We start from the raw sequence: 115,343 nt of genomic DNA on the forward strand, positions 1-115,343 counted from the left end.
CCGTGGCCAGCGCCTGCGTCGCGTCGGACAGCTCCGTACCGGAGGTGAGCCCGTCGATACGCGGCACCGCCCCCATGAAGTGCAGCTTGCCCGGCGTCTGCCCCCGCCCCGGCACCCCGGTGGGCACGTTCACGGCGACCTTCCGGTCCAGCTCGGAGTCCATCGTGTCGCCGAGCCGCAGCTCCAGCCGGTTCATGAGGTGGTCCTTCAGCGACGACCGCACCTCCATGGACCGCGACGCCGTGAGGATCACATGGATGCCGTACCCGAGGCCACGCGCCGCCATGTCCAGCACGACGGGATCGAGCGCCTCGTACTCCGTACGGAAGCTCCCCCACCCGTCGATGACGAGGAACACGTCCCCCCACGGCTGGTCGGCGACGGAGATGTCCCCGCGCGCACGCCGCGTACGGAAGTCCGCGATGGACGGGATCCCGGCGGAGCGGAAGTACTCCTCGCGCCGCGTCAGCACGCCGTACACCTCGGCGACCGTACGCCGCACCCGCTCGGGATCGAGCCGGGAGGCGACCCCGCCGACGTGCGGCAGGCCTTCCACGGCCGACATGCCGCCCCCGCCGAAGTCGAGGCCGTAGAACTGCACCTCGTGCGGCGTGTGGGTGAGCGCGAACGAGGAGATGATCGCGCGCAGCAGCGTCGACTTCCCGGACTGCGGCCCGCCGACGATCTGCATGTGCCCGGCCGCCCCGGAGAAGTCCAGCCACAGCGGATCCCGCCGCTGCTCGAAGGGTTTGTCGACGATCCCGACGGGTACGACGAGCCGCCCGGCCCCCTCGTACCCCGGCTGGGTCAGCCCCCGGCCCTGCACGGCCGTGAGCCCCGGCAGCAGCGAGTCCAGCGACGGCGGACTGTCCAGCGGCGGCAGCCACACTTGGTGCGCGGCCGGCCCCTGCGCTTCGAGCCGCCGCACGATCACGTCGAGCACGGTGTCGGCGAGCGCGTCGTCCACCTCGGGCTCGGCCGCCGCCCGCCGCTGCGCCACCTGCACATAGCTGACCGGCACCTCGGCGGCGGTGAACAGCACGGGCCGCCGGTCCACGAGCAGCGGCCCGCCGCCGGCGTCCGCCCGCTGCGGCCCGGACCGGTACACCCCGGAGACGTACGCCGCCTTGAAGCGCAGCATTTCGTCCGTACCGAACTTCAGGAACCCGGAGCCGGGCACGTTCGGCAGCTCGTACGCGTCGGGCACCCCGAGCGCGGCCCGCGACTCGGCGGCGGAGAACGTCCGCAGCCCGATCCGGTACGACAGATACGTGTCCAGCCCGCGCAGCCGCCCTTCCTCCAGGCGCTGCGAGGCCAGCAGCAGATGCACGCCGAGCGAGCGGCCGATGCGCCCGATCTGCACGAACATCTCGATGAAGTCCGGCTTCGCGGAGAGCAGTTCGCTGAACTCGTCGATCACCAGCACGAGCGTCGGGATCGGCTGGAGCGCGGCGCCGGCCGCCCGCGCCTTCTCGTAGTCGTGGATGTTGGCGTAGTTGCCCGCGTCGCGCAGCATCTCCTGCCGGCGGTTCAGCTCACCGCTGATGGAGTCCCGCATCCGGTCGACGAGCGTGAGGTCGTCCGCGAGGTTGGTGATGACGGCCGCGACGTGCGGCATCTGCGCCATCCCGGCGAACGTCGCACCGCCCTTGAAGTCGGCGAGGACGAAGTTCAGGGTCTCCGAGGAGTGCGTGACGGCGAGCCCGAGGACGAGTGTCCGCAGCAGCTCCGACTTCCCGGACCCGGTGGCGCCGACGCAAAGACCGTGCGGGCCCATGCCCTCCTGCGCGGCCTCCTTGAGGTCCAGCATGACCGGCCGCCCGTCCTCACCGACCCCGATCGGCACCCGCAGCCGCTCGGCGAGCGAGCGCGCACGCCAGGTCCGCTTGGTGTCGACGGACGCCGCGTCACCCAGGTTCAGCAGGTCGGTGAACTCCAGGTTCGCGAGCAGCGGCTCGTCGTCGTCCCCGCCGGACGCCATCCGCAGCGGCGCGAGCTGCCGGGCGAGCGCCTCGGCCGACTCGTACGACAGCGCGTCGGGCGTCCCCTCGTACACCAGCCCGCCGGGCCCGGACTCCAGCCGCAGCGAGCCTGGCCGTACGACGATGTCGAGCTCACCGCCGGTCCCGGTCAGCTCCCCGGCGACGACCTCGACGACCGTCACGCCCTGGAGCCCCTCGGGGCCCGCGAGCACGGAGTTCGGCGGCAGGGAGACGCCGTCGAGGACGACGACCAGGTGCGGGAGGTCGGGCAGCGGAGCCGCGTTCGGGTGGAAGCGCGGGCGGCCCGTCAGGCGGGTGGCGAGCAGGTCCTCCAGCTCGGTCACGTCCGTGCCGATGAGCCGGCGGCTGCCCGCGCCGTCGACCGCGCCGGGCGCCTGCGTGTGGGGGAGCCACTTGGCCCACTCCCAGTGCGCCAGCTCCTCGCGGCCCGTCGCGACGACGAGGACCAGGTCCTCGGGGGAGTGCAGCGCGGCCAGCGAACCGGCCATCGCGCGCGCGGAGGACCGTACGCACCGCGGGTCGCCGCTGACGGTGACGTGGTAGAAGGCGCGCAGGGACACCGCCATCGGCAGGTCCTCCAGCGTGCTGTGCACGGCCAGGAACCGCTGGAGGGCGCCCGCGGTCAGCGGCTCCAGCTGCTCGACGGGCGCGGTCTCCGGCGCGACCAGCGCCGTCGACAGCCCCTGCGCGCCGAGCCCGACCCGCACCTGCGCGAAGTCCTCGTCACCGGAGCGCCGCTCCCACACCCGGCTGCCCTCGGCGACCAGCGCCCACAGCTGCTCGGGGGAGGGGTTCAGGAAGTACTGGGCGTCGCGCTGCGCCTTCGCCGTGCCCTGCGCCGCGCGCCGGGTCTGCGACAGGTAGCTCAGGTAGTCGCGGCGCATGTCCGCGAGCTGCCCCTGGGAGCCGCGTCTGAAGCGCACCACCATCGCGACCGACATGGCGATCGTCGACGCGATCATGACCATGCCCATGATCCGCATGAACGGCTGCCCGCTCGTGAAGAAGAAGACCACCGAGCCGCCCATGCCGAGCGTCGGCAGCAACTGCATCAGCACGCTCTCCTGAGCCCCGCGCGGCAGCTCCGGCGGCGGCTGAAGGACGACCTCCTGCGTGGGCACCTCGGACGGCAGCACCCGGGGCGGGCGCCGTACGACGATGTGGCTCACTGCTCCCCCAAGATTCACTGGCCGGCCTGCCTCGGGCCGCCGCGTGATCCTACTGACCTCGCCCGTGACGGGAGGGCGGTAGGGTGCCGGATGTTCGCGTGAGCACACACGCGCGGCGCCGGATGAACCGGGTGTTCCCGGCAATCCGGGCGGCATTCGGCGCGGTGGACCGCGCGGTCGCACATGTGCGACCGCATTCGGCGCCACCGCGCGAAACAGGGCGCGGAACTTTCACACCACAGGCGCGCAACCATCACCGAGGGGGACCAGCAGGTGAGCATCACGGCACCCGGCGCGACAGGAGCCGGCACGGGAACGGGACTCGGCTACTGCCGCGTCACGATCGTCGCCCCCGACAGCCGCATCGACGTGGCCCTCCCCGACGACGTCCCCGTCGCCGACCTCTACCCCGAGGTCCTCAGACTCTCCCAGCAGAGCCCCGCCGAGGGCGCCCCCGTCGGCTACCACCTCGTACGCCGCGACGGCACCGTCCTCGACAGCTCCCGCTCCTTCGCCGCCCAGCGCCTCCTCGACGGCGAACTCCTCACCCTGCGCCCCTTCTCCGACTCGCTGCCCCCGGCCGTGTTCGACGACGTCTCCGAGGCCGTCGCCTCCGCCGTCACCAGCGAACGCACCCTGTGGGACGGCGACCTCACCCGCGCCGCCGGACTCACCGGCGCCGGCGTCCTGTCCGCGCTGCTCGCCTTCGTCGCCTGGACCGGCGACCCCCGCCACGACATGCACGGCCTGCCCGGCATCCTCGCCGGTGTCGCGGGGCTCCTCCTGCTCGTCCTCGGCTGCGTCCGCGCCCGCGTCTACGACGACCGCGCCTCCGCGATCGCGCTGGGCCTCGGCGCCCTGCCCAACGTCGGCGTCGCGGGCTCCGGCCTCCTCCCGCTCACCGGCGGCGAGGGCATCGGGAAACTCCAGTTCCTGCTGGCCTGCGCGGCCGTCCTGCTCGCCGCCGTCGTCCTCACCCTCTGCTCGCCCAGCGGCGACGGCCCCTTCGTCGCCTTCGTCCTCGCCTCCGCCATCGGCCTCCTCGCCGTGTTCGCGGCCCTCCTCGCCAAGGACTGGACGCCCGCCGAGATCGGCGCCCTGTGCGCCCCGGTCGCCGTCGTGGGCCTCGCCTTCCTGCCCGGCCTCTCGATGCGCTTCGCCCGCCTGCCGATCGGCTTCGACGCCCCGAGCAGCGCCGCCCGCAGCCGCTACGACACCGAGGCACCGACGCCGGAACCGGTCGACGCCGAACGCGTCGCCGCCCGCGCCCGGCGCGGCCACGAACTCCTCGTCGGCCTCGTCGGCGGCTGCGCGGTCGTCGCCGTCGGCGCCGCCGCCGTCCTCGGCTTCTCCTCCGACATCTGGGCCCAGCTCCTCGCCCTCGCGACCGGCGTCGCCCTCCTGACGCGCGCCCACCTCTTCCGCTACACCGCCCAGGTCGCCCCGGTCGTCGCCGCCGGCCTCGCCTCCCTCGTCCTGCTCGGCCTCGGCCTCGCCCTCAACCCGCCGGAGTCCGTCCAGCGCGCCGCGGCGAACGGCGACCTCTCCGGCTTCGAGCTGCGCACGATCTGGCTCGTCGCGGCGGTCGGCGTGGCCGTCGCCCTCGTCACCGCGATCGGCCTGCTCGTCTCGCGCGGCGGCCTCACCCCGTTCTGGGGCCGCTTCCTGGAGATCGCCGAGGGCTTCGTCCTGCTGACCCTGGTGCCGCTGGCACTCGCGGTGTTCGACGTGTACGGGACGGTCCGCTCGCTGACGAGCTGAGCCCTTGCGCACAAAGAGGGCATAAAAAAAAGGGGGCCGGTACGTAAGTCGTACCGGCCCCTCTTCTTGCAAACAGTGGGGACGTCAGCCCTCCTGCGCCGCCAGCCCGCCGTTCCGCTCGGTCGGCTCCAGGTCGAACTCCCCGTCCCGGGCCCCCAGCACGAACGCCGTCCACTCGGCCTCCGTGTACCGCAGCACCGTGTCGTGGTCCAGGGACGACCGCATCGCGACGGCCCCGTCCGGCAGGTACGCGATCTCCACGCGCTCCTCGTGCTCCTCGGTCCCCGGCGCGCTGTGCCACTCGACGCCGGAGATGTCGAGGGCGTACAACTCGTCCCGCTCCCGGTCCTTGCGGGCCTTGCGTTCCTCTTCGGTCTCGGCCATGGCGGCTCGCGTCCTTTCCTCAGCAGTGCCAACGGGCGTCACGGACACCCTACTTGCGGTCAATCCCCCAGATGGAAGGTTCCCGCAGGTCAGGGGTGCGGCGGAAATCCGGCCGAGGGGAGGTCCGTACCCTGGTAGCCTTACCTTTGGCCGTTGTGCGTGGACACCCTCACGAGTGTCCCCGGCGGACCACCCGCCCAGGCGAGTAACCGAAGCTCCCCCGAGATTCAGACCAGGGGCACTCGCGGGCTCACAGTATTGAGGAGTACAGCGTGCCGCTCGACGCCGCAGTGAAGAAGCAGATCATCTCCGAGTTCGGTGCCAAGGAGGGCGACACTGGCTCCCCCGAGGTCCAGGTCGCGATGCTCTCCCGTCGGATCTCCGACCTGACGGAGCACCTCAAGACCCACAAGCACGACCACCACTCCCGCCGGGGTCTGCTGATCCTGGTCGGTCAGCGCCGCCGCCTTCTCCAGTACCTGGCGAAGAAGGACATCGCGCGCTTCCGTACCCTGGTCGACCGCCTCGGCATCCGCCGTGGCGCGGCCGGTGGCGCGAAGTAGCACAGCGTGCAGGGAGCGGTTCCCGTGAAGATCGGGAGCCGCTCCTTTTGCTGTACGTAGAGACGGAAACGTGCGGAGTGTCACCACCCCTTTGTAGTGTGGTAGCACAACGCAGCACACAGTAGGGGAAGCGCACCCAGTCGCCGCCGGTCCTCGGTAGTGGCCCCCGGGCAATCGGCCCGGAGGCTTCGATCGAAGACCGGCCCGCACCGCACGGCGCGCTTCTCCGCACCGTCCCCCTGTCACACGGGCAGGACGGGACAAAAGACGCATACAGACGAGTAATGGAGAAAACGCTAGTGGAGAACGAGACCCACTACGCCGAGGCCGTCATCGACAATGGCACCTTCGGCACCCGCACCATCCGCTTCGAGACCGGCCGCCTCGCCAAGCAGGCCGCCGGTTCCGCGGTGGCCTACCTGGACGACGACACCATGGTGCTGTCGGCCACCACCGCCTCCAAGAACCCCAAGGACCAGCTCGACTTCTTCCCCCTCACGGTGGACGTCGAGGAGCGGATGTACGCCGCCGGCAAGATCCCCGGCAGCTTCTTCCGCCGCGAGGGCCGCCCCTCCGAGGACGCGATCCTCACCTGCCGCCTGATCGACCGCCCGCTGCGCCCGTCCTTCAAGAAGGGCCTGCGCAACGAGATCCAGGTCGTCGCGACGATCATGGCCCTCAACCCCGACCACCTGTACGACGTCGTGGCGATCAACGCCGCCTCCGCGTCCACCCAGCTGGCCGGCCTGCCCTTCTCCGGCCCGATCGGCGGCGTCCGCGTCGCGCTGATCCGCGGCCAGTGGGTGGCGTTCCCGACGCACACCGAGCTCGAGGACGCCGTCTTCGACATGGTCGTCGCGGGCCGCACCCTGGAGGACGGCGACGTCGCGATCATGATGGTCGAGGCCGAGGCCACCGAGAAGACCATCCAGCTGGTCGCGGGCGGCGCCGAGGCGCCGACCGAGGAGGTCGTCGCCGCCGGTCTGGACGCCGCGAAGCCCTTCATCAAGGTCCTCTGCAAGGCCCAGGCCGACCTCGCCGCCAAGGCCGCCAAGCCCACCGGCGAGTTCCCGGTCTTCCTCGACTACCAGGACGACGTCTTCGAGGCGCTCACCGCCGCCGTCAAGGACGAGCTGTCCCAGGCGCTCACCATCCCGGGCAAGCAGGACCGCGAGGCCGAGCTGGACCGCGTCAAGGGTCTCGCCGCCGAGAAGCTGCTCCCGCAGTTCGAGGGCCGCGAGAAGGAGATCAGCGCGGCCTACCGCTCGCTGACCAAGGCCCTGGTCCGTGAGCGCGTCATCAAGGACAAGGTCCGCATCGACGGCCGCGGCATCACGGACATCCGTACGCTCGCCGCCGAGGTCGAGGCCATCCCGCGCGTGCACGGCTCGGCGCTGTTCGAGCGTGGCGAGACCCAGATCCTGGGCGTCACCACCCTCAACATGCTCCGCATGGAGCAGCAGCTCGACACCCTCTCCCCGGTGACGCGCAAGCGCTACATGCACAACTACAACTTCCCGCCGTACTCCGTCGGCGAGACCGGCCGCGTCGGCTCCCCGAAGCGCCGCGAGATCGGCCACGGCGCCCTCGCCGAGCGCGCCATCGTGCCGGTCCTGCCGACGCGCGAGGAGTTCCCCTACGCGATCCGTCAGGTGTCCGAGGCCCTCGGCTCCAACGGCTCGACGTCCATGGGCTCGGTCTGCGCCTCCACCATGTCGCTGCTGAACGCCGGTGTGCCGCTGAAGGCCCCCGTCGCCGGTATCGCCATGGGCCTGATCTCCCAGGAGATCAAGGGCGAGACGCACTACGTCGCCCTCACCGACATCCTCGGTGCGGAGGACGCCTTCGGCGACATGGACTTCAAGGTCGCCGGCACCAAGGAGTTCGTGACGGCCCTCCAGCTCGACACGAAGCTCGACGGCATCCCCGCCTCCGTCCTGGCCGCCGCCCTCAAGCAGGCCCGTGACGCCCGCCTCCACATCCTCGACGTGATGATGGAAGCGATCGACACGCCGGACGAGATGTCCCCCAACGCCCCGCGGATCATCACCGTCAAGATCCCCGTGGACAAGATCGGCGAGGTCATCGGCCCGAAGGGCAAGATGATCAACCAGATCCAGGAGGACACCGGCGCCGAGATCACGATCGAGGACGACGGCACCATCTACATCGGTGCCCAGGTCGGCTCGCAGGCCGAGGCCGCCCGCACCACGATCAACGCGATCGCCAACCCGACCATGCCGGAGGTCGGCGAGCGCTACCTGGGTACGGTCGTCAAGACCACCACCTTCGGTGCGTTCGTCTCCCTGCTCCCCGGCAAGGACGGCCTGCTGCACATCTCGCAGATCCGCAAGCTGGCCGGCGGCAAGCGCGTGGAGAACGTCGAGGACGTCCTCGCGGTCGGCGCCAAGGTCCAGGTCGAGATCGCCGAGATCGACTCCCGAGGCAAGCTCTCCCTGATCCCCGTGGTCGAGGGCGAAGACGGTTCTGACGACACGAAGGACGACACCGACAAGTGACGTCGAGCAGTTCAGCGACGACGGCCCGCGCCTCCTCGAAGGCGCGGGCCGTCGCCCGTACCCAAACCCTGATCACCGGGCAGAACGGCATCGGCACGGTCCGCAAGACCACCCTCCCGGGCGGCCTGCGCATCGTCACCGAGACCCTTCCCTCCGTCCGCTCCGCGACCTTCGGCATCTGGGCGCACGTCGGCTCCCGCGACGAGACCCCGGCCCTGAACGGCGCCACGCACTACCTGGAGCACCTCCTCTTCAAGGGCACCGCCCGGCGCAGCGCGCTCGACATCTCCGCCGCGCTGGACGCGGTCGGCGGCGAGATGAACGCGTTCACCGCCAAGGAGTACACGTGCTACTACGCACGCGTCCTCGACACCGACCTCCCCCTGGCCATCGACGTCGTCTGCGACATGCTGACCGGCTCCCTGATCCGCGAGGAGGACGTCGACGTCGAACGCGGCGCCATCCTCGAAGAGATCGCGATGACCGAGGACGACCCCGGCGACTGCGTCCACGACCTCTTCGCGCACACGATGTTCGGCGACACCCCCCTCGGCCGCCCCGTCCTCGGCACGGTCGACACGGTCAACGCCCTCACCGCCGACCGCGTCCGCCGCTTCTACAAGAAGCACTACGACCCCACCCACCTGGTCGTCGCCGCCGCCGGCAACATTGACCACGACCAGGTCGTACGGCAGGTCAGCGCCGCCTTCGAGCAGGCGGGCGCCCTCAAGAACGCGGACGCCGTCCCGATCGACCCGCGCGACGGGAAGCGCACGATCCGCACCGCCGGGCGCGTCGAGCTGGTCGGCCGCAAGACCGAGCAGGCGCACGTCGTCCTCGGCATGCCGGGCCTGGCCCGCACCGACGACCGCCGCTGGGCGCTCGGCGTCCTCAACACGGCCCTCGGCGGCGGCATGTCCTCGCGCCTCTTCCAGGAGGTCCGCGAGAAGCGCGGCCTGGCGTACAGCGTCTACTCGTACACCTCCGGGTTCGCCGACTGCGGCCTGTTCGGCGTGTACGCGGGCTGCCGGCCCTCGCAGGTCCACGACGTCCTGAAGATCTGCCGCGACGAGCTGGACCAGGTTGCCCGCGACGGCCTCACGGACGACGAGATCGTCCGCGCCATCGGCCAGCTCCGCGGCTCCACCGTCCTCGGCCTGGAGGACACCGGCGCGCTGATGAACCGCATCGGCAAGAGCGAGCTGTGCTGGGGCGACCAGATGTCCGTCGACGACATGCTGAACCGCATCGCGTCGGTCACCCCGGACGACGTCCGCGCGGTGGCCCGCGAGATCCTGGGACAGCGCCCGTCGCTGTCGGTCATCGGCCCGCTCAAGGACAAACAGGCGGCCCGCCTGCACGACGCCGTCGCCTAACCCCTCCCCGCTCGAAGGAAGCACGAACATGAGCAAGCTGCGCGTGGCGGTCATCGGCTCCGGTGGCCGCATCGGCTCCGAAGCCGTCAAGGCCGTCGAGGCCGCCGAGGACATGGAGCTGGTGGCCACCCTCGGCCGCGGCGACCGCCTGGAGACGCTGGCCGAGACCGGCGCCCAGGTAGCCGTCGAACTCACCACCCCCGCCTCGGTGATGGGCAACCTCGACTTCTGCGTACGGCACGGCATCCACGCCGTCGTCGGTACGACGGGCTGGACCGACGACCGCCTCGCACAGCTCGGGACCTGGCTCGCCCAGTCCCCGCAGACGGGTGTCCTGATCGCCCCGAACTTCTCCATCGGCGCAGTCCTCACCATGAAGTTCGCCCAGCTCGCGGCGCCGTACTTCGAGTCGGTCGAGGTCGTCGAGCTGCATCACCCCAACAAGGTCGACGCCCCCTCCGGCACCGCCACCCGCACGGCCCAGCTCATCGCCGAGGCCCGCGCCAAGGCGGGTACGGCCCCGGCGCCCGACGCGACGGTGACGGCCCTGGACGGCGCGCGCGGCGCCGACGTCGACGGCGTACCCGTCCACTCGGTCCGGCTGCGCGGCCTGCTCGCGCACCAGGAGGTCCTCCTCGGCGGCGAGGGGGAGACCCTGACGATCCGCCACGACTCCCTCCACCACAGCAGCTTCATGCCGGGCATCCTCCTGGGCGCCCGCCGCGTGGTGTCGACCCCCGGCCTCACCTTCGGCCTGGAGCACTTCCTGGACCTCGGCTGACATGCGCGCCAAACTCTCGTACGCCGTCACGGCCGCCGTCCTGCTCTTCTACTTCGCGCTGGCCGGCAGCCGTGGCGTCATGCTCATCCAGACCGGCACCCTCCTGACGGTCACGTTCGGCGTAGCCGTCCTGATCCTCCCGGTCATCGGCGTCTGGTTCCTGTGGAAGAACACCCAGTTCGTCCGCAAGGCCAACGCGCTGGCCGCGAAGCTGGAGGCGGAGGGCGGCCTCCCGGTCGACGAACTCAAGCGCACCCCGTCCGGCCGAATCGACCGCGACTCCGCCGACGAGGTCTTCGAGAAGCGCAAGGCGGAGACGGAGGCGGCGCCGGACGACTGGCGGAGCTGGTTCCGCCTGGCGGTGGCGTACCACGACGCGCGGGACACCCCGAGGGCGCGTAAGGCGATGCAGAGGGCGATAGCGCTGCACGACGGGGCGTGAGGTCAGCGGTTCTCCGCGGCCCACGCCTCCACCGTGTCGGCGGCCCGCTCGAACGCCTCCGTGCGGGCCAGGAAGTCCGCGTTGTGGCTGGTCAGCAGCACAGCCACACCCTCGGCCCCCTGCCGCGACAACACCAGCGCCTGCCCCTGGACGGTCCGCGGCACCCCCAGCCACCGCACCGGCTGCTGCACCGTCCGCACCCCGCTGACGTCACTCCACGCGATGGTCCGCGTGACGAGGAACCCGACGTGCCGAAGCCCCCGCGCGCTCACCCACACCCCCATCCGCAGCAACCTCAGCGCACAGGCGATGACGGCGGCGGCGGTGACGAACACCGCGAGGGCCTCGGACACGGACCCGGTGAGCGCGATCAGCACCGCCGCGAACAGCACGAACGACGCGACGAGCAGCCACACCGCCGCCACCCCGACCCGCCAGGGCCCGGGACGGTAGGGCCGCCGCCACCGCTCCCGGTCGACGAAGGGCAGCGCCTCCTCGACGGTGTCGAAGGTGCGCTCGGCCGTCAGGAAGGGCAGGGGCACGACTGGTCCTCACTCGCTGTGCACAGGGGGCTGTGCCGGTGAGGCTATCCGCAGCGCTCTTCGCCGACCACCATCAGGGCCGCGCGCGTCCTTCCGCACGCACGCGGGCACAGATGTACGGATCAGCCCAGCGAAGTGTCCGTATTGCGGCATTTAGCGAAGTTCATCTAGCCTGATCAAACGGACCCGGCACTGCTTGAACCCCCGAGCAGGCAGTGCCGGGCTCCTCCTTTGTCATGACTTTTCCCCGGACCGAGGGCAGACCACGCGATGTACACCGAGTAGCGTGTAACCCATGGCTCCGACCTCCACTCCGCAGACCCCCTTCGGGAGGGTCCTCACCGCCATGGTCACGCCGTTCACGGCTGACGGCGAGATCGACCTCGACGGCGCTCAGCGACTCGCCGCCCACCTGGTGGACGCCGGCAACGACGGCCTGGTCGTCAACGGCACCACCGGCGAGTCCCCGACGACGTCGGACGCGGAGAAAGCGGACCTGGTACGAGTCGTCCTGGAGGCCGTAGGAGACCGGGCCCACGTCATCGCGGGCGTCGGCACCAACGACACCCGCCACAGCACGGAACTGGCCCAGACCGCCGAGAAGACCGGCGCCCACGCCCTCCTCGTGGTCACCCCGTACTACAACAAGCCCCCGCAGGAGGGCCTGTACCGCCACTTCACCACCGTGGCGGATGCGACCGGCCTGCCGGTCATGCTCTACGACATCCCCGGCCGCAGCGGCGTCCCCATCAGCACGGACACCCTCGTCCGCCTCGCCGAGCACCCCCGGATCGTCGCCAACAAGGACGCCAAGGGCGACCTCTCCGCCGCGAGCTGGGCCATCGCGCGCTCCGGTCTCGCCTGGTACTCCGGCGACGACATGCTCAACCTGCCCCTACTCTCGGTAGGAGCGGTCGGCTTCGTCTCCGTCGTCGGCCACCTCGTCACCCCCGAACTCCGCGCGCTGGTCGACGCGTACACCTCGGGCGACGTACAGAAGGCGGCCGAGATCCACCACCGCCTCCTGCCCGTCTTCACCGGTGTCTTCCGCACCCAGGGCGTCATGACCACCAAGGCCGCGCTCGCCCTCCAGGGCCTGCCCGCCGGGCCGCTGCGCCCGCCGATGGTCGAGTGCTCCGCGGAAGAGATCGCCCAGCTCAAGCTCGATCTCGCCGCGGGCGGGGTACAGCTCTGACAACGGACTTCACAACTGAATCCCACAACCGAACAGGAAACGGAACGGGCCACGAGAGCCCGCCGTCATCACCGACAACTGCGTAAGCACGAAACGTCACACGCGCCACGTGCCCCTGGCACGTGGCGTGTCGTGGTGAGGAGAGTCTTTTGAGTCATCCGCATCCCGAACTGGGCTCACCCCCGCCGCTCGCGAAGGGCGGCCTGCGCGTCACCCCGCTCGGCGGCCTCGGCGAGATCGGCCGGAACATGACCGTCTTCGAGTACGGCGGCCGACTGCTGATCGTCGACTGCGGAGTGCTCTTCCCCGAGGAGGAGCAGCCCGGGATCGACCTGATCCTGCCGGATTTCTCGTCCATCAGGGACCGCCTCGACGACATCGAGGGCATCGTCCTGACGCATGGCCACGAGGACCACATCGGCGGCGTCCCCTTCCTCCTGCGGGAGAAGCCGGACATCCCCCTGATCGGCTCCAAGCTGACCCTCGCGCTCATCGAGGCCAAGCTCCAGGAGCACCGGATCCGCCCGTACACCCTTGAGGTGGTCGAGGGGAACCGCGAGCGCATCGGCCCCTTCGACTGCGAGTTCATCGCCGTCAACCACTCCATCCCGGACGCGCTGGCCGTGGCCATCCGCACGCCGGCGGGCATGGTCGTCCACACCGGCGACTTCAAGATGGACCAGCTCCCGCTGGACGGCCGCCTCACCGACCTGCACGCGTTCGCCCGGCTCAGCGAGGAGGGCATCGACCTGCTCCTCGCCGACTCGACGAACGCCGAGGTCCCGGGGTTCGTCCCGCCGGAGAAGGACATCTCCAACGTCCTGCGGCAGGTCTTCGCGAACGCGAGCAAGCGGATCATCGTGGCGAGCTTCGCCAGCCACGTCCACCGCATCCAGCAGATCCTGGACGCGGCCCACGAGTACGGCCGCCGGGTCGCCTTCGTCGGCCGCTCGATGGTCCGCAACATGGGCATCGCCCGCGACCTCGGCTACCTCAAGGTCCCGCCGGGCCTGGTCGTCGACGTCAAGACCCTCGACGACCTGCCGGACCACCAGGTGGTCCTGGTCTGCACGGGGTCCCAGGGCGAACCCATGGCCGCCCTCTCCCGGATGGCCAACCGCGATCACCAGATCCGCATCGTCGACGGCGACACGGTCATCCTGGCCTCGTCCCTCATCCCCGGCAACGAGAACGCGGTCTACCGCGTGATCAACGGCCTGACCCGCTGGGGCGCCAACGTCGTCCACAAGGGCAACGCCAAGGTCCACGTCTCGGGCCACGCCTCGGCCGGCGAGCTGCTGTACTTCTACAACATCTGCCGCCCGAAGAACCTGATGCCGGTCCACGGCGAATGGCGCCACCTGCGCGCCAACGCGGAACTGGGCGCCATGACCGGCGTCCCCCACGACCGCATCGTCATCGCCGAGGACGGCGTGGCCGTCGACCTCATCGAGGGCAAGGCCAAGATCTCCGGCAAGGTCCAGGCGGGATACGTGTACGTCGACGGCCTCTCCGTCGGCGGAGTGGGCGAACCGGCGCTGAAGGACCGCAAGATCCTCGGCGACGAGGGCATCATCTCGGTCTTCGTGGTCGTCGACTCCTCCACCGGCAAGATCACCGCGGGCCCGCACATCCAGGCCCGTGGCTCCGGTATCGACGACTCGGCGTTCGACGGGGTGCTCCCGAAGGTCAACGAGGTCCTGGAGCGGTCGGCCCAGGACGGTGTCGTCGAACCCCACCAGCTCCAGCAGCTCATCCGCCGCACGCTGGGCAAGTGGGTCTCCGACAACTACCGGCGCAGGCCGATGATCCTGCCGGTCGTGGTCGAGGTCTGAGGACCGGACTGGGAGGGGGGAGCCTCGATTTGCATCGAGGCTCCCCCCTCCAGTAGGTTTACGGCTCCGCCCAACCGGGAACCCGGGTGCTCCAAGCGCCCGACGACGGTCCCCGAAGCGGGTGGGAAATCCGGCTCAGAACTTCTGATAAAGTCGGAACCGCCGGAAAGGAAACCGCGAAACAAAAGCGGAAACCTGGAAAGCACCGAGGAAATCGGATCGGAAAAAGATCTGATAGAGTCGGAAACGCAAGACCGAAGGGAAAAGCCCGGAGGAAAGCCCGAGAGGGTGAGTACGAAGGAAGCGTCCGTTCCTTGAGAACTCAACAGCGTGCCAAAAATCAACGCCAGATTAGTTGATACCCCGTCCCCGGCCGATGGCCGAGGATGAGGTTCCTTTGAAACAAACACAGCGAGGACGCTGTGAACGGTCGGATCATTCCTCCGATCGTTCCGCTCTTCTGTGTTGTGCACCGGATTACCGGTAAACATTCACGGAGAGTTTGATCCTGGCTCAGGACGAACGCTGGCGGCGTGCTTAACACATGCAAGTCGAACGATGAAGCCCTTCGGGGTGGATTAGTGGCGAACGGGTGAGTAACACGTGGGCAATCTGCCCTTCACTCTGGGACAAGCCCTGGAAACGGGGTCTAATACCGGATATCACTCCTGCCTGCATGGGCGGGGGTCGAAAGCTCCGGCGGTGAAGGATGAGCCCGCGGCCTATCAGCTTGTTGGTGAGGTAATGGCTCACCAAGGCGACGACGGGTAGCCGGCCTGAGAGGGCGACCGGCCACACTGGGACTGAGACACGGCCCAGACTCCTACGGGAGGCAGCAGTGGGGAATATTGCACAATGGGCGGAAGCCTGATGCAGCGACGCCGCGTGAGGGATGACGGCCTTCGGGTTGTAAACCTCTTTCAGCAGGGAAGAAGCGAAAGTGACGGTACCTGCAGAAGAAGCGCCGGCTAACTACGTGCCAGCAGCCGCGGTAATACGTAGGGCGCAAGCGTTGTCCGGAATTATTGGGCGTAAAGAGCTCGTAGGCGGCTTGTCGCGTCGGATGTGAAAGCCCGGGGCTTAACCCCGGGTCTGCATTCGATACGGGCAGGCTAGAGTTCGGTAGGGGAGATCGGAATTCCTGGTGTAGCGGTGAAATGCGCAGATATCAGGAGGAACACCGGTGGCGAAGGCGGATCTCTGGGCCGATACTGACGCTGAGGAGCGAAAGCGTGGGGAGCGAACAGGATTAGATACCCTGGTAGTCCACGCCGTAAACGGTGGGAACTAGGTGTTGGCGACATTCCACGTCGTCGGTGCCGCAGCTAACGCATTAAGTTCCCCGCCTGGGGAGTACGGCCGCAAGGCTAAAACTCAAAGGAATTGACGGGGGCCCGCACAAGCAGCGGAGCATGTGGCTTAATTCGACGCAACGCGAAGAACCTTACCAAGGCTTGACATACACCGGAAACGGCCAGAGATGGTCGCCCCCTTGTGGTCGGTGTACAGGTGGTGCATGGCTGTCGTCAGCTCGTGTCGTGAGATGTTGGGTTAAGTCCCGCAACGAGCGCAACCCTTGTCCTGTGTTGCCAGCGTGCCCTTCGGGGTGACGGGGACTCACAGGAGACCGCCGGGGTCAACTCGGAGGAAGGTGGGGACGACGTCAAGTCATCATGCCCCTTATGTCTTGGGCTGCACACGTGCTACAATGGCAGGTACAAAGAGCTGCGAAACCGTGAGGTGGAGCGAATCTCAAAAAGCCTGTCTCAGTTCGGATTGGGGTCTGCAACTCGACCCCATGAAGTCGGAGTTGCTAGTAATCGCAGATCAGCATTGCTGCGGTGAATACGTTCCCGGGCCTTGTACACACCGCCCGTCACGTCACGAAAGTCGGTAACACCCGAAGCCGGTGGCCCAACCCCTTGTGGGAGGGAGCTGTCGAAGGTGGGACTGGCGATTGGGACGAAGTCGTAACAAGGTAGCCGTACCGGAAGGTGCGGCTGGATCACCTCCTTTCTAAGGAGCACAGTACCGATTGCAGGCAGATGTTCTGCACGGTCAGCTCATGGGTGGAACGTTGATTATTCGGCCAGGTTCTGGGTCGGAGGCATTGCAGGTACTGTCCGCAAGGGCGTGGAAAGCATGATCTCCGGACGAGGGTCTGGTCGGGCACGCTGTTGGGTGTCTGAGGGAATGAACCCCCTCATGATGCCGACCCCAGTGAACTTCGGCCAAGGCCGGGGGTGATGGGTGGTTGGTCGTTGTTTGAGAACTGCACAGTGGACGCGAGCATCTGTGGCCAAGTTTTTAAGGGCGCACGGTGGATGCCTTGGCACCAGGAACCGATGAAGGACGTGGGAGGCCACGATAGTCCCCGGGGAGCCGTCAACCAGGCTTTGATCCGGGGGTTTCCGAATGGGGAAACCCGGCAGTCGTCATGGGCTGTCACCCATACCTGAACACATAGGGTATGTGGAGGGAACGAGGGGAAGTGAAACATCTCAGTACCCTCAGGAAGAGAAAACAACCGTGATTCCGGGAGTAGTGGCGAGCGAAACCGGATGAGGCCAAACCTACGACGTGTGAGACCCGGCAGGGGTTGCGTCGTGGGGGTTGTGGGATCTCTCTTTCACAGTCTGCCGGCTGTGAGGCGAGTCAGAAACCGTTGATGTAGGCGAAGGACATGCGAAAGGTCCGGCGTAGAGGGTAAGACCCCCGTAGTCGAAACGTCAACGGCTCGTTTGAGAGACACCCAAGTAGCACGGGGCCCGAGAAATCCCGTGTGAATCTGGCGGGACCACCCGCTAAGCCTAAATATTCCCTGGTGACCGATAGCGGATAGTACCGTGAGGGAATGGTGAAAAGTACCGCGGGAGCGGAGTGAAATAGTACCTGAAACCGTGTGCCTACAAGCCGTGGGAGCGTCGCGCATCGAGTTTACTCGGTGCGTCGTGACTGCGTGCCTTTTGAAGAATGAGCCTGCGAGTTTGCGGTGTGTTGCGAGGTTAACCCGGGTGGGGTAGCCGTAGCGAAAGCGAGTCCGAACAGGGCGATTCAGTAGCACGCTCAAGACCCGAAGCGGAGTGATCTAGCCATGGGCAGGTTGAAGCGGAGGTAAGACTTCGTGGAGGACCGAACCCACCAGGGTTGAAAACCTGGGGGATGACCTGTGGTTAGGGGTGAAAGGCCAATCAAACTCCGTGATAGCTGGTTCTCCCCGAAATGCATTTAGGTGCAGCGTCGTGTGTTTCTTGCCGGAGGTAGAGCACTGGATAGGCGATGGGCCCTACCGGGTTACTGACCTTAGCCAAACTCCGAATGCCGGTAAGTGAGAGCGCGGCAGTGAGACTGTGGGGGATAAGCTCCATGGTCGAGAGGGAAACAGCCCAGAGCATCGACTAAGGCCCCTAAGCGTACGCTAAGTGGGAAAGGATGTGGAGTCGCAGAGACAACCAGGAGGTTGGCTTAGAAGCAGCCACCCTTGAAAGAGTGCGTAATAGCTCACTGGTCTAGTGATTCCGCGCCGACAATGTAGCGGGGCTCAAGCGTACCGCCGAAGTCGTGTCATTGCAGCATATAGGGCCAACGCCTGCTGTGATGGGTAGGGGAGCGTCGTGTGCCGGGTGAAGCTGCGCCGGAAGGCAGTGGTGGACGGTTCACGAGTGAGAATGCAGGCATGAGTAGCGATTCACACGTGGGAAACGTGTGCGCCGATTGACTAAGGGTTCCTGGGTCAAGCTGATCTGCCCAGGGTAAGTCGGGACCTAAGGCGAGGCCGACAGGCGTAGTCGATGGATAACCGGTTGATATTCCGGTACCCGCTGTGAAGCGTCAAACATTGAATCCAGTGATGCTAAGGCCGTGAAGCCGTTCCGGACCCTTCGGGGAAAGGAAAGTGGTGGAGCCGCTGAACCGATCTGGTAGTAGGTGAGTGATGGGGTGACGCAGGAAGGTAGTCCAGCCCGGGCGATGGTAGTCCCGGGGTAAGGGTGTAGGCCGAGTGGTAGGCAAATCCGCCGCTCATCAAGGCTGAGACCTGATGCCGAGCCGATTGTGGTGAAGTGGATGATCCTATGCTGTCGAGAAAAGCCTCTAGCGAGTTTCATGGCGGCCCGTACCCTAAACCGACTCAGGTGGTCAGGTAGAGAATACCGAGGCGTTCGGGTGAACTATGGTTAAGGAACTCGGCAAAATGCCCCCGTAACTTCGGGAGAAGGGGGGCCATCACTGGTGAGAGGACTTGCTCCTTGAGCTGGGGGTGGCCGCAGAGACCAGCGAGAAGCGACTGTTTACTAAAAACACAGGTCCGTGCGAAGCCGTAAGGCGATGTATACGGACTGACGCCTGCCCGGTGCTGGAACGTTAAGGGGACCGGTTAGTCACATTTCGGTGTGGCGAAGCTGAGAACTTAAGCGCCAGTAAACGGCGGTGGTAACTATAACCATCCTAAGGTAGCGAAATTCCTTGTCGGGTAAGTTCCGACCTGCACGAATGGCGTAACGACTTCTCGACTGTCTCAACCATAGGCCCGGTGAAATTGCACTACGAGTAAAGATGCTCGTTTCGCGCAGCAGGACGGAAAGACCCCGGGACCTTTACTACAGTTTGATATTGGTGTTCGGTTCGGCTTGTGTAGGATAGCTGGGAGACTTTGAAGCGGCCACGCCAGTGGTTGTGGAGTCGTCGTTGAAATACCAGTCTGGTCGTGCTGGATGTCTAACCTGGGTCCGTGATCCGGATCAGGGACAGTGTCTGATGGGTAGTTTAACTGGGGCGGTTGCCTCCTAAAGAGTAACGGAGGCGCCCAAAGGTTCCCTCAGCCTGGTTGGTAATCAGGTGTTGAGTGTAAGTGCACAAGGGAGCTTGACTGTGAGACCGACGGGTCGAGCAGGGACGAAAGTCGGGACTAGTGATCCGGCGGTGGCTTGTGGAAGCGCCGTCGCTCAACGGATAAAAGGTACCCCGGGGATAACAGGCTGATCTTCCCCAAGAGTCCATATCGACGGGATGGTTTGGCACCTCGATGTCGGCTCGTCGCATCCTGGGGCTGGAGTCGGTCCCAAGGGTTGGGCTGTTCGCCCATTAAAGCGGTACGCGAGCTGGGTTTAGAACGTCGTGAGACAGTTCGGTCCCTATCCGCTGCGCGCGCAGGAACATTGAGAAGGGCTGTCCCTAGTACGAGAGGACCGGGACGGACGAACCTCTGGTGTGCCAGTTGTTCTGCCAAGGGCATGGCTGGTTGGCTACGTTCGGGAGGGATAACCGCTGAAAGCATCTAAGCGGGAAGCCTGCTTCGAGATGAGTGTTCCCACCTCCTTGAGAGGGTAAGGCTCCCAGTAGACGACTGGGTTGATAGGCCAGATCTGGAAGCACCGTAAGGTGTGGAGGTGACTGGTACTAATAGGCCGAGGGCTTGTCCTCAGTTGCTCGCGTCCACTGTGTTGGTTCTGAAACCACGAACAACCCCGTATGGCCATATACGGTGCGGTTGATGTGTTTCATAGTGTTTCGGTGGTTATAGCGTGAGGGAAACGCCCGGTTACATTCCGAACCCGGAAGCTAAGCCTTACAGCGCCGATGGTACTGCAGGGGGGACCCTGTGGGAGAGTAGGACGCCGCCGAACTCCTTTTAGAGGTGGGCCCTGAACTTCGGTTCAGGGCCCACCTCTTTTTTGTTGTCCGTCACTTCCAGTTCACGTTCCCCGCCGACCATCCCACCATGGGTACTGGAGCAATGCTCAGGGCTGCGGGTGTGGGACTCGGCGACGAGGTCGTCGTGCCGGCCTTCGGGAACACCGAGGTCGCCGAAGAGGTGGCCCGGGTGGGTGCGATGCCGGTGTTCGCGGACGTGGACCCAGTGAGCTACTGCCTCGACGCGCTGGCCGTCGAGTCGGTCGTAACTCCCCGGACGGCGGCCGTGGTTGTCGTACACCGCTTCGGACGGCCCGCGGACATGGGGCGGTTGAGGGATGTCGGTGCGCGGCGGGGGTTGCTGGTGCTGGAGGAGGGGGACGGTGAAGGGGCGTTGGACGAGGTTGCCCAGCGGCGGGAGCGGGCGGCTTATCTGGACGCGCGGTTGCGGGGGGTGTGGACGCCCGACGGTGGGGACGGGCACACGTATCAGCAGTACGTCGTGCGGGTGCCGGGGAACGGGCGGCCGGATCGGGACGCCTTTGCACGCGCCTTGCGCGGCAAGGGAGTTGCGTGCCGGGTGCCGGTGAAGACGCCTGTGCATCGGTTGCCGGAGTTCCGGCGGTGCGTGTCGTTGCCGGAGACCGAGCGGGCGGCCGACGAGACGCTGGCGTTGCCGGTCGACGCGGCGCTGACGAAGCGGGACATGCAGCGCATAGTGTCCGCGTGCAATGCGCTCGGCGGGTTGTTGCAGCCGGCGTACTGAACGGGTTTGGGAATAGCCGCTCGTTCGGGGTACGATCTTCTTGTTGCCGGGAGGGAAATAGCCTAAAAGGTAACAAGGCCCCTATAGCTCAGTCGGTAGAGCGTCTCCATGGTAAGGAGAAGGTCAACGGTTCGATTCCGTTTGGGGGCTCAGAGATAAACCCCCTGCCTCATGAGGCAGGGGGCTTTTTCATGCCCTCGTCCGGTCCCTCACGCCACCCGCATCGCGAGAATGGCCATGTCGTCCGACGGGGCGTCGGAGGCGAACCGCTCCACCGCGCGCATGATGCGGGCGGCGACCGCGCCCGCCGTAAGACCGGTGCACGTGGTGAGGACGTCGGCGAGGCCGTCGTCGCCCAGCATGCGGGTGCCCTCGCGGCGTTCCGTGACGCCGTCGGTGACGCACAGGAGGACATCGCCCGGGTCGAGGGTGACCGTCTGCTCGTACAGGTCGAGGTCCTCGATGACGCCCAGGAGGGGCTGGGGTTCCGCTGCGGGCTCGACCGTGCCGTCCTGGCGCAGGCGCAGCGGGAGGGGGTGGCCGGCGCAGACGACCTTCAGCTCGGCGCTGCCGTCCTGCTGGGGCCGCAGCTCGCCGTACAGGAGCGTCAGGAAGCGGCTGCGGGAACCCTCGTCGAGGATCGCGGAGTTGAGGCGCTCCAGGACCGCCGGGCCGCTCAGGCCCTCCCGGGCGAGCAGGCGCAGGGCGTGGCGGGCGAGGCCCGTGACGGCGGCGGCGTTGGGGCCGGTGCCGCAGACGTCGCCGATGGCGAAGCCGTACGCGCCGTCGCTGATCGGGAAGACGTCGTAGAAGTCGCCGCCGACCTCGTTGCCCTCGCCGGCCGCGCGGTAGATGACGTCGACCTCGACGCCGTCGATCTCGGGCAGGCCCGGGGGCAGGAGGCTGCGCTGGAGGGCCTGGCTGATGGCCGTGCGCTCGGAGTAGAGGCGGGCGTTGTCCAGGGCGAGGGCGGCCCGGCGGGAGAGGTCCTCGGCGAGTTCCAGGATCTCCTGGCGGAAGTGTTCGTCGGTCGGTTTGCCGAGGGTCAGCATGCCGATGACGCGGTTGCGGGCGACCAGGGGCAGGACGACGGTCTCGCCGCCGACCGCGGAGGCCGTGGCGAGGGTGGGGCCGATGCCCGAGGCCACCGGGTGCGCCGGGCCGCCCGCGAGGCTGCGCATCGAGCTGCGCAGGGCCGCCTGGTGCGCGGCCTGGCCCGGCGCTGTCCACACGCGTGCGCCGGGGGTGGGGACCGGGTCGGGCGGGGCGGTCTTCGACAGCAGGGACTTGATGCCGTCGATGAGTTCCTCGTCCTCGTGCAGGACGTACGACAGATACGGGTCCGAGGCCTGGTCGGCGATCGTGTACACGGCGCACCAGGTCGCCAGGGTCGGCACCGTCATCTGTGCCATCAGGGCGAGCGTCTGGTCCCGGTCCAGGGTGCCGGCGAGGAGATCGGACGCCTCGACGAGGAAGCTGAGCGAGCCTCTGCGCAGCCGCTCCAGCTCGCCCAGGCGCGCGGACTCGACGGCGAGAGCGATCCGGTCGGCGGCGAACTGGAGGCGCAGCGCCTCCTCGTTGGAGTAGCGGCCCGGCGACTCGGAGGCCACCCCGAGGGAGCCGGTGAGGCGTCCCTCGACCTTCAGCGGCACCGTGACGACCGCGCGCATGCCGGTGCCGTTCAGCAGCGGTACGGCGCCGGGGACGGCCGTCAGGTCCTCGTGGACGGCCGGCATGCGCGCGGAGCCGTAGCGGCCGGGACCCGCCTCCACGGGCACGCGCGCGAAGCGCTGGCGGGTGGAGGGCAGGCCCGTCGAGGCGCGGACCTCCAGTTCCGTCTCGTCGTCCGTGGCGAGGAGCAGGAAGGCGGAGTCCGCGTCGAGCATGTCGCGGGCGCGCTCCACCGTGCGCTGGAGGAGGCCGTCGAGGTCGTCCGGCGCGGGGGAGCCGATGAACACCTCGAACGGGTCGGCGTTCGGGGAGTCGGGGGAGCCGGCGCTGTCGGAGGCGGGGACGCGGGTCGGGGACTGGAGGACCGCGCGTTCGTGGTCGCGTACCAGCAGGCAGACCGTGGAGGGTTCGCCGCCGGTGTCGCGTACGCGCAGGTGGGAGGCGTAGACGGGGGTGACGCGGCCGTCGGAGCCGCGGATGCCGTAGCTGCCCTCCCAGCGGGAGAGCTGGAGCGCCTCGGCGATGCCGGTGGCGGTGCCCGGGGTGTGCGGCCAGGCGGCGAGGTCGGTGAGGGGCTTGCCGATGACCTGGTCGGGCGGGTAGCCGAAGACGTCCTCGGCGTCCTCGTTCCAGGCGGAGATCGAGCCCGTACGGTCGATCTGGACGACAGCGACGCGCACCCGGCCGTCGGCGAGCGGCAGGAGGCTCACCGGCAGGGACGGGCCGGCCGTGCGGGTGCCGACCGCGCGCTCGGGCAGGACGAGCTGGAACCAGACGGTCTTGTGGGCGGGCGTGTACTCGACGCCCCAGCGCCCCGCGATGGCCGCGCACAGCTGGAGGCCGCGCCCGCCCTCGCGGTCGGGGTTGCTCATGGCGGACAGCGCGCCCTGGAGGGGGATCTCGCGCTCCGGGTAGCGGTCGGCGACCTCGATGCGTACGCCGTCGTCGCTGCGCAGGCACAGGACGTCGGCGTGGGTGCCCGCGTGGATGACGGCGTTGGTGACGAGTTCGCTGGTGAGGACGACGGCGTCGTCCACGATGTCGGCGAAGCCCCACCCCTGGAGGGTGTCGCGGACGAACGCGCGGGCGGTCGCGACCGACCGTCCCACAGGCTCGAAACTGGCAGCCGCGCGCGCGGTGATCACAGGACTCCTCGGCCGGTCGTCGGCGGACAGTGCTTCCCGGTCGTCCGGGTGGCGTGGGTGGGGCGGGCGTGCGCCGGTCGGCCGGGGGTCCGGGGGCTGTCCCCCGGGAATCAGTCCGGTGGTCATTACGTCGGCCGCCCCTCCGATGCCCGCTCGTGCTCGTGCCACCGCCCAGGCCGGGTCGGGCCGGCGCGGCTGGACAGCCGTGTGCAAGGTTACTGACCTTCCGAGGTGTCGCGGATGCCGGTCGCCCGTGTTTTCCGTACCCGGAGTGTGCGGACGATGTGCACAGCCGCCGGAGTGTTATGGCCGTGTTCAGTGAGGGTGAAACACTGGGCAAGCTTCTTGTGAAGGTCCGGGCAGACCGGGTGTCTTCTGTGTACGTCGGGCAGCAGCCTTCACTGTGGCCTGATTACATCGGGCAGCGACATGCGGCAGTAGTGATTCGGCGAGCGGTACGAGCGGTAGGGGTCGACCCGTGCGGGAGGGACAAGTGGAGTCTGGCGCAGCGACGCGTGGCACGAAGACGCGCGCGAAGGGCGGGCCGTCCCTGAACAGGACGCGCGCCTCACGTGAGGGAGGGACGACCGTGGTCGACACGGCCGCCCTGAACCGTCTTCTGGCCGCCTTGGTGTCCATGCGGGACGGGAACTTCCGCAAGCGGCTCACCGTGTCCGGCGACGGAGTGATGTCCGAGATCGCGGCCGTCTACAACGAGGTGGCCGACCGGAACCTGCATCTGACGGGTGAACTGGCGCGCGTACGGCGCATGGTGGGGCGCGAGGGCAAGCTCACCGAGCGGCTGGAGACCGGTGTCTGCGAGGGGTCGTGGGCGGCTGCCATCGACGCCTCGAACTCGCTGGTGGACGATCTGGCGCGGCCGGTGTCCGAGGTCAGCCGGGTGCTGTCGGCGGTCGCTGAGGGCGATCTGTCGCCGCGCATGGAGCTGCGCGCGCACACGCCCGAGGGGTCGGGGCATCCGCTGCGGGGGGAGTTCCTGAAGGTCGGGCGGGTCGTCAACAACCTGGTCGACCAGCTGTCGACGTTCACCGACGAGGTCACGCGCGTGGCCAGCGAGGTGGGCACCGAGGGGAAGCTCGGCGGGCAGGCGCAGGTTCGCGGTATGTCCGGTTCGTGGAAGGATCTGACCGAATCGGTCAACACGATGGCGGACCGTTTGACCGCTCAGGTGCGGGACATCGCCCTGGTGACGACGGCGGTCGCCAACGGTGATCTGTCGCGGAAGGTCACCGTCCATGTGGCCGGCGAGATGCTGGAGCTGAAGGAGACCGTCAACGCGATGGTCGACCGGCTGTCGGCGTTCTCCTCCGAGGTGACCCGGGTGGCCCGTGAGGTGGGCACCGAGGGCATCCTGGGCGGCCAGGCGCAGGTGCGCGGTGTGGACGGGGTGTGGAAAGAGCTCACCGACTCCGTGAACACGATGGCCGGGAACCTGACGGACCAGATGCGCGGGATCGCCGAGGTGACGACGGCGGTCGCCAACGGTGACCTCTCGCGCAAGGTGACCGTGCCCGCGCGCGGGGAGATCGCCCAGCTCGCGGACACGATCAACCAGATGACCGACACCCTGCGGACCTTCGCGGACGAGGTCACGCGCGTCGCCAACGAGACGGGTTCCGAGGGGCGCCTGGGCGGGCAGGCGAACGTACCCGGTGTGTCGGGGACCTGGAAGGACCTCACCGACTCGGTCAACACGGTGTTCCGCAACCTCACCACGCAGGTGCGGGACATCGCGCAGGTGACGACGGCGGTGGCCAGCGGCGATCTGTCGCAGAAGGTGACCGTCGACGTCGCGGGCGAGATGCTGGAGCTGAAGAACACCGTCAACGGGATGGTGGACCAGCTCTCCGCGTTCGGTGCCGAGGTCACGCGCGTGGCGCGCGAGGTCGGCGTCGAGGGTGAACTGGGCGGCCAGGCGCAGGTGATGGGGGCGGCCGGGACCTGGAAGGACCTCACGGACTCCGTCAACACGGCGTTCCGCAACCTCACCGGACAGGTGCGCAACATCGCGCAGGTGACGACGGCCGTGGCGGACGGCGATCTGTCGCAGAAGGTGACCGTCGACGTGGCCGGCGAGATGCTCCAGCTGAAGAACACCGTGAACCGGATGGTCGACCAGCTGTCGCTCTTCGCGGACCAGGTCACCAAGGTGGCGCGGGACGTGGGCACGGAGGGGCGGCTCGGCGGGCAGGCGCGCGTGGACGGGGTGTCGGGGACGTGGAAGGAACTGACCGATTCCGTCAACTTCATGGCGGGGAATCTGACCTCCCAGGTGCGTCAGATCGCTCAGGTGACGACAGCGGTGGCGCGCGGTGACCTGTCGCAGAAGATCGACGTGGACGCGCGCGGGGAGATCCTGGAGCTGAAGAACACCATCAACACGATGGTGGACCAGCTGTCGTCGTTCGCCGAGCAGGTGACCCGGGTGGCCCGCGAGGTGGGCACCGACGGGCGCCTGGGCGGGCAGGCGCAGGTGCCCGGGGTGGCCGGGGTGTGGCGGGACCTCACGGACTCCGTGAACGGCATGGCGGGCAACCTGACCGGGCAGGTCCGCAACATCGCGCAGGTCGCCACGGCGGTCGCGCGCGGTGACCTCTCCCAGAAGATCACCGTGGACGCGCGCGGGGAGATCCTGGAGCTCAAGAACACGCTGAACACGATGGTCGATCAGCTGTCGTCGTTCGCGGAGCAGGTGACCCGCGTCGCGCGCGAGGTGGGCACCGAGGGCATCCTCGGCGGGCAGGCGGAGGTGCAGGGCGTCTCCGGGACCTGGAAGGACCTCACGCAGTCCGTCAACTTCATGGCGAACAACCTGACCACCCAGCTCCGCAACATCGCCGAGGTCACCACCGCCGTCGCCAAGGGCGACCTGTCGAAGAAGATCACCGTCGACGCGAAGGGCGAGATCCTCGAACTGGTCACGACCGTCAACACGATGGTCGACCAGCTCTCCTCGTTCGCGGAGCAGGTCACGCGCGTCGCGCGCGAGGTGGGCACCGAAGGCATCCTGGGCGGGCAGGCGCACGTACCCGGGGTCACCGGCATCTGGAAGGACCTCAGCGGCAACGTCAACCTGATGGCCAAGAACCTCACCATGCAGGTGCGGAACATCTCGCAGGTCGCGGCGGCCGTCGCCAACGGCGACCTGACGCGGCAGGTGACGATCGAGGCGCGCGGCGAGGTCCAGCAGCTCGCGGACACGTTCAACACGATGGTGAAGACGCTCAGTTCGTTCGCCGAGCAGGTCACCAAGGTGGCCCGCGAGGTGGGTACGGACGGCATCCTGGGCGGCCAGGCGCACGTGCCCGGCGTGTCGGGGACCTGGAAGGACCTCACCGAGTCGGTGAACCAGATGGCGTCCAACCTGACCGGGCAGGTCCGCAACATCGCGATGGTGACGACGGCCATCGCGAAGGGCGACCTGACCAAGAAGATCGACATCGACGCGCGCGGCGAGATCCTCGAACTGAAGACGACGATCAACACGATGGTCGACCAGCTGTCCTCGTTCGCCGAGGAGGTCACGCGCGTCGCGCGCGAGGTGGGCACCGAGGGGCAGCTCGGCGGACAGGCGCGCGTGCGGGACGTCGACGGGACGTGGCGCGACCTCACCGAGTCCGTCAACGAGATGGCTGGGAACCTCACCCGGCAGGTGCGCGCGATGTCCCGGGTGGCGACCGCGGTGACCAGGGGCGACCTCAGCCTCAAGATCGACGTGGACGCCTCCGGGGAGATCCAGGAGCTCCAGGACTACATCAACAAGATGATCGCCAACCTGCGCGACACCACGATCGCCAACAAGGAGCAGGACTGGCTGAAGGGCAACCTCGCGCGCGTGTCGGCGCTGTTGCAGGGCCGCCGCGACCAGGAGGACGTGGCCTCGCTGATCATGAGCGAGCTGCCGCCGCTGGTCGCCGCCCAGCACGGCGCGTTCTTCCTCGGGCTGCCGGCCCCCGACACCGGTCCCGACCAGTACGAGCTGCGCATGCTCGGGTCGTACGGCTACTCGATGGGGTCCATGCCGACGTCGTTCCGGCCCGGTGAGGCGCTCGTCGGGACGGCCGCCCTGGAGAAGCGCACGATCCTCGTGTCCAACGCGCCCAGCGGCTACCTGAAGATCTCCTCCGGCCTCGGGGAGGCGCCGCCCGCGCAGGTGATCGTCCTGCCGGTGCTGTTCGAGGGCAAGGTCCTCGGGGTGATCGAGCTGGCGTCCTTCGGGGAGTTCACGCAGATCCAGAAGGACTTCCTCAACCAGATCGCCGAGATGATCGCGACGAGCGTCAACACGATCTCCGTCAACACCAAGACCGAGCGGCTGCTGAAGCAGTCGCAGGAGCTGACCGAACAGCTCCAGGAGCGCTCCGGCGAGCTGGAGCAGCGGCAGAAGGCGCTCCAGGCGTCCAACGCCGAACTGGGCGAGAAGGCCGAGCTGCTGGCCCGGCAGAACCGGGACATCGAGGTCAAGAACACCGAGATCGAGGAGGCGCGGCAGGTCCTGGAGGAGCGCGCCGAGCAACTCGCCGTGTCCATGCGGTACAAGAGCGAGTTCCTCGCGAACATGTCGCACGAGCTGCGCACGCCGCTCAACTCGCTGCTCATCCTCGCCAAGCTGCTCGCCGACAACGCCGAGGGCAACCTCTCCCCGAAGCAGGTCGAGTTCGCCGAGACCATCCACGGCGCCGGGTCCGACCTGCTCCAGCTGATCAACGACATCCTGGACCTGTCGAAGGTCGAGGCGGGCAAGATGGACGTCTCCCCGACGCGCATCGCCCTCGTACAGCTCGTGGACTACGTGGAGGCCACCTTCCGGCCGCTGACCGCCGAGAAGGGCCTCGACCTGTCCGTACGGGTCTCCCCGGAGCTGCCCGCCACCCTCCACACCGACGAGCAGCGCCTCCTTCAGGTGCTGCGCAACCTGCTGTCCAACGCGGTCAAGTTCACCGACTCCGGCTCGGTGGAGCTGGTGATCCGGCCCGCGAGCGCGGACGTCCCCGTCGTGATCCGGCAGCAGTTGCTGGAGACCGGTTCGCTCACCGACGCGGACGCCCCGCTGATCGCGTTCTCCGTCACCGACACCGGCATCGGGATCGCGGCCGGCAAGATGCGGGTGATCTTCGAGGCGTTCAAACAGGCCGACGGCACGACGAGCCGCAAGTACGGCGGTACGGGGCTGGGGCTGTCGATCTCGCGGGAGATCGCGCAGCTGCTCGGCGGTGAGATCTACGCCCAGAGCGAGCCGGGCCGGGGGTCCACGTTCACGCTGTACCTGCCGGTGCGGCCCAGCGAGCTGCCGCCGCAGGGCTACCAGCAGATCGTCCCGGCGCTGGAGGCGGGCGACCTGGTGGCCTCCGAGAACGGGCACGCCGCGCTGACCGCGTCCGGCGAACCGGAGATCGAGACGCCGGCCGAGGTGAAGTCGTACCACGAGACGCAGAACGGCGCCGCGGCGCTCTTCCGGCGCCGTCGGCGGGCCGCGGGGGGTGAGGAGAACGGGGCATCGGCGTCCCGCGCGCGCGTGAACATCCTCTTCGGCGGCGACAAGGTGCTCATCGTCGACGACGACATCCGCAACGTCTTCGCGCTCACCAGCGTCCTGGAGCAGCACGGGCTGACCGTCCTGTACGCCGAGAACGGGCGCGAGGGCATCGAGGTCCTGGAGCAGCACGACGACGTCGCCGTCGTCCTGATGGACATCATGATGCCGGAGATGGACGGGTACGCGACGACCTCCGCGATCCGCAGGATGCCGCAGTTCGCCGGGCTGCCGATCATCGCGCTCACCGCGAAGGCGATGAAGGGCGACCGGGAGAAGGCCATCGAGTCCGGTGCGTCCGACTATGTGACCAAGCCGGTGGACCCGGACCATCTGCTGTCGGTGATGGAGCAGTGGATGCGGGAGGGGTGACGGAAAGGGTGTGGAGGTGCCGTGACGCGCTGACTCAGGGTGGCCGGCGCTGGGCAGCGGGACGGTGTTCGGGGAACCTTCTGGTCCCCCGCCACGTTCCTGCTACGTGCACTGTGACATCGCGGTGACAGGGTGTGGCGACGGTCGGGGTGCGGCTACCATGACCGGCACAAGGAAGGGCGGCGCACAGGATGTCGTCCCCAGGGGCGGCGCCCGGTGCACTGCCGGGGCGAGGAGGGCGGGCCATGGTGCAGAAGGCCAAGATCCTCCTGGTCGATGACCGGCCGGAGAATCTGCTGGCGCTGGAGGCGATCCTCTCGGCGCTGGATCAGACACTGGTGCGGGCATCGTCCGGGGAAGAGGCGCTCAAAGCACTGCTGACGGACGACTTCGCGGTCATTCTGCTGGACGTCCAGATGCCGGGAATGGATGGATTCGAGACGGCCGCGCACATCAAGCGTCGGGAGCGGACCAGGGACATTCCGATCATCTTCCTCACCGCGATCAATCACGGGCCGCACCACACGTTCCGGGGGTACGCGGCGGGGGCGGTGGACTACATCTCCAAGCCGTTCGACCCGTGGGTGCTGCGGGCGAAGGTGTCCGTGTTCGTCGAGCTGTACATGAAGAACTGTCAGCTCCGGGAGCAGGCGGCCCTGTTGCGGCTCCAGCTCGACGGGAACGGGCGGCCGGGTGTCGACGGGGGCAAAGAAGCCCCGGGGCTGCTCGCGGAGTTGTCCGCGCGGCTCGCGGCGGTCGAGGAGCAGGCTGAGGCGTTGTCGAAACAGCTCGACGACGACTCCGCGGACGCGGCTGCGGTGGCTACCGCGGCGCATCTCGAGCGGAAGCTGACGGGGTTGCGGCGGGCGCTGGACGCGCTGGAGCCGGGGACCGGCGGCGGTGCGCCCACGGTGCCTTCTCAGGGCTGAGGGGCTGGGGTTCGGGGTGGGTGCGGGTTGCGGCTGCGCCCACCCGTGCCGCCCCTGGCGGTAACTGCCTTGCGGGAAAGCGGTTCCGTCGTGGCGTCAGTTCGGGGTTTTGTCGTGGGCGACACGAACGGGTGAAGCCGTAGGCACACGTGTCCTGTGTTGCTCGCGCCGGTACTCTCACCACCATGGCCTCACGTCCCTCCGCAGCCAAGAAGCAGCCCGCGAAGAAGGCCGCGGCTCCCGCGAAGGCTCCGGCGAAGAAGGCCGTAGCGAAGAAAGCCCCGGCGAAGAAGGCGCCCGCCCGCAAGGCCGCGGCGAAGAAGGCCGCGCCCCCGAAGCCGGCGCCCAGTCCCACCGGCGGTGTCTACCGCCTCGTACGCGCCCTGTGGCTGGGGCTGGCGCATGCCGTGGGCGCGGTGTTCCGGGGGATAGGGAACGGCGCGAAGAACCTCGACCCGGCGCACCGCAAGGACGGCGTCGCGCTGCTGCTGTTCGGGTTCGCGCTGATCGTCGCGGCGGGGACCTGGGCCGACCTCAGGGGCCCGGTCGGGGACCTCGTCGAGATCCTGGTGACCGGAGCCTTCGGCCGGCTCGACCTCCTCGTACCGATCCTGCTCGCGGTGATCGCCGTACGGTTCGTGCGGCATCCGGAGAAGCCCGAGGCCAACGGTCGTATCGTCATCGGGCTTTCCGCGCTGCTGATCGGCGTGCTCGGGCAGGTGCACATCGCGTGCGGGTCGCCCGCGCGCAGTGACGGCATGCAGGCCATAAGGGACGCCGGCGGGCTCGTCGGGTGGGCGGCGGCGACTCCGCTGACCTTCGCGATGACGGACGTCCTCGCCGTACCCCTCCTCGTGCTGCTGACGGTCTTCGGGCTGCTCGTCGTCACGGCGACCCCGGTCAACGCGATCCCGCAGCGGCTGCGGCTGCTCGGCGTCAAGCTGGGTGTGCTGCACGACCCGGAAGAAGACGACGAGTACGCCGACGACGACGAGCGGTACGACGACCAGTGGCGCGAGGCGCTGCCCGGGCGTCCGCGCCGGCGGACGGCCGGGGGCGAGGCGTACGACCCCGAGGACGCGGAGGAAGCGGCCCTCTCGCGGCGTCGCACGCGGCCGAGGCGTCCCGGGGTGCCCCAGCCCTCGGGAGACCGGCAGATGGACGCCGTGGACATCGCGGCGGCAGCGGCGGCGGACCTCGACGGCGCCGTCCTGCACGGCATGCCGCCCTCGCCGCTGGTCGCCGACCTCACGCAGGGCGTCAGCGTCGGGGACCGCGAGCCGACCCGGCCCACGCCTGTGCCTGCGGCGCGGCCGAAGCAGGAGAAGCTCAGGCCGGGGATAGTGCCGGACCTGACCAAGGCGCCGCCGGAGGAGATGCGCGACCTGCCCCCGCGCGCGGAACAGCTCCAGCTCGCCGGGGACATCACGTACGCGCTGCCCTCCCTGGACCTCCTGGAGCGCGGCGGCCCCGGCAAGGCCCGCAGCGAGGCCAACGACGCCGTCGTCGCGTCCCTGACGAACGTCTTCACCGAGTTCAAGGTCGACGCCGCCGTCACCGGCTTCACGCGCGGGCCGACGGTCACCCGCTACGAGGTCGAGCTGGGCCCGGCCGTCAAGGTCGAGCGGATCACCGCGCTGACCAAGAACATCGCGTACGCCGTCGCCAGTCCCGACGTACGGATCATCAGCCCGATCCCCGGGAAGTCGGCCGTCGGGATCGAGATCCCCAACACCGACCGGGAGATGGTCAACGTCGGGGACGTGCTGCGGCTCGCGGACGCCGCCGAGGACGACCATCCGATGCTCGTGGCGCTCGGCAAGGACGTCGAGGGCGGGTACGTCATGGCGAACATGGCGAAGATGCCGCACATCCTCGTCGCCGGGGCCACCGGGTCCGGCAAGTCCTCGTGCATCAACTGTCTGATCACGTCGATCATGTGCCGGGCGACCCCCGAGGACGTCCGGATGGTGCTCGTCGACCCCAAGCGCGTCGAGCTGACCGCGTACGAGGGCATCCCGCACCTGATCACGCCGATCATCACCAACCCGAAGCGCGCCGCCGAGGCCCTTCAGTGGGTCGTACGGGAGATGGACCTGCGCTACGACGACCTCGCGGCGTTCGGGTACCGGCACATCGACGACTTCAACCAGGCCATCCGCGACGGCAAGCTCAAGACGCCCGAGGGCAGTGAGCGGGAGCTGAAGCCGTACCCGTACCTGCTGGTGATCGTCGACGAGCTGGCCGACCTGATGATGGTCGCCCCCCGGGACGTCGAGGACTCGATCGTGCGCATCACGCAGCTCGCGCGCGCGGCGGGTATCCACCTGGTGCTCGCGACGCAGCGGCCGTCCGTCGACGTCGTCACCGGTCTGATCAAAGCCAACGTGCCCTCCCGGCTCGCGTTCGCCACCTCCTCGCTCGCCGACTCGCGGGTCATCCTCGACCAGCCCGGCGCGGAGAAGCTGATCGGCAAGGGCGACGGGCTGTTCCTGCCGATGGGCGCGAACAAGCCGGTCCGTATGCAGGGGGCGTTCGTCACCGAGGCCGAGGTCGCGGCCGTCGTGCAGCACTGCAAGGACCAGATGGCGCCGGTCTTCCGGGACGACGTCACCACCGGGACCAAGCAGAAGAAGGAGATCGACGAGGAGATCGGCGACGACCTCGACCTGCTGTGCCAGGCCGCCGAGCTGGTCGTGTCCACGCAGTTCGGGTCCACCTCGATGCTCCAGCGCAAGCTGCGGGTGGGGTTCGCGAAGGCGGGGCGGCTGATGGACCTCATGGAGTCGCGGGGGATCGTGGGGCCCAGCGAGGGGTCCAAGGCGCGGGACGTGATGGTGAAGCCGGAGGAGCTGGACGGGGTGCTGGACGTCATCAGGGGCGGGGGCTGACGGAGGGGCCGGCGCGGGGGTCCGTGGACGGCGATCTTCGTGACTCACCCGTTAGAGATCGTCGGGCAACCGTTTCCCTTTGTCGTACGTCAAGTTGAGCGAAGGACAGATAAGGGCCCCATGCTGGGCCCTCGCTGTCCCGCTGTCGGCGTGTCCGGTCGTATCGATGCCATACCGATGGCGTACAAAGTCCGACCGCCCGGTTGCCCCACCCTTTTGTACCCCCCCTAGACTGAATCTCCAGCACAGGCGGCTACACGCTCGAAAGGCGCCCCCGTGTCCATCGGCAACTCCCCTGAAGACGAGCGTCCGTTCGCAGACGTTTCCTCCGAGGAAGCCCCCTCCATCGGCCATGTGCTCCGGCAGGCGCGGATCGCCGCCGGTATGACCGTCGACGACGTCAGTACCGCCACCCGGATCCGCATCGCCATCGTCCACGCGATCGAGGCGGACGACTTCACGCCCTGCGGCGGTGACGTCTACGCGCGCGGGCACATCCGTACGGTGGCCCGCGCCGTCCACATCGATCCCGCGCCGCTGATCGCCCGTTTCGACGCCTCGCACGGAGGGCGTCCCGCGCCGACGCCGGCCGCTCCGCTCTTCGAGGCGGAACGTATCCGCCCGGAGCGCAGGGGGCCGAACTGGACGGCGGCGATGGTCGCCGCGATCGTCGCCGTGATCGGTTTTGTCGGTTTCACCGCCTTCAAGGGGGGCGGCGAAGGCGACGGAAAGGATCAGATCGCCGGCGGCGTGACGCCCACGCCGTCCGCCTCCAAGGCGCAGGTCACGCCCAAGAACGAGAAGCCGAGGACCGACCTCCCGCCGACCCCGACCGACGACGCCATCGCCGCCGCCCCGCTGGACAAGGTGACCGTCCGCGTCAGCGCCGCGCACGGGCGCAGCTGGATCTCCGCCAAGGACCACAACGGACGGCTGCTCTTCGACGACCTGCTCAAGAAGGGCCAGTCGAAGACCTTCCAGGACGCCAGCAAGATCAACCTCGTCCTCGGTGACGCCGGGGCGATCGACCTCTGGGTGAACGGCAAGAAACTCGACAACGACTTCAAGCCGGGCGCGGTCGAGCGGCTGACCTACACGAAGGGCGATCCGCAGGCCGGGTAAGAGGCCGTGATCTTGGTCAACCCCGTCGGCGTCCGTTGTCGGTGGGACAAAGTAGTCTTGAGCCCATGCCTGAACGCCGTACCGTCGCACTCGTCACCCTTGGCTGCGCCCGTAACGAGGTGGACTCGGAGGAGCTCGCAGGCCGTTTGGAGGCGGACGGCTGGCAGCTCGTGGAGTCCGCCGAGGAAGCGGACGTCGCCGTGGTCAACACCTGCGGATTCGTCGAAGCCGCCAAGAAGGACTCCGTGGACGCCCTCCTGGAGGCCAACGACCTGAAGGGGCACGGCAGAACGCAGGCCGTCGTGGCGGTGGGCTGCATGGCCGAGCGGTACGGCAAGGAGCTCGCCGAGGCGCTGCCCGAGGCCGACGGCGTGCTCGGCTTCGACGACTACGCGGACATCTCCGACCGCCTCCAGACCATCCTCAACGGCGGCATCCACGCCTCGCACACCCCGCGCGACCGGCGCAAGCTGCTGCCGATCAGCCCTTCGCAGCGGCAGGAGTCGGCCGCCGGGGTCGCCCTGCCGGGGCACGCCCCGGTGGACCTCCCCGAGGGCCTCGCGCCCGCCTCAGGACCGCGCGCGCCGCTGCGCCGCCGGCTCGACGGCTCCCCGGTGGCCTCCGTCAAGCTCGCGTCCGGCTGCGACCGGCGCTGCTCCTTCTGCGCCATCCCGTCCTTCCGCGGCTCCTTCATCTCGCGCCGCCCCTCCGACGTCCTCAACGAGACGCGGTGGCTGGCCGAGCAGGGCGTCAAGGAGGTCATGCTGGTCTCCGAGAACAACACGTCGTACGGCAAGGACCTCGGCGACATCCGGCTCCTGGAGTCGCTGCTGCCGGAGCTGGCCGAGGTCGAGGGCCTGGAGCGGGTGCGGGTCAGCTACCTCCAGCCCGCCGAGATGCGGCCCGGCCTCATCGACGTCCTCACCTCGACGCCCAAGGTCGTGCCGTACTTCGACCTCTCCTTCCAGCACTCCGCGCCGGACGTGCTGCGCGCGATGCGGCGCTTCGGCGACACCGACCGGTTCCTCGAACTGCTCGACACCATCCGGAGCAAGGCGCCCCAGGCGGGCGTGCGCTCCAACTTCATCGTCGGCTTCCCCGGCGAGTCCGAGCACGACCTCGCCGAGCTGGAGCGGTTCCTGACCGGCGCGCGGCTCGATGCCATCGGCGTCTTCGGGTACTCCGACGAGGACGGCACCGAGGCAGCGACGTACGACAACAAGCTCCCCGAGGATCTCGTCGCCGAGCGCCTCGCGCGCGTGTCCCGGCTCGCCGAGGAACTCGTCTCCCAGCGCGCGGAGGAGCGCGTCGGCGAGAGCGTCCAGGTCCTTGTGGAGTCCGTCGACGAGGTGGAGGGTGTCTACGGCCGTGCGGCGCACCAGGCGCCCGAGACCGACGGCCAGGTGCTCCTCACGAGCGGCGAGGGCCTGGAGGTCGGCCGTATGGTCGAGGCGAAGGTGGTCGGCACGGAAGGCGTCGACCTCGTGGCCGAACCGTTGGAGCGCTCGAACGGGTGGAGTGAGGAGACAGGCAGATGACGGGTGTTCCGGCGTCGGCCGCGGGCGGCTCCGCACGGGGCGCGGGCAGGGTCTCGCGGGGCTCCGGGGGAGCGGGTGCGGCTGCCGGGGGGCCGGGATTCTCGCCGGTGTCTCCGACGGCTGGTGAGGCCGGGGGGGCGCGGGTTTCTTCGGGGACCGGTGCGGCCGGGGTTTCCGGGATCGGTGCGGCCGGGATTTCCGGCGAGGTGCCGGTGTCCTCGGTCGGGGTCGCCGGAGGGGCACAGATGTCTTCGGCAGGGGGTGCCGGCGGGACGCCGGTGTCTTCGGCGGCGGGTGGCAGTGGGACGCCGGTGTCTTCCGGTGGTGCCGGGGCCGGTGGTGCCGGTGCGGCCGGGGGAGCGGGATCGGGGAGTGACGGCGGTGTCGTGGGCGGTGGGTCGGCGGAGGGTGCGCGGCCTCCGCGTGGGGCGAAGGTTGTCGCTGCCGCCGTCAACCAGGCGAGTGTCTGGAACATCGCCAATCTGCTGACGATGCTGCGGCTGATCCTCGTACCCGGGTTCGTCGCGCTGATGCTGGCCGACGGTGGGTACGACCCGGCGTGGCGCTCGTTCGCCTGGGCCGCCTTCGCCGTTGCCATGATCACCGACCTGTTCGACGGGCACCTCGCGCGCACGTACGACCTCGTGACCGACTTCGGGAAGATCGCGGACCCCATCGCGGACAAGGCGATCATGGGGGCGGCGCTGATCTGTCTGTCCGCCCTCGGTGATCTGCCGTGGTGGGTGACGATCGTGATCCTGGGCCGGGAACTCGGTGTGACGCTCCTTCGTTTCTGGGTCATCCGGTACGGAGTGATCCCCGCGAGCCGCGGGGGGAAGCTGAAGACCCTCACCCAGGGCGTGGCCGTCGGCATGTACGTCCTGGCGCTGACGGGGTGGCTGGCCACCCTGAGGTTCTGGGTGATGGCTGTGGCGGTCGTCCTGACCGTCGTGACGGGGCTGGACTACGTAAGACAGGCCATTGTGCTGCGGCGTGAGGGAATCGCCGCCCGCAAGGCCGCGTTGGAGGAGACGGAAGCGTGAGTTCCACGGCCACCGACGTGGTGCGACTACTGACGGTGAGGGGCGAGGTGCTGGCCGTCGCCGAGTCGCTGACCGGTGGCCTGGTGGCGGCGGAGATCACCTCGGTCCCCGGGGCGTCCAAGGCGTTCCGGGGCTCGGTCACGGCGTACGCGACCGAGCTGAAGCGCGAGGTGCTGGGTGTCGACGCGGAGCTGTTGGCCGCGCGCGGAGCGGTGGATGCGCAGGTCGCGGCCCAGATGGCGACCGGCGTCCGCAAGGCGCTCGGCGCCGACTGGGGCATCGCGACGACCGGCGTCGCCGGCCCCGACCCGCAGGACGGCCGGCCCGTGGGCACCGTCTTCGTCGCGGTGGACGGGCCGTTCGGCCCTGGTGCAGGTTCCGCCTCTGGCGGAAAAGTGAAGGCCCTGCGGTTGAACGGCGGCCGTGAGGAAATTCGTAGAGAGAGTGTACGGAGCGTACTCGCACTGCTCCTTCAGGAGCTTGCGGGCGAACAGACCGGGAATGAGCGGGCACAGGATACGGAACAGAACGGGGGGTTTTGATGTTTGCAGCCCTGAGTGAACACGACATCGCTCCCCGCACGGCCGCAGCGCTAGGCGGTACGGTGGGGCGAGAAGGATGCGGCTACGCGGTCCGAGGAGGGAGCCACCGATGATTCTGCTCCGTCGCCTGCTGGGTGACGTGCTGCGTCGGCAGCGCCAGCGCCAGGGCCGTACTCTGCGCGAAGTCTCCTCGTCCGCCCGAGTATCGCTCGGCTATCTCTCCGAGGTGGAGCGGGGGCAGAAGGAGGCATCCTCCGAGCTGCTGTCCGCCATCTGCGACGCGCTGGACGTACGGATGTCCGAACTCATGCGGGAAGTGAGCGACGAACTCGCCCTCGCCGAGCTGGCCCAGTCCGCTGCGGCCACCCCCAGCCAGCCCGTGCCGGCCCCGGTGCGTCCGATGCTGGGTTCCGTCTCGGTGGCCGGTGTGCCTCCGGAGCGGGTGACCATCAAGGCGCCCGCCGAGGCGGTGGACGTGGTCGCCGCCTGACGGCTGTTCGTGTGCGTGAGCCCCGGCCGGGGTTGTCCCGGCCGGGGCTCACGTGTGTCTGCCGGGGCCCGTGTGCGGTTCCGTTTGCCGGGTACCCGGGGTGCGGGCATCGTGAAGGAGCCTTGATCCCAGCACCGGAGGTCTACGGATGTACGTCGTGAAGAGCCCGCTGTCCGACGCCGATCTGCGGATCGTCGGGGGTGCTCTGCAAGGGGCCCTCGTCGACCTGATCGACCTCTCGCTGGTCGCCAAGCAGGTCCACTGGAACGTCGTGGGGCCGCGCTTCCGCTCCGTCCACCTCCAGCTCGACGAGGTCGTCGACGTCGCCCGGCTGCACTCCGACACGGTCGCCGAGCGGGCCTCCGCGCTCGGGGTCTCGCCCGACGGGCGGGCGGCCACGGTCGCCGGCGGCAGTGGGATCGGGGGTGTGGCCGAGGGGTGGGTGAAGGACACCGACGCGGTGCGGGCGCTGGTCGATGCGCTGGGGGCCGTCATCACTCGTATGAGGGAACGTGTGGAGGTTACGGGTGACGCGGATGCCGTGAGCCAGGACATTTTCATCGGGATCACCGCGGATCTTGAGAAGCACCATTGGATGTTCCAGGCGGAGAACGTGTAGGGGGCCGTGTGGTGGGGTGGATAGGCCGGGTGGTGCTCGGGGCGGTGTGGTGGTGGGGGGCGGTGCGGCTTGCGGTCGTGCCGGGGGCGGGGGTGGTGGAGGGGGCGGTCGTGGCTGGGGGGTGGGGGTTGAGTCTGCTGCCGGTGCACTGTGTGCCGAGGGCGGGGGCGGTGGGGGTGGTTGCTGTGGGGCGGTGGCGGGAGGCTTGGCGGGGTGGGGGGTCTGGGGAGGGGGGTCGGGGTGGGCAGGGGCGCGGTGGTTGAGGGAGTTGCGGTGGCCCGGGGGTGCGATGGCCTGGGGGTGCGGTGGCCTGGGGTTCGGTGGCCGAGGGTTCGGTGGGAGTGGGAGGGAGGGTGTTGGGCAGGGGTGATGAAGTGTGATGATCGGATGTAGCGACTTACGTTGTGGGCCGGGTTACGTCGTCGGTCCGGCGATCCGCGTCACCACGGCATCGCGACGCCCCCGTTGGGCCGCAGGATCTGCCCCGTCATGAACGCCGACGCGTCCGAGGCCAGGTACAGGACCGCGTGCGCGACCTCCTCCGCCTCACCCACCCGCTTCAGCGGCGCCAGGCGGGCCATGGACGCCTCCGTACGGGCCTGGGCCGCCGCGTCCGGGCGGTCGGTCATCGGCGTGCGGATCCAGCCCGGGGCGACCGCGTTGACGCGGATGCCGTGCGGGCCGACCTCGGTCGCGAGCGTCCGCGTCAGCTGGACCACGGCCGCCTTGGCGACGCCGTAGCAGAGCAGGCCGGCGCCCCCGGTGTCGACCGCGCCGGACGCCATCGTGACGATGCTGCCGCCCGAGCCCTGTCCGATCATCCGGTCGGCGGCCTCCTGGCAGGCGTACAGCACGCCCTTGAAGTTGACGGCCCACACCCGGTCGAGATCCTCGTCGCGGGTCTCCAGGACCGTGCTGCTGTGCATGATCCCGGCGACGGCGGCGAGGATGTCCAGGCGGTCGCAGGAGGCGATGGCGTCGTGGAGTTGGGTGCGGTCGGTGACGTCTAGGCGGTGGGTGTGTACGCCCGCCTGCACGCCCGTGTGTGCGGCTTTGGCGAGCGTTGCCGTCTCCTCCAGCCCCCGCGCGTCCCGGTCCGCCGCGTGCACCGTCGCCCCCGCCTCCGCGAGGAGGATCGCGCAGGCGCGGCCGATGCCGCTTGCGGCTCCGGTCACGAACGCGGTGCGCCCGCTGAGGTCGTACGCCTTCACGGCCATTCATCGACCGTACGAAATAATCTGATGGCTCGTCAATTGTGCGGTCCCTTTTGACAGTTCGGGCACCAGTACGTGGGGCGGCCGTCCTGGTCGGCGAGGCGGACGGGTGTGCCGCAGTGCAGGCAGGGGCGGCCCGCGCGGCCGTACACGAACAGGTCCTGGCCGTGGCGGCCCGTCGTCGTGCGGACCGGGCGGGTGCGGTTGGCCTCCAGGAGGCGGTGCGCGAGGGGCGGGAGCTTGGCCGCGCGGTCGGGCGGGAGCGCGCCGACGGGGAGCCAGGGGGTGGCGCCGGTCAGGAAACACAGCTCGCTCTTGTAGATGTTGCCGATCCCGGCGAGGTTGCGCTGGTCCAGCAGGGCCTCGCCGAGGGGGCGGGCGGGGTCCTTGAGGAGGTTCGCCAGGGCGCGGCCGGCGTCCCAGTCCGGGCCCAGCAGGTCGGGGCCCAGGTGGCCGACGAGGCTGTCCTCCCGCGCGGTGCGGATCAGGTTCAGCACGGTCAGGCGGTAGCCGACGGCCGTACGGTCCGCCGTCCCCAGGACCGCCCTGATCTGGTGCCCGGGGCCGCCCGTCCAGCGCCGGCCCTCCGCGTACACGTACCAGGCGCCCTCCATGCGCAGGTGCGAGTGGAGGGTGAGACCGCCCTCGATCCTCGCGAGGAGGTGCTTGCCGCGCGGGGTGACGTCCAGGACGGTCCGGCCGGTGAGGTCGACCGTCGCGTATTTCGGGACTCTGAGGTCGGAGAGGGTGAGGGGGGTGCCGGTGAGGGCGGTGTGGAGACGGCTTGCGGTCTGCCAGACGGTGTCGCCTTCGGGCATGGGGGGGCCTTTGGGGGGAGGGGTGGGGGATGCGCCCGCGCGTGGGGTGGTGGAGGCAGGGGGGTGGCGATACGGCGCGTCCGCGCGCGGGGGTGTCGTCATGCTCGTAGGCGCAGGCCGCGTGGGGTCGCGATGAAACCCGCCTCTTCCAGGAGGACGCCGAAAGGGGACGTCAGGGCCGGGGCGCCGTTGACGCGTTCCACGGTGACCGTTCCGAGCGAGTCCGCGCGGGCGGCCTCGGCCAGGGCCTGCGCCGCCTCGCGGAGGCGCGGGTCGTCCCTGGGGGCGTCGTCCGGGGTGCTCGGCCACGCCAGGAGCGTCTTCCCGCCGCGCTCCATGTACAGCGCCAGCTCTCCGCCGACCAGCACCACCAGCGAGCCCGCCTTCCGCCCCGGCTTGTGCCCCGCGCCGGTGGGCGGCTCGGGCCAGCCCAGCGCGGCACCGTACGCGTTCGCCGGGTCGGCCGCTGCCAGGACGACCGCTCGGGACGGCGGTGTACGCCGGTGAGGGCGCCCGTGCGCGTACGGCGGGGCCGGGGCGGGGCGCCGGGGGCTCCGGGGGGTGCCGGTGTCGGGGGAGGCGAAGTCGAGGGTGTCGGCGGGGGCGGGGGTGCTCCAGTCGAGGTCGGGGAAGCCGGGGGCGGCGTCGTGGTCGGGCGCGTACGGGGTGGTGTGGTCCGGCGTCGCGTGATCCGGGTCCGCGGGGTGGCCGTAGGGCGTGTCGTCCGGGGTCGGCCTGATGCCGCGCGTGGCGCTCGCCGGGAAGCCGTAGTCGGCCGGAGTCGCCGGGGCCGGGAGGGACTCGTCGCGGTCGCGGGTGTTGGCCACCGCGCGCAGGCGGTCGACGGCGCCGTCCATGGCGAACTGGGCGGCGCCGAGGCCCTCCACGACATACCCCCGGCGGGCCTGGCCGCTGTCCTCGAAGACCGACAGCACGCGGTACGTCGCGGAGAAACCGCCCTCGACGCCCTCGGCGGCGACCGCGCCCCGGGTGACCACGCCGTGCCGGTCGAGGAGGGTGCGGGCCAGCGCGTGCGCGCGGACGGTCGGGTCGCCCTCGGCGGCAGGGAGGAGGGACCAGCGGCCGGCCACGGTCGGGGGCCCGCCGCGCGAGGCGGGGCGGGCGGCGGTGAGGGAGCCGTAGCGTCCGCGCGGGACCGCTCGCCGCGCGCGGTGGGCCGTCGAACCCGCCGTACGGCCCGAGCCGAGCAGCGCGCGCATCGGGGCGAGCGTGTCGTTGGTGAGGCGGCCGGACCAGGCGAGGTCCCAGAGGGCGTCGGCGAGCTGCGGGTCGGTGGCGTCCGGGTGGGTGGTGGCGCGGACCTGGTCGGCGATCTGGCGGAAGAACAGGCCGTAGCCGCCGGAGAGGGCGGTCAGGACCGAATCGTGCAGCGCGGTCGGCTCCAGGAGGTGCGGCGGGGGCAGGAGCAGCGGGGCCGCGTCCGCCAGGTAGAGGGAGAGCCAGCCGTCCTTGCCGGGGAGCGCGCCCGCGCCCGCCCAGACGATCTCCCCGGCGGCGGTGAGTTCGTCGAGCATCGCCGGGGAGTAGTCGCGCACGCGTGAGGGCAGGACCAGCTTCTCCAGCGCCGAGGCGGGTACGGAGGCTCCCTGGAGCTGCTCGACCGCGCGGACCAGGCCGTCGGTGCCCCGCAGGGCGTGGCCGGTGCCGACGTGCTGCCACTGGGGCAGGAACTGGGCGAGCGCGGCCGGCGGGACCGGCTCCAGCTCCTGGCGCAGCGCCGCTAGGGAGCGCCGGCGCAGGCGCCGCAGGACCGTCGCGTCGCACCACTCCTGGCCGATGCCCGCCGGGTGGAACTCGCCCTGGACGACGCGCCCGCTCGCCGCGAGCCGCTGGAGCGCGCCGTCGGTGACGGCCGTGCCGAGGCCGAAGCGGGCGGCTGCCGCAGCGGACGTGAACGGGCCGTGCGTGCGCGCGTGGCGGGCCAGCAGGTCACCCAGGGGGTCCTTGACGGGCTCGGTGAACGCCTCCGGGACACCGACCGGCAGGGCCGTGCCCAGGGCGTCGCGCAGGCGGCCCGCGTCCTCGATCGCCGCCCAGTGGTCGACGCCCGCGACGCGCACCCGGATCGCGCGGCGGGCTGCGGCCAGCTCCTGCGCCCAGCCCGGGTCGGCGCCGCGCCGCGCGAGGTCGGCGTCGGTGAGCGGGCCGAGGACACGCAGCGCGTCGGCGATGGCTTCGGCGTCCCGCAGGCGCCGCTCCTCGGTGAGCCACTGGAGCTCGCGCTCCAGTTCGGTGAGGACCTCGGCGTCCAGCAGTTCGCGCAGCTCCGCCTGGCCGAGCAGTTCCGCCAGCAGCCGCGAGTCCAGGGACAGCGCGGCGGCGCGGCGCTCGGCGAGCGGCGAGTCCCCCTCGTACAGGAACTGGGCGACGTAGCCGAACAGCAGACTGCGCGCGAAGGGCGACGGCTCCGGGGTGGTGACCTCGACCAGGCGCACCTTGCGGGACTCCAGGTCACCCATCAGCTCGACGAGCCCGGGGACGTCGAACACGTCCTGGAGGCACTCGCGGACCGCCTCCAGGACGATCGGGAACGACCCGAACTCGCTCGCCACCTGGAGCAGTTGCGCCGCGCGCTGGCGCTGCTGCCACAGCGGGGTGCGCCGGCCGGGAGTGCGGCGCGGCAGCAGCAGCGCGCGGGCGGCGCACTCCCGGAACCGGGACGCGAACAGCGCCGAGCCGCCGACCTGGTCGGTGACGACCTGATCGACCTCGCCCTTGTCGAAGACGACGTCCTGCGCGCTCACGGGAGCCTGGTCGGCGTCGGCCGCCGTGTGCAAAGGGGTACCGGCCTTCGCCGGCTCCCGGTCGAGGAGGTCCAGGCCCATCAGGTCGGCGTCCGGCAGACGCAGGACGATGCCGTCGTCCGCGTGCATCACCTGCGCGTCCATGCCGTACCGCTCGGCGAGCCGGGCCCCCAGCGCGAGCGCCCACGGGGCGTGCACCTGGGCGCCGAACGGGGAGTGGACGACCACGCGCCAGTCGCCCAGCTCGTCCCGGAAGCGCTCCACGACGATCGTCCGGTCGTCCGGGACATGGCCGCAGGCCTCGCGCTGTTCGGCGAGGTACGACAGGACGTTGTCGGCGGCCCACGCGTCCAGGCCCGCCGCGAGCAGGCGCAGCCGGGCGTCCTCCTGCGACAGCGCGCCGACCTCGCGCAGGAACGCGCCCACCGCGCGCCCCAGTTCGAGCGGGCGGCCCAGCTGGTCGCCCTTCCAGAACGGCAGCCGGCCCGGCACACCGGGGGCGGGGGAGACCAGGACGCGGTCGCGCGTGATGTCCTCGATGCGCCAGGAACTCGTGCCGAGCGTGAAGACATCGCCCACGCGCGACTCGTAGACCATCTCCTCGTCCAGCTCGCCTACCCGGCCGCCGCCCTTCTTCGGGTCGGCGCCCGCGAGGAAGACGCCGAACAGGCCCCGGTCGGGGATCGTGCCGCCCGAGGTGACCGCCAGGCGCTGGGCGCCCGGTCTGCCGGTGACCGTCCCCGTCACGCGGTCCCACACCACGCGCGGGCGCAGCTCCGCGAACGCGTCCGACGGGTAGCGGCCCGCCAGCATGTCCAGGGTCGCAGTGAACGCCGACTCCGGGAGCGACGCGAAGGGAGCCGCGCGCCGGACGGCCGCCAGCAGGTCGTCGAACTGCCAGGTGTCCATCGACACCATCGCGACCACCTGCTGCGCCAGGACGTCCAGCGGGTTCGCGGGCACCCGCAGGGACTCGATGGCGCCCACGCGCATGCGCTCGGTGACCACCGCCGCCTGGACCAGGTCGCCCCGGTACTTCGGGAAGACCACGCCGGTCGACACCGCGCCCACCTGGTGCCCCGCCCGGCCCACGCGCTGGAGGCCGGAGGCCACCGAGGGCGGCGACTCCACCTGGACCACCAGGTCCACCGCACCCATGTCGATGCCCAGCTCCAGGCTGGACGTCGCGACCACGGCGGGCAGCCGGCCTGCCTTCAGGTCCTCCTCGACCAGCGCGCGCTGCTCCTTGGAGACCGAGCCGTGGTGCGCTCGCGCGATGACCGGCGGGGCGCCCTGGGCCGCGCCCGAGCCGCCCATCAGCTCGGCCGGCGTGTGATGCTCCGCCAGCGGCTCGCCCGTCGCCCGCTCGTAGGCGATCTCGTTCAGCCGGTTGCACAGGCGCTCCGCGAGGCGGCGGGAGTTCGCGAACACGATCGTCGAGCGGTGCGCCTGCACGAGGTCCGCAATCCGCTCCTCCACGTGCGGCCAGATGGAGGGGCGCTCCGCCTTCGCGTCGTCCACCGGGGAGCCGCCCAGCTCGCCCAGGTCCTCCACCGGGACGACCACCGACAGGTCGAACTCCTTCGCCGACTTCGGCTGGACGATCTCGGCCTTCCCGCGCGGGGCGAGGTAGCGGGCGATCTCGTCCACCGGGCGGACCGTCGCCGACAGGCCGATCCTGCGGGCCGGCTTCGGCAGCAGGGCGTCCAGCCGCTCCAGGGTCAGCGCCAGGTGCGCGCCCCGCTTCGTGCCGGCCACCGCGTGGACCTCGTCCAGGATGACCGTCTCCACGCCCGTCAGCGCGTCGCGCGCGGCCGACGTCAGCATCAGGAACAGGGACTCCGGGGTCGTGATCAGGATGTCCGGCGGGCGCGTCGCCAGGGCCCGGCGCTCCGCGGGCGGGGTGTCGCCGGAGCGGATCCCGACCTTGACCTCCGGCTCGGGGAGGCCGAGGCGCACGGACTCCTGGCGGATGCCGGTCAGCGGGCTGCGGAGGTTGCGCTCCACGTCCACCGCGAGGGCCTTCAGCGGCGAGATGTACAGCACCCGGCAGCGCTTCTTCGGGTCCGCGGGCGGAGGCGTGGACGCCAGGCCGTCCAGCGCCGCCAGGAACGCGGCCAGCGTCTTGCCCGAGCCCGTCGGGGCGACCACCAGCACGTCCGAACCCTCCCGGATGGCCCGCCACGCGCCCGCCTGGGCCTCGGTGGGCGCCGAGAACGCCCCCGTGAACCAGCCGCGGGTCGCGGGGGAGAAGCCGTCCAGGGCTCGGTGTGCGGAACTGACCATGCGTCCATCCTGCACCCCGCCACTGACAATCGGGCTGACCTGTGGATACAGGGCCGGCGGCGGGGTCAGGCGAGGGGACGGCCGTACGACCTCAGGGTGCGGAGAGCGTCGATCGTCACCATCGCCCGGGCCTCCAGGGCGGCGGAGGGGGTCCACCGGGGCCGGTGGGGCGGCCAGCCGCCGTCGGACTGCTGGCCGGCCGCGAGGAGGTCCAGGGAACGGGACATCTCGGCGTCGGTGAACCACGCGCGCGCGACGGAGTGCGGGACGGGGGCGAAGTCGTGGGGGAAGTGCTGCCCGGCGGGCGCGGGGTACGCCTTAGGGCTGTCCGGGGCCAGGACGGCCAGGTGCCGGTCGCGCACCAGACGGCCCAGGCGGTCGGCGGCGGCCTGCGCGCGGGAGCGGTCGGGGACGGCGTCCAGGAAGGTGACGGCGGCCTGCACCTCGTACGGATCAGGGGCCCGCAGGGACTCCACCGCGTGCCAGCAGAAGTCGGTGGCCCGGAACAGCCAGGCGTGCCAGACGTCGTTACGGTGCAGGAGACCCGTGACGGGGCCGGTCGTCAGCAGGTCGCCGGCCGGGACGTCCGCGATCGGGGCCGACGGCGCGGCCGGGTAGCCGCGCTGGGAGGGCAGGACGGCCGGGAGGGCGCCGTCCGGGGCCGACACCGCCGTCAGATGACGGCACAGCTGCTCCACCCGCCGTCCGCCGCAGCGCCCGAGCGCGTCCAGGACACGCAGCGCGTACACCGCGTGCGGGGGCTGGCCGACGGGCCCGCGCAGGTCGGGCTCCAGGGCGTGGCCGTACCCGCCGTCCGCCGTGCGGTAGGCGTCGAGCGCGGTCTCCGCGGGGTCGGCGGAGGCGCCCAGGAAGTGGTGGGCGAACAGACGCTGCTCCAGCACGCGCGCGTTGAGCCACACGAAGCGCTCCGCGCGCGCGAGCGGGGAGCGCGCCGAGGGCGTCTGGGGCAGGGGGGAAGCTCCTGGTTCGGGCATGTCGCGACCGTAGGGCGGAAGGCGGTGCCCGCGCGGGCGTACGGCCAAGGGTGTACCCGAGGGGCGGGATACTGGGCGCATGCGGTTGACGGTCTTCTGGGAGCGGATGGCGGAGCACTTCGGTACGGGGTACTCCGAGACCTTCGCGCGCGATCACGTGATGACGGAGCTGGGCGGGCGGACGGTGCACGAGGCGCTGACCGCCGGCTGGGAGGCGAAGGACGTGTGGCGGGTGGTGTGCTCGGTGATGAACGTTCCGCACGAGAAGCGGTGATCCTCGGCGAAGATCGCGGGGGAGTGCCGGAATGCCGGTGGTGTGGGCGAGACTTGGGGCGTGGCACCGACTGAGGAGACCGGGCAGCTCGCCCCGCAGACACCATCGTCCGGCGCGGCGGCGCCGCCCGAGCCGCCGCCGGCCGACGGCGCTGGGACGGCCGGGGAGCGCATGCCGCGGTGGCTGCCGCGCGCGATGGTGCTCGCGTTGGCGCTCATCGGACTGTTCCAGCTCGGGACGTGGGCGTTCCACCAGCTCCTCGGGCTGCTGCTCAACATCCTCATCGCGTTCTTCCTGGCGCTCGCCGTCGAACCCGCGGTGAGCTGGATGGCGTCCTACGGGATGCGCCGGGGCCTCGCGACCTTCCTGGTCTTCCTCGGGCTGCTGATCGCCGTCGCCGGGTTCATCACGCTCCTCGGGTCGATGCTCGCCGGGCAGATCGTCAAGATGGTCGACGGGTTCCCGCAGTACCTCGACTCCGTCATCCACTGGATCAACACCTCGTTCCACACCGAGCTGAAACGGGTCGACATCCAGGAGGGGCTGCTGCACTCCGAGTGGCTGAAGAAATACGCCCAGAACAGTGCGGCCGGGGTGCTCGACGTCTCCGCGCAGGTGCTCGGTGGGCTCTTCCAGCTGCTGACGATCGCCCTGTTCTCGTTCTACTTCGCCGCCGACGGGCCCCGGCTGCGGCGGGGGCTGTGCTCCGTGCTGCCGCCGGCCAAGCAGGCCGAGGTCCTGCGCGCGTGGGAGATCGCCGTCGACAAGACCGGGGGGTACCTCTACTCGCGCGGGCTGATGGCGCTGATCTCCGGGATCGCGCACTACATCCTGCTCCAGGTCCTGGAGATCCCCTACGCGCCCGTGCTGGGGCTGTGGGTCGGTGTCGTCTCGCAGTTCATCCCCACGCTCGGGACGTACCTCGCGGGCGCGCTGCCCATGCTGATCGCGTTCACCGTCGATCCCTGGTACGCGCTGTGGGTGCTGGTGTTCGTCGTCGTGTACCAGCAGTTCGAGAACTACATGCTCCAGCCGAAGCTGACGTCGCGGACCGTGGACATCCATCCCGCCGTCGCCTTCGGGTCCGTCATCGCCGGGACCGCGCTGCTGGGGGCTGTGGGGGCGCTGATCTCCATCCCCGCTGTCGCCACGCTCCAGGCGTTCCTCGGGGCGTACGTGAAGCGGTACGACGTGACCGACGATCCCCGGGTGCAGGGGCGGCCACGGCGGGAGGAGCCGCGAGGCGGGGGCGGTGCGGGGCTGCGGGACGTGTGGAGGCGGGTCGGTGCGCGGGCGCGTGCGCGAGGTGGGCGGGGGTAGAGGCCTCGGCTGCCCCGGCCGGGGCAGCCGTCCTCGTGCGTCTGTTGTCGTGGGGGACACGCGAGGGTTGGGGCGACTTGTGAAGGTCGGGGGGACGTACGCTCGGGAAGCCGTGTGGTGCGCTTGACACGAAAATCGAACATCCATTCTGATGGAGGCTCCGGCGAAGTCCTCGGCGAGGATCTCTGGGGTTGTTTTGCCCGAGTCTGGGTGGAGAAGTGGCCTAGTTATCCACAGGCTGGACCGGCATCGAGACGCGTTGTCAGTGGCAGGCGTTAGCGTCTTCGACGTGAAGCGATCGACTCAAGCAAACCGGGTGGAACCCATGGCAGGCACGGACCGCGAGAAGGCGTTGGACGCCGCACTCGCACAGATTGAACGGCAGTTCGGCAAGGGCGCGGTCATGCGCATGGGCGAGCGGCCGAACGAACCCATCGAGGTCATCCCCACGGGATCGACCGCACTGGACGTCGCGCTCGGCGTCGGCGGCATCCCGCGCGGCCGTGTGGTGGAGGTGTACGGCCCGGAGTCCTCCGGCAAGACGACCCTGACACTGCACGCCGTGGCCAACGCGCAGCGGGCCGGCGGTCAGGTGGCCTTCATCGACGCGGAGCACGCCCTCGACCCCGAGTACGCGCGCAAGCTCGGCGTCGACATCGACAACCTGATCCTGTCCCAGCCGGACAACGGCGAGCAGGCGCTGGAGATCGTGGACATGCTGGTCCGCTCCGGCGCTCTCGACCTGATCGTCATCGACTCCGTCGCCGCGCTCGTGCCGCGTGCGGAGATCGAGGGCGAGATGGGCGACAGCCACGTCGGCCTCCAGGCCCGTCTGATGAGCCAGGCGCTGCGGAAGATCACCAGCGCGCTCAACCAGTCCAAGACCACCGCGATCTTCATCAACCAGCTCCGCGAGAAGATCGGCGTGATGTTCGGCTCCCCGGAGACGACGACCGGTGGCCGCGCGCTGAAGTTCTACGCCTCGGTGCGACTCGACATCCGCCGCATCGAGACCCTCAAGGACGGCACCGAGGCGGTCGGTAACCGCACCCGCGTCAAGGTCGTCAAGAACAAGGTCGCGCCGCCCTTCAAGCAGGCCGAGTTCGACATCCTCTACGGCCACGGCATCAGCCGCGAGGGCGGCCTGATCGACATGGGCGTGGAGAACGGCTTCGTCCGCAAGGCCGGCGCCTGGTACACGTACGAGGGCGACCAGCTCGGCCAGGGCAAGGAGAACGCCCGCAACTTCCTGAAGGACAACCCCGACCTCGCCGACGAGATCGAGAAGAAGATCAAGGAGAAGCTGGGCGTCGGAGTCCGCCCGGAGCCGGCCGCGGCCGAGCCCGCGGCGGACGCCGTGACCCCCGCCCCCGCGACCGGCGGCGCGGACGACGCGCCCAAGACGGTCCCCGCTCCCGCAGCCAAGGCCGCCAAGACCAAGGCCGCGGCGGCCAAGAGCTGATCCTCCGTGACACGACGAACCGACTGGGCCGACCCCTTCGACCCCGACGCCCTCCGGGGCCCGGGGACGCGGGACGCCGACCCAGGCCAGGACCGGCGGGGGAGCGGCTCGTACGCGGATGCCGACCTGCCCGGTGGTTCCCTGTGGGGCGACGGCGGGGACGGTGACGGGGAGCCCGGCGGGCGTGGCGGTCGCGCGGGGCGTGGCAGGACCGGCGGGGGTGGTTCGCGCAGCGGGCGCGGCCGTCGCCGCAACGGCTTCGGGGAACCGTCCACCGGGCGGTCCGCCGAGGGGGAAGGCGTTTCCGACTCGTCGAGGGCCGAGAAGGAGCAGCCTTCAGGGGACCCGGCTGAGCGGGCGCGGGCGATCTGTCTGCGCCTGCTCACCGGGACCCCGCGCACCCGTAAACAGCTCGCGGACGCCCTGCGCAAGCGGGAGATCCCGGACGAGGTGGCCGAGGAGGTGCTCTCCCGGTTCGAGGAGGTCGGGCTGATCGACGACGGCGCCTTCGCGGACGCCTGGGTGGAGTCCCGGCACCACGGGAGGGGCCTGGCCCGGCGCGCTCTGGCCCGGGAACTGCGCACCAAGGGCGTCGACTCCACGCTGATCGACGAGGCGGTCTCCCAGCTCGACTCCGAGCAGGAGGAGACGACCGCCCGTGAACTCGTCGCCCGCAAGCTGCGCGCCACGCGGGGGCTCGACCGGGACAAGCGGGTCCGCCGTCTCGCGGGGATGCTCGCCCGCAAGGGCTACTCCGAGGGCATGGCCCTCAGGATCGTCCGGCAGGCGCTGGAGGAGGAGGGGGAGGAGACCGAGTTCCTGGACGGGGAGTTCTGAGAACCGGGGGAGTTCTGAGATGAGGGGGCGTCACCGGGAGCGGGGTGTTGTCCCGAGGTCTTCGGCGGGAGTGCGTGCCCCCGGGCACCGGTGGAGCGTTGTCCTGCTGGGGTGGGAGTGCAGTCGTGGGGGCGGCGGTCGGTACGTGGCGCCGGGACCGGTGGTCCCGGGCCGGTGACCGCCGAGGTGGGGGCATCGGAGCGGCCGGCTCCGGGCAGGGTGGACGCGCGGGGGCGCCGATCGTGTCCGGGCCGGGCCCGGTGTGCCGCCTGGGAACAGGCGGTCCTCCTGGAGCGGCCGGTCTCCACCGAGGGCTGATGGGGGAGCGGCGTCCGGGACCGGCGAACAGGCCGCGTCGCCCTTCCCGTTCCGGGGTGGGGGTAACCCCCGTGCGAAGACGCCGGATCACCGCAGTGCACGGGCGGGTGGGTGAGGGCGAGTGTGGACGCGTGCCGTCGACTCCCCTCACAACAGAAGAGAGAGCCCGCCCTCATGATGCTGCGTTACGCACTCAAGACGGTCCGCGCCCGCAAGGCCGGGTTCCTCGGGGCCTTCCTCGCCCTGATGTGCGCCTCCGCGCTTGTCACCGCCTGCGGCACACTCCTGGAGACGGGACTGCGCGGCACGATCCGCACCGAGCGGTACGCGGCGACGCCCGTCCTGGTCTCCGGTGACCAGAACGTCCACCGGACCACCGTTCAGCACAAGAACGGCAGGACCAAGGTCAAGCACAAGGCCAAACCCATCGCCGAGCGCGCCTGGCTGCCCGAGGAACTGGAACAGCGGATCGCCGCCGTCCCCGGCGTCGCCCGCGTCGTCCCCGAACTGACCTTCCTCGCCGTCCCGTCGACACCCGGCCACGACCCCGGCCGGCCCTCCTACGGCCACGCCTGGCACTCCGCCGCGTTGACGCCGTACCGCCTCGTCGGCGGGGCCGCTCCCCGGGGCGCCGGCGATCTCGTCGTCGACAGCGACCTCGCGGCGCGGGCGCGGCTGGCGATCGGCGACCGGCTCACCGTGCAGTCGACGCAGGCCCCGCGCGCCTACCGGATCAGCGGCATCGCGGCGGCGACAGGGGTGCGTCACCAGACGTCCCTCTTCTTCTCCGACGGCGAGGCCCGCAGGCTGGCCGCGCACCCCGGGCAGGTCACCGCGTTCGGCGTGCTCCCCGCCGAGGGGACCGACCCCGGCGAGCTGAAGCGGGCGGTCGGGCGGGCCCTGGACGGCACCACCGCGCAGGTCATCGTCGGGGACGCGCGCGGTCCCGTCGAGTTCCTGGACGCCGCTGCCGCGCGGGTCCGGCTGATCAGCATGGGCGGGGCGATGGGCGGGACCTCGCTGCTCGTGGCCGTGCTCGTGGTCGTCGGGACCTTCGGGCTGTCGGTGCAGCAGCGGCACCGGGAACTCGCCCTGCTGCGCGCCGTCGCCGCGACCTCGGGGCAGATCCGCCGGCTGCTCGGCCGGGAGGCGCTGCTCGTCGGGGCGGTCGCCGGGACCGTGGGCGCGGTCGCCGGGCTGCCGCTGGGGAGCCGGCTGCACGGACGCTTCGTCGCCCTGGGCGCCGTACCCGCCACGCTGGAGCACTCCAGCAGCGTCTTCCCGCCGCTCGCCGCCGTCGCCGTGACCCTGCTGGGCGCCTGGGCCGCCGCGCGGGTCGCCTCCCGGCGGGTCGTCCGGATCCGGCCCGTCGAGGCGCTCACCGAGACCGTGGCCGAACCCGCCCGCCCCGCGTGGGGGCGGCTCGCTGCCGGTCTGCTGCTGCTCGCGGGCGGCGGCACCCTCGTCGCCGTACTCGGCGTGCTGCGCACCGAGCCCGCCGCGACCCCCGTGACCTTCCTCGCCGTCATTGTCCTGTCCACCTCCGTCGCCCTCCTCGGCCCGCTCCTCGTCAGAGCGGCCACGCTGCTCCTTTCCGGGCCCCTGCGGCTCACCGGTCACGGCGGCCGGCTCGCCACCGCCAACCTGCGCGGCAACGCCGCCCGCATGGCCTCCGTCGTCACCCCTCTCACCCTGCTCGTCGGCATGACCTGCACCGTCCTGTTCGTCCAGCCCACCCTCGGCGACGCCGCCCGCGCCGAGGCCCGCGAGGGGGTGCGCGCCGACTGGGTCGTCGACTCGGCGGGACCCGGCGTCCCCGACCCGGTGGCCCAGCGGCTGCGCGCGCCCGGTGACGCCGTGACCGAGATCGTCCGCACCACCGTCCGGATCGGCCTCGACAAGTACCCGGCGCAGGGCGTCACTCCGGCCGGTCTCGCCCGCACCTGGGACCCCGATGTCACCGCGGGCTCCCTCGACCGGCTCACCGGGAACACGGTCGCCGTCAGCGAACTGGCCGCGGACCAGCTCGGTCTGGCGCCCGGCTTCCCCCTGAAGCTGACCCTCGGCGACGGAACGCCCGCCACGCTCACCGTCGCCGCCGTCTACTCCAGGGGCCTCGGTTTCGGAGACCTCACCCTCGCGCACGACCTCGTCGCACGCCACGTCGACAATCCCCTGTCCGCCTCCCTCCTCGTCAGCACCAGCCGTACACACAGAGAACTCGCGACTACGCTCCGTGAGTTCCCGGATCTCCGAATTCTTTCCCCGGACGCCGCGGACTCGGTCCGGGCGGCCAGGCAGCAGGAGAACGCCGAGGTCAACCTGTTCGCGATGGGGCTGGTCCTGGCCTTCACCGCCATCGCCGTTGTCAACACGCTCGGCATGTCGGTCTCGGAGCGGGTCCGGGAGTTCGCGCTGCTGCGGCTCGCCGGGGCGACGCGGCGTCAGGTGCTGCGGATGCTGCGCACCGAGGCTCTGTCGACCCTGCTCCTCGCGACCGCGCTCGGCAGCGGCATCGCCCTCGCCGTCCTGACCGCGTTCAGCATCGGGATGACGGGGCGTGCGGCGCCGGCCGTGGCTCCGCTCGTGTACGTCACCGTCGTCGCCGTGGCCGGGCTGCTCGCGCTCGTGGCGACTGCGGTGCCCGGGCGGGTGGCGTTGCGGGTGCGGGCGGTGACGGTGGTGACGGCGAGGGAGTAGGGAGGGCCGGGGTGGGGGACGGCGGCGGTGGGGGCGGTCGTATTGTCGTGCGAATCGCGCCGACCCCTGCGGCTGCCGCTCCTTTGGCCTCCGCCCCCTTCCGCCCCGCCCTCCGCTACCGCGTCACCGGCAGCCCCGCCGCCCTCCACGCCTGGAACCCGCCGATCAGGTCGGTCGCGCGGTGCAGGCCGAGTTGGTGCAGGGAGGCGGCGGCGAGGCTGGACGCGTACCCCTCGTTGCAGATCACGACGACCCGCAGATCGTGCCCGGTCGCCTCGGGGACGCGGTGGCTGCCCTGAGGGTCGAGCCGCCACTCCAGCTCGTTGCGCTCGACGACCAGGGCGCCGGGGATCAGCCCGTCACGCTCGCGCAGGGCGGCGTACCGGATGTCGACGAGCAACGCGTCGCCCGCGCGGGTGGCCTCGTGCGCCTCCTGCGCCTCCACGCGCGCGTACGTGGCGCGTGTCTGTTCCAGCAGGGCGTCGATTCCCATGGGTCGCTCGCCAGGGGTACCGCCGCCCTCGTCCGTGTCATCAGCCCCGCGCGCGCTCACTGCCAGTCCTCCGGCCGCTCCACCTGCTCCAGGCGCAGCACCTGTCCGGAGCGGCTGTAGCGGCGGATGCGGGGGAGCGGCGGGTAGTACGCGTGGACGGAGACCGCGTGCCGGTCGGAGGACTCGTTGAGGACCTCGTGGATGTGGTGGCGGCCGAACGCGCGGCCCTGTCCGGCGGTCAGGGCGCGCTCCCGGTCGACATCCTCCGACAGCTCCAGGGTCTTCCAGCCGTCGGTGGGGAGGCGGGCGGCGAGGGAGTTCTCCTTGAGCGTGCCCCGGGCGGTCAGGAAGGCGCCCACCGAGTCGGCGTGGTCGTGCCAGCCGGTGCCGGTGCCGGGCGGCCAGCCGATGAGCCACGCCTCGCTGCCGGCGGGCCCTTCGAGCCGGATCCAGGTACGGCCCTCGGGATCGAGCGGGAGGGACGCGATCAGCTCGGCGTCGGCGGCGGTGCGCCGTACGAAGTCCAGGAGGTCGGCCTGGGTGGGGATGCGTGCGGGCGTGGGGAGGGAAGGGGCGACAGACACGGACACCGTCCTGGCGAGGTTCGCGGGGAGCGCGCCGTACGCGCGCGTGAAGGGATGCGAATCAGCAGGAGGAGCGACACACGCAGCCCGCGTAGCGGACGAGGTCCATGTGGACCCTCCGCCACAGGTGCACGCAGGTGTCGGTCACGATCCGGAGTAGACCATGGCCGTCCGGGGCGGTCAACTGGCTGTCACCATGCGGACAGAGAGGGGGGTGAGCAGTGATTTCGTCCGACGATCGGACCGGAGATCGTGCTCCCGCGCGCGGGAACCCCCCTCACGCTCACTGCACCCCCGCCTCCGCCTCCTCGCGCGCCGCCCCTCCCACGGCCGTCTCCGCCGCCGCGTACAGGTCCGCCGGCCGTACGCCGTTCAGCGCGGCCACCAGATGCCCGTCGGGGCGGATCAGCAGCACCGTGTGGGGCGCGGCCCCCGGATAGCTCTCGGTGACCAGCAGCTCCGCCGGGTACGGCAGCGCGGTGACGGCGGCGGCGAGGCGGGGCATGATGCCGGCGCCCACCCAGTGCTTGCGCTCCCACACGCCCGTACCCGGCGCGATCAGCACGGCGAGCAGGGCACCCCGGCCGAGGCGGTCGCGCAGGCGGACGGAGGAGCCGTCCTCGGCGGTCACCCGTACGTCGGTGACCTGGGCGCCGGGCGGGGTGTCCACCGGCACCTCAGCGGCCAGGTGCCGGGGCGCGAGCGGGGAGTCCGCGTGGTCGCCCGGCGCGCCGAGCGGGCCGCGGCCGAGGTGGCCGTCGGCCAGCAGCGCGTCGTGCCCCCGGGCGGCGCCGGGGACGTACGCGCGCAGGCCCCCGCCACCGCGCAGCAGTGGCAGCGTCTGGTCGGCGGCGCGCAGGCGCGCGGAGAGGGCCGCACGGCGCTCCGCCTGGTAGCTGTCGAGCAGCGCCTCGCGCGGGCCGTGGTGCCAGGCCGCCGCGAGCTTCCAGGCGAGATTGTCGGCGTCCCTGAGGCCCTCGTCGAGGCCGTGCGTGCCGAACGCGCCCAGCAGGTGCGCCGCGTCCCCGGCGAGGAAGACACGCCCCACGCGCCAGCGCCGCGCGAGCCGGTGGTGCACCGTGTGGACGCCGGTGTCGAGCAACTCGTACGGAGGCGTCGCCCCGCCGTTCCAGCCGGTGAGCGTCTCGCGCACGCGCGCCACCAGCAGCTCGGGCGTGACCAGGTCCTTGCCCGGAGGGAGCAGCCAGTCCAGGCGCCAGACGCCGTCCGGGAGGGGGCGGGCGGTGACCTCCCCGGCCGACGGTCCGGACGTCCGCCACGGCGGCATCCGATGGAGCAACGCCTGGCCCTCCCACGGAAGTTCCGCCCGCAGCGCGGCCACGGCGTGTCGCTCGACCGCCGTGCGGCCGGGGAAGCGGATGTCCTGGAGTTTGCGGACCGTCGAGCGGGGGCCGTCGCAGCCGATCAGATAACTGCCGCGCCACCATGTGCCCTTCGGCCCGCGCGTGTGCGCGGTGACGCCGGAGGGCTCCTGTTCGACCGTGTCCAGCCTGCTGTCCACGGAGAGCTTCACCAGGCCCTCGCGCGCGAGGGCGGTGCGCAGCGCGCGCGTGAGGACGTGCTGCGCGATGTGCAGGGGGGCCGGGTCCGTGTCGTCGAACGTGACCTCGCGCATCGTCTGCTTGCGCCGCAGTGACCGCCAGCCCGTCCAGCGCAGTCCGTCGAGAGGGGCGCCGGTCAGCCGCTCCAGCAGAGCGGCCGTGTCCTCGCGCAGGACTACTGTGCGCGCGAGCCGCGGTTCGTCCTTCCCCGGGCCTTCGTCCAGTACGACCGACGGCACCTCCTGACGCGCCAGCGCCAGGGCGAGCGTGAGCCCCACGGGCCCCGCTCCGACGATGATCACCGGGTCCACTGGAGGCCGCCCCCTGCCTGCGACGGTGCCTTCGGGGACGTGAGTGATGTCGAGGTGGGAGCAGGGTGCACGATCACAGAACGTATGCAACCCATTGCCGCTGCTTGCGTCAAGTGACGGAGGCAGCGGCGCGCACGCCACTGCCTCCGTACAGGTCAAGGGATGTGAGGGGGCGTCAGAGTGGTCCGCCCACCGCTGCGCCGCCCGCGCCCGTGCCGAAGGTTCCGCCGATGGCGGCCGAGTCCATCTTCTCCACATCGCCGGCGCCGAGCACCGCGCCCGTACTGCGCTTGCTGCGCCGCAGGCGCTTCTCCAGCCAGCTCGCGAAGCTGGTCAGCAGGAAGTTCAGGGCGATGTAGACGGCCGCGACCACGATGAAGCTCTGGATCGGGTTGGCGTAGTTGGCGGCGAGTGTGGCACGCGAGTTGAGCAGATCGGTGAAGCTGATCATCGCGCCGCCCAGCGCGGTGTCCTTCACGATGACGACGAGCTGGCTGACGATCACGGGCAGCATCGCGGTGACGGACTGCGGGAGCAAGATGCTGCTCATCGTCTGGCCCTTGCGCAGACCGATGGCGTAGGCGGCCTCGGTCTGGCCCTTGGGAAGGGACAGAATGCCTGCTCTGACGATCTCGGCGAGCACCGCCGCGTTGTAGAGCACCAGGCCCGTCACAACGGCGTACAGGGGGCGGTCCTCGCTCGTGACGTTCGTCGAGCGCGAGTAGAACTCGTTCGCGAACAGCATCAGCAACAGCACGGGGATGGCCCGGAAGAACTCCACGATCGTTCCGGACACCGCGCGTACCCAACGGTGGTCGGAGAGTCGGGCGATGCCGAGAACCGCGCCCAGGGGCAGAGCGATCACCATGGCGAGCGCGGCGGCCTTGAGGGTGTTGCCGAGGCCCGGCAGGAGGTAGGTCGTCCAGGCTTCCGACTGGACGAACGGCTTCCACAGGGCGCCGGCCCACTCGTCCTTGGCGTCCATCTTCTGCCATGCCCACCACAGCACGAGGGCGAGCAGGGCGAAGAACGCCACCGAGAGGACGACGTTGCGCCGCTTGGCACGGGGGCCGGGCGTGTCGTACAGGACCGAACTCATCGCTTCACCGCCAGTCGCTTGCCGAGCCAGCCCAGGAAGAGGCCGGTCGGCAGGGTCAGCACCACGAACCCGAAGGCGAACACCGCGCCGATGAGCAGCGTCTGCGCCTCGTTCTCGATCATGCCCTTCATCAGGTACGCGGCCTCGGCGACGCCGATTGCCGCCGCCACCGTGGTGTTCTTGGTCAGCGCGATCAGGACGTTGGCCAGCGGGCCGATGACCGCGCGGAACGCCTGCGGCAGGATGACGAGCGTCAGGGTCTGGGAGAAGCCGAGCCCGATCGCGCGGGCCGCTTCCGCCTGCCCCACGGGCACCGTGTTGATGCCGGAGCGCAGCGCCTCGCAGACGAAGGCGGAGGTGTAGGCGGACAGGCCCAGTACGGCCAGCCGGAAGCCCTGGACCTTGAAGTCTCCGGAACCCATGGTGACGCCGAAGACGTCGGCCAGGCCGAGTGAGCAGAAGAGGATGATGACCGTCAGAGGGATGTTCCGGACGATGTTGACGTAGGCGGTGCCGAACCCGCGCATCAGGGGGACCGGGCTGACCCGCATCCCGGCCAGCAGGGTGCCCCAGATCAGTGAGCCCAGGGCTGACAGTGCGGTGAGTTTCACCGTCATCCAGAACGCCCCGAGGACGTCATAACCTTCGAGAAAGTCGAACACGATCTCCCGCGCTTCCGGGTGGATGGCCTATGAGGAGGGCGCGGCGCGCCGCCGCCGTGATCGCGACGGACGACGGCACGCCTCGGGAACCTTTCGGGGCTGGCCCGCGGTTACTTGACGATGTTGCCGATCTTCGGGGCGGGCTCGTTCTTGTAGCCCGCCGGGCCGAAGTTGGCGACGACGGCCTTCTCCCAGGACCCGTCGCTGACCATCTTCTCGAGCGCCTTGTTGATCTTGTCGACGGTCGCGGTGTCGCCCTTCTTGACGCCGATGCCGTAGTTCTCGTTGCTCAGCTTCAGGCCGGCCAGCTTGAACTTGCCCTTGTACTGGTCCTGGGCGGCGAAACCGGCAAGGATCGAGTCGTCGGTGGTCAGCGCGTCCACGGAGCCGCTCTGGAGGCCGGAGAGGCACTCCGAGTAGCCGCTGACCTCCTTGAGGTTGGCCTTCGGGGCGATCGTCTTCTGTACGTTCTGCGCGGACGTCGAACCGGTCACGGAACACAGGTTCTTGCCGTTGAGGTCGGTGCCCTTGGCGATGGTGGAGTTTTCCTTCACCAGCAGGTCCTGGTGGGCCAGCAGGTACGGACCGGCGAAGTCGACCTTCGCCTTGCGCTTGTCCGTGATCGAGTACGTCGCCGCGATGAACTTGACGTCCCCGCGCGCGAGCGCGTTCTCACGGTCGGCGCTCTTCGTCTCGACGAACTGGATCTGGTCCGGCTTGTACCCCAGCTCCTTGGCCACGTACGTGGCGACGTCCACGTCGAAGCCCGCGAAGGACCCGTCGGGCTTCTTCAGGCCGAGGCCGGGCTGGTCGTACTTGATGCCGATCTTGATCTTGCCGCCGCCCCCGTCGGAGGAGCTGCTGGAGTCGTCCTTCTTGTCGCTGCCGCAGGCGGTCGCGGCGAGGGCGAGGGCGAGAACGGCGGCCGAGGCGGCGGTGACCTTGCGAAGCTTCATGGTGCGTCCTTTTGGAGTACGAAGGGATGCTGGTCCGGCGGTGCGGGTGAGGCCGTCAGTGGTGCAGGATCTTGGACAGGAAGTCCTTGGCGCGATCGCTGCGCGGGTTGCTGAAGAACTGGTCGGGCGCAGCCTGCTCGACGATGCGGCCGTCCGCCATGAACACCACGCGGTTGGCGGCCGAGCGGGCGAAGCCCATCTCGTGGGTGACGACGATCATCGTCATGCCGTCCCGCGCGAGCTGCTGCATGACCTCCAGGACCTCGTTGATCATCTCGGGGTCCAGCGCGGAGGTCGGCTCGTCGAAGAGCATCACCTTCGGGTCCATCGCGAGCGCCCGCGCGATGGCCACACGCTGCTGCTGGCCGCCCGAGAGCTGCGCGGGGTACTTGTCCGCCTGGGTACCCACTCCGACGCGCTCCAGGAGCGCCCTGGCCTTCTCCTCGGCTGCCTTCTTGTCGGCCTTGCGGACCTTGACCTGTCCCAGCGTCACGTTCTCGAGCACGGTCTTGTGCGCGAACAGGTTGAACGACTGGAAGACCATGCCGACGTCGGCACGCAGCCGGGCCAGCTCCTTGCCCTCCTGGGGCAGCGCCTTCCCGTCGATCGTGATCGTGCCCTCGTCGATCGTCTCCAGGCGGTTGATCGTGCGGCACAGGGTGGACTTACCGGACCCTGAGGGTCCGATGACGACGACGACCTCACCGCGCGCGATGGTCAGATCGATGTCCTGGAGTACGTGCAACGCACCGAAGTGCTTGTTCACGCTCTTCAGGACGACCAGCTCGTCGGTCGAGGCCGCGTCCTGCTTGGCCACCGATACTTCGGTCATCGCTCTCTGGCTCCGTCCTCCTCGGGTTTCGAGGACAGTAGTAACCAGTCATGAGCAGCGTCATTACATCTGAGGTGAATCTGAGCATCACGATCCGATAGCAATCGGACACATGTAGTGGCCCGGTAGTGGGAGCGCGTATCGGCCGGATAACGGAAGGGGTGCGCAACCGGAACCCGCTTGACGGCGTCGTCGTCCATCAGCGTGACTTCGGTGGTGCACACGCGCGTGGTGGCGCGTTCTCGCACCCTGGGCTCCGGTTCATTCCTAGGGGCTCGGCGCAACGACCGCATGAACTGGGGGAGGCCGGAATGAGACTGCTGCTCGTCGAGGACGACAATCACGTCGCCGCGGCCCTGTCCGCGGTCCTCAGGAGGCACGGTTTCGACGTCACCCACGCGCGCAGCGGCGAGGAGGCCCTCCAGGCGCTCGTCCCCGAGGGCCCGGGGTTCGGCGTCGTCCTGCTCGACCTGGGACTGCCCGACCAGGACGGTTACGAGGTGTGCGGCAAGATCCGCAAGCGCACCGCGACCCCCGTCATCATGGTCACCGCCCGTTCCGACGTGCGGTCCCGCATCCACGGCCTCAACCTGGGCGCCGACGACTACGTCGTGAAGCCGTACGACACCGGCGAACTGCTCGCGCGTATCCACGCCGTCAGCCGCCGCACCGTCCACGACGAGGGTGCCCCGGCGGCCGAGAGCGCCCTGGTGCTCGGGCCCGTCCACATCGAGCTGCCGACCCGCCGCGTCACCGTGGACGGGACGGTCGTACAGCTCACCCGAAAGGAGTTCGATCTGCTGGCCCTTCTGGCCCAACGGCCGGGTGTGGTGTTCCGCCGCGAGCAGATCATCAGCGAGGTGTGGCGCACGAGCTGGGAGGGCACCGGGCGCACCCTGGAGGTCCACGTCGCCTCCCTGCGGGCCAAGCTGCGCATGCCGGCGCTGATCGAGACCGTGCGCGGAGTGGGCTACCGGCTCGTCGCGCCGGCCGTCTAGCGGGCGCGCGTGCGTACTCGGCTGCTGCCGCTGCTCATCGTCCTGATGGCGGCCGTCCTGCTCGCCTTCGGTATCCCGCTGGCCGTCAGCCTCGCGGGCGCGCAGCAGCAGAAGGTGGTCGTCGACCGGATCGACGACACCGCGCGGTTCGCCGCGCTCGCGCAGTTCGTGACGGTGACGGAGGACGTGTCGACCACCGCCGACGAGCGGAAAGGGACGTTGCAGCGGGAGCTGCGGAACTACTACGACGTCTACGACATCCGTGCCGGTGTCTTCTACCGCACCGGTACGTCCATGGCTGCCGCCGCGTTTCCGTCGGATGTCAGAAATGCGGACCGCGAGGTACGCGCGGCGTTCGCCGAGGCCCTGCTCAGCCGGCGCAGTCACGACCCGGAGCAGGCGTGGCCCTGGGACCGCAGCCGGCTGGTCGTGGCGTCGCCGGTCATCCGGGACGGCGACGTCGTCGCGGTCGTCGTCACCGACTCGCCCACCGGGGCGCTGCGGTCACGGATCCTGCGGGGCTGGCTGATCATCGGTGCCGGCGAAGTCGCCGCGCTGCTGCTCGCGATCGGCGCCGCGCTGCGGCTGACGGGCTGGGTGCTCAAGCCGGTCGGGATTCTCGACAGCACCACCCACGCGATCGCCAGCGGTCGGCTCAAGTCCCGCGTGGCGGCCTCTGGAGGCCCTCCAGAGCTCCGCAGACTGGCCCGGTCGTTCAACGAGATGGCCGACACCGTCGAGGACGTCCTGGAGCAGCAGAGGGCTTTCGTCGCCGACGCCTCGCACCAGCTGCGCAACCCGCTCGCCGCGCTCCTGCTGCGGATCGAGTTGCTGTCGTACGAACTTCCCGAGGGCAACGAGGAGATCGCCTCCGTCCGGGGTGAGGGCAAGCGCCTCGCGGAGGTCCTCGACGACCTCCTCGACCTCGCCCTCGCCGAGCACTCCGAGGCCGACCTGAGGATCACCGACGTCGGCATGCTCGCCGCCGAACGCGTCGCCGCGTGGGCGCCGACCGCCGAGGCCAAGGGGGTGACCCTGCGCGGGGACTGTCCGGCCACCACCGCGTGGGCCGACCCCGTCGCCCTGTCCAGCGCGCTGGACGCCGTCATCGACAACGCCGTCAAGTTCACCCCGGAGGGGGAGAAGGTCGAGGTGACGGTCGCCGTCGACGGCGTCACCGCGACCGTCGTCGTCACCGACGACGGGCCCGGCCTGACCGAGGAGGAACTCGCGCGCGTGGGCGACCGGTTCTGGCGCAGCGGGCGCCATCAGAACATCAAGGGCTCGGGGCTAGGGCTGTCGATCTCCCGCGCGCTGCTCGCGGCGGGCGGGGCGACGATCTCGTACGGACCGCACGAGCCGCACGGGCTGACGGTGACGGTGCGGGTGCCCAGGACGTCGGCGTCCTGACCTACGGCTTCACCGAGCGGTAGTAGCGGCGGGCGCCGTCGTGCAGGGAGAGCGGGTCGGTGTAGATGGCCGTCCTGAGGTCCACGAGCTGCGCGGAGTGGACGTCGTGGCCGATGTCGTCACGGCTCTTGATGACGGTCCTGGTGAACCACTCGGCGAGGCGGTCCTTCGTGTCCGTGCGCGTGATCAGGAGATTGGCGACGGCGACTGTCGGCACGTCCTTGTTCCCCTGGAGTTTCGGGTAGGCGTCCGCGGGCATGTTGGTGGCCCGGTAGTAGCCGGCCGCGTCACCCTTCCGGTGCATTTTGGCGACGAGGGACGCAGGTATGGACACGAAACGGAACTTGGAGGGTTCGGCCGCCAGGGTCTGAAGCCCCTTGGTGGGCACTCCGCCGGACCAGAAGAACGCGTCGATCTTGCCGTCCTTGAGGTCCTGCGGCCCGGTGTCGATGCCTTCGTCCAGGGCCGTGATGTCCTTCGCGGCGATACCGGCGGCTTCCAGGACCCGTACGGCCATGAGCCGCACGCCGGAGTTGGGGAGCCCGGTGCCGACCCGCTTGCCCCGCAGGTCCTCGACGCTGGTCACCTTCGAATCGGACGGCACGATCAACTGGAGGTAGTCGTCGTACAGCCGCGCCACCGCGCGCAGCTTGCCCGACCCGTCCTTGTGCTGACTGTCGTACTCCGCGACAGCGTCGGCGGCGGCGATCGCGAACTGCGCCTCGTCGTCGGCCACGCGCTGGACGTTCTGCTGCGAGCCGTTGCTCTGGAGCAGATCCACCTTGAGGCCCGGCATGTCCTTGGACAGCTCGCCCTTCAGGAGATCGGCGTACTGGTAGTAGACGCCCACCTGGTTCCCGGTGGTGAACTTGACCGACCCGGACGGCGGATCGTCCCCCAGCGGCAGCAGCCACCACAGCAGCAGCCCGAGCAGGACGACGCCGGCCGCCGCGCCTTCGAGCGCGTGACGCTTGCCGATACGGGCGAACAGCTTGGACATGGCGCGATCCTGCCAGGCGGGACGGGCACTGGCCAGGGTGGGGACCGGGGGAGGGGGCGCTGTCAGTGGCCGCCGTTACAGTCGGTGCATGAGTTCGTCGCCCGCTGAACTGGTCCGTGAGTTCCACCGAGCCTTCGGGCTCGACGCCCGCAGTACGCCCGTCGAGGTCTCTCCCGCGCTGGCCGCGCACCGCGGGGAGCTGCTCGCCGAGGAGGCCGCGGAAGTCGCCGAGGTGGCTGTCGGCGGGCCGCTCGACAAGCTGGCGCACGAACTGGCGGACGTCGTCTACGTCGCGTACGGGACGGCGCTCGTGCACGGCATCGACCTGGACGCCGTGCTCGCCGAGATCCACCGGTCCAACATGACCAAGATCGGGCCCGACGGGGAGATCGCCCGCAGGGCGGACGGGAAGGTGCTCAAGGGGGAGCATTACGAAGTGCCGGACGTGGCGGGGGTGTTGCGGCGCCAGGGGTGGGAGCCGCAGTGAGCCGCCCCCACCCCTGACCGTCACGCCGGTGAGCCCGCCAGCTTCCACTCCCGGTGCAGCGTCCCCAGCGGGATGTCCCGCTTGAACACGGGAGTGCCGAAGACGGACAGCTGGAGCCGCAGGGTGCCGGTCAGGTCGATGCCGCCGTACAGCGCCCAGGTGCCCTGAGTCTCGAAGTCGCCGTCCGTGCCGGTGACGGAGCCCTGGCCCTCGCCGCGGACGTACGGCGCGAGGTCGGCGACGACGCCCACGGTGCCGTAGAGGCCGACGCTGGCCTCCGCGCCCAGGGCGGCCTTGACGGAGCCCGCGGTCGTCACGGACGTACGGACCGGAGTGCTCGTCACCGTCGACGAGTTGACCGGCTTCCAGCCCTGGGTGAGGCCGAAGGTCCCGCCCGCCTTGAAGTCGCCCTTGACGCTCTGCTCGACGTCGACCGTGACCTTGCCGTCGCCGGTGATCTGGACGTAGCAGGTCAGGTCCAGGTTGACGACGACCGGGACCGGGCCGACCTGGAGCACCGGATCGGCGTGCAGCTTGGCGAAGGGGATGCGCTGCGCGGTCGCGGAGGCGGCGGCGCGGCCCTTCAGGGCCCAGGCCGAGGACCAGTCGCCGGAGACGCCGAGGTACGCCGAGAGCGGGGAGGCGGCGGCGCCCTCACCGCCGTACGTGAAGTCGACCTGCGGGGCGACCTGCACGAAGCCCGAGACGGACGCGGAGGCCGACGCGGAGCTGTTGCCGATCGCCGGCAGTGCGGCGCTCACGTCGAGCCGCAGGCTGCCGAGCGGGACGGTCGCGCCCTTCGGGCCGATGTGTACGTCCTTCGTCTTCGTCCAGGAGACGTCGACGTCCGGCAGCAGCTTGTCGATCTGGAACGCGGACGGGTCGACGGGCACGCTGCCCTTCGCCGTCTCGTCGGCCAGCAGGGCGTTCAGCTGCGCTGGTTCGGTCTCGACCTCCGTGCCCTCGTCCGTCTCGCCGATCACCTTCGTGACCTTGGCGAGCAGGCCGTTCGGCGCGCCGGGCGCGGGGGCGCTGGCGATGACGTCGCCGACGGCGGTGGTCTGCGCCGGGGCGGACTCGGCGGGGGAGTCCGAGGGCTCCGGCTCGGTGGGGGCCGGGGCCGATGCGGAAGGGGTTGCCGAGGCGGCCGGGGTTTCCGGAGAGCCCGTGTTTTCGGCGGGTTTCGAAGCGCTCGGGGAATTTGTGGGTGATAGGGAACTTTCGGGCGCCTTGCCCCCGTTGGAGGAAATGACGGCTCGTCCGGTCCTGCTGTCGTACGACGCGACGCTCAGCTTGCTGGCCTTCGCCTTCCCGTCGGACCCGCCGCCGGGGCGGGCGGTGGCGGTGGGGGCGTCGTCGGGTGCGGCGGCGACAGCGAGCGGGGCGTCGTCCGGGGCGGCCGTCGAGAGGTCCGCGACGATCTGCTCGTCGGCGGCGGAGCGGTCGTTCTGCGGGGCGGAGGAGCAGCCCGCCGCGAGGAGCAGGGCGCTCGCGGCTAAGGCGGGCATGAGGGCGCGGAAGGGCCTCGTGCGTCGGCGCAACGTCAGTCCTGGGGGTGAAGGGGGTGGGAGAGATCGACCGGCGGGGCGCAGGTGCCTACTCGCCGGTAACGGGCCACGAGCATGCCACGACAACCACACGGAGGTTCCACGGTTTGATCACATGGGGATGTGACCTGCGTCATGCCGGAGGTGTTCTCGGGGGCTTCCTGGCGGTGTGGGGGAAGTTGTCGGGCTGGGCGTCAACTCGGCTTTCTGAAAGGGGAGTTCGGCGCCGGGGTGTACGGGGGAGGCGGGGCGGTGTACTTCACGCGGTCGACCGGCCCCTTCACGCAGACGGCCCCCGACGCGGCGCCCGCAGCGCGCCACACCGAGGGCCGTACGGCCGGAGTGAGACCTCAGGTCTGCTCCTGCTTCTCCGCCTTCCCGGTCTGCTCCGTCACGGGCACCTGTTCCGCCGCCTTCGCGTTCGCCCGGCGCAGGGCCCAGCGAGTGGCCAGGGGCTCGGTGTAGCGGGCGGTCAGTGGGCCGAGGATGACCAGCAGGAGGACGTACGCGGTGGCCAGCGGGCCCAGGTCGGGCTCGATGCCGGCCGTCACCGCGAGGCCCGCGATGACGATGGAGAACTCGCCGCGCGCCACCAGCGTGCCGCCGGTGCGCCAGCGGCCCCGGACGGAGATGCCCGCGCGCCGGGCGGCCCAGTAGCCGGTGGCGACCTTCGTGCAGGCCGTGACGAGGGCCAGCGCGAGCGCGGGGAGCAGGACGGGCGGGATGCTCGCCGGGTCCGTGTGCAGCCCGAAGAAGACGAAGAACACGGCGGCGAACAGGTCCCGCAGCGGGCTCAGCAGCGTGTGGGCGCCCTCGGCGACCTCGCCGGAGAGCGCGATGCCCACCAGGAACGCGCCGACCGCGGCCGACACCTGGAGCTCCTGCGCCACACCGGCCACCAGGATCGTCAGCCCCAGCACCACGAGCAGCAGCTTCTCCGGGTCGTCGCTGGAGACGAACCGCGAGATCAGCCGCCCGTACCGCAGCGCGACGAACAGCACGAGCCCGGCGACACCGAGCGCGACCGCCAGCGTCAGCGACCCCGACAGCAGCCCCGCGCCCGCCACCAGCGCGGTGACGATCGGCAGGTAGACCGCCATCGCCAGGTCCTCCAGCACGAGGATGCTGAGGATCACCGGCGTCTCGCGGTTGCCGACCCGCCCCAGGTCGCCGAGCACCTTCGCGATCACCCCGGACGACGAGATCCAGGTGACCCCCGCGAGGACGACGGCCGCGACCGGCCCCCAGCCCAGCAGCAGCGCCGCAGCCGCGCCCGGGAGCGCGTTGAGGCAGAAGTCGACGAGCCCGGCGGGGTAGTGCGACTTGAGGTTGGAGACGAGATCGCTGGCCGTGTACTCCAGGCCGAGCATCAGCAGCAGGAGGATGACACCGATCTCGGCGCCGGTCGCGACGAACTCCTCGCTCGCGCCGAGCGGCAGCAGCCCGCCCTCACCGAAGGCGAGACCGGCCAGCAGGTACAGCGGGATCGGCGAGAACTGGAACCGGGCGGCGAACCGCCCGAGCAGCCCGAGGCCGAGAATGATCGAACCGAACTCGATGAGCAGGACCGCGGAGTGCACCCGTCACTCCTGACCGAGTATCGCAGCCGCCGCGTCGACGCCCTCCCGGGTGCCGATCACGATCACCGTGTCCCCGCCGGCCAGCCGGAAGTCCGGCGCGGGCGACGGGATCGCCTCGGCACGCCGCAGCACGGCGACGATGGACGCGCCCGTCTCGGTGCGCATCCGGGTGTCGCCCAGCAGCCGCCCGTTCCACCGGGAGGTGGCCCCGACCTCGATCCGCTCCGCGACGAGCCCCAGGTCGGTGGTGTACAGCAGGCTCGGGCTGTGGTGCGACGGCATCAGCGCGTCGATCAGCGAACCGGCCTCGGCGGTGGTCAGCCGCAGCGACTGTGCGCAGGAGTCGGGGTCGTCGGACCGGTACACGTTCACCGTGCGCGTGCCGTCGCGGTGCGCCACGACCGAGAGGTGGCGGTGGTCGCGCGTCACGAGGTCGTACTGGACCCCGATACCCGGCAACGGCGTCGACCGGAGGCGTGGAGCAGACACGTTTTTCTTCCCCTTGATGCTGATGTCGTGCTGAGACGCCCGAGGTGTACGGACGTTCTGCCGATGGGTTCCGGCGTTCTGCCGATGAGTTCCGGACACAGGCCCGGAACCGTCCATGCTGCCATCCGGCCGTACCGTGGCGATATGGGTGCCATGACGGATGGACGAGGCCGGCGGCGGGCGGAGAGGCTGGTCGCGGGTGTGTCGTGGGCACGGGGCTCGCGAGGGTCGAGGAGAGGGAGAGGAGGCGCCGGGAGCGTGTCGCTGTTCTGGCGGATGTTCTGTCTCAACGCGGTCGGGCTCGTCGTGGCCGCCGCCCTGCTCCTCGGGCCGGTCACCGTCTCGACGCCGGTGCTGCCCGCCGAGGCGCTCGTCGTGGCCGCCGGGCTCGGGGTGCTGCTGGTCGCCAACGCCGTCGTGCTGCGCATCGGCCTCGCGCCGCTGGGGCGGCTCGGGCGGGCCATGGCCTCCGCCGACCTGCTCCAGCCGGGCGGGCGCGCGGTCGTCTCCGGGCCCGTGGAGACCGCCGAGCTGATCATGACGTACAACGCGATGCTCGACCGGCTCGAAGCCGAGCGGGCCGCCAGCGCCGGGCGGGCGCTGTCCGCGCAGGAGAGCGAGCGGCACCGGATCGCGCGCGAGCTGCACGACGAGGTCGGGCAGACCCTCACCGCCGTACTCCTCCAGCTCAAGCGCGTCGCCGACCGGGGGCCCGACGAGCTGCGCGAGGAGATCGGGCAGGCGCAGGAGGCGACCCGGGCGGGGCTCGACGAGATCCGCCGTATCGCGCGTCGGCTGCGGCCCGGTGTGCTCGACGAACTCGGGCTGGTCAGCGCGTTGCGCTCGCTCGCCGCCGAGTTCACCACCCACGGCCTGACCGTCCGCCGCGACCTCGCCCCCGGCCTGCCCCCGTTCCCCGAGGAGTCCGAACTCGTGATCTACCGCGTCGCCCAGGAAGCCCTCACCAACACCGCGCGCCACGCCGCCGCCGACCGCGCGGACCTGAGCCTGCGGGCCGTACCGGGCGGCGCCGAACTCGTCGTCCGCGACAACGGCAAGGGGTTTCGCGGCGCGGCCGAGGGGGCTGGGATACCGGGGATGCGGGAACGTGCCCTGCTGGTGGGGGCGCGCCTGACCCTCGGGGACGCTCCTGGGGGTGGCGCGGAGGTTCGGCTGCGGATTCCGGTCGTGCTTCCGGTGGAGGGTCGGGTGGAGCTGCGGGGCGGGTACGGCGGGGTTGGGGCGGGTGAGGGGCGTACGGAATTCGGTCCGGGGGCGGGGTTTTCACCTGCCGGTGCCGGTGCCGGTGCCGGTGCGGTCGAGGCGGGGTTCACGGTGGATCGTTCGGGGTACGGCGACGGGGCTCCGTCCGTGTCCGACCCCTTCCGTACCAGCCTCCCGCCCGCGCCCGGGGGAGAGAAATGACCGTCTCGTCCGTCGGCGGCTCCCGGCCCCCGATCCGTGTGCTGCTGGCCGATGATCACACCCTCGTGCGCCGGGGCGTGCGGCTGATTCTCGACAGTGAGGCGGATCTGACCGTCGTCGCGGAGGCGGGGGACGGCGCCGAAGCCGTCGAGCGTGCTCGGAGCGGGGACGTCGATCTCGCCGTGCTGGATGTGGCGATGCCGCGGATGACGGGGTTGCAGGCGGCGCGTGAGCTGTCGCGGCGCCTGCCCGACCTGCGGATCCTCATCCTGACGATGTACGACAACGAGCAGTACTTCTTCGAGGCGCTGAAGGCCGGCGCGGGCGGGTACGTGCTGAAGTCGGCCGCCGACCGGGACCTCGTCGAGGCGTGCCGCGCGGCGATGCGGGACGAGCCGTTCATCTACCCGGGCGCGGAACGGGCGCTGGTGCGGTCGTACCTGGACCGGCTGCACCGGGGCGACGGCCTCCCGGAGCGGCCGATCACGGAGCGCGAGGAGGAGATCCTCAAGCTCGTCGCCGAGGGGCACACCTCGAAGGAGATCGGGAACCTCCTGTTCATCAGCGCCAAGACGGTCGAGCGCCACCGAGCCAACCTGTTGCAGAAGCTCGGGATGCGCGACCGCCTGGAGCTCACGCGGTACGCGATCAGGGCCGGCCTGATCGATCCCTGAGGCCGTCCGGCACCTCAGCCCGCCAGGTCGAACTCCGGGATCAGCTCGCCGACCAGCTCGATGCTGCGCATGACGCTCTCGTGCGACAGCCCGCCGACCTGCTGGAAGCACATCAGCCGGTCGATCCCGAGGTCGGCGTACGCCCGGATCTTCTTGCGGACGGTCTCGGGGGAGCCGACGATCAGCGAGCCCTGTTCGCTGAGCGCCTCGAACAGCTCCTCCTCGGGGACGGTCTCGCCCTGGAGGATGCGGCCGATCGCGAGCTGCGCGGCGTTCGGCCCCGCCGGGGCGCCCGCCTCCGCGCGCAGGAACGCGCCCGCGTGCCCGCCGCCGTCGGGGGCGGCCATCAGCTCCTTCTCGCGGTTCATGTTCTCCAGGAACGCGTCGGCCGCCTCGAAGAAGGTCAGCGCGCGGGCCGTGTACCAGGCCGCCGCCGCTGCCGCGCCGTCCCGCATCGCCTGCTCGTCGGTCTCCGCGCAGTGCACGAACGTGAAGAACGCGATCTGGTCGTTGACGAACGCCCCTGCGGGCGTACGGCACTCGGCCGCCGCCGCGCGGTACAGCTCGACCAGTCGGCCGACCCGCTCCAACGGCTCCCACAGCGTCGTACCGAGCACCCCGACCCCCCGGCGCCCGGCCTCCTCGAACGAGCCGGGGGTGGACGCCGCCTGCCACAGCGGCGGGTGCGGGTCCTGGAGGGGGGAGGGGACGACGGGGACGCCGCCGGTGACCGCGAGGTCGCCGCCCCAGATGCGCGGGACGGTCTCGAACACCTCCGCGACCCGCTCGCGCACGGTCGCCGGGTCCACCCCGAACAGCCGCCACTCCGGGGCCGTCGACCGCGTCAGCCCCAACTCGACGCGGCCACCGCTGAGATGGTCGAGCACGGCGGCCCGCTCGGCGACGCGGATCGGGTGGTTGATCTGCGGCGGGGCCAGCACGGCCGCGTGTCCCAGCCGTATCCGCTCGGTGCGCTGCGAGAGCGCCGCGAGGAACAGCTCCGGCGCGGACGACAGGCTGAACTCCTGCGCGCCGTGATGCTCGACCTGCCACCAGCAGCCGTATCCCAGCGCGTCGGCCAGCTCGGCCTGCTCCAGGGCCTGGGTCATCCGCAGATGCTGGTGATCGGGGGTCCAGGGCTTCGGGTCCTGGATCTCGCTGAAGATGTCGAGCTTCATCGGAGTGGTCCCTTCAACGGTGCTCCGACCTGATTTGGTCCGATCGTCGCCATCGTACGAAAGCCCACTGACAATCGGACGCGCGGCCTCCGCCCGGCCGACCGGGCGTCAGATCCGCATAGGTGTGCGTGGCTTCGCCTCGGCCGTCAGGCATGATCGGTGCATGGCGACGGAGGAGAGCGGCGGGGGAAGCGTGAGCGCGATCTCGACGGCACGGGAAGCCGCGAACGACGAACTGGTGCTGGCGTTCGGGCGGTTGCAGGGCGCCGCGAACCGGCTGGAGTACATCCTGGGGCGCGCGCTGGAGGTCGAGTGCGGCATCACGCACCTGACCTTCGAGGTGCTGCTGATCCTCGGGCGCGCGGGCGAACCCGGGCTGTCCATGCGGGCGGTGGCTCAGGAACAGGTGCTGACGACCGGGGGCGCGACGCGGCTGGTGGACCGTATGGAGGCCGCCGGACTCGTCGAGCGGGTCGAGGACCCCGGCGACCGGCGCGGGCGCCTGGTGCGGCTCACGGCGCTCGGGGAAGAGACCGTGGTGGCGGCCTCGCGGGTGCACGTGGCGAACATCGAGCGGTACTTCCTGGCGCCGCTGCCGGAGGGGGAGCGCGAACGGTTCGCGGAGAACCTGCGGATCCTGAGCCGCGCCGCGCGGGACATGCTGCCGCGGCTGCCGTGAGCGGGTGACGCGATCCGGGCGCGACTGTCGTGGATTCGGCGCGACGGAAATATCTGACGACGCAGATATTGTTCCCTCGGGTGAACCGCTCGCGCCCGGCGAGCGCCCCACTCTGTCGAGGTCATCGATGCAGCTCGTCCACGTGTACGACGCCTACTGCGGCTGGTCCCACGGTTTCTCGGCCACCCTCCGTGAGACCGCCGCGCGCCACCCGGAACTGCCCGTCGAGGTGGTCTCCGGCGGACTGTTCACAGGCCGCCGGCGCGTTCCCATCCGTGAGTTCGGGTACGTCCAGGGCGCCAACGCGCAGATCACCGGAATGACCGGCGCGGTCTTCGCCGAGCCCTACCAACGGCTCATCGCCGACGGCTCCTTCGTCATGGACTCCGAAGCCGCCGCCCGCGGCCTCGCGGCCCTGCGCGCGAGCGCGCCGGACCGTGTCGTGGAACTCGCGACGGCCCTCCAGGACGCGTTCTATCTCGACGGCCTCAGCCTCTCCGACCCGGCCACCTACCGGAAGCTCGCGCGGGCGCACGGGCTGGACCCGGACACTGTCGTGGCCGCCTTCGAGGCCCCGCGTGCGCGTAAGGAGGCCGAGGCGGATTTCCGGCGCACTGCGGAGCTGGGGGTGGACGGGTTTCCGACGCTGCTCGCGGTCGACGGGGAGCGGGTCGTGGTGCTGGCGCGGGGGCGGGCTACGGCGGACGAGGTGGATGCGCGGTTGGCGGCGCTGGGCTGAGGTGCGGGGTGGGGGCTGCGTGAGGTCGGCGAGGCCCGGGGGCCGGAGCTGGAACGGGCCTCCCCTGCTGCGGCTGTAGGGCTGTGGGTGGAGTCGATGCCGGTGCCTCGCGCGGCCCTTGCGAGGTGGGCGAGCGTGCGGCCCGCGTGCGCGCGAGGCTGGGGAGTGCCGGACGGGAGCCGTCCCGCGCGCGTGCGCTGCGGGGCACCGCGACGTGCCGAGAACCCCGATTGGCCAGCCGCTCCGCGCATGCGCGCGCTGTGGCAGGTCGGTGACAGTCGGTCGTTGTGGTCGTGCCGGTTTCCCGTCGGGGAAACGGGGGCGAGGAGTGTCCGAGGCACCGCCTACCCTTGAGCTATGACCAGCAGCAGTGACCGGAGCCAGCCAGTGGACGCGAAGACCTACGAAGTGCGCACTTATGGGTGCCAGATGAACGTCCACGACTCCGAACGGCTGGCCGGTCTGCTGGAGGGCGCGGGCTACGTGCGCGCGCCCGAGGGGTCCGACGGCGACGCCGACGTTGTCGTCTTCAACACCTGTGCGGTCCGGGAGAACGCCGACAACCGGCTGTACGGCAACCTCGGCCGCCTCGCGCCGCGCAAGGCGAGCCGCCCCGGGATGCAGATCGCGGTCGGCGGCTGCCTCGCGCAGAAGGACCGCGACACGATCGTCAAGAAGGCGCCCTGGGTGGACGTCGTCTTCGGCACGCACAACATCGGCAAGCTGCCGGTCCTGCTGGAACGCGCGCGCGTGCAGGAGGAGGCGCAGGTCGAGATCGCCGAGTCCCTGGAGGCGTTCCCCTCGACGCTGCCCACCCGCCGCGAGAGCGCGTACGCGGCCTGGGTGTCGATCTCCGTCGGCTGCAACAACACCTGCACCTTCTGCATCGTCCCGGCCCTGCGCGGCAAGGAGAAGGACCGCCGCCCGGGCGACATCCTGGCCGAGATCGAGGCCCTGGTCGGCGAGGGCGTCACGGAGATCACCCTGCTCGGCCAGAACGTCAACGCGTACGGCAGCGACATCGGCGACCGCGAGGCCTTCAGCAAGCTCCTGCGGGCCTGCGGGAAGATCGAGGGCCTGGAGCGCGTCCGCTTCACCTCGCCGCACCCCAGGGACTTCACGGACGACGTCATCGCCGCCATGGCCGAGACGCCCAACGTGATGCCCCAGCTCCACATGCCGATGCAGTCCGGCTCGGACACCGTCCTGAAGGCGATGCGCCGCTCCTACCGCCAGGAGCGCTATCTGGGGATCATCGAGAAGGTCCGCGCGGCCATCCCGCACGCGGCGATCTCCACGGACATCATCGTCGGCTTCCCCGGGGAGACCGAGGAGGACTTCGAGCAGACCCTCCACGCCGTCCGCGAGGCCCGCTTCGCGCAGGCGTTCACGTTTCAGTACTCCAAGCGCCCCGGGACGCCCGCGGCGACCATGGAGAACCAGATCCCCAAGGAGGTCGTCCAGGCGCGCTACGAGCGCCTCGTCGCCCTCCAGGAGGAGATCTCCTGGGACGAGAACAAGAAGCAGGTCGGCCGCACGCTGGAGCTCATGGTCGCCGAGGGCGAGGGCCGCAAGGACGACGCGACCCGGCGCCTGTCCGGCCGCGCCCCCGACAACCGCCTCGTCCACTTCGCCAAGCCCGACCAGGACGTCCGCCCCGGCGACATCGTCACCGTCGAGATCACGTACGCCGCCCCGCACCACCTCCTCGCCGAGGGCCCCGTCCTCGACGTACGGCGCACGCGCGCGGGCGACGCCTGGGAGAAGCGCACCGCGGAGAAGGCCGCCGCCCCGGCCGGCGTCCTGCTCGGCCTGCCCAAGGTCGGCGTCCCCGCGCCGCTGCCGGTCGCCACGGGCGGATGCAGCGTCGAGTGACCTCAGGGGCGGGACCCCGGACGACGCCGTCCGGCGCGCGTTCGGCCCCGCCCACCCGCGCATGCCCAGGTGCACGGTACGGGTTCGTTGGTCGTGTGCGTTGCGACGAAACGGTGCCGTTCTGACGTCACTCGCATGCCCCCCTTCAGCGTCCGACCGACCCGTATGTGACGTGTGACCGGTTCCCGGGGATACGCTGCCGATCATGCTTGTCGCCGCTGCAGTCTGTCCCTGTCCGCCCCTCCTGGTGCCCGAGATCGCCGCAGGCGCCGCGCCCGAGCTGGACGCGGCCAGAGCCGCCTGTGTGGACGCGCTGGGCGTGCTCGCCGCCGCCCGGCCGGACCGGCTGGTGGTGGTCGGTCCGGCGGCGGAGCACGGCTGCGGCCCGTACCCCGAGGGGACGCCGGGCTCGTTCCGGGGCTTCGGGGCCGACATCGTCGTACGGCTGGGGCGGGGCGACGGGGACGGGACCGGGCGGCTGCTGCCGCCGTCGCTCGCGGTGGGTGCCTGGCTGCTCGGGCGGGCCGGCTGGGGGGATGCCCCGATCGAGGGACTCGGAGTCGGGGAGCCGTTCGGGGCCGAGCAGTGCGTCCAGGCGGGCCGGGAGGCCGCGGGGCGGGCCGAGCGGGTCGCGCTGCTGGCGATGGGCGACGCCAGCGCGTGCCGCACGCTGAAGGCGCCGGGCTACCTCGACGAGCGGGCGGCGCCCTTCGACGCGGAGGTGGGGCGGGCCCTCGGCAAGGCGGACATCGCCGCGCTGGAGGCGATGGACGTGGAACTGGCCCGCCAGCTCATGGCGTCGGGGCGGGCGCCCTGGCAGGTGCTGGCCGGGGCGGGGCAGGGTGCCGGGCTGAGCGGCGAGCTGCTGTACGAGGACGCGCCCTACGGGGTGGGGTACGTCGTCGCGACCTGGTCGTAACCCCCGGGAACGGCGCCGGCGGACGGCTCCGTGAGGCCGTCCGCCGATGGCTGTCCCGGATGCGGATCAGGACGCCGGAGGGGGCGAGCTCGGCGGGGTGCCGGTCGTGCCGTCGTCCTTGTGCGCGAGCTTGTCCACCGCGCCCTTCGCCTTGTCCGTGCCCGTGTGGATCTTGTCGCTGTACTTGCCCTTGGTGCGCTCGTCGACCGCCTTGGCGGCCTTGTCGATGCCGTCCTGGATCTTGCCCCCGTGCTGCTGGGCGAGGTCGGAGACCTTGTCCTTGGCCGGTCCGAGCTTGGCCTTCAAATTGTCCATGAGACCCATCGGGTCACCTTCCCTCGCGGTACGTCACCTGCAACCGACAGAACTTCGTAAAACGCCCATATCCACTTCATACGGTACTCGCGCCCCCCGGATCGCGTCACCTCACCGGTGCGAGCGCGGCCCGCGAGGTTTGCGAGACTGGTGCCGTGAGCAGCGCACCCCCCGCCCCCCGAGTCATCGCCGTCGTCGGACCGACCGCGGCCGGAAAATCCGATCTCGGGGTCTTCCTGGCCCGTCGGCTGGGCGGTGAGGTCATCAACTCCGACTCCATGCAGCTCTACCGGGGGATGGACATCGGTACCGCCAAGCTAACGATCGAGGAGCGCGGCGGAGTTCCCCATCACCTCCTGGACATCTGGGACGTCACCGAGACCGCCTCCGTCGCCGAGTACCAGCGCCTCGCCCGCGCGCGGATCGACGCCCTGCTCGCCGAGGGGCGCTGGCCGATCCTGGTCGGCGGCTCCGGCCTGTACGTCCGAGGCGCGGTCGACAACCTGGAGTTCCCCGGCACCGACCCCGAGGTCCGCGCCCGCCTGGAGGAGGAGCTGGCCCTGCGCGGCTCCGGCGCCCTGCACGCGCGCCTGGCCGCCGCCGACCCCGCCGCCGCGCGCGCGATCCTGCCGGGCAACGGACGCCGCATCGTGCGCGCGCTCGAAGTGATCGAGATCACCGGCAAGCCCTTCACCGCGAACCTCCCGGGCCACGACTCGGTGTACGACACCGTCCAGATCGGCGTCGACGTCGCGCGCCCCGAACTCGACGAGCGCATCGCCCTGAGGGTGGACCGCATGTGGGAGGCGGGACTCGTCGACGAGGTGCGCGCACTGGAGGCGCAGGGGTTGCGCGACGGGCTCACGGCCTCGCGTGCGCTGGGCTACCAGCAGATCCTCGGGGCGCTCGCCGGGGAGTGCACCGAGGACGAGGCGCGGGCCGAGACCGTCCGCGCCACCAAGCGCTTCGCGCGCCGTCAGGATTCGTGGTTCAGGCGCGATCCCCGGGTGCACTGGTTGAGTGGGGCCGCGGCGGACCGGGGGGAACTTCCGCGCCTCGCATCGGCGTTGGTCGAACGACCGGTCACAGCCTGATCACGTCATGGCATCGGGACGCCCAGGCCGTCATCCGGGCCTGTCGCGTCGTGCCATCATCGAGCTTCGATCGACCAAGTGGAGTCCGAGTTGGGAGGGCGCGTGGCGATGGAGGCCGGCCCTCGTGACACCGCACAAGGCACCGAGAACCGCACTCCCCGGCGGGACGAACGGAAGCCGGACGACGGCCTCGCGCGCGCGGACGGGTACCTCGCCGAGACCGACGGCCCTCCGCGCCTGATCGACGGCATCCCCCGCCCCGGAGGGCCCGAGGACGACTCCCCCGGCCCCCGCGACGCGCAGCCGGACGACGGCTTCCAGGAGCCCGCGGACGGCGTCCTCACCTCCGACGGCCCCGACGAGACGCCCGACGGCGTCACGGACGACGGACCCGAGCCCGAGGAGATGTTCGCGAGCGGCCCCGAGGTCGAGGTCGAGCTGCGGCCCCAGCGCAGGCTGCGGATCTGGCAGCTCGCCCCGATCGTCGCCCTGGCCACCGTCGGCTCCCTGATGTTCGCCTTCCCGCTCGCCTTCGACTTCGGCGACAGCGGCGCCGTCGTCGCCATGCTCGGCCTGCTGATCTGCTCCTGCGCCGCTGGCTGGGGCATGATGGCCGCCCGCCGCGTCGGGTACACGTGGCCGGGCCTGCCCCTGCGGGGCTCAGGCCGCCGCCCGGACTGGCGCGTCGTCCTCGCGTACGTCGTGCTGGTCGCCGCGGCCGTCGCCCTCGCCGTCGGGCGCGTCGCCCGGCTGCGCTGAACCCCGCGCGGGAGCACCGTCACACGGTGTGAGCGGGACTGTCGTACCCACGCCGTACGATCGAGGAATGAGCACGCGGATCGCCTTCCTCAAGGGGCACGGGACCGAGAACGACTTCGTGATCGTCCCGGACCCGGAGAACGCCCTGGACCTCTCGCCCGCCGCCGTGGCCGCCCTGTGCGACCGCCGCGCGGGCATCGGCGGCGACGGACTGCTGCACGTCGTACGGTCCGCGGCGCACCCCGAGGCGCGCGCGATGGCGGCCGAGGCGGAGTGGTTCATGGACTACCGCAACGGCGACGGCTCGGTGGCCGAGATGTGCGGCAACGGCGTGCGCGTGTTCGCGCGCTACCTTCAGCACGCCGGACACGTCGAGGAGGGCGACCTCGCGATCGCCACGCGCGGGGGCGTCAAGAGCGTCCACATCGACAAGGTGGGGGACGTCACGGTCGGCATGGGCCGTGCCCGCCTCCCCGAGGGCGACGTCGAGGTGAGCGTCGGCGGGCGCAGCTGGCCCGCGCGCAACGTCAACATGGGCAACCCCCACGCGGTCGCCTTCGTCGACGACCTCGCGCACGCGGGCGACCTGTTCACCGCCCCGCCCGTCAGCCCCGCCTCCGCCTATCCGCAGGGCGTCAACGTCGAGTTCGTCGTCGACCGGGGCCCCCGGCACGTCGCCCTCAGGGTGCACGAGCGGGGCTCCGGTGAGACCCGCTCGTGCGGCACGGGCGCGTGCGCCGTGGCCGTCGCCACCGCGCGCAGGGACGGCGCCGACCCGGCCGTCACCGGCACGCCCGTGACGTACACCGTGGATGTGCCCGGGGGGCGCCTCGTCATCACCGAACAGCCCGACGGCGAGATCGAGATGACCGGTCCCGCCGTGATTCTCGCCGAAGGGACGATCGATTCCGGGTGGCTGGAAAGTGCCTCACGGCGCCCGGCGTAGGGCTTCACATCGCAGGCAGGGGCGGCCCGTCACCGTACGGGTGCGCCCCTGTCGCGCGTCCGGAGGGCAGGAATGCGCGACCTGCTCCGGCCACGGTGGCTCGAAACAGTCAACTACCGGAGTGTCGCTCGAATGGGTGATCCGTTTCACGCTCGGCGAGAGGCGGTCAGCCGCACATGGTGGGCTCGGTAGCATCAAGCACCGGCCCGGACGGGAGACCGAAACCAGTCCCCGAGCCGTGTCCGCCCTGGGGCACTCGTCCGCCGGTCCACGCAGCCGGAGGTGCCCATGAGTGCGGAGGCGACGAATCCCGCGACCCCAGGCCCGGTGGTGCCCGCCGTCCCCCGACGGCGCAGCCGCCCCCGTATCGACCTGCGCAGGCTGGGTCGTGCCGCCTTCCTGGGCCCGGCCGGCAGAGGCCGGCTGCCCGACGCGATCGGCCATGTCGTCGAGGCCCATCGCGCCCACCACCCCGAGGCCGACCTCGAACCGCTGCACCGCGCGTACGTGCTGGCCGAGTCCTCGCACCGCGGCCAGATGCGCAAGAGCGGCGAGCCGTACATCACCCACCCCCTCGCGGTGACGCTGATCCTCGCCGAACTCGGCGCGGAGACCACGACCCTGACGGCGTCTCTGCTCCACGACACCGTCGAGGACACCGATGTGACGCTCGACCAGGTCCGGGAACAGTTCGGCGAGGAGGTCCGTTATCTCGTCGACGGCGTCACGAAACTGGAGAAGGTCGACTACGGGGCCGCCGCCGAACCCGAGACCTTCCGCAAGATGCTGGTGGCCACCGGCAGCGACGTCCGCGTGATGTCGATCAAACTCGCCGACCGGCTGCACAACATGCGCACCCTCGGAGTGATGCGCCCCGAGAAACAGGCGCGCATCGCGAAGGTCACCCGGGACGTCCTGATCCCGCTCGCCGAACGCCTCGGCGTGCAGGCCCTCAAGACCGAACTGGAGGACCTGGTCTTCGCGATCCTCCACCCCGAGGAGTACGACCGCACGCGCGAGCTGATCGTCGACAACGCCTCCCGCGCGGACGACCCGCTCGCCGAGATGGCCGACGGCATGCGCGGCGTCCTGCGCGAGGCCGGCATCCAGGCCGAGATCCACATAAGGCCCCGGCACTTCGTCTCCGTCCACCGCTTCTCCCGCAAGCGCGGGCGTATGCGCGGCTCGGACTTCGGACGGCTCCTGGTGCTCGTCAACGAGGACGCCGACTGCTACGCCGTCCTGGGTGAACTGCACACCTGCATGACGCCCGTCGTCTCGGAGTTCAAGGACTTCATCGCCGTACCGAAGTTCAACCTCTACCAGTCGCTGCACACCGCCGTCGCGCGCGAGGACGGCCAGGTCGCCGAGGTGCTCATCCGCACGCACCGGATGCACAAGGTCGCCGAGGCCGGCGTCGTCGCCCTCGGCAACCCCTACGCGAGCCCGGCGGAGGAGCAGGCCGCGAGCGACGAGCGCATCGACCCGACCAAGCCCGGCTGGCTCTCCCGGCTCCTCGACTGGCAGGAGGCCGCGCCCGACCCGGACACGTTCTGGTCGACCCTGCGCGAGGACCTCGCCCAGGACCGCGAGATCACCGTCTTCCGCCCCGACGGCGGCACGCTCGGCCTGCCCGACGGGGCCACGTGCGTCGACGCCGCCTACGCCCAGTACGGCGAGGACGCGCACGCCTGCATCGGCGCCCGCGTGAACGGCCGCCTGGCGACCCTCAGCACCGCTCTGCGGGACGGGGACACCGTCCAGCTCCTCATGGGCCAGGACCCCGCCTCCGAGCCCTCCAGGGAGTGGCTGGAGCACGCCCACACCCCCGCGGCGCGCATCGCCATCCAGCGGTGGCTGTCCACGCACCCCACAGAGCCGCGCGGCGCCGCGCGGCAGGCGGAGGAGGGCGAACCCGCCTTCCGGGGGCAGAGCGGCCGTCGTACCGCTGACGGGCCGCTGCCGCATCCGTCGTCCGCCCCGCGTGCGGGGGGCACGATCTCCGTCGCCGGGCGGCCCGGCGTGGGCGTGCGGCTCGCCGGGTGCTGTACGCCCGTGCCCGCCGACGAGGTCACCGGGTTCGCCGTACGCGGGGGCGTGGTCACCGTCCACCGCGTCGAGTGCGCCGCCGTCGCGCGCATGCGCGGTGCCGGGCGGCCCGAGGCCGACGTCCACTGGGGCGACTCCACCGAGTGCCGCGTCACCCTCGTAGCCGAATCGTTCGGCCGCCCCCACCTCCTGGCCGACCTCACCGAGGCGATCGCCCTGGAGGGCGCCGAGATCGTCTCCGCCACCGTCGAACCACCGTCCCAGCAGCGTGTCCGCCACACCTACACCCTCGAACTCCCCGATGCGGCCCACTTGCCCGCCCTCATGCGCGCGATGAGAAACGTTCCTGGGGTGTACGACGTGAGCCGGGCACAGCACCACGCGGGAGCGCACTGAGGGGCACGCGCGCAGAGGGGCGCCGGGCAACTGCACGCGCGCGGGACCCCGTTCCCCGGCAACTCGGCCCCACCCGGGCAACACGTTCGGGTGGGTCGGGCGCGAGTCGGCGTCGGCGGGGGCGTGCGCACTGGTAGCCGTGGGGCATGCTGCGCAGCCCTCGAACCGAAGCCCCCGAGGCCACCGGTCCCGCGATCGCCGGACCCCGCCCCCGGGACGCCCGCCCGCGTCACCGCCGTCTCGCGCGGGCGGCCTTCCTCGCCTCCGCGCTCTCCCTGTGCCTCGTCGCCGCGAGCGCGCCCCCCGAGCAACTCGGCGTCGGGGACCGCCTGTTTCCGAACCTCGGCAACCCCGGGTACGACGTTGCCGCGTACGACCTGGACTTCACGTACCCGGGGAGCAACGACAAGCCCCTGCGCGCGGTGACGACGATCGACGCGTGGACGACCGAACGGTTGGAGCGGGTCAACCTGGACTTCGCGCACGGGGACGTCGGGTCGGTCCAGGTCGACGGCGAACCGGCGCACTACGCGCGCGCGGGCGAGGACCTCGTCGTCACCCCGCGCCGCGCCGTCCCGGCGGGGAGCTGGATGCGGATCACCGTCCGGCACACCAGCGACCCCATGCCTCCCAAGGACGGCGAGGGCGGCTGGGTGCGCACCGCGGACGGGCTCGCCATGGCGAACCAGGCGGACGTCGGCCACCTGGTGTTCCCCTGCAACGACCACCCCTCGGACAAGGCGATGTTCACCATCAGGGTGACCGCCCCCGACGGATACACGGCCGTCGCGAACGGTCTGCCCACCGGCGTCGACCGCGCGCGCGGGACGACGACGTGGACGTACCGCACCCAGCACCCCATGGCGACCGAGCTGACCCAGGTCTCCATCGGCCGCTCGACCGTCCTGCACCGTGATGGACCGCACGGCCTGCCCGTACGGGACGTCGTCCCCACCGCGGACCGTGCCGCCCTGGAGCCGTGGCTGGCGAAGACACCGGACCAGATCTCCTGGATGGAGTCGAAGGTCGGGCCGTACCCGTTCGAGACGTACGGGCTGCTCATGGCGAGCGCCAGCACCGGGTTCGAGCTGGAGACGCAGACCCTGTCGCTGTTCGAGAAGGACCTGTTCACCGAACCCGGCTACCCCGCCTGGTACGTCGAGTCGATCATGGTCCACGAACTGTCGCACCAGTGGTTCGGCGACAGCGTCTCCCCGCGCACCTGGTCCGACCTGTGGCTCAACGAGGGGCACGCCACCTGGTACGAGGCCCTGTACGCGCAGGAGAAGGCGGGCCGCACGCTGGAGGCCCGCATGAAGGCCGCGTACGGCGCGTCCGACCGCTGGCGCGCGGCCGGCGGCCCGCCCGCCCTCCCCAAGGGCCCCGAGGCCGGCCAGAAGATCAGCATCTTCCGCCCCGTCGTCTACGACGGCGCAGCCCTCGTCCTGTTCGCGCTGCGCGAGACCATCGGCCGCCCCGCGTTCGAGCGCCTGGAGCGCGCGTGGGTGACCGAGAACCACGACGGCGTCGCGAGCACCGCAGACTTCACCCGCCTCGCCGAACGCGTCTCCGGCCACGACCTCGCCGCGTTCTTCGACGCCTGGCTCTACGGCACGAAGACGCCTCCGATGCCGGGCCACCCGGACTGGAAGTCCCAGGCCCCGACGAGCACGAAGGCGGGGGAGAAGACGCCGGTGGCGCGGCACGGGCGGCACTGAGCGTGCACCCCTGCCGCACCGTCTCCCCGATAAGCCCGTGACGAGGCAGGGCAGGGCGTGCGACCATTTTCGGGCCGGCGCGGTACGGGGCCGATATGCGGGAATCTTCCGCCGGGCTCGTGCGTTGAGCAGGGTGACAGGCGCCCTAGCGGCATCTTCGACGACGTAAGGATCAAATGACCTCCTCTTCTTCCCCTTCCCAGGACACCAAGCGCCTCGCGCAGGACTACCCCGACGGTCTTCGGGCCGATGCCCTGATGGAAGAGGACGTCGCCTGGAGCCACACGATCGACGAGGAGCGGGACGGCGATCAGTTCGACCGCTCGGAGCGCGCGGCCCTGCGCCGCGTGGCGGGCCTCTCCACCGAGCTGGAGGACGTCACCGAGGTCGAGTACCGCCAGCTGCGGCTGGAGCGGGTCGTCCTCGTCGGCGTCTGGACCACCGGCACCGCGCGGGACGCGGACAACTCCCTCGCCGAACTCGCGGCCCTCGCGGAGACGGCCGGCGCGCTCGTCCTCGACGGTGTCGTCCAGCGCCGCGACAAGCCCGACCCGGCCACCTTCATCGGCTCCGGCAAGGCCCAGGAACTGCGCGACATGGTCCTGGAGAGCGGCGCCGACACCGTGATCTGCGACGGCGAGCTGAGCCCCGGCCAGCTGATCGCCCTCGAAGACGTCGTCAAGGTCAAGGTCATCGACCGTACGGCCCTGATCCTCGACATCTTCGCCCAGCACGCCAAGTCCCGGGAGGGCAAGGCGCAGGTCGCGCTCGCGCAGATGCAGTACATGCTGCCGAGGCTCCGCGGCTGGGGTCAGTCCCTGTCCCGCCAGATGGGCGGCGGCAAGGGCGGCGGCCTCGCCACCCGAGGCCCCGGTGAGACCAAGATCGAGACGGACCGGCGCCGGATCCGCGAGAAGATGGCGAAGATGCGCCGGGAGATCGCGGAGATGAAGACCGGCCGCGAGATCAAGCGCCAGGAGCGCAAGCGCCACAAGGTGCCGTCCGTCGCCATCGCGGGCTACACCAACGCCGGCAAGTCCTCCCTGCTCAACCGCCTCACCGGCGCGGGCGTCCTGGTCGAGAACGCCCTGTTCGCGACCCTGGACCCGACCGTCCGCCGCGCGGAGACCCCGAGCGGGCGTCTCTACACCCTGGTGGACACCGTCGGCTTCGTCCGGCACCTGCCGCACCACCTGGTCGAGGCGTTCCGCTCCACCATGGAGGAGGTCGGCGAGTCCGACCTGATCCTGCACGTGGTGGACGGCTCGCACCCCGCCCCGGAGGAGCAGCTCGCCGCCGTGCGCGAGGTCGTCAGGGACGTCGGCGCCACCGGCGTACCCGAGATCGTCGTGATCAACAAGGCGGACGCCGCCGACCCGCTCACGCTCCAGCGGCTGCTGCGGATCGAGAAGCGCTCCATCGCGGTCTCCGCGCGCACCGGCGAGGGCATCGCCGAACTGCTCGCGCTGATCGACGAGGAACTGCCGAGGCCGTCCGTCGAGATCGAGGCGCTCGTGCCGTACACGCACGGCAAGCTGATCGCCCGCGCCCACACGGAGGGCGAGGTCCTCTCCGAGGAACACCTCGCGGAGGGCACGCTGCTGAAGGCGCGGGTCCACGAGGAACTCGCCGCGGACCTCGCGCCGTACGTACCCGCCCAGGCGGTCTGACGCGCGTACGCCCAACGACGAAGCGCCGCACCCTCAGTACGAGGGTGCGGCGCTTCGTCGTCGCGTCACTGGCCCGCGGACCTCTTGCTCACCGACTCGTACACGCCCTTGGCGACCTCGCCGAGGCGCGGTCCCGCGAGCCAGCCCGAGGTGGCCGGGCCGATGGACGTGTTGGACACCAGCGCGAGCCTGCCGTCGGCCCTCTTCGCGGTCCAGCCGCCGCCGGAGGAGCCGCCCGTCATCGTGCAGCCGATCCGGTACATCGTCGGGTCCGCCGAGGACAGCGAGAGCCGGCCCGGCTTGTCCGTGCACTCGTACAGCTTCTGCCCGTCGAACGGCTCGGCCGCCGGGTAGCCCGCCGCCGTGATGCTCGGCACGTCCGCCACCGCGGGCGCCGCGAAGTCCACCGGCAGTGCCCCGCCGACCGTCTCCTCCAGCGACTTGCCGGAGCCGCCCTTCTCCGGGGTCACATGGATGACCGCGAAGTCGTACGGCGCGCCGTCACCGCCCTTCGGGCCGCCCTGCGCGATCCACTGCTGCGAGGTCTGCGCCCAGTCGCCCCACCACACGCCGTACGGCGCGACCTGCTCGCGCGTCGCCGTCTTGAGCGCGGACGTCGCCGTCGCGCTGTCGTTGTACGACGGGACGAACGCGATGTTGCGGTACCAGCCGCCGTTCTTGCCGGCGTGCACGCAGTGGCCCGCCGTCCACACCAGGTTGGACCGGCCGGGGTGCGCCGGGTCCTCGACGACCGTCGCCGAGCAGACCATCGAGCCCTCGGGGGAGTCGAAGAGCAGCTTGCCCGCCTCCGGCACGTTCGCGTGGTACTTCGCGGCCACCGCCTTCGCGTCCACCGGCGCCGGCTCCCGGTCCGTCACGCCCTGGTCGCCCGCGAGGTCGCTGTCGTCGACGCCGCGGTCCGGGTCCTGGGCGTCCCGCATCCGGTCCGGGTCCCACAGGCCCTCGATGATCGGGTTGACGAAGTCCTGCGCCTCGCGCAGCCAGTCGTTCTTGTCCCAGTTCTTCCAGGCGCCGTTCTTCCACTTGTCGAGGTCGATGCCGTGCTTCTTGAGCCGGTCCAGCAGGTCGTCCGGGATCTGGACCTTCCCGCCGCCGGACTCGGAGGCGGAGGCCGCCGCCGACGGTGAACCGGCCGCCTGGTCGTCCCCGTCGCACGCGGTGGCGGTGAGCGCGAGCACCGAGGCGAGGGCCGCCGCGGACAGCACCGCCCTGCGGCGCGGGCGCGCGCCGTCCCCTCGACGAGTGGTGAACGGCGGCCGTATCGATGGCATGTCTGAACTCCCCCTGCTTTTCGTGAACTTGGTGCAATGCCGTGAAATCGGCCGCCCGAACGGTGAGTTCGGGCCGATCCCACGGTCACGTGGAACGGCAACACACGATATGCGCTCGCTGTGGGGGACTTCCGTGGGAACGGCAACGGTTTCGCTACGGGCTGCCTGAACTGGGGAGTTGGGCGGAGAAACGGTTCGGACCGGGCGCCCCAAGGGGTGCGCGAGCCGGGTGGCGTCGCTCCCGTCGCCGGTGTCCCTTCCGACGCTCGGACGATCTTCGGTGAGGCCGTAACCCGTCGGCCGGAGCGGGGTTGGTAGCGGCGGGGGCGCGACGGGGTCCCGTTCCTGGGCGAGGGAAGGCGGGCGGCCGTGGATGTGATCGGGGCGGGGGAGCGGACCTGTGCGCTGCCGATCGTGCCGGTGCGGGCGCGCGGGCTGACCGTCGAGGGGGCCGACGGGCGGCGGTACCTGGACTGTCTCTCGGGAGGCGGGGCCCTCGCGCTCGGGCACAACCACCCCGTCGTCCTCGCGGCGATCCGCAAGGTCCTCGACTCCGGGGCGCCGCTGCACGCCCCCGGCCTCGCGACCCCCGTCAAGGACGCCTTCGTCACCGAGCTGCTGCGCACCCTTCCGCCCGGACTCGCCGGCCACGCGCGCGTGCGTTTCTGCGGGCCCGCCGGGACGGACGCCGTGGCGGCGGCCCTCACGCTGGCCCGCACCGCCACCGGTCGCGCCGGGGTCCTCGCCTTCAGCGACGCCCACCACGCGACCGCCGCAGGCGTCTCCGGTGGGGCGCCCTATCCGTACGGCTACCGCTGTCCCTACGGCGTCGGCGGCCAGGGGGGTGCCGAACTCGCCGCCCGCTGGGCCGAGTCCGTCCTCGACGGGGCCCAGCCGGGCGTGGCCCGCCCCGGGTGCGTGATCCTCGAACCCGTCCAGGGCGAGGGCGGCGTCGTCCCCGTGCCGGACGACTGGCTGCGCCGGGTGCGACAGGTCACCGCCGATCGGGGCGTCCCCCTGATCGCCGACGAGATCCAGACCGGCGTCGGCCGCACCGGTGCCTTCTGGGCCGTCGAGCACAGCGGGATCACCCCCGACGTCATGGTCCTCTCCCAGGCCATCGGCGGCAGCCTGCCCCTCGCGGTGATCGTCCACCGCGACGACCTCGTGGGGGAACCCGGCGCCCACGCGTTCCCTGGCAACCAGCTCGCCATGGCTGCGGGGGCGGCCACCCTCGCCCACGTCCGCGAACACCGACTCGCCGACCACGCGGCCGGGCTCGGAGCCCGGATGCTCCGTCAACTCCGGGCTCTTGCGGGGGAGTTCCCGTACGTCGGTGAGGTGCGGGGGCGGGGGCTCATGATCGGTGTCGACATGGCGGCTGCGGAGTCGGACGTGGGGGTGCCATGGGCGGCCGGGGTCGGTGGGGGCGCTTGTGCGTCGTCCGTGGGTGCCTCCGACGTTGCCGCCGTGGGCGGAGGTGCCCCAGCCCCGCACCTGGACGCCTCCGGCATCGCCGCCGCTGTCCAACGCGCCTGCTTGGAGCGGGGGTTGATTGTCGGCCGGCACGGCAGCGTCGTCCGCCTCCTCCCGCCCCTCACGATCACCGACGATCAGGCGACCGCGATCCTCGACCGTTTCGCCGACGCGATCGGGGCGGTCGCAGGCGATCCCGTTGCGGCAGTCACTCGCTACCCCGGCGCCCGCGACCTCGCCACGGTGGTCACCCGCGCCCCTGCCATCCACGACCCCGCCACCCGCCTCTCCATGCCGGGCGAGCACCGCACTTACCGCCGTACGGACCCGCCGCCCCCACGCGCGACACCCCCGACCTAGCCCCTCACTGCTCACCGGCCACCTCACGGGCCACCCACCCCCCTCACAAGGACCCTCCGTGCACACCGAACCCACCAGACGACCGGCCTCCGCCCCCCACTCCCTCCCGGCCCCCGCCCCCGCTGCCGGCCACCCCGCCCCCCACGCCACCGCCCAAGCCGCCGCCACGGAGAACCTCCTCCGCTGCTGGGTGCGCGAGACATCCGTACCGCCCCCCGACACCGACCACCTCCGCATCCCCCTCCCGTCCTCCGGCCTCACCCTGCTCGTCCCCGTCCACTACTGGTCCCCCACCGGCCTGCACCGCTTCGGCCCCCCGACGCTCGCCGACGCCCCCGCCCCGGCCCCTCCACTGGACGCGATCACGCTCGCGGCCTTGCTGACCCGCGAGGCACACTCGGGCGCTGCCCCTACGGGACCGGCCCGTGAGGCACACCCAGGCACCGCCGCCCCGGCCCCGGCCCGCACAGCCGACGCGACACCGGCCCGCGACCGAGCCGTCGACAGCCCCGCCCCCGGCACCCCGCCCCACCCCGCAGACCCCTCCGACCTCGTCCCCCGCGTAGCCGACTCCCTCCGCCGCGCAACCCTCTTCCTCACCGGCCACCAAGCCCCCCACTCCGACACCCCCGACCTGTTCCTCGCCGCCGAACAGTCCCTCCTCCTGGGGCACCCCCTCCACCCCACCCCGAAGAGCAGGGAGGGCCTGACCGACGCCGAAACCCTTCGCTACTCACCCGAGTCACGTGGCTCGTTCCCCCTTCACTGGCTCGCTGTCGCCCCGTCCGTACTCGCCACCGACTCCGCCTGGACCGAGAGCGGACGAGGGGTTCGCGCGGAGCACCTGACCGCCCGACTGGCCGGCCCCGGGCTCCCGTTGCCCGAGGGGTACGCCGCCCTCCCCCTGCACCCCTGGCAGTTCCACGAGACCCGGCACCGCCCCGAGGTCGCGGCCCTGCTGGACGCCGGGCTGCTGAGGGACCTCGGCCCGTACGGCTCCCCGTGGCACCCGACCTCCTCGGTCCGCACCGTCCACCGCTCCGGCGCCCCCGCGATGCTCAAACTCTCGCTGGCGCTGCGCATCACCAACTCCCGCCGGGAGAACCTCCGCAAGGAACTCCACCGGGGCGTCGAGGTGCACCGCCTCCTGCGCACCGGCCTCGCCCGGGAGTGGCACGCCGCCCACCCGCACTTCGACATCGTCCGCGACCCGGCCTGGCTCGCCGTCGACGACCGCGAGGGCCGGCCCGTGACCGGACTGGACGTGGTCATCCGGCACAACCCCTTCGCCCCGTCGGACGACGTCTCGTGCGTCGCCGGCCTGGTGTCGCCCCGCCCGCACGCCCCCGGGCCCCTGCCCGGCGCCCGCCGTCCCTTGACCGATCACCACCTGGACCTCCTCTCCTTCCGTTCCCGTCTCGCGACCCTCGTGGACCGCCTCGCCTCCCGCAGCGCCCGCCCCCGCAGTGCCGTCGCCGTCGAGTGGTTCCTGCGGTACCTGGAACACGTCGTCCGCCCGGTGCTGTGGCTCGACGGCGAGGCGGGGATCGCCCTGGAGGCCCACCAGCAGAACACCCTCCTGCTCCTGGACCCCGACGGCTGGCCCGCGGGCGGCCGGTACCGGGACAACCAGGGCTACTACTTCCGCGAGTCCCGCCGCGCCGACCTCGACACCCGGCTCCCCGGCATCGGCGCCTCCAGCGACACGTTCGTCTCCGACGAGGTCACCGACGAGCGCTTCGCCTACTACCTCGGCATCAACAACGTGCTCGGCCTGATCGGCGCGTTCGGCTCCGAACGCCTCGTGGACGAACGCCTGTTGCTCGCCTCCTTCCGCCGCTTCCTCGCATCGGCCGCCGCCGGCCCCCGGCGGATGCGCAGCTCCCTCCCTTCCCGGCTGCTCGACTCACCCGTCCTGCGCTGCAAGGCGAACCTCCTGACCCGGCTGCACGGCCTCGACGAACTCGTCGGCCCGGTCGACACCCAGTCCGTCTACGTCACCATCGCCAACCCCCTCGCCTCCTCCTAGACCCCGGCCTCCCTCCCGAAAGGAGCGTTCCTGTGCCGACCACGAAAGGTCACGACGACCCCAGCACCACCGGAGACCTTCTGGACGGGGTCGCCGACTGGGGCCCCACCCTCTGCCACGTCGGCATCTTCCATCTCATCCCCGTGACGTTCGACCGGGGAATCCCTCTGGTCGCCCGCTGGATGAACGACCCTGTCGTAGCCGCCTTCTGGGACCTGGCGGGCCCCGAGATCCGGACCACCCGGCACATCAGGGTCCAGCTCCAGGGCGGCGGGCGCAGCGTCCCCTGCCTGGGGGTGCTGAACGGTACGCCGATGAGCTACTGGGAGATCTACCGCGCGGATCTCGACCCGCTGGCCCGCTACTACCCCGCCCTGCCGCACGACACCGGTCTGCACCTCCTCATCGGGGACGCGCGGGACCGGGGGAGAGGGCTGGGCGGAGTCCTGTTGCGGACGGTCGCCGACCTCATCCTCGAAAAGCGCCCCGACTGCCCCCGGGTCATCGCGGAACCGGACGTCCGCAACGCTCCTTCCCTCCGCATCTTCTACACCTCCGGCTTCGAGCGCATCGGCGAGGTCGACCTCCCCTCCAAGCGGGCCGTGCTCGTGACGCGCGACCGCGATTCCCTGTGCCCTCCGCCCGAGGGCCGGCTTCCTCAGTTCACGGACCCCAACCTTCCGGGCTTCTCATGACTGCTCGAACTTGCTTCGTTACTCATAGTGACGTTCCGGATGTCGTCCGAGTTCCCTCGTCGCCCAGACTTTTTTCCGAGCCCCCTCCGAGCCCCCTTCCGGGCCTCCTCCACCCCTTCGGACCCCGGCGCCCACCCCACTCCCTCGCGCCCCCTCCCACTCCACACCCCACCCCGATCCCACCCCCACCTCCCGATCGGCGGCACGATTGTCAGTCCCGGGCCGTAGGGTGGTCGCGCTATGACGAAGCCCTCTCTCCCCGAACTCCTGCATGCCGCCGTCACCTCCGTCGGCGGCGCGGAGCGTCCCGGTCAGGTGACCATGGCCGAAGCCGTCGCGGAGGCGATCGACGACGGCTCCCATCTGCTGGTGCAGGCCGGCACCGGCACCGGAAAGTCGCTGGGATACCTCGTCCCCGCGCTCGCGCACGGCGAGCGGGTGGTGGTCGCGACCGCCACCCTCGCCCTCCAGCGCCAGCTCGTGGAACGCGACCTCCCGCGCACGGTTGACGCCCTGCACCCCCTGCTGCGCCGCCGCCCGGAGTTCGCGATGCTCAAGGGCAGATCGAACTACCTGTGCCTGCACCGGCTGCACGAGGGCGTGCCGCAGGACGAGGAGGAGGGCCTCTTCGACCAGTTCGAGGCGGCGGCCCCCTCCAGCAAGCTGGGCCAGGACCTGCTGCGGCTGCGCGACTGGTCGGACGAGACGGAGTCGGGCGACCGCGACGACCTCACCCCGGGCGTGTCCGACCGCGCGTGGGCGCAGGTGTCGGTCTCCTCCCGCGAGTGCCTGGGCGCCTCCAAGTGCGCGTACGGCGCGGAGTGCTTCGCCGAGACGGCCCGCGAGCGCGCCAAGCTCGCCGAGGTCGTCGTCACCAACCACGCGCTGCTCGCGATCGACGCCATCGAGGGCGCCCCGGTCCTCCCGCAGCACGAGGTCCTGATCGTCGACGAGGCGCACGAACTGGTCTCCCGGGTCACCGGCGTCGCCACCGGCGAGCTGACCCCGGGACAGGTCAACCGCGCGGTACGGCGCGCCGCCAAACTGGTCGACGAGAAGGTCGCCGACCAGCTCCAGACCGCGGCCGAGGGCTTCGAGCGGCTGATGGAACTGGCCCTGCCCGGACGCCTCGAAGAGCTGCCGGAGGACCTCGGCTACGCGCTGACGGCCCTGCGCGACGCGGGCCGTACGGTGATCTCCGCGCTCGGCACGACCCGCGACAAGTCCGTCCAGGACGAGGACGCGGTCCGCAAGCAGGCGCTGGCGTCGGTGGAGACCGTCCACGACGTGGCGGAGCGCATCGTGCAGGGCTCCGAGTACGACGTCGTCTGGTACGAGCGCCACGACCGCTTCGGGGCGTCCCTGCGCGTCGCGCCGATGTCCGTGTCGGGCCTGCTGCGGGAGAAGCTCTTCGCGGACCGCTCGGTCGTCCTGGCGTCGGCCACGCTGAAGCTGGGCGGCGACTTCAACGGCGTCGGCGCGTCCCTCGGGCTCGCCCCGGAGGGCGTCGAGGGCGAGGACCTGCCGCAGTGGAAGGGCCTCGACGTCGGCTCGCCCTTCGACTACCCCCGCCAGGGCATCCTGTACGTCGCCAAGCACCTCTCGCGCCCCGCGCGCGACGGCGACCGCGCGGACATGCTGGACGAGCTGGCCGACCTCGTCCAGGCGGCCGGCGGCCGTACGCTCGGCCTGTTCTCGTCGATGCGGGGCGCCCAGCTCGCCGCCGAGGAACTGCGCGTGCGCATGCCGGAGTTCCCGATCCTCCTCCAGGGCGAGGAGACGCTCGGCGAGCTGATCAAGAACTTCGCGGCGGACCCGAGGACGTGCCTGTTCGGCACGCTCTCGCTCTGGCAGGGCGTCGACGTGCCCGGGCCCAGCTGCCAGCTCGTCGTCATGGACAAGATCCCGTTCCCGCGCCCCGACGACCCGCTGATGAGCGCCCGGCAGAAGAAGGTCGAGGAGGCCGGGGGCAACGGCTTCATGTCCGTCGCCGCCACCCACGCGGCCCTCCTGATGGCCCAGGGAGCCGGCCGCCTCGTCCGCGCGACGGGGGACCGGGGTGTCGTGGCCGTCCTGGACCAACGCCTCGCCACCGCGCGCTACGGCAGCTATCTGAAGTCCTCCATGCCCGACTTCTGGTACACGACGGACCGCAACCAGGTCCGCAAGTCCCTTGCGGCGATCGACGCGGCGGCGAAGCAGGCGGAGGCGTGAGGGCGTGAAAGAGGGGGCGAGCCGCGACTCGCCCCCCATCGAGGGCACGTCAAGGCCCCGTAAGAAGACAACACAGGGCCCCGGAACCGGCGCAGGGATCCCGGGGCCCAGTCAACAGGGCGGAGGCGCAGCAGGAAGGCCCGCCCGCGCACCGCCTCAGATGCGGCGCAGTACGGCCACCACCTTGCCGAGGATCGTCGCGTCGTCACCGGGGATCGGCTCGTACGCGGCGTTGTGCGGAAGCAGCCACACATGGCCGTCCTCGCGCTTGAAGCGCTTGACCGTCGCCTCCCCGTCGAGCATCGCGGCGACGATGTCGCCGTTCTCGGCGACGGGCTGGCGGCGGACGGTCACCCAGTCGCCGTCACAGATCGCGGCCTCGATCATCGAGTCGCCGACGACCTTCAGCACGAACAGCTCACCGTCGCCCACGAGCTGACGGGGCAGCGGGAAGACGTCCTCGACGGACTCCTCCGCGAGGATCGGGCCACCGGCGGCGATCCGGCCGACCAGCGGGACGTACGACGCGGCGGGCTTGCCCGCGGTGTCCGTCGGCTGCGCGGAGACCGACTGGTCGGAGCCGCGCACCTCGTACGCGCGCGGGCGGTGCGGGTCACGGCGCAGGAAGCCCTTGCGCTCCAGGGCCATCAGCTGGTGCGCCACCGAGGACGTGCTGGACAGGCCGACGGCCTGGCCGATCTCCCGCATGGACGGTGGGTAGCCCCGCCGCTGCACGGAATCCCTGATGACCTCGATCACCCGGCGCTGCCGGTCGGTCAGGCCCGAGCTGTCCGCCCGGATGCCTGGAGGTCGGCCCGGCAGGGAGCGCTTGTGCCCCTCGGGGTTTGTGGCTTCGTTCATCGCGTGCACCGGGTCGAGTCGGCCCTGGGAGCGCTCCTGGGCGGTGATGGTGGCACTGTCTGCGGTGGTGGTCACGGCGGCCCCTCTCGATGGTCTCCCTGCTTGACAACGGTAGTTGCTTTCGAAAGGTTGCGCCAAACACACGTTCGAGTGAAAAACCCCGAAGAGTTGGACTTGATCATGTGTCCAGGTGTATGGCTCACGCCGTGTCCGGCGCGCGGAATGGGCTGACGTCGTACCCTTCGCCGCTGTCACCGGTGGCCTTGTGGGCCGTCGTCCCAGTCTGCCAGCCGTCGCCCTGTCCGGCGGGGATCAAGGCCCGAGTCCCACCTCTCCTCCCTCCCGCGCTCACGCAATCTCCCCATGTGCCCAGGTGGCGTCCCGCGCGCGTGTATGCGCGGGGTCGTCCTCGGGCGCCCTGCCGGCGCGACACGCGGGAATGGCCTGGGTTTATTCGTCAATCCCCCACATCTAGTGGTTGGATTGGCGACGTGGCCCAGAAGTTGTGGTGCCCCGTGTGTTCGCACCCCCCGGGATCGCCTATGCTGGGGGCTGCTTCGTGAGGCCCCAGGGGCCCGTGAGGCCATCGAGTCTGCTGTGAGGAGGGTTGGGAATCCATGCACTGCCCCTTCTGCAGGCACCCCGACAGTCGTGTGGTCGACAGCCGTACGACCGACGACGGCACGTCGATCCGCAGGCGCCGTCAGTGTCCTGACTGCTCCCGTCGTTTCACGACGGTGGAGACCTGCTCGCTGATGGTGATCAAGCGCTCCGGAGTCACCGAACCCTTCAGCCGTACCAAGGTCATCAACGGCGTGCGCAAGGCGTGCCAGGGACGGCCTGTCACCGAGGACGCCCTCGCCCAGCTCGGCCAGCGGGTCGAGGAGGCCGTACGGGCCACCGGAAGCGCCGAGCTGACGACCCACGACGTGGGGCTGGCCATACTCGGCCCGTTGCAGGAACTCGACCTCGTCGCCTATCTGCGGTTCGCCTCGGTCTACCGGGCGTTCGACTCGCTGGAGGACTTCGAGGCCGCGATCGTGGAACTCAGGAACCAGACGGGACCCCCGGCCGCGGACGACGACGTCCGCGAGGGCGCGGTCCCGGAGGGCATCGGTGGGGCCGGGGCCGTTCAGGTGCCCGGGCCCGCCGCTACCGCCGACTGACCCGGCGGCCGGCACCGGGCGGAGACGCCGGGGTCGGCCGGGTATCGGCGATGAAGAGACCTGTTGCGGGCGGAAGAGCGTTTGGGTGCCCGCAACTTCAGAAATCACACTGTGTCACGGGAACAACGTGGCATTTCTGGGCGTTTTTGCCTGTACCAGGGAGGCGGCATGACAGAGACGGCGAGCGGTCCGGCGCGAGGTTCCCGAGCCAAGGGAGCCAAGGCCAGCAAGGGCCTGCGCATCGAGCGCATCCACACCACCCCCGGCGTGCATCCGTACGACGAGGTGGTCTGGGAGCGCCGTGACGTCGTCATGACCAACTGGCGCGACGGCTCGGTCAACTTCGAGCAGCGTGGCGTCGAGTTCCCCGACTTCTGGTCGGTGAACGCGGTCAACATCGTCACCAGCAAGTACTTCCGCGGAGCGGTCGGCACCCCCCAGCGTGAGGTCAGCCTCAAGCAGCTGATCGACCGCATCGTGAAGACGTACACGAAGGCCGGTGAGGAGTACAAGTACTTCGCCTCGCCCGCGGACGCGGAGATCTTCGAGCACGAACTGGCGTACGCCCTCCTGCACCAGATCTTCAGCTTCAACAGCCCCGTCTGGTTCAACGTCGGCACCCCGCAGCCCCAGCAGGTGTCCGCCTGCTTCATCCTGGCCGTCGACGACTCCATGGAGTCGATCCTCGACTGGTACAAGGAAGAGGGCATGATCTTCAAGGGCGGCTCCGGCGCCGGCCTGAACCTCTCCCGCATCCGCTCCTCCAAGGAACTCCTCTCCTCCGGCGGCAACGCCTCGGGCCCGGTCTCCTTCATGCGCGGCGCCGACGCCTCGGCCGGCACCATCAAGTCCGGTGGCGCCACCCGCCGCGCGGCCAAGATGGTCGTCCTGGACGTCGACCACCCGGACGTCGAGGACTTCATCGCCACGAAGGTGAAGGAGGAGGAGAAGATCCGCGCCCTGCGCGACGCGGGCTTCGACATGGACCTCGGCGGCGACGACATCACGTCGGTCCAGTACCAGAACGCCAACAACTCGGTCCGCGTGAACGACGAGTTCATGACCGCCGTCGAGAACGGCACCGAGTTCGGCCTGCGCGCCCGCCTGGGCGGCGAGATCATCGAGACGGTCGACGCCAAGGCACTCTTCCGCAAGCTCGCCGAGGCCGCCTGGGCCTGCGCCGACCCGGGCATCCAGTACGACGGTGTGATCAACAACTGGCACACCTGCCCCGAGTCCGGCCGGATCACCGCGTCGAACCCGTGCAGCGAGTACATGCACCTGGACAACACGTCCTGCAACCTCGCCTCGCTGAACCTGATGAAGTTCCTCAAGGACGACGGCAAGGGCGAGCAGTCCTTCGAGGCCGAGCGCTTCCAGAAGGTCGTCGAACTCGTCATCACCGCGATGGACATCTCCATCTGCTTCGCCGACTTCCCCACCCAGAAGATCGGCGAGAACACCCGCGCCTTCCGCCAGCTCGGCATCGGCTACGCCAACCTCGGCGCCCTCCTGATGGCGACCGGCCACGCGTACGACTCCGACGGCGGCCGTACCCTCGCCGGCTCCATCACCTCCCTGATGACCGGTACGGCCTACCGTCGCTCCGCCGAACTCGCCGCGATCGTCGGCCCGTACGACGGCTACGCGCGCAACGCCGACGCCCACAACCGCGTCATGAAGCAGCACGCCGACGCGAACGGCGCCGCCGTCACCATGGACGACCTCGACACCCCGGTCTGGGCCGCGGCCACCGAGGCCTGGCAGGACGTCCTGCGCCTCGGCAAGCAGAACGGTTTCCGTAACGCCCAGGCGTCGGTCCTCGCCCCGACCGGCACCATCGGCCTCGCGATGTCCTGCGACACCACCGGCGTCGAACCCGACCTCGCCCTGGTCAAGTTCAAGAAGCTGGTCGGCGGCGGCTCGATGCAGATCGTCAACGGCACCGTCCCGCAGGCCCTGCGCCGCCTGGGCTACCAGGAGGAGCAGATCGAGGCGATCGTCGCCCACATCGCCGAGCACGGCAACGTGATCGACGCCCCCAGCCTCAAGACCGAGCACTACGAGGTCTTCGACTGCGCCATGGGCGAGCGCGCCATCTCCCCGATGGGCCACGTCCGGATGATGGCCGCGATCCAGCCCTGGATCTCCGGCGCCATCTCCAAGACGGTCAACATGCCGGAGACGGCGACCGTCGAGGAGGTCGAGGAGATCTACTTCGAGGCCTGGAAGCTCGGCGTCAAGGCGCTCGCGATCTACCGCGACAACTGCAAGGTCGGCCAGCCCCTCTCCGCGAAGACCAAGGACTCCAAGGAGAAGACCGAGGTCACCGAGAAGGCCGAGGCGACGATCCGCGAGGCCGTCGAGAAGGTCATCGAGTACCGCCCGGTCCGCAAGCGCCTCCCCAAGGGCCGTCCCGGCATCACCACGTCCTTCACGGTCGGCGGCGCCGAGGGCTACATGACGGCCAACTCCTACCCGGACGACGGCCTCGGAGAGGTCTTCCTGAAGATGTCCAAGCAGGGCTCCACCCTCGCGGGCATGATGGACGCCTTCTCCATCGCGGTCTCCGTGGGCCTGCAGTACGGCGTCCCGCTGGAGACGTACGTCTCGAAGTTCACCAACATGCGCTTCGAGCCGGCCGGCATGACCGACGACCCGGACGTGCGGATGGCCCAGTCGATCGTCGACTACATCTTCCGCCGCCTGGCGCTGGACTTCCTGCCCTTCGAGACCCGCTCCGCGCTCGGCATCCACTCCGCCGAGGAGCGCCAGCGCCACCTGGAGACCGGCTCGTACGAACCGGCCGAGGACGAGGTCGACGTCGAGGGCCTGGCCCAGTCCGCGCCGCTCCAGACGGCCTCTGCGGCCGTCGCCACCCAGGCCGCCCCGGTCGCCGTGCCCGCCCCCAAGCAGGCCCACACCAGCGCCGAACTGGTCGAGATGCAGCTCGGCATCCATGCCGACGCCCCGCTCTGCTTCTCCTGCGGTACGAAGATGCAGCGCGCCGGCTCCTGCTACATCTGCGAGGGCTGCGGCTCGACCAGCGGATGCAGCTGACCTGTGAACGCGGGCACTGACGGATAGGTGCCAGAGGTAAGGGGCGTCGGCCATGGCCGACGCCCCTTACCTCGTCGTACGGGTGTGCCTCGTCAGGACGGGCGGACCGCCCCCATGACGCGGGTGAAATCGGCCGGGTCGTCCTCGAAGCCGTGGACGCCGTCGTGGAACTCCCAGCCGTCCTTCGGGTCGCGGACGAACGCGGCGACGGTGGCGGCCGTGGAGCCGAGGATGCCGCCGAAGTCGCCCTCCGCCAGGACGGTGTAGCCCTCGCGGATACGGAACTGCGGGTTGGCGACGCTGACGAACGTCCGGTGGTCGGGGCGCTGCTGGATCACGACGCCGACCACGACACGGCCGTAGCGCGCGTCCAGCCGGTCGAGTTCGAGCGTCATCACCTCGTCCCAGCCGAAGCCCTTGCCGTCCTTGCTGTCGCGGTTGAGGTAGATCGTGCCGTCGGGCGACCGGCTGTCGAAGTGCACGACGAAACCGGGAGCGCCCTGCGGATCGCTCTGGAGGTACGTCCCGGCGACGATGTCCAGATCGGTCGCGGGCTGCCCCGCCGGACTGGGATCCCACTTGACCGAGATCTCCACCTTGCGGATCCCCTTGATGAGGCCGTTCATCAGGCTTCCCCTTCTCCCCAGCGCTTCATGGCCCGAACTGCCCGGTCATCAGGGCCGGTTGTCCATCCTGCCACGTGCATGTGCGCGAGCGCCCGGCCGAGGGTGACCGGCGCCACGCCCCGGGGCCTTACCATGGCGCGGTGCTGGTCAAGTGGATTCGCTGCACCGTGGTGGACCGCAGAGGTTTCGAACGGGGACAGCGGAAGTGGGCGGGGCTTCTGGGGGAGCCGGGATTCCGTGGACAGGGCGGCGGCTGGAGCCGGAGCCGTCCTGGGGTCGCGCATGTCTTCGCCTTCTGGGAGAGCCGCGCCTTCTACGACTCCTTCATGGCCCGCTCCCACGACCGGCTCGCGGCCTCCCAGGTGGGCACCTTCCGCGACGCCCAGGTGCGCCTCTTCGACCACCGCTTCGACGTCAAGACCGGCTTCGAACCCCGCTTCACCGACGCCGACCTGCTGCGCGTCGCCCTCTCCCGGGTCCACGAGGAGCGCGCCGAGCACTTCACGCTGATGCAGGAGAAGGTCTGGAACCCCGCGATGGCCGGCTCGCCCGGCATGATCCGCGGCCTGTTCGCCGAGGCGCCCGGCAACGAGTTCATGGTCCTGTCCATGTGGCGCTCCGAGGCCGAGCACGGCAAGTACCGCACCGAGCGCATCGAACGGCTCGCGCTGCGCGCCCAGATCGAGGCCGACATCGCCGCCCTCACCGGGGACATCGTCGAGATGGAGTCCGCCTGGACGGTCTGAGACCGCGTCCGCAGGTGCCCGTTCCGTGTGACCTACGCCGTATGGAGCCCGTACGGGTGCTCGAAACCGCGTGACTCGATCTAGGGTTTCGGCATGGCACGACCACGGCGCATCGTCCTTGTCCGGCACGGGGAGTCAACGGGCAATGTTGATGACACCGTCTACGAACGCGAACCCGACCACGCGCTGGCCCTCACCGACAAGGGCCGACGGCAGGCGGAGACCACCGGGGAGCGGGTCCGGGAGATCTTCGGCGACGAACAGGTCAGCGTGTACGTCTCCCCGTACCGGCGCACCCACGAGACCCTGAGCGCCTTCGACCTCGACCCCGCGCGCATACGCGTGCGCGAGGAGCCCCGGCTGCGCGAACAGGACTGGGGCAACTGGCAGGACCGCGACGACGTACGCCTCCAGAAGGCGTACCGGGACGCCTACGGCCACTTCTTCTACCGCTTCGCCCAGGGCGAGAGCGGCGCCGACGTGTACGACCGGGTCGGCGGCTTCCTGGAGAGCCTGTTCCGCAGCTTCGAGGACCCCGACCACCCGCCGAACGTCCTGATCGTCACCCACGGCCTCGCGATGCGGCTGTTCTGCATGCGCTGGTTCCACTGGACCGTCGCCGATTTCGAATCCCTGTCGAATCCCGGGAACGCGGAGATGAGGGTGCTCGTTCTAGGGGATGACGGCAGGTACACCCTCGACCGGCCGTTCGACCGCTGGCGGACCCCGGAGCCCTACGGCGTCACCGGATAAGGTGACCGGCGATGACTCCCGCCCCTTCCGTCCCCTCCGACCCTTCTGTCCCTTCGACCTCTTCGACCGGCGAGCGCCTGGCACGCGCCCTGAACAGCCTGCGCGGGCTGTCCGTGGGAGACGCCCTCGGCTCCCAGTTCTTCGTCCCGGAGAACTACCCGCTGCTCGCCCGCCGCGAGCTGCCGCCCGGCGACTGGCAGTGGACCGACGACACGGAGATGGCCTGCTCCGTCGTCGCCGTCCTCGCCGCCCACCACCGCGTCGACCAGGACGCGCTGGCCCGCTCCTTCGCCGTGCACCACGACTTCGATCGCGGCTACGGCCCGGCCGTCAACCGCCTCCTGCGGCTCGTGCGCGAGGGCGGCGACTGGCGGGAGCTGTCCGCCGCGCTCTTCGACGGCCAGGGCTCCTGGGGCAACGGCGCGGCCATGCGCATCGCCCCGCTCGGCGCCTGGTACGCCGACGACCCCGAGCAGGCCACCCACCAGGCCGAGATCTCCGCCTACCCCACCCACCAGCACCGCGAGGCCGTCGCCGGCGCCATGGCCGTGGCCGCCGCCGCAGCCCTCGCCGCCTCCGCAGACGGCCCGCCCGCCCCCGAGGCCCTCCTCGACGGGGTCCTCGCCCTCGTCCCCCGCAGCGCCGTCTCCGCGGGCCTCAGGCGGGCCCGCGACATGCTCGACTACGCCGACCCGGGCACCGTCGCCGCCGTCCTCGGCTGCGGCCGGCGCACCACCGCCCACGACACGGTCCCCTTCGCCGTCTGGTCGGCGGCTCGTGCCCTCGGCGATTACGAGTCGGCGTTCTGGACGACGGCCCAGGCCGGCGGGGACGTCGACACGACCTGCGCGATCGTGGGCGGGATCGTCGCGGCGGGGAGCGCGGGGGCGCCGCCCGAGGAGTGGGTACGGCGTACGGAGGCGTTCCCGGGGTGGCTGTCGGCGGGGGCGTGAGCCGTACGACGGGACGCTTCGGCAAGCCTCGTACGATGATCGGCTCGCGTTGCCGTTCACTTCACGTGTGCGACGGAGCGCGACCCGGGATGCGCTCGCGCCGTCGCCGTACCCGTTGGCCGGAGCGGCAAACGTGAGGTCGTGAACCACCGTTTCCGCGAGGCTCTTTGCGGTGCGGCAGCGAACGGTCGCCGCTGTGTCCGCCGCCCGACGGGCCGGGGTGCCGAGCACCGGGCGCGGCGGCGTAGGCTAAGACCGCCATGCCGTACGAACCACCCACTCACACCGTCGAGCGCTCCCTCCGTGCGACGACCGGAGCGAAGGTCATTGCCGGTGTCGACGAGGTGGGCCGGGGAGCCTGGGCCGGTCCCGTCACCGTCTGCGCGGCGGTCACCGGACTGCGCCGGCCTCCCACAGGCCTCACCGACTCCAAGCTGCTGACTGTCAAGCGACGTACCGAACTCGCCGAGGAACTCCGGGGATGGGTGACGTCGTACTCCCTGGGGCACGCGTCGCCCGAGGAGATCGACGGGATGGGCATGACCGCGGCCCTGCGGCTCGCGGCGGTCCGTGCCCTGGAGACCCTCCCGGTCCGGCCCGACGCGGTCATCCTCGACGGCAAGCACGACTACCTCGGTGTGCCCTGGCGGGTCCGTACCGTCATCAAGGGCGACCGGTCGTGCGTGTCGGTCGCGGCGGCCTCGGTGATCGCCAAGGTCCAGCGCGACAAAATGATGGCCGAACTGGGTGTCGACCATGCAGACTTCGGTTTCGCGGACAACGCCGGGTATCCGTCACCCGTGCACAAGGCCGCGCTGGAGGAGCGGGGGCCCACCCCGTACCACCGGCTCTCGTGGGCCTATCTCGACGGGCTGCCGCAATGGCGGCACCTGAAGAAGGCCCGCAGCTGGGCGGACGGAAGCACTCCGGAGATCGAGGGCCAGCTCGGCTTCGACTTCTGACGCGACCGCTCGCACTGATGTGCCACCCCCTGGCGCGTGTCGCACCAGCGTTTGATAAAAATCAGCTCATGCCTCTCATTCCCGAGGAGCCTCAGATTCACGAGAGTGCCCAGGGTCCCCGCGTCACTCCGGCCGCCGGCCGTAGCGCGCAGACCCCTCGTCCCGTTCCCGGCCCCCGTCCCGCGGTCCCGCCGCGTCCCGGTCGTCCGGGCCCCCGGCCCATGGCCCCCGCGCAGCGCACCCCGCGCGACACGGCCCCTGCCGCCCCCGCGGCCGTCCAGATCCAGTCGATCCCGGCCTCGGCGGAGGGTGCCCTGGACGCCGCGGAGGAGGCTGTGGACCTGCTGTTGGAGTCGGGCCGTGCCCCCGGCGACGTGCTGGTGATCACCACCGGCGCCCAACACCCGTGGTCCGCCCACGAGTTGACCTTCGGCGAGGCGTCCTACTGGGCCCAGCACGACGCGCGTGACGACGTCTTCTACACGGACGCCGCCGGCGCGAGCCGTGCTGCTCAGCGCCCCGTCGTCGTGGTCGCCGTCAACGGCGGTCCCGACGACTCCATCGCGACCGTCCTGCCGCTGGCCCGTTCCAAGGCGGGCGCCCTGCTGATCGTCTGCGGCGACCGGCAGTACGCCGACGCGGCGCTCGGCGCCGGGGTCTGACCCTCGCGCGTGCGCGTGGAACGGCGTTGTCCGTCGCTGTGAGGCAGACCTCGCTGGTGTCGCCTCGCGCGTGCGCGCGAGACGTGGGGTTCCCCGCGCACGCGCGCTTCAGCCGCTCGTCGTGTTCCGAGGAGGCCGCGGCCTGTCGTCCGTACGACAGTGTCGCGGCCGTTTCGCGTGCCGTCCCCGGCGGGCCCTCAGCGGGCCGCCGCGCGCCTCAGGACGTCCGAGACGGCGCCGCCGGTCCTCGGGAGCGGGGGAGGTGCCTCGGAGAGGCCGAAGGGCTCCGGCGGGGACTCCGAGTTGGGCCGCCGGCCGCCCCGGCCCTCGCCCAGGACCTGCCAGCCGTCGCGCGTGAGCGTGATGTACGCCCCGCAGCGCAGCCCGTGCAGCGTGCACGCGTCGCGCAGGCCCCACATCCACGCGCCGTCCTCCTCGGTCCAGCGCGCGTCGCCCTCGCGGCAGTACAGCAGCACCGCCGTCCGCACCGGGGTCCGCCGCCGCAGGTCGTGCGGGATGACCCGGCGCAACTGGGCGAGCAGCGCGTTGCGGAACATCCAGCCGTCGGCCGCCGCCGGGCGACGCACGAACGAGGCGCTGGCGCACAGCCGTTCGTCCGGGTCGAGCACGGCCACGACCGCGGTCGACGGTCTCGGCCTGTGCCGTGCGTGCAGCCCGCTCACGACCTCGCGCGGGTTGCGCAGCAGCGGGATTCCCGCCGCGGCCCATTCCGCGGGTTCGAGCAAGCGGTTGGCGGAAGCGGCGGTCTCGGACGTCGAGAGAGATGCCGCCGAGGACGGCGCGAATCCGAAGGTCACGATCCTCCCTTCGGCTACGGCCCACACAGCGGGCGGGGCGAATTCGGGGGGCACGCACCGCAAACAGAGCCCTGCCTGACCTCAGGCGGACCGTTGCGGGGAGCGGACCTCAATTCTTGCTGTCGAACTGGAATGCGGCAACGAGCAATTGGGATCACCGACTGTTATGTGCCGTTACATGGCTTATATCACTACCTCGGGATCCCCGCGTGGCGGCAGGGGCAGGACGGGCGACGCGCCGGTACCTGTCTCCCTGGTCTGCCACCCCGGGACCGCGCTCAACCCTGGAGCGCCAGAACCAGCGGCATCACCCCCCGCGCGCCCGCGCGGCGCAGCATCCGCGCGGCGACCGCCAGCGTCCAGCCGGTCTCGCTGAAGTCGTCCACCAGGAGCACCGGACCCTGCGCCTCGGCGAGCGCGGCGGCCAGCGCGGGCGGGACGGACAGCGCCCCGTCGAGCGCCTTCAGTCGCTGCGCGCTGTTGCTGCGGGCGACCCGGGGAGAGCCCTCGGCGTACTCCAGACCGCCCAGCAGCGGCAGCCGGCCGACCTCCGCGATGCGCGCGCCCAGCGAGCCGATCAGTGCTGCGCGCGTGCGCGAAGGGACGGTCACCACGCCGACCGGGCGCGCGGGGGCGTCCGCCGACCCGGAGGCCCAGCCGCCGGGCCCCTTCGCCCAGTCGGCCAGCACCCCCACCACGGCCTTCGCCACGTCCTCCGGCACCGGCCCGTCCGGCGCCTGCGGGGCGAGCAGGGGCCGCAGCCGGTTGCCCCAGCCGATGTCCGACAGCCGCCCGAGCGCCCGCCCCGGCGCCGCCAGCTCACCTGCCGGGATACGGCCCTTGAGGTTCATGCCGACCGAGGCGAGCCCCGTCGGCCACATCCGGCGCGGCTCCACCTCGACGCCCGCCCGGCCGAGGTCCACGCGCGCGGCGTCCAGCGCCGCCGTCGACGCGTCGGCCGTGAACCGCGCGCCCGCGCAGTTGTCGCACCGCCCGCAGGGCCGGGCCGTCCCGTCGTCCAACTGCCGCTGGAGGAACTCCATCCGGCAGCCGGTCGCCGCGCCGTACTCCCGCATCGCCCGCTGCTCGGCCTCGCGCTGGCGCGCCACCCACGCGTACCGGTCCGTGTCGTACGACCACGGCTGCCCCGTTCCGACCCAGCCGCCCTTCACGCGCCGGACCGCCCCGTCCACGTCCAGGACCTTGAGCATGCTCTCCAGGCGCGAGCGCCGCAGTTCCACCAACGGCTCCAGCGCGGGCAGCGACACCGGCCCCTCCGCGCGCGCGAGGACGTCGAGCGTCCGGCGCACCAGCTCCTCCGCCGGGAACGCGAGGGAGGCGAAGTACTCCCAGATCGCCTCGTCCTCCCGGCCCGGCAGCAGCAGCACCTCCGCGTGGTCGACGCCACGCCCCGCGCGGCCCACCTGCTGGTAGTAGGCGATCGGGGAGGACGGCGAGCCCAGGTGGACCACGAACCCCAGGTCCGGCTTGTCGAAACCCATCCCCAGGGCGGACGTCGCGATCAGCGCCTTGACCTTGTTGCCGAGCAGATCCTCCTCGGCCTGCTGCCGCTCCGCGTTCTCGGTACGGCCCGTGTACGACGTGACCGCGTACCCGCGCTGCCTGAGGAACGCGGTGACCTCCTCGGCGGCGGCCACGGTCAGCGTGTAGACGATGCCCGAGCCCGGCAGGTCGTCGAGGTGGTCGGCGAGCCAGGCCAGCCGGTGCGCGGCGTCCGGCAGCCGCAGTACGTTCAGGCTGAGGCTCTCCCGGTTCAGCGGACCCCTCAGGACCAGCGCGTCCGACGCGCCGCCCGTGCCGAGCTGCTCGGCCACGTCGGCCGTCACACGCGCGTTGGCCGTCGCCGTCGTCGCCAGCACGGGTACGCCCGCGGGGAGGTCGGCCAGCATCGTGCGCAGGCGGCGGTAGTCCGGGCGGAAGTCGTGGCCCCAGTCGGAGATGCAGTGCGCCTCGTCCACCACCAGCAGGCCCGTCGCCGCGGCCAGCGAGGGCAGGACGCGGTCGCGGAAGTCCGGGTGGTTGAGGCGCTCGGGGCTGATCAGCAGGACGTCCACGACCCCCTCGGCGATCTCCGCCTGGACCGACTCCCACTCCTCCGTGTTGGCCGAGTTGATCGTCCGCGCCCGGACTCCGGCGCGGGCCGCCGCGTCGACCTGGTTGCGCATCAGCGCGAGCAGCGGCGACACGATCACGGTCGGGCCCGCGCCTCTGGCCCGCAGCAGGGCCGTCGCCACGAAGTACACCGCGGACTTGCCCCAGCCGGTGCGCTGCACCACCAGCGCGCGCCGGCCCTCGGCGACCAGCGCCTCGACCGCCCGCCACTGGTCCTCCCTCAGCCGGGCCGCGCCGGTGGGGTCACCGACGAGCCGGGCGAGGACGGTGTCGGCTTCGGTGCGGAGATCTGCGGTGCTGGTGGGCTGCATGCGTCCATACAACAGGACGGGGCTGACAATGCGGGCGGGGAGCCGAGGGGAGGGGGCTCGGGGGATTGCCGGGCGGGCTGTCCGAGAGCGTCGAGTGGGCCTCGTCGGGGTCGGTTCGACGGGCAGGAGTTGAGGGAGCCAGGGGTCGGAAATGTCGTGTCCCTGCCCGGAGTTATCCACAGGCCCAGCGGGAAATCGCGATTCGCGAGATCGTCACGGCATGACGAATCACAGCGAAACGCCTGAACCCATCGACAACGGCACATACGACGGCCCGGAGTCGTCCGGCTTCGAGACCCACGGGTACACCCTCAAGACCCCGGGCGAACTCGCGGACGCCGTGCCCTACCTGCTCGGCTTCCGCCCGGAGGACAGCATGGTCCTGGTCACCCTGTGCGAGCAGGGCGGCCGGAGCCGCTTCGGCGCCCGGGGCGGACTCGGCATCCCCAAGAACCCCGCCGTCTGGAAGGAGGCGGCCGGCTTCTTCGCCGAGGGGGTGGTGAGGGGTGCGGAACGCCGGGGGGCGCGGCCCGAGCAGATGGTCGCCTACGTCTGCCAGGAGCCGGAGCCCGGCGAGACACCCCGCGAGGTCATGGAGCGGCTGAAGCCCCTCGCCCAGCACCTGCGCACCCAGTGCGGGCTCCTCGACATCCCCGTCATCGAGGCGCTCTGCGTCTCCGGCGGACGCTACTGGTCCTACTGCTGCAAGGGTGACGGCTGCTGCCCCGAGGAAGGGGTCCCGATGGCCCTGCCCGGGACGTCCGTCCTCGCCGCCGCCGCGACCTACGCGGGTCTCCAGGTCCGCGGCACCCTGCGGGACTTCCGGACCAGGCTGCTCCCCTGGGAGACCGGTGGCGTCCGGGAGCAGGAAGAGGCGCTGGACGAGGTCGCCGAGGAGATCGTCCCCCGCATCCTCGACGGTGAGAACGCCGAGGTCGCCGAGGAGACGATGGCCCTGGCCGAACGCCTCGTACGACGCCTCGCCGAGGCCCCTGTGATCGCCGGCCCGCTCCTGTCCGACCGCCACGACGACACGCTGATCGAGAACGAGGAGGCGGCCCGGCTGATCCTCGGCCTCCAGGACCGCACGACCCGCGACCGCGCCGCCGAGTGGATGGAGGGCGACGTGGCACTCCCCGCGCTGCGCCTGTGGCGTGCCCTGTCCCGCCGCTGCGTCCGCTCCTGGAGCGACTACGCCGCCGCCCCCCTCGCCCTGGCCGGTTGGGTCGCCTGGTCCCTCGGGGACGACCTCGAAGCGCGGGAGGCCCTCGCGATGGCCCTCTGCGCCGACCCCGACTACCTGTTCGCGGCGCTTCTGCACCAGGCGTGCAACGAGGGGGTCGATCCGGAGTCGGTGCGGCGGTGCCTGCGGTCGGAGCGGGACGGGCGGGGGTCCGAGGGGGAGACGGCCGAGAGTGAGGGGCTGGCGTCCGAGGAAGCCGTGGCGACCGAGCCGGTACCGGCCCCCCATCGCAGGGCCCGCTCCAGGAGCGGTGCGTCTGTCGAGCCGGGAGCGGACGGTCGGCGGCCTCCTCGTACGCGGTCGGCGGCGAGGGGCAAGGACAAGGCCGGGACGCGTCCGAGTGCGCAGGGCAAGCGGGTTGTGCGACAGCGGAGTGCTCCCGAGGAGGAGGCGCTGTCCGGCGGGGACGAGGGGGTTGGGGCGGCTGGGGCGGAGTGACGGTGAGCGGACGGGGGTGGTTCGGCGGGCGTCGGCCGGGCGAGGCGCTGGGGGAGACCTCCGGCGGGCGTCGGCAGGATGCCATCCCTCGGTGTTCCTCAGGTGCCCGGCAAGGCGACACCTCTCCGTGGGCCCTCCGCCGGCACCCTCCCGCGCACCGCCATTCGGAGGGGCCATGGGGCGCAGGGCGTGACCCGGGGGAGCCCCGTCCCGTTCACCTGAGTGGCGGAACAGCCGTGCGGCCCGCGCCGCCGCACCGCCCCCGTCCCGCCGGGGCCCGTCCCCGGCGCCGCACCCGCCCGTGGCGCACAGAGAGCGCAGAGAGCAGAAGAAGTCACCGCATGCATCAACCGACTCCGCCCTCCGCCCACGGCGGGCCCCCGTCGTCGGGCCGGGACGAGATCCCCGAGCGGCTCCTGGGGCGGACGCCCCGCAGGCCGGCCGACGGGACGCGGCCCGACGCGAACCGGCCCCCGCTGCCCGACCAGGGCCGACGCCCGGCCCCCCGTCCCACCGGCCTCCCGCCCGTGCACACGGCGATGATCTGCGTGGCCCTGCCGGGACTCGCGATCTCGGCGCCGGAGGGACAGCTCACCGGGCGCGGCCTGGAGGGGTTCTACCGGGCGGGCCGGCGCCTGCTGTCCCGCTGCCAGGTGCGCGTGGCCGGGCGGGAACCGCTTGTGGCGCAGGCCAGGATGACGGCGGCCGACGAGGTCCGCTTCGTCGGCACCCTGCGCGTCTCGCCGCAGGGCGGCCCCGACCCGGACGTCGTCGTCGAGCGCAGCCGCAACGCCGACGGCACGGAGCGGATCACCCTGCACAGCTACGCCCCGCGCCCGCTGCGCCTCCCGGTCGAGGTGTCCCTCGGGACGGACCTGGCGGACCTGGGCGCGATCGCGGCCGGCGCGACCGCGCCCGAACTGCCCGCCGGCGTCCACGACTCGGGGCTGCGCTGGTCCGGCCCGCCGGGCGCGTCCACCGTCACGGCCGACCCGCCGCCCTCCGACGCGCTGGCCTCCGCCGGCCTGCTGCGCTGGGACCTCGACGTCCCGCCGGGCGGCAGCGCGGTGATCGAGCTCAAGGTCAGGCTGGACGGGAGCGGACCGATGCGGGCGGTGGGCCGGTCGGCGACGAACCCCCTGGCGTCGCCCCAGGCACGCGGCGACGACCCGCGCGTGGGCCCACTGCTGCGGGCCGGCGTCGAGGACCTCCAGGCGCTCCTGGTCCGCGACCCGGCGCACCCCACGGACACCCACCTCGCGGCCGGAGCCCCCTGGCGCTGCGGCCTCGCCCCGGCCGACGCGCTGGCCGCCGCCCGCATGACGCTGCCCCTCGGCACCGGGCTCGCGGCGGGCACCCTGCGCATCCTCGCCCGCACCCAGCGCGCCGACGGCCTCCTCCCCGGCCCGCAGCGGGACGCGGGCGCCCACCTGCCGCCCGCGTGCACCGGCACCGAGGCCACGCTCCTGTTCCCCGCGCTCCTGGCGGAGGCCCGCCGCTGGGGCCTGCCCGAGCCGGAGGTCGCGGACCTGCTGCCGACGGCGGAACGCTGCCTGACCTGGCTGCGGACGACCGTGGGGACGGGCACCTACCTGCGCGACCCGCAGCCCGCCGGCCCCGTCCGCTGTGAGACCCAGGCGCACGCCCACCGCGCGGCCCTCCTCGGCGCCGACCTCCTGGACGCCTGCGGCAGACCGGGCGGCGAGCCGCTGCGGGAGTGGGCGCGCAGGCTGCGGACGGCGTTCCACGAGGAGTTCTGGGCGGACGACCTCGGCGGCGGACGCCCGATCGCCGCGCGGCTGCCGGACGGGCGCCCGGTGACGCACCTCGGCGCCGGCGCCGTACACCTCCTGGACACCGGGCTGCTGGGCGGCGGCGAACTCGCCACCGGGCTCCTCGACCGGGTGCGGACCGAGCACCTCGCGCGGCTGCTCGGCGGCCCGGCGCTGGACTCCGGCTGGGGGCTGCGCGGCCTCGGCGAGAAGGAGCCGGGGTACAACCCCTTCGGCCACCGGGGCGGCGCCGTACGGGTCCACGAGACCGCGCTCGCCGTAGCGGGCCTGGCCGCCGCCGGGTACGAGAAGGAGGCGGGCTCGCTCCTGAAGGGCGTCCTCGCGGCGGCGGAGGCGTTCGGGTACCGGCTGCCCGAGATGTACGGGGGCGAGCGGCGCACCGACGGGAGCGCTCCCGTGCCGCACCCGGCCGCCTGCCGCCCGGCCGCCACGGCAGCAGCCGCCGGCGTCCTGCTGCTGACCACCCTCGCGGGCATCCGCCCCGACGCCCCGGCCCGGACGGTCACCCTGCGCCCCGTGCACAGCGCACCCCTCGGCGAGGTCGGCCTCAGCGGACTGCGCGTGGCGGGCGAACCGTTCTCCGTACGCGTCAGCCGACTCGGCCTCGCCATGGTCGAGGAGGCCGGCGACGGACTCCAGCTGGGGGTGTGAACGACCGGTCGGACAGCGCTGTCCGACCGGAGTGGACCTCGGCCTGCCATGACCGGCGAAGGGAGTGTTTATCGTCAGGGAGACGACTAAGATCGCCGCATGCCCTACGACCCGTCAGCCTTCCCGCCCTTCGCCGTCACCGTGGACCTGGTCGTGCTGACCGTGCGGCGCCACGCCCTGTGCGCGCTGGCGGTCCGCCGGGGAGAACCGCCGTTCCAGGGGAGATGGGCGCTCCCCGGCGGCTTCGTACGGGCCGACGAGGACCTGTCGCAGGCCGCGGCGCGCGAACTCGCCGAGGAGACCGGGCTGCACGCCCACGAGCCCCCCGTCCCCGCCCAGGACAACGGCGCCCACCTCGAACAGCTCGCCACCTACGGCGACCCCAAGCGCGACCCGCGCATGCGCGTCGTCAGCGTCGCCCACCTCGCGCTCGCCCCCGACCTGCCCGCCCCGCGCGCGGGAGGCGACGCCAGCAACGCGCGCTGGGCGCCGGTCGAGGAACTCCTCCAACAGGGCGGCTACGGCCGGGACGGCGACCCCGTCGCGCCGCTCGCCTTCGACCACGCGCAGATCCTCGCCGACGGCGTCGAACGCGCCCGCTCCAAGATCGAGTACTCCTCCCTGGCCACCGCGTTCTGCCCCGCCGAGTTCACCGTCGGCGAGCTGCGCCGGGTCTACGAGGCGGTGTGGGGCGTCGCGCTCGACCCGCGCAACTTCCACCGCAAGGTGACCGGAACGCCGGGCTTCCTCGTCCCCACGGGCGGCACCACCACCCGCCAGGGCGGCCGGCCGGCCCAACTCTTCCACGCGGGCGGCGCGACGCTCCTCAATCCGCCGATGTTGCGCCCCGAGGTGTGAGGAGTACCCCGAAGGGTGCTGCCTCGTCGTCAACCGGCCTGCCCTGAGCCCCACTGTGCCCCCGGGTGCGCTGCGCTCGGCCGTGCGATGCCTCAAAAACCGTAAATGGGGCGCTATCTTGCTGCGGGTGATCCAGGCCTTCGGACTGACCAGCATCCCCCGCAAGGATCTCCCTCCCACCGTCGACGACGTCTCCTTCGAGGCGCGCGTCGGGCATGTCACGGTGCTCCTCGGGGCGCCGGGGGCGGGCAAGAGCACGGCACTCAGACTCATGCTCGAACTCCAGCAGGGCCGTGGCGTCACGTACTTCAGAGGCCGCCCGCTGCACCGCATCGCCCACCCCGCGCGCGAGGTCGGCGTGCTCCTCGGCGACGTACCGGGGCACCCGGGCCGCACGGTCCGCGGCCACCTGCGGATGCTGTGCGCGGCGGCCGGCGTCCCGGCCGGGCGGGCCGACGAGGTCCTCGAAGCGGTCGGCCTCGTGAGCCTGCGCGAGGAGCGCCTGGCCGCCCTCTCCCGGGGCATGGACCGCCGCCTCGGCCTCGCCTGCGCCCTCCTGGCCGACCCGCACACCCTCGTCCTCGACGACCCCGCCGACGGCCTCTCCGCGCGCGAGAGCCGCTGGCTGTACGACATGCTCACGGCGCACGCTCGCCACGGCGGAACCGTCCTGCTGACCATGGCCGACCCCAAGGAGGCCGCCCGCACAGCCGACCGCGTCGTCACCCTGGACCAGGGCCGCGTCGCCGCCGACCAGGACGCGCCAGCCTTCGCCCGCACCCGCCTGCGCCCCCGCGTCGCCGTCCGCACCCCGCACGCCGCCCGCCTCGCCGCCGAACTCTCCAAGGAGGCCCGCACCGCCCGCCGCTCCGTCGAGGTCGTCCAGGAGGACGGCAACCACCTCTCCGTGTACGGCAGTTCGTGCGCCGACATCGGGGACGTCGCCTTCCGCACCGGCATCCTCGTCCACCAACTCGCCGACGAGGTGGGGGACATGGGACCCGGCGCGGACGCCGACGCGGAACCGGGTGACGGCGCCGACGGCGTCGTACGGGCAGAGCCGGAGCCGCGCGTGCACGGCGCTCCGTCCCCCCTCCCGCCCCCCATCTCCGTCCGCCCCGCGCCAACCCCCCTGCGCCCCCTGCGCTACGAGCTGCGGCGGGCCTGCGGGATCAGCACGGGGTTCCTCGTCGGCGCGGGGACGCTGATCGTCTCCGTGGTCACCGCGCTGCTGCTGGCCCGGCTCGGACACACCCCGCAGGCACGGCTGTTCGCGGCGTGGCCCGCGCAGTCGCCGCTGCCTCCGGCGGCCCTCGGGGCGGGGCTGCTGGGGGCGCTGGCCTTCGGGGACGAGTTCCGGCACCCCGCGCTGGCCGCGGACCGCGGCACCGTGCCCCGGCGGCTGGGGCTGCTGGCCGCGAAGCTCCTCGTCACCGCCCTCACCGCACTCCTGCTGGCCTTCCTCACGGTGGGCTGCGACGCCGAGGCGCTCTACCTGCTCTACGGACGGGAGGTCGCGGAAGTTCCCGGGGACTGGCTCTCTCTCGGCGCGAGTTGGGCCGGCCTCGTGGTCGGGTGCGCCTGGGCCGGGGTGCTCGCGGCCGGCGTGTTCCGGTCCACGACCGCTGGGCTCGCGGCCGTACTCGCCGTACCCGTCGCCGTCGTACCGCTGCTGCACCGGCTGCTGGCCGGAGCCTCCGTGCGTACGGCGGCCGGGATGCCCGCGCGGGCGCGCGAGGTGTTCCTGCTGCGCTGGCCCTTCGGCGGCGAGCGCTACCTCGACGCCGCCGCCCGCGTGGTGGCCCAACCCGTGGGCGGCGCACTGGCGTTGTCGCTCACCACGCTGCTGTGCGCGTATCTGCTCACCACCCTGCGGGGCCGGGCCCGATGACGGCCGTCCCCGCGCGCGGTGCGCACAACTCCCCCCAGAAAGCCCATTTCTTTCCGATAAGGCGTCAATTCCGACGGGGTGAGCGATCACCCTTTCGTGTGCTTTTCACCAAAGCCCTCAAGGGAGTTGGGGCCGACGCCGACAAAACATCCGTGAGTACCCTTGCGCACACCATGATGACCGCCGCCCGCTCCGCCGACTCCGGTCTGGCCGCCCCGGGCGAACTCGACCGTTACCCCTACGCCGAGACCCCCGCCGACCGCTCTCCCGTCTGGGACGGCGTCGATGCCGACCTCGGCCGCGTGGGCCGCCGCGCCACCGGCAGCCGCGGGCGCGGGCTGCACGGCCAACTCGTCCAGCAGCTCGGGCAGATGATCGTCTCCGGCGACCTCGGCGCCGACCGCCCCCTGGTGCCCGAGGAGATCGGCCAGCGCTTCGAGGTCTCCCGCACCGTCGTCCGCGAGTCGCTGCGGGTCCTGGAGGCCAAGGGCCTGGTGAGCGCCCGGCCGAACGTCGGCACGCGCGTGCGCCCCGTCAGCGACTGGAACCTGCTCGACCCCGACATCATCGAGTGGCGCGCCTTCGGCCCGCAGCGCGACGACCAGCGCCGCGAGCTGACCGAGCTGCGCTGGACCATCGAGCCGCTCGCCGCCCGCCTGGCCGCCGGGCACGGCCGGGAGGACGTCCAGCAGCGGCTGTCCGACATGGTCGAGATCATGGGGCACGCCATGGCGCAGGGTGACGCGCTGACGTACTCGCGCGCGGACGCCGAGTTCCACACCCTGCTCATCCAGCTCGCCGGCAACCGCATGCTGGAGCACCTCTCCGGGATCGTCTCCTCCGCCCTCCAGGTCTCCGGCGGCCCGGCCACCGGCTGCGAACGGCCGACCGAGGCGTCCCTCGCGCACCACGCGCGCATGGTCGACGCGCTCGCCGCGGGCGACGCCGCGGGTGCGGAGGCGGCGGTGCGGCAGCTGCTCACCGTCCACCCCGAGGTGGAGCGCGTGGTCCCGGCGCCGCGCGAGCACTGACCGCGCCCTCGCGGGCGGTGCGGCCCGGGACGCTCTTCCCTCCTCCGGCGTCCCTCCGGGCCGGTGCCCCGCCCTCCGGTCGGACTCCGCAGGACCCCTCGCGGGCCCTGCGGAGTCCGACGGTGCGACATGGCGGGAGAGCGTTTCGATCATGAGGTGATCGCGATGGTGACCCCCTATGGCCATGTCTGATCGTTTTTGAGCGCTTACGGGATGTGACTCGGGCCACGTAGATTGGGCGTAACGCTTGTGGGAACAGCGCGATGACCTAAGAGGTGACAGCCGAGGAGGGAATACGGACGCCGTTCGTGGCGCTGTGCATTCTCCCGGCCCCCGCCCGCCCGTCGGCCCATCCCCAAGGCCGGTGGTCGGCTCCTGTCCGCAGTGGACGGGGCCGGAAGCCGTTTTCCAACGTTCCGAGAGGTTGTTCGTGTCGGCCAGCACATCCCGTACGCTCCCGCCTGAGATCGCCGAGTCCGTCTCTGTCATGGCGCTCATTGAGCGGGGAAAGGCTGAGGGGCAGATCGCCGGCGACGATGTGCGTCGGGCCTTCGAAGCTGACCAGATTCCGGCCACTCAGTGGAAGAACGTACTGCGCAGCCTCAACCAGATCCTTGAGGAAGAGGGTGTGACGCTGATGGTCAGTGCCGCAGAGCCCAAGCGCACCCGAAAGAGCGTCGCAGCGAAGAGTCCGGCCAAGCGCACCGCCACCAAGACGGTCGCGGCGAAGACCGTGACCACCAGGAAGGCCACCGCCACCACGGCCGCTCCGGCCGCTTCGGTGGCCGGCGACGCCGAGGACTCCCCCGCGAAGAAGGCCGCAGCCAAGAAGGCCGCGCCCGCCGCGAAGAAGGCGGTCGCGAAGAAGGCGGCCCCCGCCAAGAAGACCGCGGCGAAGAAGACCGCCGCCAAGGACGCCGAGGTCCTTGAGGACGAGGTCCTCGAAGAGACGCCCGGCGCCGGCAAGACCGGCGACGAGCCCGAGGGCACCGAGAGCGCCGGCTTCGTCCTCTCCGACGAGGACGAGGACGACGCGCCGGCCCAGCAGGTCGCCGCCGCCGGTGCCACCGCCGACCCGGTCAAGGACTACCTCAAGCAGATCGGCAAGGTCCCCCTCCTCAACGCCGAGCAGGAGGTCGAGCTCGCCAAGCGCATCGAGGCGGGCCTGTTCGCCGAGGACAAGCTGTCCAACGCCGACAAGCTGGCCCCCAAGCTCAAGCGCGAGCTGGAGATCATCGCCGAGGACGGCCGCCGCGCCAAGAACCACCTGCTGGAGGCCAACCTCCGCCTCGTGGTCTCGCTGGCCAAGCGTTACACCGGCCGCGGCATGCTCTTCCTGGACCTCATCCAGGAGGGCAACCTCGGTCTGATCCGCGCGGTCGAGAAGTTCGACTACACCAAGGGCTACAAGTTCTCCACGTACGCCACCTGGTGGATCCGTCAGGCGATCACCCGCGCGATGGCCGACCAGGCCCGCACCATCCGTATCCCGGTGCACATGGTCGAGGTCATCAACAAGCTCGCGCGCGTGCAGCGCCAGATGCTCCAGGACCTGGGCCGCGAGCCCACTCCGGAGGAGCTGGCCAAGGAACTCGACATGACCCCCGAGAAGGTCATCGAGGTCCAGAAGTACGGCCGCGAGCCCATCTCCCTGCACACCCCTCTGGGTGAGGACGGCGACAGCGAGTTCGGTGACCTCATCGAGGACTCCGAGGCCGTCGTCCCGGCCGACGCGGTCAGCTTCACGCTCCTCCAGGAGCAGCTGCACTCCGTCCTCGACACCCTGTCCGAGCGCGAGGCGGGCGTCGTCTCCATGCGTTTCGGTCTCACCGACGGTCAGCCGAAGACCCTCGACGAGATCGGCAAGGTCTACGGCGTGACCCGTGAGCGCATCCGCCAGATCGAGTCCAAGACCATGTCCAAGCTGCGCCACCCGTCCCGTTCCCAGGTGCTGCGCGACTACCTCGACTAGGTCGGTCCGTACGACGACGGAGGCCCGGTTC

At 71.1% G+C, this 115,343-nt stretch carries 81 protein-coding genes, 1 tRNA gene, 3 rRNA genes and 1 pseudogene (1 of these 86 running past the window's edge); 59 read left to right on the forward strand and 27 right to left on the reverse strand.

The window, feature by feature from the left end:
• Window positions 1-3,172, reverse strand: the 5' portion of a protein-coding gene (locus tag J8M50_RS35205) for a type VII secretion protein EccC (RefSeq protein WP_010358602.1). 800 nt of this gene lie to the left of the window's left edge; the window shows 3,172 of its 3,972 coding nt (coding positions 1-3,172); its start codon is at window positions 3,170-3,172; the stop codon falls past the left edge of the window.
• 273 nt (window positions 3,173-3,445) lie between these two features.
• On the opposite strand from J8M50_RS35205, the gene eccD reads away from it, so the two are divergent.
• On the forward strand, window positions 3,446-4,933 hold the full coding sequence (eccD, locus tag J8M50_RS35210; RefSeq protein ID WP_029184448.1) for a type VII secretion integral membrane protein EccD: 1,488 nt from the start codon (window positions 3,446-3,448) through the stop codon (window positions 4,931-4,933).
• Window positions 4,934-5,017: 84 nt separating this feature from the next.
• Here eccD and J8M50_RS35215 read toward each other — a convergent pair whose 3' ends face one another.
• Entirely contained in the window at window positions 5,018-5,317 is a 300-nt protein-coding gene (locus tag J8M50_RS35215; protein ID WP_010358600.1) for a DUF397 domain-containing protein, read from the reverse strand.
• 272 nt (window positions 5,318-5,589) lie between these two features.
• On the opposite strand from J8M50_RS35215, the gene rpsO reads away from it, so the two are divergent.
• The 5 genes from rpsO (at window position 5,590) to J8M50_RS35240 (ending at window position 10,998) form a co-directional block, all read left to right on the forward strand.
• On the forward strand, window positions 5,590-5,880 hold the full coding sequence (rpsO, locus tag J8M50_RS35220) for a 30S ribosomal protein S15 (protein WP_010358599.1): 291 nt from the start codon (window positions 5,590-5,592) through the stop codon (window positions 5,878-5,880).
• A gap of 299 nt (window positions 5,881-6,179) precedes the next feature.
• A complete protein-coding gene (locus tag J8M50_RS35225; RefSeq protein ID WP_010358598.1) occupies window positions 6,180-8,399 on the forward strand; it encodes a polyribonucleotide nucleotidyltransferase in 2,220 nt (739 codons plus the stop codon).
• Complete coding sequence (locus J8M50_RS35230) at window positions 8,396-9,775, forward strand: M16 family metallopeptidase (RefSeq protein WP_010358596.1); 1,380 nt, start codon at window positions 8,396-8,398, stop codon at window positions 9,773-9,775. The genes J8M50_RS35225 and J8M50_RS35230 overlap by 4 nt, the downstream gene beginning before the upstream one ends.
• Before the next feature lie 28 nt (window positions 9,776-9,803).
• A complete protein-coding gene (dapB, locus tag J8M50_RS35235) occupies window positions 9,804-10,556 on the forward strand; it encodes a 4-hydroxy-tetrahydrodipicolinate reductase (protein WP_010358595.1) in 753 nt (250 codons plus the stop codon).
• A gap of 1 nt (window position 10,557) precedes the next feature.
• Window positions 10,558-10,998 carry a tetratricopeptide repeat protein gene (locus J8M50_RS35240; protein WP_010358594.1) on the forward strand — a complete coding sequence of 147 codons (441 nt, stop codon included), beginning with the start codon at window positions 10,558-10,560 and terminating at the stop codon, window positions 10,996-10,998.
• Window positions 10,999-11,000: 2 nt separating this feature from the next.
• Here the strand turns inward: J8M50_RS35240 and J8M50_RS35245 are convergent, their stop codons facing one another.
• Window positions 11,001-11,540: an SCO5741 family PH domain-containing membrane protein gene (locus tag J8M50_RS35245; protein ID WP_010358593.1), complete on the reverse strand. Its 540-nt coding sequence runs from the start codon at window positions 11,538-11,540 to the stop codon at window positions 11,001-11,003.
• Window positions 11,541-11,835: 295 nt separating this feature from the next.
• Here J8M50_RS35245 and dapA point away from each other — a divergent pair, with 295 nt between their 5' ends.
• The 7 genes from dapA (at window position 11,836) to J8M50_RS35280 (ending at window position 21,117) form a co-directional block, all read left to right on the forward strand.
• Complete coding sequence (gene dapA / locus J8M50_RS35250; RefSeq protein ID WP_010358592.1) at window positions 11,836-12,735, forward strand: 4-hydroxy-tetrahydrodipicolinate synthase; 900 nt, start codon at window positions 11,836-11,838, stop codon at window positions 12,733-12,735.
• A gap of 149 nt (window positions 12,736-12,884) precedes the next feature.
• Window positions 12,885-14,570 (forward strand): ribonuclease J, encoded by a 1,686-nt coding sequence (locus tag J8M50_RS35255; protein WP_010358591.1) that lies wholly within the window; start codon window positions 12,885-12,887, stop codon window positions 14,568-14,570.
• A 490-nt stretch (window positions 14,571-15,060) separates the two neighbouring features.
• Window positions 15,061-16,586: ribosomal RNA gene (locus J8M50_RS35260) — 16S ribosomal RNA — on the forward strand.
• A 281-nt stretch (window positions 16,587-16,867) separates the two neighbouring features.
• Window positions 16,868-19,991 (forward strand): 23S ribosomal RNA (locus tag J8M50_RS35265).
• Window positions 19,992-20,077: 86 nt separating this feature from the next.
• Window positions 20,078-20,194, forward strand: a 5S ribosomal RNA gene (gene rrf, locus J8M50_RS35270).
• Together the 16S, 23S and 5S rRNA genes form the textbook arrangement of a ribosomal RNA operon.
• Before the next feature lie 110 nt (window positions 20,195-20,304).
• The gene (locus tag J8M50_RS35275) at window positions 20,305-20,967 is read left to right on the forward strand and encodes a DegT/DnrJ/EryC1/StrS family aminotransferase (RefSeq protein ID WP_029184694.1); all 663 of its coding nucleotides are present in this window, start codon (window positions 20,305-20,307) and stop codon (window positions 20,965-20,967) included.
• A gap of 77 nt (window positions 20,968-21,044) precedes the next feature.
• Window positions 21,045-21,117, forward strand: a tRNA-Thr gene (locus tag J8M50_RS35280).
• 59 nt (window positions 21,118-21,176) lie between these two features.
• Here the strand turns inward: J8M50_RS35280 and J8M50_RS35285 are convergent.
• Entirely contained in the window at window positions 21,177-23,909 is a 2,733-nt protein-coding gene (locus tag J8M50_RS35285) for a SpoIIE family protein phosphatase (RefSeq protein WP_075825633.1), read from the reverse strand.
• A 367-nt stretch (window positions 23,910-24,276) separates the two neighbouring features.
• Between J8M50_RS35285 and J8M50_RS35290 the strand changes: the two genes are divergently transcribed.
• The 9 genes from J8M50_RS35290 (at window position 24,277) to J8M50_RS35330 (ending at window position 38,883) form a co-directional block, all read left to right on the forward strand.
• Window positions 24,277-29,709: a HAMP domain-containing hybrid sensor histidine kinase/response regulator gene (locus tag J8M50_RS35290; RefSeq protein WP_079076463.1), complete on the forward strand. Its 5,433-nt coding sequence runs from the start codon at window positions 24,277-24,279 to the stop codon at window positions 29,707-29,709.
• Between the two features lie 245 nt (window positions 29,710-29,954).
• Window positions 29,955-30,638: a response regulator gene (locus J8M50_RS35295; protein WP_010360610.1), complete on the forward strand. Its 684-nt coding sequence runs from the start codon at window positions 29,955-29,957 to the stop codon at window positions 30,636-30,638.
• A 185-nt stretch (window positions 30,639-30,823) separates the two neighbouring features.
• Window positions 30,824-33,529, forward strand: coding sequence for a DNA translocase FtsK (locus J8M50_RS35300; protein WP_010360611.1), 2,706 nt, complete (start codon window positions 30,824-30,826; stop codon window positions 33,527-33,529).
• A gap of 276 nt (window positions 33,530-33,805) precedes the next feature.
• Entirely contained in the window at window positions 33,806-34,651 is an 846-nt protein-coding gene (locus tag J8M50_RS35305; protein WP_010360612.1) for a helix-turn-helix domain-containing protein, read from the forward strand.
• A gap of 65 nt (window positions 34,652-34,716) precedes the next feature.
• Window positions 34,717-36,189: a 30S ribosomal protein S12 methylthiotransferase RimO gene (gene rimO, locus J8M50_RS35310; protein WP_010360613.1), complete on the forward strand. Its 1,473-nt coding sequence runs from the start codon at window positions 34,717-34,719 to the stop codon at window positions 36,187-36,189.
• Between the two features lie 245 nt (window positions 36,190-36,434).
• Window positions 36,435-37,232, forward strand: a complete 798-nt coding sequence (gene pgsA, locus J8M50_RS35315) for a CDP-diacylglycerol--glycerol-3-phosphate 3-phosphatidyltransferase (RefSeq protein WP_075692759.1) — start codon at window positions 36,435-36,437, stop codon at window positions 37,230-37,232.
• Window positions 37,229-37,774, forward strand: a complete 546-nt coding sequence (locus J8M50_RS35320) for a CinA family protein (protein ID WP_010360616.1) — start codon at window positions 37,229-37,231, stop codon at window positions 37,772-37,774. Before pgsA ends, J8M50_RS35320 begins: the two co-directional genes overlap by 4 nt.
• A 109-nt stretch (window positions 37,775-37,883) precedes the next feature.
• A complete protein-coding gene (locus J8M50_RS35325; protein WP_010360617.1) occupies window positions 37,884-38,264 on the forward strand; it encodes a helix-turn-helix domain-containing protein in 381 nt (126 codons plus the stop codon).
• 148 nt (window positions 38,265-38,412) lie between these two features.
• The gene (locus J8M50_RS35330) at window positions 38,413-38,883 is read left to right on the forward strand and encodes a Dps family protein (protein ID WP_010360619.1); all 471 of its coding nucleotides are present in this window, start codon (window positions 38,413-38,415) and stop codon (window positions 38,881-38,883) included.
• Between the two features lie 440 nt (window positions 38,884-39,323).
• Here J8M50_RS35330 and J8M50_RS35340 read toward each other — a convergent pair whose 3' ends face one another.
• The 4 genes from J8M50_RS35340 to J8M50_RS35355 all read right to left on the reverse strand — a co-directional run bounded on the left by J8M50_RS35340 (window position 39,324) and on the right by J8M50_RS35355 (window position 46,961).
• The gene (locus J8M50_RS35340; protein ID WP_010360620.1) at window positions 39,324-40,100 is read right to left on the reverse strand and encodes an SDR family NAD(P)-dependent oxidoreductase; all 777 of its coding nucleotides are present in this window, start codon (window positions 40,098-40,100) and stop codon (window positions 39,324-39,326) included.
• 32 nt (window positions 40,101-40,132) lie between these two features.
• Window positions 40,133-40,915, reverse strand: a complete 783-nt coding sequence (locus J8M50_RS35345; protein ID WP_010360621.1) for an Fpg/Nei family DNA glycosylase — start codon at window positions 40,913-40,915, stop codon at window positions 40,133-40,135.
• 98 nt (window positions 40,916-41,013) lie between these two features.
• Window positions 41,014-45,966, reverse strand: a complete 4,953-nt coding sequence (locus J8M50_RS35350; RefSeq protein WP_010360622.1) for an ATP-dependent helicase — start codon at window positions 45,964-45,966, stop codon at window positions 41,014-41,016.
• 65 nt (window positions 45,967-46,031) lie between these two features.
• Window positions 46,032-46,961 carry a hypothetical protein gene (locus J8M50_RS35355; RefSeq protein ID WP_029184693.1) on the reverse strand — a complete coding sequence of 310 codons (930 nt, stop codon included), beginning with the start codon at window positions 46,959-46,961 and terminating at the stop codon, window positions 46,032-46,034.
• A 79-nt stretch (window positions 46,962-47,040) separates the two neighbouring features.
• Here J8M50_RS35355 and J8M50_RS35360 point away from each other — a divergent pair, with 79 nt between their 5' ends.
• From J8M50_RS35360 to J8M50_RS35380, 5 genes are all read left to right on the forward strand, one after another.
• On the forward strand, window positions 47,041-47,235 hold the full coding sequence (locus tag J8M50_RS35360) for a DUF3046 domain-containing protein (RefSeq protein ID WP_010360625.1): 195 nt from the start codon (window positions 47,041-47,043) through the stop codon (window positions 47,233-47,235).
• 60 nt (window positions 47,236-47,295) lie between these two features.
• Window positions 47,296-48,555 carry an AI-2E family transporter gene (locus J8M50_RS35365; RefSeq protein ID WP_075661079.1) on the forward strand — a complete coding sequence of 420 codons (1,260 nt, stop codon included), beginning with the start codon at window positions 47,296-47,298 and terminating at the stop codon, window positions 48,553-48,555.
• A 325-nt stretch (window positions 48,556-48,880) separates the two neighbouring features.
• A complete protein-coding gene (gene recA, locus J8M50_RS35370; RefSeq protein WP_010360628.1) occupies window positions 48,881-50,017 on the forward strand; it encodes a recombinase RecA in 1,137 nt (378 codons plus the stop codon).
• A gap of 6 nt (window positions 50,018-50,023) precedes the next feature.
• Window positions 50,024-50,854 carry a recombination regulator RecX gene (recX, locus tag J8M50_RS35375; protein ID WP_010360629.1) on the forward strand — a complete coding sequence of 277 codons (831 nt, stop codon included), beginning with the start codon at window positions 50,024-50,026 and terminating at the stop codon, window positions 50,852-50,854.
• Between the two features lie 492 nt (window positions 50,855-51,346).
• Window positions 51,347-53,872 (forward strand): FtsX-like permease family protein, encoded by a 2,526-nt coding sequence (locus J8M50_RS35380; RefSeq protein ID WP_010360630.1) that lies wholly within the window; start codon window positions 51,347-51,349, stop codon window positions 53,870-53,872.
• Between the two features lie 115 nt (window positions 53,873-53,987).
• On the opposite strand, the gene J8M50_RS35385 is transcribed toward J8M50_RS35380, so the two are convergent.
• The 8 genes from J8M50_RS35385 to J8M50_RS35415 form a co-directional block, all read right to left on the reverse strand.
• Window positions 53,988-54,365, reverse strand: a complete 378-nt coding sequence (locus J8M50_RS35385; protein WP_010360631.1) for a rhodanese-like domain-containing protein — start codon at window positions 54,363-54,365, stop codon at window positions 53,988-53,990.
• Window positions 54,366-54,421: 56 nt separating this feature from the next.
• Window positions 54,422-54,949, reverse strand: a complete 528-nt coding sequence (locus tag J8M50_RS35390; RefSeq protein WP_010360632.1) for a cupin domain-containing protein — start codon at window positions 54,947-54,949, stop codon at window positions 54,422-54,424.
• A 61-nt stretch (window positions 54,950-55,010) separates the two neighbouring features.
• A complete protein-coding gene (locus J8M50_RS50255; protein WP_368431555.1) occupies window positions 55,011-55,097 on the reverse strand; it encodes a putative leader peptide in 87 nt (28 codons plus the stop codon).
• 135 nt (window positions 55,098-55,232) lie between these two features.
• Window positions 55,233-56,822, reverse strand: coding sequence for an FAD-dependent monooxygenase (locus J8M50_RS35395; protein ID WP_050372242.1), 1,590 nt, complete (start codon window positions 56,820-56,822; stop codon window positions 55,233-55,235).
• Window positions 56,823-56,997: 175 nt separating this feature from the next.
• Window positions 56,998-57,921 (reverse strand): amino acid ABC transporter permease, encoded by a 924-nt coding sequence (locus J8M50_RS35400; RefSeq protein WP_010358968.1) that lies wholly within the window; start codon window positions 57,919-57,921, stop codon window positions 56,998-57,000.
• Window positions 57,918-58,583 (reverse strand): amino acid ABC transporter permease, encoded by a 666-nt coding sequence (locus J8M50_RS35405; protein ID WP_010358966.1) that lies wholly within the window; start codon window positions 58,581-58,583, stop codon window positions 57,918-57,920. The genes J8M50_RS35400 and J8M50_RS35405 overlap by 4 nt, the downstream gene beginning before the upstream one ends.
• A 110-nt stretch (window positions 58,584-58,693) precedes the next feature.
• On the reverse strand, window positions 58,694-59,539 hold the full coding sequence (locus J8M50_RS35410; RefSeq protein WP_010358965.1) for a glutamate ABC transporter substrate-binding protein: 846 nt from the start codon (window positions 59,537-59,539) through the stop codon (window positions 58,694-58,696).
• Window positions 59,540-59,594: 55 nt separating this feature from the next.
• Window positions 59,595-60,371 (reverse strand): amino acid ABC transporter ATP-binding protein, encoded by a 777-nt coding sequence (locus tag J8M50_RS35415; protein WP_010358964.1) that lies wholly within the window; start codon window positions 60,369-60,371, stop codon window positions 59,595-59,597.
• 311 nt (window positions 60,372-60,682) lie between these two features.
• Between J8M50_RS35415 and J8M50_RS35420 the strand changes: the two genes are divergently transcribed.
• Window positions 60,683-61,369, forward strand: a complete 687-nt coding sequence (locus J8M50_RS35420; protein WP_010358963.1) for a response regulator transcription factor — start codon at window positions 60,683-60,685, stop codon at window positions 61,367-61,369.
• 9 nt (window positions 61,370-61,378) lie between these two features.
• On the forward strand, window positions 61,379-62,779 hold the full coding sequence (locus J8M50_RS35425; RefSeq protein ID WP_010358962.1) for a sensor histidine kinase: 1,401 nt from the start codon (window positions 61,379-61,381) through the stop codon (window positions 62,777-62,779).
• A gap of 1 nt (window position 62,780) precedes the next feature.
• Here J8M50_RS35425 and J8M50_RS35430 read toward each other — a convergent pair whose 3' ends face one another.
• Window positions 62,781-63,779: a TAXI family TRAP transporter solute-binding subunit gene (locus J8M50_RS35430; RefSeq protein ID WP_010358961.1), complete on the reverse strand. Its 999-nt coding sequence runs from the start codon at window positions 63,777-63,779 to the stop codon at window positions 62,781-62,783.
• An 88-nt stretch (window positions 63,780-63,867) separates the two neighbouring features.
• Between J8M50_RS35430 and J8M50_RS35435 the strand changes: the two genes are divergently transcribed.
• The gene (locus J8M50_RS35435; RefSeq protein ID WP_010358959.1) at window positions 63,868-64,266 is read left to right on the forward strand and encodes a pyrophosphohydrolase domain-containing protein; all 399 of its coding nucleotides are present in this window, start codon (window positions 63,868-63,870) and stop codon (window positions 64,264-64,266) included.
• Between the two features lie 20 nt (window positions 64,267-64,286).
• Here J8M50_RS35435 and J8M50_RS35440 read toward each other — a convergent pair whose 3' ends face one another.
• From J8M50_RS35440 to J8M50_RS35450, 3 genes are all read right to left on the reverse strand, one after another.
• Entirely contained in the window at window positions 64,287-65,774 is a 1,488-nt protein-coding gene (locus J8M50_RS35440; protein ID WP_010358958.1) for a hypothetical protein, read from the reverse strand.
• Window positions 65,775-66,163: 389 nt separating this feature from the next.
• The gene (locus J8M50_RS35445; protein ID WP_010358956.1) at window positions 66,164-67,393 is read right to left on the reverse strand and encodes a cation:proton antiporter; all 1,230 of its coding nucleotides are present in this window, start codon (window positions 67,391-67,393) and stop codon (window positions 66,164-66,166) included.
• A 3-nt stretch (window positions 67,394-67,396) separates the two neighbouring features.
• The gene (locus J8M50_RS35450; RefSeq protein WP_029184478.1) at window positions 67,397-67,882 is read right to left on the reverse strand and encodes a cation:proton antiporter regulatory subunit; all 486 of its coding nucleotides are present in this window, start codon (window positions 67,880-67,882) and stop codon (window positions 67,397-67,399) included.
• A gap of 144 nt (window positions 67,883-68,026) precedes the next feature.
• Here J8M50_RS35450 and J8M50_RS35455 point away from each other — a divergent pair.
• Together J8M50_RS35455 and J8M50_RS35460 are read left to right on the forward strand one after the other, a co-directional pair.
• Window positions 68,027-69,067: pseudogene (locus J8M50_RS35455) on the forward strand (sensor histidine kinase); the annotation flags it as partial.
• A gap of 236 nt (window positions 69,068-69,303) precedes the next feature.
• The gene (locus tag J8M50_RS35460) at window positions 69,304-69,981 is read left to right on the forward strand and encodes a response regulator transcription factor (protein ID WP_010358953.1); all 678 of its coding nucleotides are present in this window, start codon (window positions 69,304-69,306) and stop codon (window positions 69,979-69,981) included.
• A gap of 14 nt (window positions 69,982-69,995) precedes the next feature.
• On the opposite strand, the gene J8M50_RS35465 is transcribed toward J8M50_RS35460, so the two are convergent.
• Entirely contained in the window at window positions 69,996-71,159 is a 1,164-nt protein-coding gene (locus J8M50_RS35465; protein WP_010358952.1) for an LLM class flavin-dependent oxidoreductase, read from the reverse strand.
• Between the two features lie 163 nt (window positions 71,160-71,322).
• Between J8M50_RS35465 and J8M50_RS35470 the strand changes: the two genes are divergently transcribed.
• From J8M50_RS35470 to J8M50_RS35485, 4 genes are all read left to right on the forward strand, one after another.
• Window positions 71,323-71,838: a MarR family winged helix-turn-helix transcriptional regulator gene (locus J8M50_RS35470; RefSeq protein WP_010358951.1), complete on the forward strand. Its 516-nt coding sequence runs from the start codon at window positions 71,323-71,325 to the stop codon at window positions 71,836-71,838.
• A 127-nt stretch (window positions 71,839-71,965) separates the two neighbouring features.
• Window positions 71,966-72,577: a DsbA family protein gene (locus J8M50_RS35475; RefSeq protein ID WP_010358950.1), complete on the forward strand. Its 612-nt coding sequence runs from the start codon at window positions 71,966-71,968 to the stop codon at window positions 72,575-72,577.
• 357 nt (window positions 72,578-72,934) lie between these two features.
• Window positions 72,935-74,452: a tRNA (N6-isopentenyl adenosine(37)-C2)-methylthiotransferase MiaB gene (miaB, locus tag J8M50_RS35480; protein WP_040838158.1), complete on the forward strand. Its 1,518-nt coding sequence runs from the start codon at window positions 72,935-72,937 to the stop codon at window positions 74,450-74,452.
• A 205-nt stretch (window positions 74,453-74,657) separates the two neighbouring features.
• Window positions 74,658-75,371, forward strand: a complete 714-nt coding sequence (locus J8M50_RS35485) for a class III extradiol dioxygenase subunit B-like domain-containing protein (protein ID WP_010358946.1) — start codon at window positions 74,658-74,660, stop codon at window positions 75,369-75,371.
• Window positions 75,372-75,437: 66 nt separating this feature from the next.
• Here J8M50_RS35485 and J8M50_RS35490 read toward each other — a convergent pair whose 3' ends face one another.
• A complete protein-coding gene (locus J8M50_RS35490) occupies window positions 75,438-75,695 on the reverse strand; it encodes an antitoxin (RefSeq protein WP_010358944.1) in 258 nt (85 codons plus the stop codon).
• 146 nt (window positions 75,696-75,841) lie between these two features.
• Between J8M50_RS35490 and miaA the strand changes: the two genes are divergently transcribed.
• The 6 genes from miaA to hflX all read left to right on the forward strand — a co-directional run bounded on the left by miaA (window position 75,842) and on the right by hflX (window position 84,318).
• Window positions 75,842-76,780, forward strand: coding sequence for a tRNA (adenosine(37)-N6)-dimethylallyltransferase MiaA (gene miaA, locus J8M50_RS35495; RefSeq protein ID WP_010358943.1), 939 nt, complete (start codon window positions 75,842-75,844; stop codon window positions 76,778-76,780).
• Window positions 76,781-77,029: 249 nt separating this feature from the next.
• The gene (locus J8M50_RS35500) at window positions 77,030-77,539 is read left to right on the forward strand and encodes a hypothetical protein (protein WP_040838168.1); all 510 of its coding nucleotides are present in this window, start codon (window positions 77,030-77,032) and stop codon (window positions 77,537-77,539) included.
• Window positions 77,540-77,606: 67 nt separating this feature from the next.
• Window positions 77,607-78,485: a diaminopimelate epimerase gene (gene dapF / locus J8M50_RS35505; RefSeq protein ID WP_010358940.1), complete on the forward strand. Its 879-nt coding sequence runs from the start codon at window positions 77,607-77,609 to the stop codon at window positions 78,483-78,485.
• Between the two features lie 288 nt (window positions 78,486-78,773).
• Window positions 78,774-80,930 carry a RelA/SpoT family protein gene (locus J8M50_RS35510; protein ID WP_010358938.1) on the forward strand — a complete coding sequence of 719 codons (2,157 nt, stop codon included), beginning with the start codon at window positions 78,774-78,776 and terminating at the stop codon, window positions 80,928-80,930.
• Between the two features lie 146 nt (window positions 80,931-81,076).
• On the forward strand, window positions 81,077-82,648 hold the full coding sequence (locus J8M50_RS35515; protein ID WP_010358936.1) for a M1 family metallopeptidase: 1,572 nt from the start codon (window positions 81,077-81,079) through the stop codon (window positions 82,646-82,648).
• Window positions 82,649-82,824: 176 nt separating this feature from the next.
• Window positions 82,825-84,318, forward strand: a complete 1,494-nt coding sequence (hflX, locus tag J8M50_RS35520) for a GTPase HflX (RefSeq protein WP_010358935.1) — start codon at window positions 82,825-82,827, stop codon at window positions 84,316-84,318.
• Between the two features lie 65 nt (window positions 84,319-84,383).
• On the opposite strand, the gene J8M50_RS35525 is transcribed toward hflX, so the two are convergent.
• Window positions 84,384-85,610 (reverse strand): trypsin-like serine peptidase, encoded by a 1,227-nt coding sequence (locus J8M50_RS35525; protein WP_029184476.1) that lies wholly within the window; start codon window positions 85,608-85,610, stop codon window positions 84,384-84,386.
• Between the two features lie 369 nt (window positions 85,611-85,979).
• On the opposite strand from J8M50_RS35525, the gene J8M50_RS35530 reads away from it, so the two are divergent.
• The 4 genes from J8M50_RS35530 to J8M50_RS35545 all read left to right on the forward strand — a co-directional run bounded on the left by J8M50_RS35530 (window position 85,980) and on the right by J8M50_RS35545 (window position 92,384).
• The gene (locus tag J8M50_RS35530) at window positions 85,980-87,446 is read left to right on the forward strand and encodes an aminotransferase class III-fold pyridoxal phosphate-dependent enzyme (protein ID WP_010358931.1); all 1,467 of its coding nucleotides are present in this window, start codon (window positions 85,980-85,982) and stop codon (window positions 87,444-87,446) included.
• Window positions 87,447-87,504: 58 nt separating this feature from the next.
• Entirely contained in the window at window positions 87,505-89,475 is a 1,971-nt protein-coding gene (locus tag J8M50_RS35535) for an IucA/IucC family protein (protein WP_010358930.1), read from the forward strand.
• Window positions 89,367-90,170, forward strand: a complete 804-nt coding sequence (locus J8M50_RS35540; RefSeq protein ID WP_100216907.1) for a GNAT family N-acetyltransferase — start codon at window positions 89,367-89,369, stop codon at window positions 90,168-90,170. The genes J8M50_RS35535 and J8M50_RS35540 overlap by 109 nt, the downstream gene beginning before the upstream one ends.
• 240 nt (window positions 90,171-90,410) lie before the next feature.
• A complete protein-coding gene (locus J8M50_RS35545) occupies window positions 90,411-92,384 on the forward strand; it encodes an ATP-dependent DNA helicase (protein WP_010358928.1) in 1,974 nt (657 codons plus the stop codon).
• Between the two features lie 156 nt (window positions 92,385-92,540).
• Here the strand turns inward: J8M50_RS35545 and lexA are convergent, their stop codons facing one another.
• On the reverse strand, window positions 92,541-93,320 hold the full coding sequence (lexA, locus tag J8M50_RS35550) for a transcriptional repressor LexA (RefSeq protein ID WP_010358926.1): 780 nt from the start codon (window positions 93,318-93,320) through the stop codon (window positions 92,541-92,543).
• 542 nt (window positions 93,321-93,862) lie between these two features.
• On the opposite strand from lexA, the gene nrdR reads away from it, so the two are divergent.
• Both nrdR and J8M50_RS35560 read left to right on the forward strand, forming a co-directional pair.
• Window positions 93,863-94,411: a transcriptional regulator NrdR gene (gene nrdR / locus J8M50_RS35555; protein WP_010358925.1), complete on the forward strand. Its 549-nt coding sequence runs from the start codon at window positions 93,863-93,865 to the stop codon at window positions 94,409-94,411.
• A 168-nt stretch (window positions 94,412-94,579) separates the two neighbouring features.
• Complete coding sequence (locus tag J8M50_RS35560; RefSeq protein ID WP_010358923.1) at window positions 94,580-97,471, forward strand: vitamin B12-dependent ribonucleotide reductase; 2,892 nt, start codon at window positions 94,580-94,582, stop codon at window positions 97,469-97,471.
• A 92-nt stretch (window positions 97,472-97,563) separates the two neighbouring features.
• On the opposite strand, the gene J8M50_RS35565 is transcribed toward J8M50_RS35560, so the two are convergent.
• Window positions 97,564-98,097, reverse strand: coding sequence for a TerD family protein (locus J8M50_RS35565; RefSeq protein WP_010358921.1), 534 nt, complete (start codon window positions 98,095-98,097; stop codon window positions 97,564-97,566).
• Window positions 98,098-98,237: 140 nt separating this feature from the next.
• On the opposite strand from J8M50_RS35565, the gene J8M50_RS35570 reads away from it, so the two are divergent.
• The 5 genes from J8M50_RS35570 to J8M50_RS35590 all read left to right on the forward strand — a co-directional run bounded on the left by J8M50_RS35570 (window position 98,238) and on the right by J8M50_RS35590 (window position 102,173).
• Window positions 98,238-98,843 (forward strand): YdbC family protein, encoded by a 606-nt coding sequence (locus J8M50_RS35570; protein ID WP_010358919.1) that lies wholly within the window; start codon window positions 98,238-98,240, stop codon window positions 98,841-98,843.
• A 93-nt stretch (window positions 98,844-98,936) separates the two neighbouring features.
• Window positions 98,937-99,596, forward strand: coding sequence for a histidine phosphatase family protein (locus J8M50_RS35575; RefSeq protein WP_010358918.1), 660 nt, complete (start codon window positions 98,937-98,939; stop codon window positions 99,594-99,596).
• 11 nt (window positions 99,597-99,607) lie between these two features.
• Window positions 99,608-100,549, forward strand: coding sequence for an ADP-ribosylglycohydrolase family protein (locus J8M50_RS35580; RefSeq protein WP_010358917.1), 942 nt, complete (start codon window positions 99,608-99,610; stop codon window positions 100,547-100,549).
• A gap of 260 nt (window positions 100,550-100,809) precedes the next feature.
• Window positions 100,810-101,511 (forward strand): ribonuclease HII, encoded by a 702-nt coding sequence (gene rnhB, locus J8M50_RS35585; RefSeq protein ID WP_010358915.1) that lies wholly within the window; start codon window positions 100,810-100,812, stop codon window positions 101,509-101,511.
• A gap of 68 nt (window positions 101,512-101,579) precedes the next feature.
• Window positions 101,580-102,173: a hypothetical protein gene (locus J8M50_RS35590; protein ID WP_078481290.1), complete on the forward strand. Its 594-nt coding sequence runs from the start codon at window positions 101,580-101,582 to the stop codon at window positions 102,171-102,173.
• A 197-nt stretch (window positions 102,174-102,370) separates the two neighbouring features.
• On the opposite strand, the gene J8M50_RS35595 is transcribed toward J8M50_RS35590, so the two are convergent.
• Together J8M50_RS35595 and J8M50_RS35600 are read right to left on the reverse strand one after the other, a co-directional pair.
• On the reverse strand, window positions 102,371-102,991 hold the full coding sequence (locus J8M50_RS35595) for a hypothetical protein (RefSeq protein ID WP_010358913.1): 621 nt from the start codon (window positions 102,989-102,991) through the stop codon (window positions 102,371-102,373).
• Window positions 102,992-103,269: 278 nt separating this feature from the next.
• A complete protein-coding gene (locus J8M50_RS35600) occupies window positions 103,270-105,435 on the reverse strand; it encodes a RecQ family ATP-dependent DNA helicase (RefSeq protein ID WP_010358912.1) in 2,166 nt (721 codons plus the stop codon).
• Window positions 105,436-105,655: 220 nt separating this feature from the next.
• On the opposite strand from J8M50_RS35600, the gene J8M50_RS35605 reads away from it, so the two are divergent.
• From J8M50_RS35605 to J8M50_RS35630, 6 genes are all read left to right on the forward strand, one after another.
• Entirely contained in the window at window positions 105,656-107,116 is a 1,461-nt protein-coding gene (locus J8M50_RS35605; RefSeq protein WP_010358910.1) for a DUF4192 domain-containing protein, read from the forward strand.
• 539 nt (window positions 107,117-107,655) lie between these two features.
• Window positions 107,656-109,560 carry a glycogen debranching N-terminal domain-containing protein gene (locus J8M50_RS35610; RefSeq protein WP_059044412.1) on the forward strand — a complete coding sequence of 635 codons (1,905 nt, stop codon included), beginning with the start codon at window positions 107,656-107,658 and terminating at the stop codon, window positions 109,558-109,560.
• 99 nt (window positions 109,561-109,659) lie between these two features.
• On the forward strand, window positions 109,660-110,418 hold the full coding sequence (locus J8M50_RS35615) for an NUDIX hydrolase (protein ID WP_010352993.1): 759 nt from the start codon (window positions 109,660-109,662) through the stop codon (window positions 110,416-110,418).
• Window positions 110,419-110,545: 127 nt separating this feature from the next.
• On the forward strand, window positions 110,546-112,309 hold the full coding sequence (locus tag J8M50_RS35620) for an ATP-binding cassette domain-containing protein (protein WP_010352994.1): 1,764 nt from the start codon (window positions 110,546-110,548) through the stop codon (window positions 112,307-112,309).
• A gap of 152 nt (window positions 112,310-112,461) precedes the next feature.
• Entirely contained in the window at window positions 112,462-113,340 is an 879-nt protein-coding gene (locus tag J8M50_RS35625; RefSeq protein ID WP_029183750.1) for a FadR/GntR family transcriptional regulator, read from the forward strand.
• A gap of 430 nt (window positions 113,341-113,770) precedes the next feature.
• The gene (locus J8M50_RS35630; protein ID WP_010352996.1) at window positions 113,771-115,312 is read left to right on the forward strand and encodes an RNA polymerase sigma factor; all 1,542 of its coding nucleotides are present in this window, start codon (window positions 113,771-113,773) and stop codon (window positions 115,310-115,312) included.
• Window positions 115,313-115,343: the final 31 nt, after the last annotated feature.

This window comes from Streptomyces acidiscabies, from assembly GCF_020010905.1.
In the GTDB taxonomy this organism is placed as follows: domain Bacteria; phylum Actinomycetota; class Actinomycetes; order Streptomycetales; family Streptomycetaceae; genus Streptomyces; species Streptomyces acidiscabies.

Coding starts and splice junctions, on each gene's coding strand:
- J8M50_RS35215 (WP_010358600.1), bottom strand. CDS start 5,317: ATGGCCGAGACCGAAGAGGAACGCAAGGCCCGCAAGGACCGGGAGCGG.
- dapB (WP_010358595.1), top strand. CDS start 9,804: ATGAGCAAGCTGCGCGTGGCGGTCATCGGCTCCGGTGGCCGCATCGGC.
- J8M50_RS35240 (WP_010358594.1), top strand. CDS start 10,558: ATGCGCGCCAAACTCTCGTACGCCGTCACGGCCGCCGTCCTGCTCTTC.
- dapA (WP_010358592.1), top strand. CDS start 11,836: ATGGCTCCGACCTCCACTCCGCAGACCCCCTTCGGGAGGGTCCTCACC.
- J8M50_RS35275 (WP_029184694.1), top strand. CDS start 20,305: ATGCTCAGGGCTGCGGGTGTGGGACTCGGCGACGAGGTCGTCGTGCCG.
- J8M50_RS35285 (WP_075825633.1), bottom strand. CDS start 23,909: ATGACCACCGGACTGATTCCCGGGGGACAGCCCCCGGACCCCCGGCCG.
- J8M50_RS35295 (WP_010360610.1), top strand. CDS start 29,955: ATGGTGCAGAAGGCCAAGATCCTCCTGGTCGATGACCGGCCGGAGAAT.
- J8M50_RS35300 (WP_010360611.1), top strand. CDS start 30,824: ATGGCCTCACGTCCCTCCGCAGCCAAGAAGCAGCCCGCGAAGAAGGCC.
- rimO (WP_010360613.1), top strand. CDS start 34,717: ATGCCTGAACGCCGTACCGTCGCACTCGTCACCCTTGGCTGCGCCCGT.
- pgsA (WP_075692759.1), top strand. CDS start 36,435: ATGTCTTCGGCAGGGGGTGCCGGCGGGACGCCGGTGTCTTCGGCGGCG.
- J8M50_RS35325 (WP_010360617.1), top strand. CDS start 37,884: ATGATTCTGCTCCGTCGCCTGCTGGGTGACGTGCTGCGTCGGCAGCGC.
- J8M50_RS35330 (WP_010360619.1), top strand. CDS start 38,413: ATGTACGTCGTGAAGAGCCCGCTGTCCGACGCCGATCTGCGGATCGTC.
- J8M50_RS35340 (WP_010360620.1), bottom strand. CDS start 40,100: ATGGCCGTGAAGGCGTACGACCTCAGCGGGCGCACCGCGTTCGTGACC.
- J8M50_RS35345 (WP_010360621.1), bottom strand. CDS start 40,915: ATGCCCGAAGGCGACACCGTCTGGCAGACCGCAAGCCGTCTCCACACC.
- J8M50_RS35350 (WP_010360622.1), bottom strand. CDS start 45,966: ATGGTCAGTTCCGCACACCGAGCCCTGGACGGCTTCTCCCCCGCGACC.
- J8M50_RS35355 (WP_029184693.1), bottom strand. CDS start 46,961: ATGCCCGAACCAGGAGCTTCCCCCCTGCCCCAGACGCCCTCGGCGCGC.
- J8M50_RS35360 (WP_010360625.1), top strand. CDS start 47,041: ATGCGGTTGACGGTCTTCTGGGAGCGGATGGCGGAGCACTTCGGTACG.
- recA (WP_010360628.1), top strand. CDS start 48,881: ATGGCAGGCACGGACCGCGAGAAGGCGTTGGACGCCGCACTCGCACAG.
- J8M50_RS35380 (WP_010360630.1), top strand. CDS start 51,347: ATGATGCTGCGTTACGCACTCAAGACGGTCCGCGCCCGCAAGGCCGGG.
- J8M50_RS35385 (WP_010360631.1), bottom strand. CDS start 54,365: ATGGGAATCGACGCCCTGCTGGAACAGACACGCGCCACGTACGCGCGC.
- J8M50_RS35400 (WP_010358968.1), bottom strand. CDS start 57,921: ATGAGTTCGGTCCTGTACGACACGCCCGGCCCCCGTGCCAAGCGGCGC.
- J8M50_RS35410 (WP_010358965.1), bottom strand. CDS start 59,539: ATGAAGCTTCGCAAGGTCACCGCCGCCTCGGCCGCCGTTCTCGCCCTC.
- J8M50_RS35415 (WP_010358964.1), bottom strand. CDS start 60,371: ATGACCGAAGTATCGGTGGCCAAGCAGGACGCGGCCTCGACCGACGAG.
- J8M50_RS35420 (WP_010358963.1), top strand. CDS start 60,683: ATGAGACTGCTGCTCGTCGAGGACGACAATCACGTCGCCGCGGCCCTG.
- J8M50_RS35430 (WP_010358961.1), bottom strand. CDS start 63,779: ATGTCCAAGCTGTTCGCCCGTATCGGCAAGCGTCACGCGCTCGAAGGC.
- J8M50_RS35435 (WP_010358959.1), top strand. CDS start 63,868: ATGAGTTCGTCGCCCGCTGAACTGGTCCGTGAGTTCCACCGAGCCTTC.
- J8M50_RS35440 (WP_010358958.1), bottom strand. CDS start 65,774: ATGCCCGCCTTAGCCGCGAGCGCCCTGCTCCTCGCGGCGGGCTGCTCC.
- J8M50_RS35460 (WP_010358953.1), top strand. CDS start 69,304: ATGACCGTCTCGTCCGTCGGCGGCTCCCGGCCCCCGATCCGTGTGCTG.
- J8M50_RS35465 (WP_010358952.1), bottom strand. CDS start 71,159: ATGAAGCTCGACATCTTCAGCGAGATCCAGGACCCGAAGCCCTGGACC.
- J8M50_RS35470 (WP_010358951.1), top strand. CDS start 71,323: ATGGCGACGGAGGAGAGCGGCGGGGGAAGCGTGAGCGCGATCTCGACG.
- J8M50_RS35475 (WP_010358950.1), top strand. CDS start 71,966: ATGCAGCTCGTCCACGTGTACGACGCCTACTGCGGCTGGTCCCACGGT.
- miaB (WP_040838158.1), top strand. CDS start 72,935: ATGACCAGCAGCAGTGACCGGAGCCAGCCAGTGGACGCGAAGACCTAC.
- J8M50_RS35485 (WP_010358946.1), top strand. CDS start 74,658: ATGCTTGTCGCCGCTGCAGTCTGTCCCTGTCCGCCCCTCCTGGTGCCC.
- J8M50_RS35490 (WP_010358944.1), bottom strand. CDS start 75,695: ATGGGTCTCATGGACAATTTGAAGGCCAAGCTCGGACCGGCCAAGGAC.
- dapF (WP_010358940.1), top strand. CDS start 77,607: ATGAGCACGCGGATCGCCTTCCTCAAGGGGCACGGGACCGAGAACGAC.
- J8M50_RS35510 (WP_010358938.1), top strand. CDS start 78,774: ATGAGTGCGGAGGCGACGAATCCCGCGACCCCAGGCCCGGTGGTGCCC.
- J8M50_RS35515 (WP_010358936.1), top strand. CDS start 81,077: ATGCTGCGCAGCCCTCGAACCGAAGCCCCCGAGGCCACCGGTCCCGCG.
- hflX (WP_010358935.1), top strand. CDS start 82,825: ATGACCTCCTCTTCTTCCCCTTCCCAGGACACCAAGCGCCTCGCGCAG.
- J8M50_RS35525 (WP_029184476.1), bottom strand. CDS start 85,610: ATGCCATCGATACGGCCGCCGTTCACCACTCGTCGAGGGGACGGCGCG.
- J8M50_RS35545 (WP_010358928.1), top strand. CDS start 90,411: ATGACGAAGCCCTCTCTCCCCGAACTCCTGCATGCCGCCGTCACCTCC.
- nrdR (WP_010358925.1), top strand. CDS start 93,863: ATGCACTGCCCCTTCTGCAGGCACCCCGACAGTCGTGTGGTCGACAGC.
- J8M50_RS35560 (WP_010358923.1), top strand. CDS start 94,580: ATGACAGAGACGGCGAGCGGTCCGGCGCGAGGTTCCCGAGCCAAGGGA.
- J8M50_RS35565 (WP_010358921.1), bottom strand. CDS start 98,097: ATGAACGGCCTCATCAAGGGGATCCGCAAGGTGGAGATCTCGGTCAAG.
- J8M50_RS35575 (WP_010358918.1), top strand. CDS start 98,937: ATGGCACGACCACGGCGCATCGTCCTTGTCCGGCACGGGGAGTCAACG.
- J8M50_RS35580 (WP_010358917.1), top strand. CDS start 99,608: ATGACTCCCGCCCCTTCCGTCCCCTCCGACCCTTCTGTCCCTTCGACC.
- rnhB (WP_010358915.1), top strand. CDS start 100,810: ATGCCGTACGAACCACCCACTCACACCGTCGAGCGCTCCCTCCGTGCG.
- J8M50_RS35590 (WP_078481290.1), top strand. CDS start 101,580: ATGCCTCTCATTCCCGAGGAGCCTCAGATTCACGAGAGTGCCCAGGGT.
- J8M50_RS35600 (WP_010358912.1), bottom strand. CDS start 105,435: ATGCAGCCCACCAGCACCGCAGATCTCCGCACCGAAGCCGACACCGTC.
- J8M50_RS35605 (WP_010358910.1), top strand. CDS start 105,656: ATGACGAATCACAGCGAAACGCCTGAACCCATCGACAACGGCACATAC.
- J8M50_RS35610 (WP_059044412.1), top strand. CDS start 107,656: ATGATCTGCGTGGCCCTGCCGGGACTCGCGATCTCGGCGCCGGAGGGA.
- J8M50_RS35615 (WP_010352993.1), top strand. CDS start 109,660: ATGCCCTACGACCCGTCAGCCTTCCCGCCCTTCGCCGTCACCGTGGAC.